General features: G+C 68.6%; 116 protein-coding genes, 1 tRNA gene and 2 pseudogenes (1 of these 119 running past the window's edge). 66 read left to right on the forward strand and 53 right to left on the reverse strand.

Going from position 1 to position 109589, the window contains the following annotated elements; all coding sequences use genetic code 11:
- Together AN478_RS03970 and AN478_RS03975 are read left to right on the forward strand one after the other, a co-directional pair.
- On the forward strand, positions 1-439 hold the 3' portion of the coding sequence (locus AN478_RS03970; RefSeq protein ID WP_317622990.1) for an MFS transporter. 962 nt of this gene lie to the left of the window's left edge; 439 of the gene's 1401 nt are visible here — the last part of the coding sequence; the start codon falls outside the window, past its left edge; the stop codon is at positions 437-439.
- 46 nt (positions 440-485) lie between these two features.
- A complete protein-coding gene (locus AN478_RS03975; RefSeq protein ID WP_054965327.1) occupies positions 486-968 on the forward strand; it encodes a single-stranded DNA-binding protein in 483 nt (160 codons plus the stop codon).
- An 83-nt stretch (positions 969-1051) separates the two neighbouring features.
- Here AN478_RS03975 and AN478_RS03980 read toward each other — a convergent pair whose 3' ends face one another.
- The 14 genes from AN478_RS03980 to AN478_RS04045 form a co-directional block, all read right to left on the reverse strand.
- A complete protein-coding gene (locus AN478_RS03980) occupies positions 1052-2161 on the reverse strand; it encodes an ABC transporter ATP-binding protein (protein WP_074471380.1) in 1110 nt (369 codons plus the stop codon).
- Between the two features lie 14 nt (positions 2162-2175).
- The gene (locus tag AN478_RS03985; RefSeq protein ID WP_054965328.1) at positions 2176-3678 is read right to left on the reverse strand and encodes an ABC transporter permease; all 1503 of its coding nucleotides are present in this window, start codon (positions 3676-3678) and stop codon (positions 2176-2178) included.
- A complete protein-coding gene (locus tag AN478_RS03990) occupies positions 3675-4718 on the reverse strand; it encodes an extracellular solute-binding protein (RefSeq protein ID WP_054965329.1) in 1044 nt (347 codons plus the stop codon). The genes AN478_RS03985 and AN478_RS03990 overlap by 4 nt, the downstream gene beginning before the upstream one ends.
- Before the next feature lies 1 nt (position 4719).
- Positions 4720-5526: a hypothetical protein gene (locus AN478_RS03995; RefSeq protein WP_054965330.1), complete on the reverse strand. Its 807-nt coding sequence runs from the start codon at positions 5524-5526 to the stop codon at positions 4720-4722.
- Positions 5527-5789: 263 nt separating this feature from the next.
- Positions 5790-6290 (reverse strand): GlcG/HbpS family heme-binding protein, encoded by a 501-nt coding sequence (locus AN478_RS04000; RefSeq protein WP_054965331.1) that lies wholly within the window; start codon positions 6288-6290, stop codon positions 5790-5792.
- A gap of 163 nt (positions 6291-6453) precedes the next feature.
- Positions 6454-8181 carry a complex I subunit 5 family protein gene (locus AN478_RS04005; RefSeq protein WP_054965332.1) on the reverse strand — a complete coding sequence of 576 codons (1728 nt, stop codon included), beginning with the start codon at positions 8179-8181 and terminating at the stop codon, positions 6454-6456.
- Positions 8178-9665 carry a complex I subunit 5 family protein gene (locus AN478_RS04010; RefSeq protein ID WP_054965333.1) on the reverse strand — a complete coding sequence of 496 codons (1488 nt, stop codon included), beginning with the start codon at positions 9663-9665 and terminating at the stop codon, positions 8178-8180. The genes AN478_RS04005 and AN478_RS04010 overlap by 4 nt, the downstream gene beginning before the upstream one ends.
- Complete coding sequence (locus tag AN478_RS04015) at positions 9662-11119, reverse strand: complex I subunit 5 family protein (protein ID WP_231627330.1); 1458 nt, start codon at positions 11117-11119, stop codon at positions 9662-9664. Before AN478_RS04015 ends, AN478_RS04010 begins: the two co-directional genes overlap by 4 nt.
- Positions 11120-11132: 13 nt before the next feature.
- Entirely contained in the window at positions 11133-11435 is a 303-nt protein-coding gene (locus AN478_RS04020; protein ID WP_074471379.1) for a cation:proton antiporter subunit C, read from the reverse strand.
- Positions 11432-12364: a hydrogenase subunit MbhD domain-containing protein gene (locus AN478_RS14665; RefSeq protein WP_054965334.1), complete on the reverse strand. Its 933-nt coding sequence runs from the start codon at positions 12362-12364 to the stop codon at positions 11432-11434. The genes AN478_RS04020 and AN478_RS14665 overlap by 4 nt, the downstream gene beginning before the upstream one ends.
- Entirely contained in the window at positions 12361-12654 is a 294-nt protein-coding gene (locus AN478_RS04030; protein WP_054965335.1) for a cation:proton antiporter, read from the reverse strand. Before AN478_RS04030 ends, AN478_RS14665 begins: the two co-directional genes overlap by 4 nt.
- Positions 12647-12919, reverse strand: a complete 273-nt coding sequence (locus AN478_RS04035; protein WP_054965336.1) for a hypothetical protein — start codon at positions 12917-12919, stop codon at positions 12647-12649. The genes AN478_RS04030 and AN478_RS04035 overlap by 8 nt, the downstream gene beginning before the upstream one ends.
- Entirely contained in the window at positions 12916-13395 is a 480-nt protein-coding gene (locus AN478_RS04040; protein WP_054965337.1) for a Na+/H+ antiporter subunit E, read from the reverse strand. Before AN478_RS04040 ends, AN478_RS04035 begins: the two co-directional genes overlap by 4 nt.
- A gap of 37 nt (positions 13396-13432) precedes the next feature.
- Positions 13433-14440 carry a GGDEF domain-containing response regulator gene (locus AN478_RS04045; RefSeq protein ID WP_054965338.1) on the reverse strand — a complete coding sequence of 336 codons (1008 nt, stop codon included), beginning with the start codon at positions 14438-14440 and terminating at the stop codon, positions 13433-13435.
- Between the two features lie 176 nt (positions 14441-14616).
- On the opposite strand from AN478_RS04045, the gene aspS reads away from it, so the two are divergent.
- From aspS to tsaB, 15 genes are all read left to right on the forward strand, one after another.
- A complete protein-coding gene (gene aspS, locus AN478_RS04050) occupies positions 14617-16425 on the forward strand; it encodes an aspartate--tRNA ligase (RefSeq protein WP_054965339.1) in 1809 nt (602 codons plus the stop codon).
- A gap of 9 nt (positions 16426-16434) precedes the next feature.
- The gene (locus AN478_RS04055; protein WP_143004131.1) at positions 16435-17103 is read left to right on the forward strand and encodes a lipase family protein; all 669 of its coding nucleotides are present in this window, start codon (positions 16435-16437) and stop codon (positions 17101-17103) included.
- Positions 17104-17196: 93 nt separating this feature from the next.
- Positions 17197-17946: a YebC/PmpR family DNA-binding transcriptional regulator gene (locus AN478_RS04060; RefSeq protein ID WP_054965341.1), complete on the forward strand. Its 750-nt coding sequence runs from the start codon at positions 17197-17199 to the stop codon at positions 17944-17946.
- Between the two features lie 13 nt (positions 17947-17959).
- Complete coding sequence (gene ruvC / locus AN478_RS04065; RefSeq protein ID WP_054965342.1) at positions 17960-18460, forward strand: crossover junction endodeoxyribonuclease RuvC; 501 nt, start codon at positions 17960-17962, stop codon at positions 18458-18460.
- Positions 18457-19059 (forward strand): Holliday junction branch migration protein RuvA, encoded by a 603-nt coding sequence (gene ruvA, locus AN478_RS04070; RefSeq protein ID WP_054965343.1) that lies wholly within the window; start codon positions 18457-18459, stop codon positions 19057-19059. Before ruvC ends, ruvA begins: the two co-directional genes overlap by 4 nt.
- Before the next feature lie 6 nt (positions 19060-19065).
- Positions 19066-20112, forward strand: a complete 1047-nt coding sequence (gene ruvB / locus AN478_RS04075) for a Holliday junction branch migration DNA helicase RuvB (protein WP_054965344.1) — start codon at positions 19066-19068, stop codon at positions 20110-20112.
- Between the two features lie 53 nt (positions 20113-20165).
- Positions 20166-20582, forward strand: coding sequence for a tol-pal system-associated acyl-CoA thioesterase (gene ybgC / locus AN478_RS04080; RefSeq protein ID WP_143004130.1), 417 nt, complete (start codon positions 20166-20168; stop codon positions 20580-20582).
- Between the two features lie 30 nt (positions 20583-20612).
- Positions 20613-21293, forward strand: coding sequence for a protein TolQ (gene tolQ / locus AN478_RS04085; protein ID WP_054965345.1), 681 nt, complete (start codon positions 20613-20615; stop codon positions 21291-21293).
- On the forward strand, positions 21293-21697 hold the full coding sequence (locus tag AN478_RS04090; protein ID WP_054965346.1) for a biopolymer transporter ExbD: 405 nt from the start codon (positions 21293-21295) through the stop codon (positions 21695-21697). The genes tolQ and AN478_RS04090 overlap by 1 nt, the downstream gene beginning before the upstream one ends.
- Positions 21697-22755 (forward strand): energy transducer TonB, encoded by a 1059-nt coding sequence (locus tag AN478_RS04095; protein ID WP_054965347.1) that lies wholly within the window; start codon positions 21697-21699, stop codon positions 22753-22755. The genes AN478_RS04090 and AN478_RS04095 overlap by 1 nt, the downstream gene beginning before the upstream one ends.
- On the forward strand, positions 22752-24047 hold the full coding sequence (gene tolB, locus AN478_RS04100) for a Tol-Pal system beta propeller repeat protein TolB (protein ID WP_054965348.1): 1296 nt from the start codon (positions 22752-22754) through the stop codon (positions 24045-24047). Before AN478_RS04095 ends, tolB begins: the two co-directional genes overlap by 4 nt.
- A gap of 21 nt (positions 24048-24068) precedes the next feature.
- On the forward strand, positions 24069-24644 hold the full coding sequence (gene pal / locus AN478_RS04105; RefSeq protein WP_054965349.1) for a peptidoglycan-associated lipoprotein Pal: 576 nt from the start codon (positions 24069-24071) through the stop codon (positions 24642-24644).
- Between the two features lie 12 nt (positions 24645-24656).
- Positions 24657-25475, forward strand: coding sequence for a tol-pal system protein YbgF (ybgF, locus tag AN478_RS04110; protein WP_054965350.1), 819 nt, complete (start codon positions 24657-24659; stop codon positions 25473-25475).
- Positions 25476-25620: 145 nt separating this feature from the next.
- The gene (moaD, locus tag AN478_RS04115) at positions 25621-25872 is read left to right on the forward strand and encodes a molybdopterin converting factor subunit 1 (RefSeq protein WP_074471378.1); all 252 of its coding nucleotides are present in this window, start codon (positions 25621-25623) and stop codon (positions 25870-25872) included.
- Between the two features lie 16 nt (positions 25873-25888).
- Positions 25889-26590 carry a tRNA (adenosine(37)-N6)-threonylcarbamoyltransferase complex dimerization subunit type 1 TsaB gene (tsaB, locus tag AN478_RS04120; RefSeq protein WP_054965351.1) on the forward strand — a complete coding sequence of 234 codons (702 nt, stop codon included), beginning with the start codon at positions 25889-25891 and terminating at the stop codon, positions 26588-26590.
- A gap of 36 nt (positions 26591-26626) precedes the next feature.
- On the opposite strand, the gene AN478_RS04125 is transcribed toward tsaB, so the two are convergent.
- Positions 26627-27208 carry a LabA-like NYN domain-containing protein gene (locus AN478_RS04125; protein ID WP_054965352.1) on the reverse strand — a complete coding sequence of 194 codons (582 nt, stop codon included), beginning with the start codon at positions 27206-27208 and terminating at the stop codon, positions 26627-26629.
- 144 nt (positions 27209-27352) lie between these two features.
- Here AN478_RS04125 and AN478_RS04130 point away from each other — a divergent pair, with 144 nt between their 5' ends.
- Entirely contained in the window at positions 27353-28954 is a 1602-nt protein-coding gene (locus AN478_RS04130) for an endonuclease MutS2 (RefSeq protein WP_054965353.1), read from the forward strand.
- A gap of 237 nt (positions 28955-29191) precedes the next feature.
- Here AN478_RS04130 and AN478_RS04135 read toward each other — a convergent pair whose 3' ends face one another.
- Genes AN478_RS04135 through AN478_RS04145 form a run of 3 tightly spaced genes read right to left on the reverse strand, consistent with a single transcriptional unit; the run spans position 29192 to position 31988 of the window.
- Positions 29192-30373, reverse strand: a complete 1182-nt coding sequence (locus AN478_RS04135) for an aldo/keto reductase (protein WP_054965354.1) — start codon at positions 30371-30373, stop codon at positions 29192-29194.
- 14 nt (positions 30374-30387) lie between these two features.
- Positions 30388-31578, reverse strand: coding sequence for an acetoin utilization protein AcuC (locus AN478_RS04140; RefSeq protein ID WP_054965355.1), 1191 nt, complete (start codon positions 31576-31578; stop codon positions 30388-30390).
- Positions 31575-31988: a TM2 domain-containing protein gene (locus tag AN478_RS04145; protein ID WP_054965356.1), complete on the reverse strand. Its 414-nt coding sequence runs from the start codon at positions 31986-31988 to the stop codon at positions 31575-31577. The genes AN478_RS04140 and AN478_RS04145 overlap by 4 nt, the downstream gene beginning before the upstream one ends.
- A 156-nt stretch (positions 31989-32144) precedes the next feature.
- Between AN478_RS04145 and AN478_RS04150 the strand changes: the two genes are divergently transcribed.
- The 4 genes from AN478_RS04150 (at position 32145) to AN478_RS04165 (ending at position 35607) form a co-directional block, all read left to right on the forward strand.
- A complete protein-coding gene (locus tag AN478_RS04150; RefSeq protein WP_054965357.1) occupies positions 32145-33089 on the forward strand; it encodes a selenium metabolism-associated LysR family transcriptional regulator in 945 nt (314 codons plus the stop codon).
- 77 nt (positions 33090-33166) lie between these two features.
- Positions 33167-33916, forward strand: coding sequence for a type 1 glutamine amidotransferase (locus tag AN478_RS04155; protein ID WP_054965358.1), 750 nt, complete (start codon positions 33167-33169; stop codon positions 33914-33916).
- Between the two features lie 6 nt (positions 33917-33922).
- On the forward strand, positions 33923-34306 hold the full coding sequence (locus AN478_RS04160) for a hypothetical protein (RefSeq protein WP_054965359.1): 384 nt from the start codon (positions 33923-33925) through the stop codon (positions 34304-34306).
- Between the two features lie 191 nt (positions 34307-34497).
- The gene (locus AN478_RS04165) at positions 34498-35607 is read left to right on the forward strand and encodes an AI-2E family transporter (RefSeq protein WP_054965360.1); all 1110 of its coding nucleotides are present in this window, start codon (positions 34498-34500) and stop codon (positions 35605-35607) included.
- Positions 35608-35707: 100 nt separating this feature from the next.
- On the opposite strand, the gene soxB is transcribed toward AN478_RS04165, so the two are convergent.
- The 12 genes from soxB to AN478_RS04225 form a co-directional block, all read right to left on the reverse strand.
- The gene (gene soxB, locus AN478_RS04170; RefSeq protein ID WP_054965361.1) at positions 35708-37477 is read right to left on the reverse strand and encodes a thiosulfohydrolase SoxB; all 1770 of its coding nucleotides are present in this window, start codon (positions 37475-37477) and stop codon (positions 35708-35710) included.
- Between the two features lie 73 nt (positions 37478-37550).
- A complete protein-coding gene (locus AN478_RS04175; protein ID WP_054965362.1) occupies positions 37551-38075 on the reverse strand; it encodes a DUF302 domain-containing protein in 525 nt (174 codons plus the stop codon).
- A gap of 131 nt (positions 38076-38206) precedes the next feature.
- Positions 38207-39085 carry a sulfur oxidation c-type cytochrome SoxA gene (gene soxA / locus AN478_RS04180; protein ID WP_082432808.1) on the reverse strand — a complete coding sequence of 293 codons (879 nt, stop codon included), beginning with the start codon at positions 39083-39085 and terminating at the stop codon, positions 38207-38209.
- Between the two features lie 39 nt (positions 39086-39124).
- Positions 39125-39454 (reverse strand): thiosulfate oxidation carrier complex protein SoxZ, encoded by a 330-nt coding sequence (soxZ, locus tag AN478_RS04185; protein WP_054965364.1) that lies wholly within the window; start codon positions 39452-39454, stop codon positions 39125-39127.
- A gap of 55 nt (positions 39455-39509) precedes the next feature.
- Complete coding sequence (soxY, locus tag AN478_RS04190; RefSeq protein WP_054965365.1) at positions 39510-40013, reverse strand: thiosulfate oxidation carrier protein SoxY; 504 nt, start codon at positions 40011-40013, stop codon at positions 39510-39512.
- 45 nt (positions 40014-40058) lie between these two features.
- Complete coding sequence (soxX, locus tag AN478_RS04195) at positions 40059-40457, reverse strand: sulfur oxidation c-type cytochrome SoxX (RefSeq protein ID WP_054965366.1); 399 nt, start codon at positions 40455-40457, stop codon at positions 40059-40061.
- A gap of 505 nt (positions 40458-40962) precedes the next feature.
- Positions 40963-42345: a sigma-54-dependent transcriptional regulator gene (locus AN478_RS04200; RefSeq protein ID WP_054965367.1), complete on the reverse strand. Its 1383-nt coding sequence runs from the start codon at positions 42343-42345 to the stop codon at positions 40963-40965.
- A gap of 4 nt (positions 42346-42349) precedes the next feature.
- On the reverse strand, positions 42350-43804 hold the full coding sequence (locus tag AN478_RS04205; RefSeq protein ID WP_054965368.1) for a sensor histidine kinase: 1455 nt from the start codon (positions 43802-43804) through the stop codon (positions 42350-42352).
- 5 nt (positions 43805-43809) lie between these two features.
- Positions 43810-44730, reverse strand: coding sequence for a phosphate/phosphite/phosphonate ABC transporter substrate-binding protein (locus tag AN478_RS04210; protein WP_197289209.1), 921 nt, complete (start codon positions 44728-44730; stop codon positions 43810-43812).
- 25 nt (positions 44731-44755) lie between these two features.
- Positions 44756-46210 (reverse strand): M48 family metalloprotease, encoded by a 1455-nt coding sequence (locus AN478_RS14670; RefSeq protein WP_054965370.1) that lies wholly within the window; start codon positions 46208-46210, stop codon positions 44756-44758.
- Positions 46211-46284: 74 nt separating this feature from the next.
- Complete coding sequence (moaC, locus tag AN478_RS04220; protein WP_054965371.1) at positions 46285-46785, reverse strand: cyclic pyranopterin monophosphate synthase MoaC; 501 nt, start codon at positions 46783-46785, stop codon at positions 46285-46287.
- Positions 46786-46913: 128 nt separating this feature from the next.
- Positions 46914-47219: a hypothetical protein gene (locus AN478_RS04225; protein WP_054965372.1), complete on the reverse strand. Its 306-nt coding sequence runs from the start codon at positions 47217-47219 to the stop codon at positions 46914-46916.
- A gap of 304 nt (positions 47220-47523) precedes the next feature.
- Between AN478_RS04225 and AN478_RS04230 the strand changes: the two genes are divergently transcribed.
- From AN478_RS04230 to AN478_RS04350, 25 genes are all read left to right on the forward strand, one after another.
- Positions 47524-48756, forward strand: a complete 1233-nt coding sequence (locus tag AN478_RS04230; protein WP_054965373.1) for a molybdopterin molybdotransferase MoeA — start codon at positions 47524-47526, stop codon at positions 48754-48756.
- Positions 48753-51638 carry a molybdopterin oxidoreductase family protein gene (locus tag AN478_RS04235; RefSeq protein WP_054965374.1) on the forward strand — a complete coding sequence of 962 codons (2886 nt, stop codon included), beginning with the start codon at positions 48753-48755 and terminating at the stop codon, positions 51636-51638. The genes AN478_RS04230 and AN478_RS04235 overlap by 4 nt, the downstream gene beginning before the upstream one ends.
- A gap of 35 nt (positions 51639-51673) precedes the next feature.
- Positions 51674-52369: a 4Fe-4S dicluster domain-containing protein gene (locus tag AN478_RS04240; RefSeq protein ID WP_054965375.1), complete on the forward strand. Its 696-nt coding sequence runs from the start codon at positions 51674-51676 to the stop codon at positions 52367-52369.
- A gap of 62 nt (positions 52370-52431) precedes the next feature.
- Positions 52432-53370, forward strand: a complete 939-nt coding sequence (locus tag AN478_RS04245; protein WP_054965376.1) for a dimethyl sulfoxide reductase anchor subunit family protein — start codon at positions 52432-52434, stop codon at positions 53368-53370.
- Between the two features lie 92 nt (positions 53371-53462).
- Positions 53463-53786 (forward strand): rhodanese-like domain-containing protein, encoded by a 324-nt coding sequence (locus AN478_RS04250; protein ID WP_054965377.1) that lies wholly within the window; start codon positions 53463-53465, stop codon positions 53784-53786.
- A 129-nt stretch (positions 53787-53915) separates the two neighbouring features.
- Positions 53916-54146 (forward strand): sulfurtransferase TusA family protein, encoded by a 231-nt coding sequence (locus AN478_RS04255; protein ID WP_054965378.1) that lies wholly within the window; start codon positions 53916-53918, stop codon positions 54144-54146.
- A 62-nt stretch (positions 54147-54208) separates the two neighbouring features.
- Positions 54209-54682: a sulfur carrier protein DsrE2 gene (gene dsrE2, locus AN478_RS04260; RefSeq protein WP_054965379.1), complete on the forward strand. Its 474-nt coding sequence runs from the start codon at positions 54209-54211 to the stop codon at positions 54680-54682.
- Positions 54683-54854: 172 nt separating this feature from the next.
- A complete protein-coding gene (locus AN478_RS04265; RefSeq protein WP_054965527.1) occupies positions 54855-55520 on the forward strand; it encodes a 4Fe-4S dicluster domain-containing protein in 666 nt (221 codons plus the stop codon).
- A gap of 54 nt (positions 55521-55574) precedes the next feature.
- Positions 55575-56918 carry a heterodisulfide reductase-related iron-sulfur binding cluster gene (locus AN478_RS04270; protein ID WP_082432810.1) on the forward strand — a complete coding sequence of 448 codons (1344 nt, stop codon included), beginning with the start codon at positions 55575-55577 and terminating at the stop codon, positions 56916-56918.
- Positions 56919-57971 (forward strand): FAD-dependent oxidoreductase, encoded by a 1053-nt coding sequence (locus AN478_RS04275; RefSeq protein ID WP_054965381.1) that lies wholly within the window; start codon positions 56919-56921, stop codon positions 57969-57971. It begins immediately after the preceding gene.
- On the forward strand, positions 57943-58773 hold the full coding sequence (locus tag AN478_RS04280) for a hypothetical protein (protein ID WP_054965382.1): 831 nt from the start codon (positions 57943-57945) through the stop codon (positions 58771-58773). The genes AN478_RS04275 and AN478_RS04280 overlap by 29 nt, the downstream gene beginning before the upstream one ends.
- Positions 58774-58840: 67 nt before the next feature.
- Positions 58841-59560 (forward strand): 4Fe-4S dicluster domain-containing protein, encoded by a 720-nt coding sequence (locus AN478_RS04285; RefSeq protein WP_054965383.1) that lies wholly within the window; start codon positions 58841-58843, stop codon positions 59558-59560.
- Complete coding sequence (locus AN478_RS04290) at positions 59553-60467, forward strand: CoB--CoM heterodisulfide reductase iron-sulfur subunit B family protein (protein ID WP_054965384.1); 915 nt, start codon at positions 59553-59555, stop codon at positions 60465-60467. Before AN478_RS04285 ends, AN478_RS04290 begins: the two co-directional genes overlap by 8 nt.
- Positions 60468-60534: 67 nt before the next feature.
- The gene (locus AN478_RS04295; protein WP_054965385.1) at positions 60535-60981 is read left to right on the forward strand and encodes a glycine cleavage system protein H; all 447 of its coding nucleotides are present in this window, start codon (positions 60535-60537) and stop codon (positions 60979-60981) included.
- 34 nt (positions 60982-61015) lie between these two features.
- On the forward strand, positions 61016-61402 hold the full coding sequence (locus tag AN478_RS04300; protein ID WP_054965386.1) for a DsrE family protein: 387 nt from the start codon (positions 61016-61018) through the stop codon (positions 61400-61402).
- Between the two features lie 133 nt (positions 61403-61535).
- On the forward strand, positions 61536-61973 hold the full coding sequence (gcvH, locus tag AN478_RS04305) for a glycine cleavage system protein GcvH (protein ID WP_054965387.1): 438 nt from the start codon (positions 61536-61538) through the stop codon (positions 61971-61973).
- Between the two features lie 163 nt (positions 61974-62136).
- Complete coding sequence (locus tag AN478_RS04310) at positions 62137-63183, forward strand: radical SAM protein (protein ID WP_074471376.1); 1047 nt, start codon at positions 62137-62139, stop codon at positions 63181-63183.
- Positions 63184-63252: 69 nt separating this feature from the next.
- Positions 63253-64308 (forward strand): lipoyl protein ligase domain-containing protein, encoded by a 1056-nt coding sequence (locus AN478_RS04315; RefSeq protein WP_143004138.1) that lies wholly within the window; start codon positions 63253-63255, stop codon positions 64306-64308.
- A complete protein-coding gene (locus tag AN478_RS04320; protein WP_054965389.1) occupies positions 64305-65408 on the forward strand; it encodes an NAD(P)/FAD-dependent oxidoreductase in 1104 nt (367 codons plus the stop codon). The genes AN478_RS04315 and AN478_RS04320 overlap by 4 nt, the downstream gene beginning before the upstream one ends.
- 314 nt (positions 65409-65722) lie before the next feature.
- Positions 65723-66874, forward strand: coding sequence for a radical SAM protein (locus AN478_RS04325; protein WP_054965390.1), 1152 nt, complete (start codon positions 65723-65725; stop codon positions 66872-66874).
- A gap of 358 nt (positions 66875-67232) precedes the next feature.
- Positions 67233-68549 carry an OmpP1/FadL family transporter gene (locus AN478_RS04330; RefSeq protein ID WP_054965391.1) on the forward strand — a complete coding sequence of 439 codons (1317 nt, stop codon included), beginning with the start codon at positions 67233-67235 and terminating at the stop codon, positions 68547-68549.
- Positions 68550-68658: 109 nt separating this feature from the next.
- A complete protein-coding gene (locus tag AN478_RS04335; protein WP_083342389.1) occupies positions 68659-69573 on the forward strand; it encodes a hypothetical protein in 915 nt (304 codons plus the stop codon).
- A 134-nt stretch (positions 69574-69707) separates the two neighbouring features.
- Positions 69708-70127, forward strand: a complete 420-nt coding sequence (locus tag AN478_RS04340) for a hypothetical protein (RefSeq protein WP_054965393.1) — start codon at positions 69708-69710, stop codon at positions 70125-70127.
- Between the two features lie 22 nt (positions 70128-70149).
- The gene (locus tag AN478_RS04345; RefSeq protein WP_054965394.1) at positions 70150-71199 is read left to right on the forward strand and encodes a lipoate--protein ligase family protein; all 1050 of its coding nucleotides are present in this window, start codon (positions 70150-70152) and stop codon (positions 71197-71199) included.
- 157 nt (positions 71200-71356) lie between these two features.
- A complete protein-coding gene (locus AN478_RS04350; RefSeq protein WP_054965395.1) occupies positions 71357-71737 on the forward strand; it encodes a response regulator transcription factor in 381 nt (126 codons plus the stop codon).
- Between the two features lie 277 nt (positions 71738-72014).
- Here the strand turns inward: AN478_RS04350 and AN478_RS04355 are convergent, their stop codons facing one another.
- A complete protein-coding gene (locus AN478_RS04355; protein ID WP_054965396.1) occupies positions 72015-72365 on the reverse strand; it encodes a hypothetical protein in 351 nt (116 codons plus the stop codon).
- 347 nt (positions 72366-72712) lie between these two features.
- Here AN478_RS04355 and ppc point away from each other — a divergent pair, with 347 nt between their 5' ends.
- The 5 genes from ppc (at position 72713) to AN478_RS14675 (ending at position 81770) form a co-directional block, all read left to right on the forward strand.
- The gene (gene ppc / locus AN478_RS04360; RefSeq protein WP_054965528.1) at positions 72713-75454 is read left to right on the forward strand and encodes a phosphoenolpyruvate carboxylase; all 2742 of its coding nucleotides are present in this window, start codon (positions 72713-72715) and stop codon (positions 75452-75454) included.
- Entirely contained in the window at positions 75451-76023 is a 573-nt protein-coding gene (locus tag AN478_RS04365; RefSeq protein ID WP_054965397.1) for a cytochrome P460 family protein, read from the forward strand. The genes ppc and AN478_RS04365 overlap by 4 nt, the downstream gene beginning before the upstream one ends.
- Before the next feature lie 133 nt (positions 76024-76156).
- On the forward strand, positions 76157-77548 hold the full coding sequence (locus AN478_RS04370; RefSeq protein WP_054965398.1) for an FAD-binding oxidoreductase: 1392 nt from the start codon (positions 76157-76159) through the stop codon (positions 77546-77548).
- Positions 77549-77814: 266 nt separating this feature from the next.
- The gene (locus tag AN478_RS04375; RefSeq protein ID WP_054965399.1) at positions 77815-79056 is read left to right on the forward strand and encodes a metallophosphoesterase family protein; all 1242 of its coding nucleotides are present in this window, start codon (positions 77815-77817) and stop codon (positions 79054-79056) included.
- Positions 79053-81770: an AAA family ATPase gene (locus AN478_RS14675; RefSeq protein ID WP_054965400.1), complete on the forward strand. Its 2718-nt coding sequence runs from the start codon at positions 79053-79055 to the stop codon at positions 81768-81770. The genes AN478_RS04375 and AN478_RS14675 overlap by 4 nt, the downstream gene beginning before the upstream one ends.
- A 523-nt stretch (positions 81771-82293) precedes the next feature.
- Here AN478_RS14675 and AN478_RS04385 read toward each other — a convergent pair.
- From AN478_RS04385 to AN478_RS04395, 3 genes are read right to left on the reverse strand one after another with little or no spacing between them, the layout of a single operon-like run.
- On the reverse strand, positions 82294-82821 hold the full coding sequence (locus AN478_RS04385; RefSeq protein WP_054965401.1) for a DUF2062 domain-containing protein: 528 nt from the start codon (positions 82819-82821) through the stop codon (positions 82294-82296).
- Positions 82822-82851: 30 nt separating this feature from the next.
- Positions 82852-83130, reverse strand: a complete 279-nt coding sequence (locus AN478_RS04390; RefSeq protein ID WP_054965402.1) for a hypothetical protein — start codon at positions 83128-83130, stop codon at positions 82852-82854.
- A gap of 37 nt (positions 83131-83167) precedes the next feature.
- Positions 83168-83806, reverse strand: a complete 639-nt coding sequence (locus tag AN478_RS04395) for a class I SAM-dependent methyltransferase (RefSeq protein ID WP_054965403.1) — start codon at positions 83804-83806, stop codon at positions 83168-83170.
- Positions 83807-84037: 231 nt separating this feature from the next.
- Here AN478_RS04395 and AN478_RS04400 point away from each other — a divergent pair, with 231 nt between their 5' ends.
- The 4 genes from AN478_RS04400 to AN478_RS13890 all read left to right on the forward strand — a co-directional run bounded on the left by AN478_RS04400 (position 84038) and on the right by AN478_RS13890 (position 86063).
- A complete protein-coding gene (locus tag AN478_RS04400; protein WP_054965404.1) occupies positions 84038-84442 on the forward strand; it encodes a hypothetical protein in 405 nt (134 codons plus the stop codon).
- Positions 84443-84644: 202 nt separating this feature from the next.
- Positions 84645-85079 (forward strand): hypothetical protein, encoded by a 435-nt coding sequence (locus AN478_RS04405; protein ID WP_054965405.1) that lies wholly within the window; start codon positions 84645-84647, stop codon positions 85077-85079.
- Positions 85080-85209: 130 nt separating this feature from the next.
- Positions 85210-85285, forward strand: a tRNA-Lys gene (locus tag AN478_RS04410).
- 205 nt (positions 85286-85490) lie between these two features.
- On the forward strand, positions 85491-86063 hold the full coding sequence (locus tag AN478_RS13890) for a hypothetical protein (protein ID WP_143004129.1): 573 nt from the start codon (positions 85491-85493) through the stop codon (positions 86061-86063).
- Between the two features lie 81 nt (positions 86064-86144).
- Here the strand turns inward: AN478_RS13890 and AN478_RS13470 are convergent.
- Positions 86145-86453 (reverse strand): annotated as a pseudogene (locus AN478_RS13470) (recombinase family protein); the annotation flags it as partial.
- Between the two features lie 83 nt (positions 86454-86536).
- Here AN478_RS13470 and AN478_RS04415 point away from each other — a divergent pair.
- Positions 86537-87492: pseudogene (locus tag AN478_RS04415) on the forward strand (IS481 family transposase).
- An 8-nt stretch (positions 87493-87500) separates the two neighbouring features.
- Here the strand turns inward: AN478_RS04415 and AN478_RS04420 are convergent.
- The gene (locus tag AN478_RS04420) at positions 87501-88064 is read right to left on the reverse strand and encodes an SRPBCC family protein (RefSeq protein WP_054965406.1); all 564 of its coding nucleotides are present in this window, start codon (positions 88062-88064) and stop codon (positions 87501-87503) included.
- A gap of 96 nt (positions 88065-88160) precedes the next feature.
- Positions 88161-88991: a hypothetical protein gene (locus AN478_RS04425; protein ID WP_054965407.1), complete on the reverse strand. Its 831-nt coding sequence runs from the start codon at positions 88989-88991 to the stop codon at positions 88161-88163.
- Between the two features lie 371 nt (positions 88992-89362).
- On the opposite strand from AN478_RS04425, the gene AN478_RS04430 reads away from it, so the two are divergent.
- A complete protein-coding gene (locus AN478_RS04430; protein WP_054965408.1) occupies positions 89363-90562 on the forward strand; it encodes a multidrug effflux MFS transporter in 1200 nt (399 codons plus the stop codon).
- Between the two features lie 129 nt (positions 90563-90691).
- Here AN478_RS04430 and AN478_RS04435 read toward each other — a convergent pair whose 3' ends face one another.
- The 3 genes from AN478_RS04435 to AN478_RS04445 all read right to left on the reverse strand — a co-directional run bounded on the left by AN478_RS04435 (position 90692) and on the right by AN478_RS04445 (position 93747).
- Positions 90692-91156, reverse strand: a complete 465-nt coding sequence (locus tag AN478_RS04435) for a DUF3015 family protein (RefSeq protein ID WP_054965409.1) — start codon at positions 91154-91156, stop codon at positions 90692-90694.
- Positions 91157-91345: 189 nt separating this feature from the next.
- On the reverse strand, positions 91346-93298 hold the full coding sequence (locus tag AN478_RS04440; RefSeq protein ID WP_054965410.1) for an Lnb N-terminal periplasmic domain-containing protein: 1953 nt from the start codon (positions 93296-93298) through the stop codon (positions 91346-91348).
- Between the two features lie 2 nt (positions 93299-93300).
- Positions 93301-93747, reverse strand: coding sequence for a BON domain-containing protein (locus tag AN478_RS04445; RefSeq protein WP_054965411.1), 447 nt, complete (start codon positions 93745-93747; stop codon positions 93301-93303).
- A gap of 269 nt (positions 93748-94016) precedes the next feature.
- On the opposite strand from AN478_RS04445, the gene AN478_RS04450 reads away from it, so the two are divergent.
- From AN478_RS04450 to AN478_RS04460, 3 genes are all read left to right on the forward strand, one after another.
- Positions 94017-94226, forward strand: a complete 210-nt coding sequence (locus AN478_RS04450; protein WP_054965412.1) for a hypothetical protein — start codon at positions 94017-94019, stop codon at positions 94224-94226.
- 511 nt (positions 94227-94737) lie between these two features.
- The gene (locus AN478_RS04455; protein ID WP_074471374.1) at positions 94738-95271 is read left to right on the forward strand and encodes an outer membrane beta-barrel protein; all 534 of its coding nucleotides are present in this window, start codon (positions 94738-94740) and stop codon (positions 95269-95271) included.
- A gap of 136 nt (positions 95272-95407) precedes the next feature.
- Entirely contained in the window at positions 95408-95773 is a 366-nt protein-coding gene (locus AN478_RS04460) for a VOC family protein (protein ID WP_054965414.1), read from the forward strand.
- Between the two features lie 34 nt (positions 95774-95807).
- Here AN478_RS04460 and AN478_RS04465 read toward each other — a convergent pair whose 3' ends face one another.
- From AN478_RS04465 to AN478_RS04490, 6 genes are all read right to left on the reverse strand, one after another.
- Positions 95808-96020, reverse strand: coding sequence for a hypothetical protein (locus tag AN478_RS04465; RefSeq protein WP_054965415.1), 213 nt, complete (start codon positions 96018-96020; stop codon positions 95808-95810).
- Positions 96017-96568 (reverse strand): pyridoxamine 5'-phosphate oxidase family protein, encoded by a 552-nt coding sequence (locus AN478_RS04470; RefSeq protein ID WP_054965416.1) that lies wholly within the window; start codon positions 96566-96568, stop codon positions 96017-96019. Before AN478_RS04470 ends, AN478_RS04465 begins: the two co-directional genes overlap by 4 nt.
- Before the next feature lie 69 nt (positions 96569-96637).
- Complete coding sequence (locus AN478_RS04475; protein ID WP_082432817.1) at positions 96638-97189, reverse strand: TetR/AcrR family transcriptional regulator; 552 nt, start codon at positions 97187-97189, stop codon at positions 96638-96640.
- Between the two features lie 100 nt (positions 97190-97289).
- Positions 97290-97580 carry a sulfurtransferase TusA family protein gene (locus tag AN478_RS04480; RefSeq protein WP_054965418.1) on the reverse strand — a complete coding sequence of 97 codons (291 nt, stop codon included), beginning with the start codon at positions 97578-97580 and terminating at the stop codon, positions 97290-97292.
- 66 nt (positions 97581-97646) lie between these two features.
- Complete coding sequence (locus AN478_RS04485) at positions 97647-98483, reverse strand: heme oxygenase-like domain-containing protein (RefSeq protein ID WP_054965419.1); 837 nt, start codon at positions 98481-98483, stop codon at positions 97647-97649.
- Between the two features lie 438 nt (positions 98484-98921).
- The gene (locus AN478_RS04490) at positions 98922-99500 is read right to left on the reverse strand and encodes a hypothetical protein (RefSeq protein ID WP_054965420.1); all 579 of its coding nucleotides are present in this window, start codon (positions 99498-99500) and stop codon (positions 98922-98924) included.
- Between the two features lie 364 nt (positions 99501-99864).
- Between AN478_RS04490 and AN478_RS04495 the strand changes: the two genes are divergently transcribed.
- The gene (locus AN478_RS04495; RefSeq protein ID WP_143004127.1) at positions 99865-100281 is read left to right on the forward strand and encodes a hypothetical protein; all 417 of its coding nucleotides are present in this window, start codon (positions 99865-99867) and stop codon (positions 100279-100281) included.
- Positions 100282-100363: 82 nt separating this feature from the next.
- Here AN478_RS04495 and AN478_RS04500 read toward each other — a convergent pair whose 3' ends face one another.
- Complete coding sequence (locus tag AN478_RS04500; protein ID WP_054965422.1) at positions 100364-100576, reverse strand: hypothetical protein; 213 nt, start codon at positions 100574-100576, stop codon at positions 100364-100366.
- A gap of 157 nt (positions 100577-100733) precedes the next feature.
- Between AN478_RS04500 and AN478_RS04505 the strand changes: the two genes are divergently transcribed.
- The 3 genes from AN478_RS04505 (at position 100734) to AN478_RS04515 (ending at position 102320) form a co-directional block, all read left to right on the forward strand.
- The gene (locus tag AN478_RS04505) at positions 100734-101534 is read left to right on the forward strand and encodes a DUF3108 domain-containing protein (RefSeq protein WP_082432819.1); all 801 of its coding nucleotides are present in this window, start codon (positions 100734-100736) and stop codon (positions 101532-101534) included.
- Between the two features lie 122 nt (positions 101535-101656).
- Positions 101657-101998, forward strand: coding sequence for a hypothetical protein (locus tag AN478_RS04510; RefSeq protein ID WP_054965424.1), 342 nt, complete (start codon positions 101657-101659; stop codon positions 101996-101998).
- A 31-nt stretch (positions 101999-102029) separates the two neighbouring features.
- Entirely contained in the window at positions 102030-102320 is a 291-nt protein-coding gene (locus tag AN478_RS04515) for a hypothetical protein (RefSeq protein ID WP_054965425.1), read from the forward strand.
- 94 nt (positions 102321-102414) lie between these two features.
- On the opposite strand, the gene AN478_RS04520 is transcribed toward AN478_RS04515, so the two are convergent.
- The 4 genes from AN478_RS04520 to AN478_RS04535 all read right to left on the reverse strand — a co-directional run bounded on the left by AN478_RS04520 (position 102415) and on the right by AN478_RS04535 (position 105163).
- On the reverse strand, positions 102415-102765 hold the full coding sequence (locus AN478_RS04520) for a hypothetical protein (protein ID WP_054965426.1): 351 nt from the start codon (positions 102763-102765) through the stop codon (positions 102415-102417).
- Positions 102766-103426: 661 nt separating this feature from the next.
- The gene (locus tag AN478_RS04525) at positions 103427-103879 is read right to left on the reverse strand and encodes a MucR family transcriptional regulator (RefSeq protein ID WP_054965427.1); all 453 of its coding nucleotides are present in this window, start codon (positions 103877-103879) and stop codon (positions 103427-103429) included.
- 798 nt (positions 103880-104677) lie between these two features.
- Positions 104678-104893, reverse strand: a complete 216-nt coding sequence (locus AN478_RS04530) for a hypothetical protein (protein WP_054965428.1) — start codon at positions 104891-104893, stop codon at positions 104678-104680.
- Positions 104894-104980: 87 nt separating this feature from the next.
- The gene (locus AN478_RS04535) at positions 104981-105163 is read right to left on the reverse strand and encodes a Lar family restriction alleviation protein (protein ID WP_054965429.1); all 183 of its coding nucleotides are present in this window, start codon (positions 105161-105163) and stop codon (positions 104981-104983) included.
- 231 nt (positions 105164-105394) lie between these two features.
- Here AN478_RS04535 and ppk1 point away from each other — a divergent pair, with 231 nt between their 5' ends.
- Positions 105395-107473, forward strand: coding sequence for a polyphosphate kinase 1 (gene ppk1 / locus AN478_RS04540; protein ID WP_054965430.1), 2079 nt, complete (start codon positions 105395-105397; stop codon positions 107471-107473).
- A gap of 6 nt (positions 107474-107479) precedes the next feature.
- On the opposite strand, the gene ppx is transcribed toward ppk1, so the two are convergent.
- Both ppx and AN478_RS04550 read right to left on the reverse strand, forming a co-directional pair.
- Positions 107480-108982 carry an exopolyphosphatase gene (gene ppx, locus AN478_RS04545; protein ID WP_054965431.1) on the reverse strand — a complete coding sequence of 501 codons (1503 nt, stop codon included), beginning with the start codon at positions 108980-108982 and terminating at the stop codon, positions 107480-107482.
- 13 nt (positions 108983-108995) lie between these two features.
- Complete coding sequence (locus AN478_RS04550; RefSeq protein WP_054965432.1) at positions 108996-109499, reverse strand: SixA phosphatase family protein; 504 nt, start codon at positions 109497-109499, stop codon at positions 108996-108998.
- Between the last annotated feature and the right edge of the window lie 90 nt (positions 109500-109589).

Here is a 109589-nt window from a genome sequence, read left to right on the forward strand (position 1 = left end):
CCTGGAGGCCAGCCTGCCCTCCCTCATCTCCAAGGCCGCCCCGGCGGCGGCCAAGGGGACGGCCGTGGGGGTCTACAACGTGGCAGAGTTCTTCGGCGCCTTCCTGGGCGGCACCCTGGGCGGCGCGGTGGCGGGGGCCTACGGACCGGAGGGGGTGTTCCTGATCGGCGCGGTGGTGGCCCTGCTCTGGCTGGGGGTGGCCCTATCCGGCCCCGTGCCCCATCATGTATCCACCCGCCTGATCGCCGTGGGCGCCCTGGAGCCGGGAGAGGCCCGGGAGCTGGAGCGCGCCCTGCAGGAGATCGAGGGCATGGTGGAGGCGCGGGTGTTCGCCGACGAGGGCACCGCCTACTGCAAGGTGGACCGGCAGCGGCTCGACGAGGAGGCCCTGGGCGAGGTCCTGGACTGGGTCCGGGCGGAGGCCGAGGCGGCCGGGTAGCCGGGGCGGACGCGGTAACGAACAGCACACAAGGAAGGGGAGCATCATGGCCAGCGGCGGCGTGAACAAGGTCATCCTGATCGGGAATCTGGGACGGGATCCCGAGATCCGCTACACCACCAACGGCAACGCGGTGGCCAACATCAGCCTGGCCACCACCCGGCGCTACCGGGGCCGGGACGGCCAGCAGCAGGAAGAGACCGAGTGGCACCGCGTGGTGATGTTCTCCCGCCTGGCGGAGATCGCCGGCGAGTACCTGCGCAAGGGCTCCCAGGTCTACATCGAGGGCCGCCTGCAGACCCGCAAGTGGCAGGACAACAACGGCCAGGATCGCTACTCCACCGAGGTGGTGGCCAACGAGATGCAGATGCTCGGCGGGGGCGGCTCCGGCGGCGGTGGCCGGGGCGGCGGGGGCTGGGACCAGTCGGCCCCCTCCGACTTCGACCAGACCGCCCCGCAGGGCGGCGGGTCCGGAGGCGGCGGCCAGCCCGACTTCGATCAGGATTTCGAGGACGATATTCCGTTCTAAAAAACACCCCGACCGAGAACCGGAAATCCAAAAGGCCCGGCTAGAGCCGGGCCTTTTGGGTTGGGAGCGAAAAGGTCTCGCCCTTAGCCCCCGGACCGGGCGGCTGTGGGGGTCAAGGCCTCGGTGGCCTCGTCCCCGCTCCCCGGGAAGGGCTGGACCGCGTGGGTGGGCTGGTCCGGATCCTCTTCCCGGGCGGCGGGGAACAGCGCCAGTCCGTGGCCGGCCGCGATGGTGACGGCCACGCGGTCGCCCGGGGCGTGGTGGACCTCGTGGTTGGTCCGGATCCGGACCCGGGCGCCGCACTGCAGGTCCACGCCGAACAGGCGGCTGCCGCCCTCGTAGCGGGACCAGGCAACCACTCCGTTGCCGGCCTCGGCGGCCTGCAGGGCGAGGTCGTCGGGACGCACCAAGGCCTCCACCGAACCCATGGCACCGTGACCAGGGGCCTGCCCGATGGGGGTGGTGACCGTGCCGTCGGCGGCCTCCCCCGCCAGGAAGGATGCCTCGCCGAGGAACTCGGCCACGAAGCGGGTGGCGGGATCGCGGAAGCATTCCTCGGGCGGGGCGATCTGCTCCAGCCGGCCGTCGTGCATGACCCCCACGCGGTCACCGATGGACAGCGCTTCCGACTGGTCGTGGGTCACCCAGATGGCGGGCACGCCGGCTTCCTTCAGGGCGGCGCGGATCTCCCAGCGCAGGCTGTCCTTGAGCGAGGCGTCGAGGTTGGACAGGGGCTCGTCGAGCAGGACCAGCTCCGGCTGGTGGGCCAGACAGCGGGCCAGGGCGACCCGCTGTTTCTGGCCGCCGGACAGCTCCTCCGGATAGGCGTCACGCTGTGCGCCCAGCCCCAGCCACTCCAGCCAATGGTCCACGGGGTCCGAGCGCCGCAGGCGGAAGCCCACATTCTGGGCCACGGTCAGGTGGGGGAACAGGGCGAAGTCCTGGAACACCAAGCCGGTACGGCGCTGCTCCGGGGGGACGAAGACGCTAGGGCCGCTGACCGTGCGACCGCCGATGCGCACCGTGCCGCTGGTGGGCGGCACCAAGCCGGCCACTACCCGGAGGGTGGTGGTCTTGCCGCAGCCGGTGGGCCCCAGCAGGGTTACGATCTCGCCTTCGGCGGCGGTGAGGCTCACGTCGCGCACGGCGACCTCGTCGCCGTAGGTCACGTTGAGCTTGTCGATCTCCAGCATCGCCTCGTCCTCGGTCAGGTCAGGTCCATCCGGCTTCTCTCCCCCTTCAGCATGAGCGCCACCGCCGCCCCGGAAACCAGCACCAGGAACAGCGCGGGCACAGCCCCGCGCCCGAAGTAGCCCGCCTCGTAGACCCGCCACAGGTGGGTGGCCAGCGTCTCGAAGCCGGTGGGCCGTAGCAGCAGGGTGGCCGGCAGCTCGCGCATGGCCTCCAGGAACACCAGCGCCGCGGCGGCCAGCAGGCCGGGCAGGATCAGCGGCAGGGTCACCCGCCGGAAGGCCTCGCCCGGGCCGGCCCCCAGCGAGCGCGCGGCGCCCACCAGGCTGCCCTCGGCGCGCTCCAGCGGGGCCCGGATGTTCCCCACCGCAAGCGGCAGGAAGCGCACCACGTAGGCGAACACCAGCAGCGCCAGGGACTGGTAGAGGAAGTCCAGGTTCAGACCCACCACCACCAGCGCGGTTCCCAGGACGATCCCCGGCACCCCAAAGCCCACGTAGGCCGCCCGCTCCAGCAGCCGGCCCAGGCGGCCGGTGGTGGCGGCGTAGGCCACCGGCAGGGCGGCCGCCACCGCCGCCAGGGCGGCCAGCAGCGAGGCGGTGGCGGAGTTCATCAGGGTGGCCGGGTCGAAGCCGGCGCCGCCCTCGCGCACCAGCCACAGCCCGAAGACGCCGATGGGGACGGCGAGGGCCGCGGTCAGCACCAGCACCATGCCGGCCATTGCCAGCGCCTTGCCCGCCCGCCCCAGGGCCAGCTCCGGCGGCCGGCCCGGGGCCTCGCGCACCGCGCCCACCCGCGACTCCAGGAACAGCACCACCGCCACCAGCGCCAGCAGGGCGATGGACAGCCACGCCGCGCGGTCCAGGCCGAAGGCGTTGTACTCCACGAAGATCACCCGGGTGAAGGTGTCCACCCGCATGATGGCCGGGGTGCCGAAATCGGACAGGGTGTACAGCGCCACCAGCAGCCCGCCCGCCGCCACGCTGTTGCGCGCCCGCGGCAGCACCACCCGCCACAGCGCCTGGCGCAGGGGCATGCCCAGCGTGCGCGCCGCCTCCAGCGTGCTGGCGTCCAGGTTGCGCAGGGCCGCCCGCGTGGCCAGTAGCACGAAGGGGTAGGTGTACAGCGTCATCACCAGGGTGCCTCCGGCCAGGCCGTCCACGTTGGGCAGCGGCAGGCCGGTAAGGGCCTGGATCTCGCCGCCCGGGCCGAAGCCCGCGAAGTAGGCGAATGCCCCCAGGTAGCTGGGCACCGCCAGGGGGGCCGCCAGCAGCCCCGTCCACACCCGGCGGCCGGGCAGGTCGGCGTAGGCGGTGACGAACGCCAGGGGCACCCCCACCAGGATGGCCCCCACCACGGTTAGGCCGGTGAGCAGCAGGCTGTTGGCCGCCACCTCCAGGGTGCGGGCGCCCAGGGCCACGTCGGCGCCGACGCCCATCCCCAGCAGCACCGCCACCGGGGTCAGGGCGGCGGCCGCCACCAGGGCGCTCAGGCCGAGGACGATCGGGGCGCGGGTCACAGCACCCCCGCGCGCCGCATGAGATCGAGGGTGGGCTGCAGGTCGCCAAGCCGGGTGAGATCCACCCGCGGCGCCTGGATCTCATCCATGGCCGGTAGCGCCTCCGGCGTGGGGACTTCCGGCACCAGGGGGATCTCGTAGGCTTCCCGGGCCAGGTAGCCCTGCACCTCCCGGGACAGCAGGTAGCGGATAAAGTTGTGGGCGGTCTCGCCGGGCTTGAGCACCGCCACCCCGGAGGTGTTGACCAGGGAACCGGCATCCTTCCGGGTGAAGGCCAGATCCACCTTGGCGTCGGGCTTCCCGGCCTTGAGCCGCAGGGTGTAGTAGTGGTTGGCCAGACTCAGGTCCACCTCGCCCTGGGAGGTGGCCAGGACCGCGCCCAGCTCACCGGCGTACTCCTTGGCGTTGGGCTTCATGGCCTCGAGCCAGTCCAGGGTGGCTTCCTCGCCCTCCAGCAGCCGCATGGCGGTGACGAAGGACTGGAAGGCGCCGTAGGCCGGCGCCCAGCCCACTTCCAGGCCGGACTCGGGCAGCGCCATGATGCTATCGGGGAGATCCTCCGGCTTCAGGCGCTCGGTGTTGTAGGCCAGTGTCCGCACGCGCCCGGAGATGGGGGCCATGCGCTCGAAGCGGAAGGGCGTCTTGAGCCGGTTGCGCAGCTCGGCGGGGATGGGGCTCGCCAGGCCGCGGTCGATCACTTGGCCCAGCGAGCTGGTGTCCACGGCCCAGAACAGGTCGGCGCGCGCGCCGCCGCGCTCGGCCTCGGCCACCAGGGTATTGGCCAGGGAGGAGGACGGCCCGCGCCGCAGCTCCAGGTTGAGGTCCGGGTTCCGGTCGCGGATGGCCTCCACCACCTTGGTGTACAGGCCGCCTTCCCCGCGCCCTAGATAGACCGTCAGATCCCCTTTTAGCTCGGGCAGATCCTCGACGGACAGGGCGGGGGGCGCCTCGCTCCCGCCGCCGTAGCAGCCGAGGAGGGGAGCCGTGGCCCCCAGGGCTCCCAGGGCCGTGGCGCCCCTCAGGAAGGTGCGGCGGTCCATGCTAGAAAACCTCGTTCTGGTCCTTGTCCGCCTCTTTCAGGAGCTCTTCCGAGCGGCCCAGGGCGTCCTTCATCTCGTCCACCTTGGCCCGAACCTCCTCCACGGGCGCACCCTGGTCGATCAGCCCCGGGAGTTCGCCGTTGAAGTCCTCTTCGAGGCGAGCGACGAGATCCGGATCCTGCTCGATCAGGCCGCCCTCGAGCCCCTCGAACTCGTTGAAGTAGGCGTCGTGGATGTGCTTTTTGGCGTCCTCGGAGTGGCCATCGGCGTACTCTTCCACGGCGTGGTCGAGCCCTTCCCGGATGCGGGCGAAGGAGGCCTCCGGGCCCGCGGCCTTGTCGCCCTCGGCCGCCCGGGACGCACCGTCCCCCTCCATCCCGGCCTTGAGCTTGAGTCCGCCCAGGCCCTCGTGCAGGGCGGCGGTCAGCCGGTCGGCGCGCTCACGCACCACGCCGGGGTCCTCCCCCTCCTCGACCGCCTGCCGCAGGCCGCTGATGGCCTGCCAGATGGGGGGATACAGGGGCGTGGCCACTTCCTCGACCGCCGCATGGTACTGCACCGCTTCCCATTTCTCCACGAAGCCGTCCACCTCGGCGGCCACGTCCTCTCCCTGGGCGTACCGCTCCGCGAGGGTGTCCAGATGCCGGCCGAGCTTCCGGACGTCCGCGCCGTAGTCGTCGAGGTGGTCCTGGAATTCCTCGACGTGCTCGCCCTTCTCCCCGTGGCCCAGGGCCAGCCCGGGCGTCAGGAGGGCGCCGGCGAGCAGCCCCCCCGCCAGGATAGCCGTACCGCCGAACCGCTGTGCCATGCCAAACCCTCCGGGTGATTGCTCCGTTCGATCCAGGAAATAAAACTCATTTTCATTCTCCTGTAAACCCCCAGATGCGGTGCGCCATTACGCCCGGAGGCCGCCGGGTACAGGAGAAGGATGTTTTTCAGGGATGAGCAGGGGGTTCGTGGGGTTTTCGGGCAAGCGCGGCAGGGAATTGCGCCGCCCCGGGAGGAGGCGCGGCGGTGGAAGGGCTTGCCCCCGCCGGGCCCGCCCTCTCGGGGCGGGCCGGCAGGCGGCGGCTACATCAGGTCCTCGCGGATGGCGTCGATCCCGGCGGCGGCGCATTCGTCGTCGATCGTGCCGCTGGGGGCCCCGGAGACCCCGATGCCGGCCACGATCCGGCCCCCGGTCTCGATGATCTTGCCGCCGCCGAGCACGGTGACCCGGGGCAGGTGCTGGATGCCGTAGGCCTCGTCGCCGGGACCGGCCATGTCCCGTAGCTCCAGGGTGTCGGTGCGGAAGCTGATGGCGGTCCAGGCCTTGCTCACGGCGGTCTCGGTGGTGTGCGGTCCGGCGAACCGGTCCCGCTTCAGGGCCTGGGTATTGCCCCCGCGGTCCACCACGGCCGCGGTCACCTGGGCGTCGCGGTCCCGGCATTCCGTCATGGCCGCCTCCACGGCCTTCATGGCGGTCTCGGGCACCAGCCCGGGGGTGTTGAAGGTGCCCTCCGCGGCCGGAGCCGAGAGGGAGGTCAGGACCAGCGAGGCCCCTGCCAGGAGGGAAAGGGCGGTGCGAGGCATGGCTGACTCCTTTCAGGCCGGGCCGCTTCCGGCGACACGGACCCAATCGCGTGGGAAATGGATTCCCCTTTTCCTCCAACATAGTGGGGCCGTTCGCCCGGGGCAATGCGGAAGAGGCCCCAAGGGGGCACGCGCCCGGGCTGGCGGAACCGCCGTGATCGGGTCAGGAGCCGTAGAGGCTGGCGAGCACGGCCCAGGCCACCGCGCCCATGAGGAGCAGGAAGGCGGTGCCGCTGGTCCCCCAGCCCCATCGGTCCGTGGCCAGGATCCGCCGTCGCCAGGGGCGCCACGTCATGGCGTACAGGGTGGCCCAGGTGCCGTCCATGGCCCGTCCCAGCCGGAACAGGGCCGCCCGGGCCCCGGTGGTCCGGCCCCTGAGCCACCGCAGCCCGGCGGCCGCTGCCACGTACAGGTCGCCCGCCGGTACGGTGCCGGTGGGGAGCGGTCCCCAGCGGCGGGCGACCCCCGCCCCGGCCAGCGCCAGCAAGGCGCCCGCCGTCACCGGCCAGAGGGCCCCGACCAGCTCGGCGGGTGCCAGGGTCTTGAGCTGCCAGGCGCGCAGGGGCCCCCACACCCAGGTCAGGGCCAGGGAGGCGGCCACGGTGGCGAGCCACGGGCCCAGCAACCAACCGCCCGGCGGGGCTTGCGGCTCGGCACGGCCCAGGAGGAACAGGAAACGGGCCATGAGCAGGGTGGTGGCGGCGGCCCCGAGGCCCAGCAGGAGCTCGAAGGGGACCGCCGCCAGTCCGGGGGCCTCCTTGAGGGCCTCCTTGAGCCCGGTCTTGGCCGCGGCGCCGGAGGTCCCGGGCAGGCCGGCGATGGTCAGGGCGGGGAGGACGAAGGCCGCACCCAGGGCGGCCCGGGCGGCGCGGCCGGGGTACCGGGCACCTTGCAGGCCGGTGCTCAGGAACAGCGCCCCCTTGGCCAGGCCGTGGTGGAGGGCGTAGGCCAGGACCGCGGGCAGGAGTGCGCCCCAGGCGGCGGGCGCCGCCAGCCCCACCCCCACGGCCCCCGCCAGCCAGCCCATCTGGCTGATGCTGGAATAGGCCAGCACGGTCTTGGGGTCGCGCTGCGGCAGGCCCACCGCCACCATCAGGAAGGCCCCGGCCAGGCCCATGGCCATCAGATAGGCGCCCAGGCCCGGCAACGCCGCCTCTCCCAGCGGCAGGAAGCGCAGCCAGCCCAGGAGCCCGGCCTTGATCATGGTGCCGGAGAGCACGGCGCTGGCCGGGGAGGGTGCCGCCGGGTGGGCAAGGGGCAGCCAGAAATGCAGCGGCAGGAGCCCCGCCTTCACGCCCAGGCCCACCACCAGCAGGACCTCCCACCAGGGCGAGCCCAGGCCTCCGCCGACGGTGAACAGCAGGCCGGCGAGCACGGCCATCTCCCCAGTCACCGCCGCCCCCAGATAGACATTGGCCGCCCGCCGGGTGAATGGCGTTCCGGTGTGGATGATCAGCCCGTAGGCCGACAGGCCCATGAGGGAGAAGAAGGCGAGGAAGGCCGGCGGATCCTGGGCCACGGTGAGACCCAGGTTGCCGGCCATGCACAACAGGTAGAAGCCCAGGAAGCGCCGCGTCCCGGGCTTCCCGTCCAGGTAGCCGCGGGCGAAGCCGGCGGCGGCCGTCCACAGGAAGGCCGCCAGCAGCAGGAACACGCGGCCTACCGGGTCCATTTCCAGCCGGATGCCGGTGAGCACCCACGGCAGCTGCAAAGCGGCGCCGTCGGGCAGGAGCAGGGCGGCGGCCAGGCCGGGCAGGCCCCAGAGCGGGGCGAGGGCCAGGGCGCGGCGCCCGGACAGGGCCAGGGTGGCCAGTCCCGCCAGGGGCGCCAGCCAGGCGAGCGCCAGCAGGGCCTCTGCCCTGGCGGGTGCCAGGTCGGCGAGCGGCGTCACGGCGCCACCTCCCGGAAGCTGATGAGCCGGGCCCACTGCAGGGCGCTGAAGGGGGTGCTGGCGAGGAGGCCGAGCAGTAGGGCCAGCACGGCGGTTACCAGCGGCGGGGCCAGCAGCATCCAGTGGGCCTCCAGGCGGCGTCCGGACGCCGGCCACTCCCGCTCGGGGGGCTTGAACCAGGCCACGTAGAGGACGGGCAGGAAGTAGGCGGCGTTGAGCAGACCGCTCAGGGCCAGCACCCCCACCACCCAGGGCTTCTCTACCCCTAGGCCGCCCAGGCCCAGGTACCACTTGGTGATGAACCCGGCGGTGGGCGGGGCGCCGATCATGCCCAGCGCCCCCACGGTAAAGGCGGCCATGGTCCCGGGCATGCGCCGGCCGACCCCGGCCATCTCGGAGATGCGGTGCACCCCCAGGGTCTCGGCGAGGGCGCCGGCGCAGAAGAACAGGGTGATCTTCATGATGCCCTGGTGGACCAGGTGCATCAGGCCGCCCATGGTGGCGGTGGCCCCGCCCAGGGCCACGCCCAGGGTGATGTAGGCCACCTGGCTGATCGTGGAATAGGCCAGGCGCCGCTTGAGGTAGTCCTGGGCCAGCGCGCGCAGGGAGCCGTAGAGGATGGTAACGGTGGCGAGCAGGGCCAGCGGCGTCGCCAGACCGAGCGACGTCACCAGCGCGATCCCGTAGACCTCGTCCACCACCCGTACGATGCCGAAGGCGCCGGCCTTGACCACCGCCACCGCGTGGAGAAGGGCGCTCACCGGAGCCGGGGCGATCATGGCCACTGGCAGCCAGCCGTGCAGGGGGACCAGGCCCGCCTTGACCCCCATGCCCCCCACCAGCAGGGCGAAGATGACGGCAAGGGTGGCCGGGTCGGCGGCGCCCTCCGTCAGCACCCCGCCGGGCTCGAACTCCACCGGCCCGGCGATCTGGGTGAGCCACGCCATCCCCACCAGCAGCGCCAGGCCGCCGGCCAGGGTGTAGCCGAGGTAAACGCGGCCGGCGCGTACGGACTCGTCCGTGCCGCGGTGGACCACCAGCGGATAGGTGGCCAGGGTGAGCAGCTCGTAGAAGACGAAGAAGGTGAACAGGTTGCCCGCCAGAGCCAAGCCCAGGGTGGCGCTCACGCACAGGCTGAAGAAGCTGAAAAAGCGGCTGCGGTGGGGGGATCCCTCCAGGTAACCGATGGCGTAGATGGTGGTCAGCAGCCAGAGCGCCGCCGACAGGCCGGCCAGCAGCAGGGCCAGCGGGTCGGTCTGCAGCAGGATCTCGGTGCCAACCACGAACGGGATGCGGACGGTGTAGGCGTTGCCGCGGGCCGCCTCCGCCACCAGCAGGGTCACCACCCCCACCTGCAGCAGGGCTCCGGCGAGGTTCAGAACGGTGCGCAGCCCGTGGCGCGTTTCCGGCAGGAAGGCGATGACGATGCCCGGGCCCAAGGCCGAGAGCACCGCCGCCAGGGGGAGCAGGGCGCCCGGGCTCATGGGGACGGGCCTTGCAGGCCGAGCATGAGGGGCTCGAACACCGGGGCGAGAAAGCCCATGCCTACCGCCGCCACGGCCAGTAGCAGTGCGGAGACCTCCATGATGCGGGGCGGGGTACGCTCCAGCGGAGGCGGCTCCGTGCCGGCCTGGAACACCGGGACCAGGACCCGAAAGATGTAGCCGGTGGCCAGGAAGGTGCCGGCGGCGATCACCGCCAGCCACACCCAGGCCTCGGATTCGGCCATGGCCCGGAGCAGCAGCCACTTGCCCACAAAGCCGCCGGTGGGTGGCAGGCCGATGAGGCTGATCCCCGCCAGGGCGAAGGCCGCCGTGGAAACCGGGAGCTGCCGCAGGGTGTCCCCGATCCCCTCCAGCCGGTCGTTGCCCGCCGCCCACAGGCAGGTGCCGGCCATCAAAAACGCCCCGCCCTTGGCGAGGCCGTGGGAGAGGGCCAGATAGAGGGCACCCTCCTGGCCCAGGTTTCCCGCCACACCGGGCTCGCTGATCAGGGCGAAGGCGAGGAACAGGTAGCCGAGCTGGGCCACGGTGGAGTAGGCCACCAGGAGTTTGAGGCGCAGCGCCGCCAGCGCCTGCACGGAGCCCCAGAGCACGGCCACGGCCCCCAGGGAGCCGATGAGGGCGGTGCCCGTGGCCACCTCCCAGCCCCCGTACACCCAGAACCAGTAGCGCAGGAGCAGGAAGAAGCCGGCCTTGACCACCAGCCCGGAGAGCACCGCGCTCACCGGGCCGGGGGCCCGGCTGTGCGCGCCGGGCAGCCAGAAGTGCAGGGGGAACAGGGCGGTCTTCATCAGCAGGCCGGCGGTGATCACGGCCAGGGCCCCCACGGCCTCGGGGCCCGGCTCCACGGCCTCCGCCAGGGAGGCCAGGTCCAGGAGGCCGTGCTCGGCGTACAGCAGGGCCACGCCGGCCAGGTAGGCCAGGGAGCCCGCCAGGCTCACCAGCAGATAGCGCAGGGCGGCGCGTAGGGCCCCGGCATCGCCCGCCACCGCCACCAGGGCCACCGCCGCCAGGCTGAGCACCTCCAGGGCCACGTAGGCGTTGAAGGCGTCCCCGGCGAGGAACAGGGCGTTCAGGCCCGCCCAGAGCATCCACCACAGGGGCCAGAAGGCCCGCTCCCTGGGATCCGGGCGGCCGTCGGGGTCGCGGTGGCCGGCCCAGTAGCCCAGGGCGTAGAAGGTGGCCGCGCCGCTGACCACGGTGGTGAGGCCCAGCAACAGCACGCTCAGGGGATCGGCCAGCAGCGCGATCCCCGGTGGCGCGGGCCAGCCGCCGATGGCGTAGCGCCGGGCGCCCTCCGTCGCCACCTCCCCGCCCGCCGCCGCCAGGGCGGCAGCGATCCCGGCCGTGCCCGCCACCGCCGCCCAGCGCCGCAGCTCCGGGAAGACGAAGACAAGCAGGGCCACGGCCAGGGGCAGCATCGGGAGGGCGACCACGGCGAGCAAGGGCCTACTCCTCGCCCGGGCGGTGGCCGCCTTCCACCGAATGGATGCGGCGGATCAGGGCCAGGGCCAAAGCGGTGGCGCTTACCGCCACCACGAGGCCGGTGAGGACCATGGCGTGGGGGACGGGGTCCGGCGGGCCCTCCTCCCGGTAGGCCGTGGCCACCAGGATCAGGAACACCCCGCTACCGGACACGTTCAGGCCCAACACCTTGCGCAGGAAGCGCTCCCGCACCAGGAGGGCGTGGATGCCCAGGGCGAACAGCAGGGCGCCGGCGACGCCGTGGATCAGGTCGGGGCCAGGGCTCACGGGGAGGACTCCGGTAGGGGCCGCGGGCCGGTGGTCTCGAAGAGGAGTACCAGCACAGCTGCAATGGAGAGGGTGGCGGCGGTCTCGATGGTTACCACCAGGACGTAGCGCAGCGGCTCGGGGTAGTCCAGGAAGCCGCCCGTGCGGGCCATCACCCCCATGCCCACGGCGACGAAGACCAGGGTGCCGAAGGTCGCCAGCGCCGCGCGGCGCCGCGGCGGGGCCAGCAGAGGCAGCGGATGGCCGGCGAGGCGGAGCAGGATGCCCGCCGCCGCCAGGACCGCGGCGGCCTGGAAGGCCCCGCCGGTCTGGGATGAGCCGTTCCACAGCAGGGCCCCCGCCACCACCACCATGACGGGGGCTAGGACCCGGACCAGGCCGCGGAGCACGTAGGGGGCCGGGGCGGGGGTGGCGATCAGGGGGCGGCCCAGGATCCAGATTCCCATGAGGGCCTCCACCAGCACTGCGGTCTCCAGCAGGGTGTCGTAGCTGCGCGCATCGAGCAGCACCCGGGTCACCGGATTGGTGATCTTGCCGGGCTCCCCCAGGGCGGGAGGCTCCGGCGGGGACCCCAGCAGCAGCCGGGCCACCAGCACCACCATCAGCCCGCCCAGGAGGGCCGCCAGCAGCCCGGCCAGCCACAGGGAGGCGGCGGTCCAGCGGTCCGCCGTCGGCTCCGGGTCGGCGGGGTGGGTCTCCACCCCGGCCAGGGTATTCAGGAACAAGGCGCCGGTGACCCCGGCCCCGATGGCCGCCTCCGCCAGGGCCAGGTCGGGCGCCTCGAGGCGCAGCCAGACCACCGCCAGCAGGAGGCCGAAGACGATGAACTGGACCCCCGCCTGGAATAGGTCGTCCACGCGCAGCAGTCGCCACGCCAGCCACAGCAGCAGCCCGGCCAGGAGGCCGTCGAGGGCCCAGCCGAGGCTCAAGGGCCCGGCTCCCCGGGGTCCCGCCGAACGGCGGCGCGGCCGAGCAGCGTGGCGAGGGAAGCACTGGCGGCCAGCGCCAGCAGCCATATGAGCACCAGCAGGGCGGCGGTAGCCGCCTCCCCCGCGCGCAGGGCCAGGCCCAGGGCCACCAGGCCCAGGCCCAGGTTGTCCGCCTTGGTAAGGGCGTGCAGGCGCGTCAGGGTGTCCGGGAAGCGCAGCAGGGCCACCGTGCCGGCCGCAAAAAAGAAAAGACCGGCACCAATGAGGCCAAAGGCCAGCAGGTCAGTCATCGGGGTCCTCCTCCGGCTCGGCGGCGACGTAGCGGCGCACGAAGGCCACCCCGGAGATGGCCGCCAGCAGCACCAGGACCAGCGCCACGGTGCGGGCGTCGGCGGCACCCTCGCCCAGGCTCAGCAGGAGCACCACCCCCGCCCCCGTGGTGCCCAGGAGCAGGGCCACCAGCATGCGGTCCACCGGCCCCGGGCCGTAGACGAGCCGTACCAGGCCGATGCTGGAGATGAGGAGCAGGAGCAGGGCGGGGCCCTCGGCGATCATTCCGGAGGCTCCAGGGCGATGCCGAACAGGCGGGCGATCCACGTCTCCAGGGAGGCCAGATTCCGGGTCAGGGGGGCGGTTCGGTCCAGGACGTGGATGTCCAGATCCCCCGCCCGGTCGGCGAGAAAGAGGGTCCCGGGCAGGAGGCTGAGGACGTTGCCGAAGAGGAGGCGCGGCGGACCCGCCGGCAGCCGGCAGGGGTAGGTGATCCGGCCCGGGGCGAGGGGCAGGGCCGGCCGGAAGGCCCGCATGGCCACATCCCAGCCGCCGCGTAGGGACAGCAGCAGGAACACGGGGAGGAAGGCGGCTGCCGCCAGGGGCCGCAGGGCGAAGGCCGGCCCCGCCTGGAGGCGGGCGGCCAGGCCCACGGCCGCCGCGATGAAGGGAAGGCCCAGGGCCCAGGAGGCGGCGGACCCGCCGGTGAGGAGGGCCCAGAGGAGGGCAAGAGTCGCTGCGAGGAGGAGGCTCCTGACCACGTTTCCTCCCGCGTTTGCTCGGGACTGGCCGGTGGGCTCAGGCGGGGAAGCGCACCTCGGCCTGGCCGGTGGTCCACTCCCAGACCGCCACCCGGTCGCGCCCGGACTCCTTGGCCCCATACAAGGCCCGGTCCGCCTCGCGGAACAGCTTGTCGAAATCGCGCGCCGGTTCGTCCACGTGCTGGGCGGTGATGCCCACCGAGGCGGTGACCGGCGGGTCCAGGGGCAGATCCGCCAGGCGCTGGCGCAGCCGCTCCCCCCGCAGCGCGGCCTGGGCGCGGTCTGCCCGGTCCAGGACCACCACGAACTCCTCCCCGCCGTAGCGGGCGATGAGGTCCACCTCCTGGAACTCCTCCTCCAGGGCCTCGGCCACCATCTTCAGGGTCCGGTCGCCGTGGTCGTGGCCGTAGGTGTCGTTGATATGCTTGAAATGGTCCAGGTCCATGACCAGCAGCGCAAGGGGGTGTTCCGAGCGCTGGGCGCGGTCGAGGATGGCGGGGGCCTCGCCGTTCAGGAATCGCTTGTTGTAGAGGTTGGTCAGGCCGTCGGTGACGGAGAGGCGCTCCATGGCCTTCTTCTGGGTATAGAGCTTCTTGTAGGCGTGGCGCAGGGCCAGGAGGTTGCGCAGGCGGGCGTACAGCTCCTCGGGATGAAAGGGCTTGTAGATGAAGTCGTTGGCCCCGGCGCGCAGGCTGCCGATGCGGTGGTCCGTCTCCTCGGCGCTGGTGAGCACCAGAACCGGCAGGAGGGAGAGGTCATCGTTGCGCGCGCGGATGCGCTCCACCAGGTCCAGGCCGGTGAGCTGGCCGTCGAGGAAGAAATCGGACAGGACGAGGTCGAACTCGAAGCCGAGAACCTCCAGGGCCTGCTCCGCCGTGGTCACGTGGCGCACCTGGAGGCCGAACTGCTCCAGGTAGTGGACAGTGACCGCCGCGGAGGTCTGGCTGTCCTCGACGAACAGCACCCGGCCGCGCAGGCTCTGCTCCTCCCACGGTTGGCGCTGGGGGGCGTCGCTCGGGGACGTCGGGGTTTCCGGGGTGGTCATGGTGGTCGCCCGTTCTTGATCGCAAGCGGGAGGGGGTAGACAGTCTACGACTATAGCCGAGTCCTTCCATCCGAGGGAAGGCCTGTCCGTTCCCTCCGTCACCGGGTGTCCGCCTTGCCTGAAAGCGGGCGGCGCCGTACCATTTCCTGCTTTTCGAGCACCGGGGAAGGGAAATCATGCGCACCCACCTTTGCAACGACCTGCGCCGGGAGCACATCGGCGCGGAGATCCGGGTCAGCGGCTGGGTCCACCGCCGGCGGGACCACGGCGGGGTCATCTTCGTGGACCTGCGGGACCGCTCCGGCCTGTTGCAGGTGGTGTTCCACCCGCCGGAGGAGTACGGCGCCGGCGAGGCACCTGCCTTCGACTTCGACCGGGCCCACCAGCTGCGCAACGAGTGGGTGATCGCCGTGCGCGGCGTGCTCCGCGAGCGCCCCGAGGGCACGGTGAACCCCGAGCTGCCCACCGGCGAGGTGGAGCTGGAGGTGCTGGAGCTGGAGGTGCTGAACCAGGCCGACACGCCGCCCTTCCAGCTCGACGAGGCCGACGAGGTGGGCGAGGACATCCGGCTGCGCCACCGCTACATCGACCTGCGCCGCCCGGAGATGGCCGCCAACCTGCGCCTGCGCCACCGCGTGGTGCAGACCATGCGGCGCTACCTCGACGATCGCGACTTCCTGGAGGTGGAGACCCCGGTGCTCACCCGCTCCACCCCCGAGGGGGCGCGCGACTACCTGGTGCCCTCGCGCACCCATCCGGGCAGCTTCTTCGCCCTGCCGCAAAGCCCGCAGCTGTTCAAGCAGCTGCTCATGACCGCGGGCATGGAGCGCTACTACCAGGTGGCCAAGTGCTTCCGCGACGAGGACCTGCGCGCCGACCGCCAGCCCGAATTCACCCAGCTCGATCTGGAGATGTCCTTCCTCGACGAGGAGGCCATCATGCAGATGATGGAGGGTATGGTGCGGGCGGTGTTCGACGCCGTGGGGGCCGACTCCCTGCCCGATCCCTTTCCGCGCATGACCTACGCGGAGGCCACCCGCCGCTTCGGCAGCGACCGGCCGGACATGCGGAATCCTCTGGAGCTCACCGAGCTCACCGAGGTTATGGCCGAGGTGGAGTTCAAGGTCTTCCGCGAGCCCGCCACCAGCGGCGGCCGCGTGGCCGCCCTGCGCCTGCCCGGCGGCGGCGAGCTGTCGCGCAAGGAGATCGACGACTACACCGAGTTCGTCGGCCGCTACGGCGCCAAGGGCCTGGCCTACATCAAGGTCAACGACAAGGCCAAGGGCAGCGAGGGGCTGCAGTCCCCTATCCTCAAGTTCCTGCCCGAGGACGTCGTGGCCACGATCCTGGAGCGCACCGGCGCCGAGGATGGGGACATGGTGTTCTTCGGCGCCGACACCCGCAAGGTGGTGAACGAGGCCCTGGGCGCCCTGCGCGAGCAGCTGGCCCGCGACCGCGGCCTGCTGGCCCCCGGCTGGCGGCCGCTGTGGATCACCGACTTCCCCATGTTCGAGTGGGACGAGGACGCCAAGCGCTACGAGCCGCTCCACCACCCGTTCACGGCGCCCTATCCGGAGCACCTCGACAAGCTGGAGTCGGACCCCGGAGCCGCGCTGTCCCGCGCCTACGACCTGGTGCTGAACGGGGCCGAGGTGGGCGGCGGCTCCATCCGCATCCACGATCCGGAGACTCAGCGCCGGGTGTTCAACGCCCTCGGCATCGGCGAGGAGGAGGCCCAGGAGAAGTTCGGCTTCCTGCTGGACGCCTTCCGCTACGGCGCCCCGCCCCATGGCGGCCTGGCCTTCGGCCTGGACCGGCTGGTGGCCCTGCTGGCGGGCGCCGACTCCATCCGCGACGTCATCGCCTTCCCCAAGACCCAGCGGGCCAGTTGCCTGCTCACCCGGGCGCCCTCCGAAGTGGACCCCGAGCAGCTCAAGGAGCTCGGCCTGCGGGTCAGCCGCACCACCCAGGGCGGCGGCAGCTAGGCGCCGGCCGTGGCCGCAGGGGCCTCCGCGCGTCCGGTGATCCTGGTCCACGGCCTGTGGATGGCGGCACCGGTAATGATCCCCCTGGCGCGGCGGCTGCGCCGCGCCGGCTTTCCCACCCACCGTTTCGGCTACCCCACCCGCCACGCCACCGTCGCCGACCACGCCGAGCGCCTCGACGCCTGGCTCGCCGCGCGCTTCACGCCCGGGGAGCCCCTGGGCTTCGTGGGCCACAGCCTCGGCGGCGTCGTGCTGCGCGCCCTGGCCGAGCGGCGCCCCGAATGGTTCGCGGAGGGCCGCACGGTCATGCTCGGTACCCCCAACCAGGGCTCCGCCGGCGCCGCCTTCATCGCCCAGTGGGGCCCGGGCCGCTGGTGGCTGGGGGTGGCCGGCCGCGAGCTGCGGGCGGGAGCCGATCTCTCCTGGCCCGTACCCCCGGGAGAGGTGGCGGTGCTGGCGGGGGCCCGCTCGCGCTGGTGGACCCGCTGGCTCCTGGAGGAGCCCAACGACGGGCTGGTGACGGTGGCCGAGGCCTGCCTGCCCGGCGCCGAGCTGCGCACCCTCCCCGCCGGCCATACCGGCATGATCTTCAACCGGCGGGTTGCCGAAGCAACCGCTCACTTCCTCGCTGAGGGTCGGCTGGACGGTCATGGCGAGCCGCCCCCCGCCTTGTGCTAGAATTGCCGCCGGGCGGGGTAGCGCCCCCATCCTCGTATCCAAATCCCCCGGCCGGACCAGGGATCGGCCGCACCAGCAGGAGGTTCGGGAACTATGGCCGGGCATAGCAAATGGGCTAACATCAAGCACCGCAAGGCGGCGCAGGACGCCAAGCGGGGCAAGATCTTCACGCGGCTGATCAAGGAGATCACCGTGGCGGCCCGTCTCGGCGGCGGCGACCCCGAGGCCAATCCGCGCCTGCGGCAGGCCGTGGACAAGGCCCTATCCAATAACATGCCCAAGGACAACATCGACCGCGCCATCAAGCGCGGCACGGGCGAGCTGGAGGGGGTCAGCTACGAGGAGGTCACCTACGAGGGTTACGCGCCCGGCGGGGTGGCGGTGCTCGTGGAGTGCATGACCGACAACAAGAACCGCACCGTGGGGGAGATCCGGCACATCTTCTCCAAGGCCGGCGGCAACCTCGGCGAGGACGGCTCGGCGGCCTACATCTTCCACAAGACCGGCATGCTCATCTTCGACGGCGAGGCCGTGGAGGAGGACGCCCTCATGGAGGCGGCCATGGAGGCCGGGGCCGACGACATCCAGACCGAGGACGGCCAGCAGGTGGTCTACACCACCCCCCAGGACTTCGAGGACGTGAAGGCCGCCCTGGTGGAGAGCGGCTTCGAGCCCCAGGTGGCCGAGGTCACCATGAAGCCCGACAATACCGTGCGGGTGGAGGGCGACAAGGCGGAGAAGGTCCTCAAGCTCCTGGACGCCCTGGAGGACCACGACGACGTGCAGAACGTCTACGCCAACTACGACATCCCCGACGAGGTGTTCGAGCAGGTGAGCGTCTAGGGCGCTCGGGAGCATGCGCACCCTGGGGATCGATCCGGGCTCCCGCATCACCGGCATCGGGGTGGTCGAGCAGAGCGGGGGTCGGTTGCGCGTCCTCCACTACGCCGCCCTGCGGCTGGGGGACGGGCCCTTCCCTGACCGGCTGGGACACCTGTTCCGGGAGGTGCGGACGGCGGCGGGGAGCTACGCGGTGGACGCCGCCGCCGTGGAGACGGTCTACGTGAAGCGGAACGTGGAATCGGCCCTGAAGCTCGGCCAGGCGCGGGGCGCCGCCATCGCCGCGCTGGTGGAGGCAGGGCTGCCCGTGGGGGAATACACCCCCGCCCGCATCAAGGAGGCGGTGGTGGGGCGCGGTACGGCGAGCAAGGACCAGGTGGGGTTCATGGTGCAGCGGCTACTGGGGCTGGAGGAGGCGCCCCCTGAGGACGCCGCCGACGCCCTCGGCGTGGCGGTCTGCCACCTCCACCACCTGCAGGCCGCGGTCCGGGTCCCCGGCAGGGGACGACGCCGGTGATCGGACGCCTGCGCGGACCCATCCTGGAGAAGGCGCCCCCCACCCTGATCGTGGAGGCTGGCGGCGTGGGCTACACCGTCGACGCCCCGCTGTCCACCATCTACCACCTGCCCGCCGTGGGCGAGGAGGTGAACCTGCGCGTGCACACCGTGGTACGCGAGGACGCCATCCAGCTCTACGGCTTCCTCACCGCCGACGAGCAGCGCCTGTTCGTCGCCTTGCTGCGGGTGACCGGGGTGGGCGCCAAGCTCGCCCTGCAGGTGCTCTCCGGGCTGCCCCCCGCCGAGCTTTGGCGCTGCATCCAGGAGGAGGACCTCAAGCGCATGAGCAGCGTCCCGGGGATCGGCAAGAAGACCGCCCAGCGCCTGGTCATGGAGCTGCGGGACACCCTCGATGCGCCCGGCGGCGCGGAGGGTTTCGAAACGGTGGCCGGGGGGGCGGCCCCGGCCGGTGGCGGGGCGCGGCGGGAGGCGGTGGCGGCGCTGCAGGAGCTGGGCTACGGCAGCGACCAGGCCGAGCAGGCCGTGGCCGGGATCCACGAGGAGGGCCTGACGGTGGAGGAGCTCCTCAAGCGCAGCCTCCAGAGCATGGCCAGGTAGGTGCCCATGGAGCCCACGGACGAGTCCTCCCGCGTCATCGACCCCGGCGCCGCCCCCGGGGAAGGGCGGGGCGAGCCCGTCATGCGCCCGGAGCGGCTGGCGGACTACGAGGGCCAACCGCGGGTGCGCGAGCACCTGGAGGTGTTCATCCCCGCGGCCCGGGAGCGCGGCGAGCCCCTGGACCACTGCCTGCTGTTCGGGCCGCCCGGCCTGGGCAAGACCACCCTGGCCCACATCGTCGCCAACGAGATGGACGCCGGCCTCAAGGTCACCTCGGGCCCGGTGCTGGAGAAGGCCGGGGACCTCGCCGCCCTGCTCACCAACCTCGCCCCCCACGACGTGCTGTTCATCGACGAGATCCACCGGCTGTCGCCGGCGGTGGAGGAGGTCCTCTATCCGGCCATGGAGGACTACCAGATCGACATCGTCATCGGCGAGGGTCCGGCGGCGCGCTCCATCAAGCTGGACCTGCCCCCCTTCACCCTGGTGGGGGCCACCACCCGCGCCGGCCTCCTGACGTCGCCGCTGCGCGACCGCTTCGGCATCACCATGCGCCTGGACTTCTACGGGCTGGAGGACCTCGCCCGGATCGTCCAGCGCTCCGCCCGTCTCCTGGGGGTGACAGTGGAGCCCGAGGGGGCCCTGGAGATCGCCCGTCGCTCGCGGGGGACACCGCGGGTGGCCAACCGCCTGCTGCGACGGGTGCGCGACCTCGCCGAGGTGCGGGCCGACGGCGTGGTGACCGCCGCCGTGGCGGAGGAGGGGCTGACCATGCTGGAGGTGGATCCGGCCGGCCTCGACAAGTTGGACCAGAAATTGCTTTCCGCCCTGATCGGCAAGTTCGAGGGGGGGCCCGTGGGCCTCACCAACCTGGCGGCGGCCATCGGCGAGGAGGCGGACACCATCGAGGACGTCCTCGAGCCCTATCTGATCCAGCAGGGCTACGTGCAGCGCACCGCCCGCGGCCGCTGCGCCACGGGGCTGGCCTACCGCCACCTCGGCCTCGACCCGGAGAATCCGGGCGGCGGCGAGGGCCAGGGGCGGCTACTGTGAGATTCACCGGCACGCCAGGGCCCGGTCCCGTGCCCCGCGATAGGAGGCTGTGAATGTCGGTGGTGGGGGAATGGCCGCTGCGGGTGTACTACGAGGACACCGACCACGGCGGCGGCGTCTACTACGCCAATTACCTGAAGTTCTTCGAGCGCGGACGCACCGAACTGCTGCGGACCCTGGGCTTCGAGCAGGACGACCTGCTGGGCCGGGAGGGGCTGCTTTTCGTGGTGCGGCGGGTGGAGGTGGACTACCTGCGGCCGGCGGTGTTCAACGACGCCCTGCGGGTGGTAACGGAGGTCGCCGACCTCGGTCGGGCCCGGGTGGACTTCCACCAGCGCATCCTCCGCGAGGGGGAGAACAAGCCCCTCTGTCAGGGCCGGGTCCGGGTCGCCTGCGTGGGCGCCGAGGACTTCCGGCCCCAGCCGATTCCCCATACGGTTCGCCAGGCCCTGGGCTTCGGCGCATCGTGACCATCCCCTAATCAAGGAGAGCAGCACGTTATGCAAGGGGAGACCACCCACACCGCCTGGGACCTGATTCTCGGGGCCGGCCCGCTGGTGCAGATGGTGATGCTGCTGCTGGTGCTGGCCTCGCTGACCTCCTGGATCATTATCTACGTCAAAGGACGCCAGCTCCTGGGCGCGGCCCGCGCCGAGGCGGCCTTCTCCGGGGTCTACCACCAGGCCCGGGACCTTGACCAGCTGATGTCCGCCGTGAACCGCCAGGACGCCGCCGCGCGGAGCGGCTCGGCGGCGGTGCTGCGTTCCGGCTACCGGCAATTCCAGCGCTTCCGCGAGGAGGGGCTGCCGCTGCCCGAGCTGCGCGAGGCGGGGCGACGGGCCATGCGGGTCGCCATGAGCGAGGAGGTGGACCGCCTCGACCGCACCTTGGCCATCCTTGCCGTGGTGGCCTCCAGCGCCCCGTTCGTGGGCCTGTTCGGCACCGTCTGGGGCATCATGAACAGCTTCCAGAACATCGGCGCCACGGGGCAGGCCACCCTAGCGGTGGTGGCGCCCGGCATCGCCGAGGCGCTGATCGCCACCGCCTTCGGCCTTGCCGCGGCCATCCCCGCCGTGATCGCCTACAACATGCTGACCCGGCGGGTTGAGCACCACCAGACCCGGCTGGAGAACTTCATGGACGAGCTCACCGGCGTCCTGGAACGGCAGGCGCGGACCTGATGGCCTACCGTCGACGCAAGCTCATGGGGGAGATCAACATCATCCCTCTCGTGGACGTGGTGCTGGTGCTGCTGGTGGTGTTCATGATGACCGCCCCCATGCTCACGCGGGGCGTGGACGTGGACCTGCCGGAGGCGAGCTCCCAGCCGGTTGCCACCCAGGACGAGCCCCTGGAGGTGACGGTTCGCGAGGACGGCGTCTACCTCCAGAAGACCCGCATCGCTGATCCGCAGGAGAAGCTGGTCCCCAAGGTGCGCGCCCTGCTTGAGGAGCAGCCCGGCCAGCACGTCCTGCTGCGGGGCCAGCGAACCGTGGATTACGAGGCGGTGGTGGTGACCCTGAACCTGCTGCGTGAGGGGGGCATCCGGCAGGTGGACCTCGTGACCAAGCCGACGGATACGTGATGCGCCGGACCTGGATCCAGGGGGCCCTGTTTTCCCTGGGCATCCACTTGCTGGTCGTAGCCGGGGGCTGGGCCTGGACCCTGGTGCGCCATCCGGAGCCCCCGGATACGCCGCCCATCCAGGCCCGTCTGGTTAGCGCCGAGCCTGAGCCGAAGGCCGAGCCCGAGCCGGAACCGGAACCGGAACCGGAGCCCGAACCGGAGCCGGAGCCCGAACCCGAGCCGGAGCCCGAACCCGAGCCGGAACCCGAGCCCGAGCCGGAACCCGAGCCCGAACCCGAGCCGGAACCCGAACCGGAGCCGGAACCCGAACCCGAACCCGAGCCCGAGCCCGAACCCGAGCCCGAACCCGAGCCCGAACCCGAGCCCGAGCCGGAGCCCGAGCCGGAGCCCGAGCCGGAGCCCGAGCCCGAGCCGGAGCCCGAGCCCGAGCCCGAGCCCGAGCCCGAGCCGGAGCCGGAGCCGGAGCCGGAGCCGGAGCCGGAGCCGGAGCCGGAGCCGGAGCCGGAGCCCGAACCCGAACCCGAACCCGAACCCGAACCCGAACCCGAGCCGGAGCCCGAGCCCGAGCCCGAGCCGGAACCGGAACCGGAACCGGAACCGGAACCGGAACCGGAACCGGAACCGGAACCCGAGCCGGAACCCGAGCCGGAACCCGAGCCGGAACCCGAGCCCGAAAAGGAGGAGCCCATCCTCAGCGAGGACCTCTCAAACCGGATCGAGGAGGCGTCCAGCAAGTCGGACGAGCCCTCCTCCATCCGGCACCGCCGGGCCCGGACCCAGTTCGTCGGCGCGGTGCAGGCGGCCGTGCAGGATCAATGGCTGGTGCCGCCGGCGCTCACGGAGCGGGAGGACCTGCAGGCCACGGTTCGCGTGTCGCTTACCCCCGACGGGGAGCTGGCGGCGCCCCCCAAGGTCGTGGCATCCAATGGGCCGGGCTACTTCAATAGCTCCGTGGTGCGGGCGGTGGAGAAGGCGGCGCCCTTCCCCATGCCCGACGGCCCGACCCGCTACTTCCAGGAATTCGAGCTCAATTTCAGCCCGGACATGGCCCAATGACCCGCAAGCTATCCGCCATCGCCGCCCTGGCCCTGCTGGCCCTCCTCAGTCGGCCGGCCGGTGCCATCCTTTCCATCGATATCACCCAGGGGGTGCGCGACCCCTTGCCCGTCGCCCTGGTGGATTTCTCCTGGGAGGGGGACGGTGAGCGGCCCTTCGAGGTGGGGGAGGTAATCGGGCAGGATCTGCGTCGATCCGGGATGTTCCGGATGATCGAGCCCGAGGCCTTCATCAGCCGGCCCCACCGGCCGGGGGACGTGGAGTACAAGGATTGGCGCCTGGTGGGCGCCGACGCCCTGGTCATCGGCCGCATGGCCCCGGCCGGGGACGGTCGGGTGGAGGTCCGCTTCCGGCTCTTCGATGTCTACGCCCAGGAGCAGATCGCCGGGATGCGCTACCGAGTGCGGCCGGAGGGCCTGCGCGGGGTGGGGCACCGCGTCGCCGACACCATCCACGAAAAGCTGGTGGGCTGGCCCGGCTCCTTCGCCACGCGGATCGCCTACGTGGAGCGGGGGGAGGACGGCTTCCGGCTCATGGTCGCCGACGCCGACGGCGCCCGGGCCCGGCAGGTGCTTACCAGCTCGGACCCCATCATGTCCCCCGCCTGGTCCCGGGATGGCGAGAAGCTCGTGTACGTCTCCTTCGAGCAACAGGGTTCCGTGGTCTACATGCAGGACCTCGACACCGGGAAGCGCACGACCGTCGCCTCCTTCGACGGGATCAACTCCTCCCCCGCGTTCTCCCCGGACGGCACGCGCATGGCACTGACCCTGTCCCGGGACGGGAACTCGGAAATCTACGTCCTCGACCTGCTGGACCGTGGGCTCACCCGGGTGACCCGCCACTGGGCCATCGATACGGAGCCCACCTGGTCGCCGGACGGCGACAGCCTCATCTTCACCTCCGACCGGGGCGGAAGGCCGCAGCTGTACCGGACGCCGGTGAAGGGCGGCGAGGTGGAGCGCCTGACCTTCGAGGGGAAGTACAACGCCGCGCCCACTTGGTCTCCCGATGGAAAACGGGTAGCCTTCGTTCACGGCGACGGCAATGAATTCGCCGTGGCCGTGATGAATCTCGAAGGGGACGGGAACATACGTACCCTGACCCCGATGGGCCAGAACGAATCGCCGAGCTTCGCCCCCAACAGCCGCACGATCCTGTACGCCACGCGGGGCGAGGAGGGGGGCGGAGAGCTGGGAACCGTCTCGGTGGATGGCAACGTCCATCAGCGTCTCAAACCCGAGAGCGCCGGGGACATCCGGGAGCCGGCCTGGTCCCCGCGGAAACCGTAACCGGCACGACAGGAGAACTGGATGCACAAAAAAGGTGGGATTACCGTGTGGACGGGCCTGACGGCCCTGATGTTGGCCCTGGCCGGCTGCGCCAGCACCGGCGAGCAGGATGTGGAGGGCGGACCGGCCGAGGGTGCCGAGGCCGCGCAGGCGGAGGAAGGCACCGCGGGGGCCGAGGCCCGGGGCCTGGAGGGCGACGCCGTGGGTGACGCCGACGCCCTGGGCGCCGAGGAGCGGCAGGCCGGCGAGGAAGCGGCCACCCGGCCGGACCAGGAGCGGGTCTTCTTCGCCTTCGACAGCTCCGAGCTCAACGAGGAGGCCCGTGAGGTCCTGCGTTCCCACGCCGACTACCTGAAGGCCAACGGCGATATCCAGGTGGCCCTGGAAGGCCACACCGACGAGCGGGGCAGCCGGGAGTACAACCTGGCCCTGGGCGAGCGCCGGGCCGAATCCGTGAAGCGCCTCCTGGTGGTGCAGGGGGTGGAGTCGGAGCGGCTGGAAGTGACCAGCTTCGGCGAGGAGAAGCCCATGGTGGAGGGCAGCAATGAAGAGGCCTACGCCAAGAACCGCCGTGTGCGCCTTCGCTACCAGCAGTAAGGGGAGAGCCACGTGAAACTGGTGCGCCTGGCCACCGTAAGCACGGTGGCCGCCACCCTGGCGGGCTGTCTGCCGCCACCGCCGGGAGCGGCCGGTGGCGGCGGGCAGAATCCCCAGGCCAAGCTGGAGCAGCGGGTGGCGGCCATGGAGGAGGAGCTGGCGGAGCTCCGCGAGGCCCAGAAGCGGTCCGGCGCCTCGGGCATGCAGGAGGGCGTGGAGGCCCTGGCCCTGGATGTGGAGGAGCTGCGCAGCAACATACGCACCCACCAGGGGGACATGGAGGTCCTCGAGCACCGGGTGGAGCGCCTGGACAAGCGGCAGCGCCGCCTCTACGAGGACATCGACGCCCGCCTGCGCCGCCTGGAGCGTGCCTCGGAGGATGGGGCCGGCAAGGCGGACGCCGAGGAAGACGGGCCCGCGGACGGGGAGGAATCCGGCGAGGCCGCCTCCGCGGAGGAGGCCTACCAGAACGCCTTCACCAAGATCCAGGAAAACGCCTATCAGGAGGCGGTGAAGGGCTTCCAGCGGTTCCTGGAGGAGTATCCCGACAGCGACCTGGCTCCCAATGCCCAGTACTGGCTGGGCGAGGCCCACTACGTGCTCCGGGAGTTCGAGCGGGCCCTGAAGGAGTTCAACCGGGTCCTGAAGGAGTACCCCGACAGCCAGAAGGCCCCCGCGGCGCTGCTCAAGATCGGGTATTCCTTCTACGAGCTGGACGACATGGAGGGCGCAAGGGAGGCCCTGACCCGGGTCCGGGAGCGCTTCCCCGATTCCTCCGAGGCGCGCCTGGCTCGTCAGCGGCTCAATCGCATGGAGGAGGACGCTTCCTAGAAGTGGCCCCACCGTGCCGCCCGGGCGAGTCGGCCCGGGCGGCGTTCACTTCCCCCACGGCCCGCCCGCCGGGCTCGGAAGGGGCGATGCCGACCGACCCGGGTCCGTCCCGGGGCATCCCGGCACCCCCGCGAGGGAGCGCGCCATGATCAAGGTCCTGTACTTCGCCGCGGTTCGGGAGCAGCTGGGCAGGCAGGAGGAGCAAATCCCGGCCGAAGGGCTACAAACGGTGGGCGACCTCCTGGACCGCTTGCGGGAGCAGGGGGCTGCTCACGCGGAGGCCCTGGCCCCGGAACGTCGGGTGCTGGTGGCGGTCAATCAAGAATATGCCGATGCGAATCGTCCCCTGGCCGACGGGGATGAAGTGGCCTTGTTCCCTCCCGTGACCGGGGGCTGACACCGAGGTCCCTCCCATGTCCGCTGCCCTCCCGGAGCTGCCCGCTCCCGGCCCCCTGGTGGCCCTCGCCGGGGCCGCCGACGCCACCTCCGTGGCCGTCCTCCTGGACGGCACCCTCCACCACCGCTATCGGGAGGGTGTCGCCCAGCATTCCCTTCACCTGCTGCCCCTGCTCGACGACCTCCTGCGCGACCTGGGCCTGGGCCGCCGCGACCTGCGGGCGGTGGCCTTCGCCCGGGGCCCGGGACCGTTCACCGCCGGGCGCATCGTGGTGGCCACGGCCCAGGGCCTGGGCCTGAACCTGCCCCTGGTGTCGGTGTCCAGCCTGGCCGCGGCCGCCTGGGCCAGTGGCCGGGAACGCGCCGCCGTGGCCCTGGAGGCCGGCCGGGGGGAAGTGTACTGGGGGCTGTACCAGCGCGGTACCCGGGGGGTGGACCCCGTGGGGGAGGAACGGGTCCTCGCCCCCGAGGCGGCCGAACTGCCCGCGATGGAGGGACCTTGGTGGGGGGTGGGAAGCGGCTGGCGGGCCCACCACGACGTACTGTCCCGCCGCTGCGGCCAGGCACTGGCGGGAACCGATGCGGATATTCCGCTACGGGCCGATTCCGTGGCCGCCCTGGCCATCGAGCCGTGGCACGCGGGACGGGTGCTCACGCCCGCCGAGGCCGTGCCCACCTACCTGCGAGCCTCCTACGCGGAGGCGCCTTCCCGCATCTGAGCTACGGCGCAGGCCGGGCCTGCGCCGGGCCGCTGCCTAGGTGGCCTGGGGGTCGGTCGCGCCGGGCCGGCTCCGGGCGCCCTCGCCGAAACGCTCGATGTGGGGGCGGAAGTCCGCCAGCTCCACGAATTGATCCGCCTGGCGGCGCAGCTCATCGGCGGTCACGTCCGAGGAGGCCAGGACGGTCACCTTGACGCCCCGCTGTTGCACGGCATCCACCAGCCGCCGGAAATCCCCGTCGCCCGAGAACAGGATGGCATGGTCCAGGTATTGGGCAAGGTTTAACATGTCGATGGCCAGCTCGATGTCCATGTTGCCCTTGATCCGGCGGTTGCCGTTGCCGTTCTTGAACTCCTTGGTGGGCTTGGTGACGACGATGTAGCCGTTGTAGGAGAGCCAGTCCACCAGGGGCTTCAGGGGCGTGTGCTCCCCGGAGACATCGAGGGCGGTGTAGTAGAAGGCCCGGGTCAGCTTGGCCCGCTGGCGGAAGAAATCGAGGAGCGCCTGGTAGTCCACGTCGAAGCCCATATCCCGGGAGCTGCCGTGGAAATTGGGCCCATCTATGAAAAGACCGAGCCGATCGTTCGCGTCCAGCCAAATCGCTTCCTGGTTCTGCATTGAAGTAACCTCAAATATGCGTTTCTTGTGGGCGCCAGTGAATAGCGATCCCGTTATGTATGGCCCGGGTCCGCTCCTGGGCGGGCAAACCAAGCACTATAGCAGCTGTATGCCCCGTCGGGCAGCGCGTAAGGGAGCCTCCGCATGCAGAGCGATCTCAATACATTGGAGTTTGAATCCATCCGCCGCACCCTGGACGCCGAGTGCGCCACGCCCTACGGGAAGGAGGCGGCCCGCAACATGGAGCCGGCCCCGAGCCTGGAGGTAGCGCGGGCCTTCCAGCGGGCCGTCACCACCGCCCGCGAGGGCCTGGAGGAGGGCGACGGCCCCAAGCTGGACGAGCTGCCCGACGTGCGGGCGGCTCTCCGCCAGTCCCGGCAGGAGGGGGCCTCACCCCTTAACGGTCTGGCCCTGCGCAACCTCATCACCCTCCTGCAGGCGGGGGACTATCTGGGGCGCGCCCTGGAGAAGCGACCCGGGCTGTACGTGGGCGATCCCTCCGACCTGACCGCCGCCAGCCCCCTCATCGACCGGCTGGACGCCCTGGTGGACACCATGGGCAAGGTGCGGGAGTCGGCCTCCGAAGCCCTGAGCGCGCTCCACGAGGAGGTGCGGCAGGTCCGCGGCGACCTCAACAAGCAGGTGGACAAGAAGCTCAAGGACAAGAAGCTCGCCCCCAGCCTGGTGGAGCCCAAGACCGAGCACTTCAGCGGGCCGCGCCGGGTGCTCGCGGTCAAGACGGAGGCCGCCGGCGCCATCAAGGGGGTCCGCCGGGAGGCCCTGTCCCGGGGCCGGGGGGTCATGGTGGAGCCCATGGAGTGGATCCCCCTGAACAACCGCCTGGAACAGCTCTCGCGCGAGATCGACGCCGAGGAGCGGCGGGTGCTCCGCGAGGCCACCGGCATGGTGCAGGAGCACATCGCCCCGCTGCAGCGGTTGCTCGACGCCGTCACGTGGATCGACCTGGCCCTGGGCGCCGGTCGCCTGTCCCTCAAGATCGACGGCCATCCCCCGGTGCTCACCGAGGAGCCCCGCCTGGACCTGCGCTCCGCCAGCCATCCGGCCCTGGTGGCCGGGCACAAGAACGGCGGCCCCGCACCGGTGCCGCTGACCGTGCGCCTGGGTCCCGACCAGCCCATGGTCCTCATCACCGGTCCCAACACCGGCGGCAAGACGGTGGCCATCAAGACCATCGGCCTGCTCGCCACTATGGCCTTCTGCGGACTGCATATCCCGGCCGCGGAGGGCACCGTGGTAGGGGCCTACCGCCGCATCCTGGTGGACATCGGCGACCACCAGAATATCCTGCACCACGTCTCCACCTTCGCCGGCCACGTGGAGGTGCTCAAGCAGATCCTCGCCGAGGCGGACGAGCACACCTTGGTGCTCATGGACGAGATGGGCACCGGAACCGACCCGGAGGAGGGGGCGGCGCTCGCGATGTCGGTGCTGGAGGAGCTGGCCGAACGCGGTGTGCAGGGGGTCTTCACCACCCACCTGTCGCCCCTCAAGGGCTTCGCCGCCGAGCATCCGGCCATCGCCAACGCCAACATGCGCTTCGACTTCGACCAGCTGCAGCCCACCTACCAGCTGGAGGTTGGGGCGCCGGGGGCCTCCCTCGGCCTGGTGGTGGCCGAGCGCAACGGCCTGGAGGGCCCGCTCCTGGAGCGGGCCCGGGGGCACCTGGAGGAGCTACGTCCGGGGGCGACCACCGAGTCGGCACGGCAGGAGACGAACGGCGGCTAACCGCCAAGGCCGCCAAGCACGCCAAGAAAAAGCAAGATAAAAAGCGGAGATGCGGGCTCGATTCCTGTAGGAGCGGCCATTGGCCGCGACAGAAAGGACTCCCGCTCCGGGGCGGGGCTGCTAGCCCCCCACAAGCACTTTTTCTGATTTAGGCGGATAGCCAGTTTTCTTTTTGTTTTGCCGTTCTTGGCGGTCTTGGCGTACTTGGCGGTTCCGCCGTCTTTGCCGTTTTTCCCTTTAGCCCTCCGCCTCCTCGGCCTCATCCTCCGCCTGCTCGAACATCTTGAGGAAGGCCTTGCGCGACATGGGCGGGATGCGGCCCAGCTCCAGCGCCTCGTCCATGTGGTCCTTGCGCGCTATGGAGACCATGGCGGTGCCCACGCCCGGCGTGGAGCGGGCGAATTGCAGGGCGCGCTGGGCGTTGGTCCGCAGGTCGCCCATGGCCTGGCGCAGGATGGGTGGCTGCTCCTCCAGGAGGCGGCCGCCCATGAGGGCATGGGTAGCGAGGAAGTAGAGCCCGAGTTGGTAGGCGGCCTGAACGGTGGAGGCCACGTTGCCCTGGCCGGTGGCCTGGTTGAAGCGGGTGAAGCCCTCCAGCATGTTCACGTTGTAGGGCATGGTCACCAGGCGCATGTGGTGGCCCCGGGGATCGCCGGCGGCCTTCTCCGCCACCCCCACCTGGCTGGTGAGGGACTGGAACAGGGTGTCGTTGGTGGGCACCCGGCAGGACTTCCAGGTAGCCAGGCCGTAGCTGCGCAGCTTGCCCGCCTGCACCATCATCTCCAGCACCGCGTAGACCTTCTGGAGGCGGGTGTTGAGGTCCTCCTTGGTCTGCAGCTCCGGGATGTGCACCTCGGACTGGTCGATGAGGAAGGCGTCCAGGGTTTCCACGCCCATAGCCTGGCGGGTATGCTCCACCTGCCAGGCGATGTAGGCGGGGGTGAGCAGGTGTACGCCCTGGGCCAGCTCGTCGGGGGTGCCCATCCCCTTCTTGAGGATCTCTTCCTTGAACCAGGCGGCCAGGTCGTCGGGCGGGCCGTCGGGAAAGGCCAGGAAGCCGCCCTTGCCCACCACGAACAGGGCCTCGCGGGGCACGCCCGATGCCACCGCCTCCCGGATGGCCGCCCCCGCGGCGTGCGCCGAGCGCCCGTAGCGGTAGCTGAGCCCCGCCTCGATGACGTTCAGCCCGCCCTTCAGACCGTGGGCCAGGGCCTCGCGGTAGCCCGCGTCCACCTCGTCGGTGGGCTCACCGTGGTCGGTGCCCAGGCCGATGGAGGAGAGCTTGAGGGCCTCCTCGCCGTAGTCGCTGTAGTGGCTCTCGGCCAGCCCGCTGCCGTCCGCGTAGGCCTGGGTGGCCTCGTGGGTGGCGTGGCCCGGGATGAGCTCGGGAAGTTCCGTGGGGCGCGATCGTCCTAGCATGGCTGCCTAGCTCGTCAGGAAGTGGGGGTGTTTGCGGCGGCCCCGGTGACGCCCACCGGGGCGCGCCGGAAAAAGGGATGATGCCGGTGGAGGTGGTCCAGGGCCTCCTCCACCTCCGGCTTGACCCGGCCCCGCTGGGGCGGGTCCAGGCGCGAGCGGAACAGCTCGTCGAACCAGTCCTCGTCCTCGTCGAGGTCCCAGTCCACGGCCTCCAGGTGCTCCCGGCCCGCCGGGGGAAGCTCGACGGGCAGCTCCCGGCCGGAGAGCTGGGCCCAGAGCCCCGCCCAGCAGCGCGCCAGGGCCAGCGGATGGTAGCCCCCGCCCCCGGTGACCAGCAGGCGGGGGGCGCTGTCCGCTTGGATGCGCGCCGCCATGGCCAGAAAGGTCTGGGTGGAGACGCGGAACCGGCTCAGCGGGTCGGCGAGCAGGATGTCGGTGCCCGCCTGGAAGACCACCGCGTCGGGCTGGAAGCGGTCCACCACGGGGCCCCACACGGCCTCGAAAGCCGTGCGGTAATCGTCGTCGTGGGCGCCGGCGGGCATGGGGAGGTTGAGGGCGTACCCCTCGCCCGGGCCCTGGCCGCGGTCGTCCAGGCCGCCGCCCTGGAACGGATAGGCCCGCTCGGTGCCCATGTGCAGGGAGAGCGTGAACACCTCCGGATCCGTGGCGAAGGCGTCCTCCACGCCGTCCCCGTGGTGGGCGTCCAGGTCCACGTACAGCACCCGCCAGCCCTCCCGGCGCAGGCGCAGGATCCCGAGCACGGGGTCGTTGAAATAGCAGAAGCCCCGGGCCTGGTGCGGGGCGGCGTGGTGCATGCCGCCGGCGGGGTTGAAGCCGATGCGCCCGCCGATCACGGCCTCGGCCGCCTGGATGCTCGCCCCGGTGGCAATGGCCGCGGTGGTGTAGAATCCGGCGAACGCCGGGTTCTCCAGGTTGCCCAGGTTGTAACGCTTCCGGTCCGCGGCGGAGGCGCGCCCGGAGGCCTCGATGCGGCGCGCGGCGCGCAGGTATTCCTGGGTGTGGAACCAGGCCAGCTCGTAGTCGGCCGCCTGCCGGGACTCCTGGTACTCCGCCTCGGGGAGGGCGCCGTAGGCGCGCAGCAGGTCCACGGTGAGGGAGACCCGGGGGATGCCCAGGGGATGGTTGTCGTTGTAGCTGGGGCGTCGGTATCGTGCGGCACCGAAGAAGACCGCCGAGCCGGTCATCGGTTCCCGTCCTCCCCGTCGCCCGTGGTGTTCTCCTCGGTGTAGTGGCCCTTGAAGCCGCGCGGGGCCCCGGGGCGGGCGCCGCTCATCATGGTCTGCAGGCGCAGCTCCTTGTTGATCTTCACCAGCCGGCCCGGGATCAGGAACAGGTCGACGAGGGCGGCCACGGCGGGGACCAGCCAGATCCAGGGGAAGTCGGCGGCCAGATGAACCACCAGGGCCGCCAGGGAGGCGCCCAGGTAGGCGAGGCCGCCCCGCCGGTCGAGCAGGTAGAAGCGATGGACGCCGAGGGGGAACAGGATCCAGCGCAGGTAGGCCCCAAGCTTGGTCCGGGCCACGGATTTGTAGGCCATCTGGACCTGCTGCAGGCCACCCCCCTTGAGGTCCATGGCTTCCCACTGCTTGCCCATTTATTTATCCCCTCATAAAATAAATTGGTTTATTATGGGGTTTTAAGGTTGAGAAAATTTATCAACTTTTCAGGATACCCGGAACAACCCGCATCGTTAAGCGGATCCGGGAATCCGGAAGCAGGCCCGGCCAGCCCGGGCGGATGGTAGGGAACCATGGCCGATCGCAGACTGCACGTCTTCCACACCGTTGCGCGGCTTTCCAGCTTCACCAAGGCGGCCAACCGGCTGCACATGACCCAGCCGGCGGTCACCTTCCAGGTCAAGCAGCTCGAGGAGCAGTTCAACACCCGGCTGTTCGACCGCAACCACAACCGCATCACCCTGACCAACGCGGGCTCCATCGTCTTCGACTACGCGGACAAGATCCTGAGCCTGTACGACGAGATGGAGAGCTCGGTCGGGGAGCTGACCGGGGAGATGCGGGGGGTTCTGCTGGTGGGCGCAAGCACCACCATCGGCGAATACCTGCTGCCGCGGGTGCTCGGGGCCTTTCGCATGGCCTATCCGGCCATGAAGGTACGCATGAACGTTGCCAATACCCGCGACATCGTTCAGCAGGTGGAGAATAATACCATCGACATCGGCATCGTCGAAGGCGCGGTCCACAACAGCAACCTGGCTATCCGTGAGTGCCAGCCGGACCAGCTGGTGGCCATCTTTCCGCAGGGCCACGCCCTGGCGGCCAGGGAGCGAGTGACCCCCGGCGACCTGCTCGATTGCCAGTTCGTCCTCCGCGAGGAGGGCTCGGGCACCCGCGAGGTGCTGGCGGACTACATCCGCGAGGGCGGCGAGGACCCCAACAAGCTGGACATCGTCATGGAGCTCGGCTCCGGGGAATCGGTGAAGGGCGCCGTGGAGAGCGGGCTGGGGGTGTCCGTGGTCTCCGAGGCCACGGTGCGCAAGGAGGCGCAGCTGGGGACCCTGGAGGTGCGGCCCCTGGAGCCCGCGCTCAAGCGATCCTTCTCCTTCGTCCACCAGAAGCAGAAGTTCCGTTCCCAGGCGGTGGAGCGGTTCTACCAGTTCATCCAAGAGCAATGCGAAAAAGGGGATCCCTGGGGGCAGCGCAGCAGCCCGGCCCATGACCGGGTCGCCCTCTAGGCCGAGACCGGAACGCCCCCGGCCGGGGCGTATCGGCCGGCCCGGGATCCCCGGCATCTACCGGGAGTCGCGGAGCCATGCGGCAGTTCTTCGTCGTTCAGCATAGCCATCACGAGTTCCTGGGCACCATCGAGAAGCAGCTGGAGCACCGGGAGATCGGTTTCGTCTACATCCGGCCCTTCCTGGGGCAGTCCGTCCCCGGCAGCCCCCAGGACAAGGACGCCCTGTTCCTGCTGCCCGGGCCCATGGACCCCACCGAGAAGGACGACTTTCCCTACCTGGCGGAGGAGGAGTTCCTGGTGGGGCAATTCCTGCGCAACGACCAGCCGGTCGTGGGCCTGGGGCTGGGGGCCCAGCTGATCGCGGAGCACTTCGGCGGCGAGGCCTCCGAGGACCCGGAGATCACCGCCCGCTTCGTCACGGCCCGCAAGACCGCCGCAGGGGAAGGGGACGCCCTGGCCGAGGAGCTGGACGGCATGGAGGTCTTCCTGTGGCACGCCGGCTCGGTCTCCCTGCCGGAGGGCATGGAGCCCACCCTGGTGGACGACGAGGGCAACTGGCTGGCCTTTCGGCCTCACCGCCGGGCCTACGCGCTGCTGTTCCGGCCCGAGGCCAAGCCGGGGATGGTCGAGGACATGGTGATGGAGGACCGCCCCTGCCCCGACGGGGTGGGCAGTCTCTTGGAGTACTCTCGGGAGTCCTGGGGCGCCGGCCGGATGCAAGCGGTCACCGACAAGGTGGTGGTGGCCCTGGTCAAGGAGCTGGACCTCATGCAGCCCCACGCCCAGGAAGGCCCCGCCTACGATTTCAATGTCCAGGACGACTGAAGGCCCATGACGGAAAACGAAAAGCGCATCTTGGAGGCGTTGGAGCGCCTCCCCGCCGAGCAGCAGAAGCAGCTGGTGGACTACGCGGAGTTCCTGGTGGGTCGCGCCGGGGGCGAGCCCGGCGCCGGGGAGGCGGATGCCGCCGCCCCGGGGGAGCCCGAGTCCCCCCGGTCCGTGGAGAAGGATCCCGAGGAGGGCCCGGTGCAGGCCATCAAGCGGCTGCGCCACACCTACCCCATGCTCGAACGCAGCAAGCTGCTCGACGAGACCACCTCGATCATGGCCAAGCGGTACCTGCAGGACAAGCCGGAGAGCGAGGTGATCGAGGAGCTCGAGGAGGTCTTCGAGCGCCACTACCGGGGCTACCTGCGTCAGTTCGAGGAGGAATGAGCCGAAGCGGGCGGCGGATGCGGGGCGCGCCTTGGGCCTCGACGGACGCCCCCGTGAGGGGGAAATAGCGGGGCACCGGTAGGCACCCAGGGAGCCCCAGCTGGGCTTCTTTCCCCCGCCCGGCGATTCCGCTACCCTCCCGGACAGAGGGAGACGCCGTCCCCGATTCCACCCGAACGCCGTCCGGAGGCATGGTGTACACCCCCCTCGAATGGTTCCGCAAGCGGTTCTCCGACCCCCAGATCCTGCTGCTGACCTTCGTCATCCTGGGGGTGCTTGCGGCCCTCTACGTGTTCGGGGAGGCGCTCAAGCCCTTCGTGGCCAGCGTGGTCATCGCCTACCTGCTCGAGGGGTTCATCCGCCCCATGGAGCGACGGCGCGTGCCCCGTTGGCTCGCCGTGACCATCGTCTTCACCGCCTTCCTCCTGGTGGCGGTGTTCCTCATCTTCTCCCTACTGCCCCTGCTGACGGAGCAGCTCCAGCGAGTGGTGCGGGACCTGCCCGACATCGTGCGCCAGGTCCAGAACCTGATCCGCACCCTGCCGGAGCGCTACCCCGGGTTCATCGAGCCCCAGTACGCCGACAGCCTCATCTCCGCCATCGGGCAGCGTCTCCAGGAGTGGGGCGGCCACCTGGTTTCCCTGTCCATCTCCTACATCCCCGGGCTCGCCACCCTGCTGGTCTACATGGTGCTCGTACCTTTCCTCATCCTGTTCATGCTCAAGGACAAGGAGCTGATCCTGGGGTACGTGCGCAGCTTCCTGCCGCCGCACCAGCAGCTCGCCCAGAGCGTCTGGCGGGATGTGGATCGCCAGATCGGCAACTTCATCCGCGGCAAGGTGTGGGAGATCATCATCGTCGGCCTGGTGACCTATTTCACCTTCCGCCTCATGGGGTTCAATTACTCCGCCCTGCTCGGCGTGCTCACGGGGTTCTCCGTCCTCGTTCCCTACGTGGGCGCGGCGGTGGTGACCATCCCGGTGGCCCTCCTCGGGCTGGTGCAGTGGGGCCCGAGCTGGGAGCTGGCCTACCTGCTATTCGCCTACGGCGTCATCCAGGGGCTGGACGGCAACGTGCTGGTGCCCTTGATCTTCTACGAGGCGGTGAAGCTCCATCCGGTGGCCATCATCCTCGCCATCCTCATTTTCGGCTCCATCTGGGGGTTCTGGGGGATCTTCTTCGCCATTCCCCTGGCCACCGTGGTGAAGTCCATCCTGGACGCCGTGCCCCGCCTCCACCATGTGGAGGATCCCGACCCGGATCGGCCCGGGGAGCATCCGGGGGCCGCGGAGCCCGAATAAGGCCTCCGGCAAGCGGCTCCAGCCCCGCGCGTGCCTCTACGAAAAAGGCCGGCCCCGAAGGGCCGGCCTTTTTTCTGCTCGCCCGTGGCGCCGGGGGCGCTCAGGCCAGGCGCACGTCCGTGTCGAGCCCGGGGTTGTCCTTGACCCCCTTGAGGCGGGGCAGGTTGGGCTCGCCGACGGAGACGGACTTCTTGTCGCGGAGCCAGTCGGAGACCACGTCGTAGACGGGCGGCCGATCCTCCTCCACGGGGCTGACGCTCGCCCAGCCGGCCACCTTGTACTTCTTCTTGGGATCGAGGGGCTCGCCGTTGATCTCGATGTCCTGCAGGCGGTTGCCCTGCTTCTCCCTGGGGTTGAAGGCGAACTGCAGGCCGCCCACCCGGACCATGTCCCCGCCCTGCTGGTAGTAGGGGTCGGGGTTGAACAGGTTCTCGGCCACGTCCTCGAGGGCGAACTTCAGCTGCTCCCCGGTCATGTCGTTGAGGGTGACCTCGGGGTAGGTGATGGCGGTCTGGGTGTAGACGTCCTCGAGGGTGATGGGCTGGCCCGGCAGGACCGAGGTACCCCAGCGGAAGCCCGGGGACAGCGCCACCTCGGCGTCCTGGCTCTCCATGAGCGCCTCGACGATGAGCTGGTCGAAGGTGCCGTTGAAGTTGCCCCGGCGGTAGAGCAGGTCCTCGGAAACGGCGAGCTCCTCGCTGAGGTCCTTGCCGGCTTGCTCCTGCGCCTTGCTCCGCTCCTCATCGATGAGCTGCTGCATCTCCGGATCGGCGTCGATCTCGTTGGAGAAGATGGGGAGCATGTGGAAGCGGTAGTCCCGCACCTTGCCGTTCTTCACGTCGAAGTCGAGGCGGGAGAGGAACTTGCCGTTGGAGCCGGAGTTCACCACCAGGGTCATGCCACCGATGCCGCCGCCCTTGTTCTTGATCTCCATGGGCGTGGGCATGGCGTCGTGGGTGTGCCCGCCGAGAATGACGTCCACGCCGCGCAGGCGGGAGGCCATCTTCTTGTCCACGTCCATGCCGTTGTGGGAGAGGATCACCACCACGTCGGCCTTGTCGTTGTCCCGGATCTCGTCCACCACCTTCTGGGCGTGGTCCTCGTCAACGCCGAAGGACCAGTCCGGGATCTTGTAGGACGGGTTGGCGATCGGGGTGAACGGGAAGGCCTGGCCGATCACCGCGATGCGGACGCCGTTGCGCTCCTTGATGGTGTAGGGCTCGAACAGGTCCACGCGGTCGCCCCACGTGACGTCGCTGATGTTGTGGGCCACGAAGTCCATGTCGAGGTGGCCGCCCTCGATCAGCTCCCGGACGCGGTCGGCGCCGTAGGTGAATTCCCAGTGGCCGGTCATCACGTCGACGCCGAGCTTGTTGGTGGCCTTCACCATGTCCATGCCGTCGGTCCACAGGCTGGTGGCCGAGCCCTGCCAGGTGTCCCCGCCGTCGAGCAGCAGGGTCTTCCCCTCGCGCTCGCTCCGGAAGCGGTCCACCAGGGTCTTCATGTGGGCGAAGCCGCCCATCTTGCCGTACTGCTGCGCGCCCTCCACGTAGTCGATGGGCGTGAAGGCGTGGGCGCGCTTGGAGCCCTTCTCGATGCCGTAGTACTCCAGGAAGGCATCGGTCACCAAGTGCGGGGGCTCGCCCTTCAGGGAGCCCACGCCGAGGTTGATGTTGGGCTCGCGGAAATGGACGGGATTCAGCTGGGCGTGGCAGTCGGTGAAATGCATCAGCGACACGTTGCCGAAGTCCGGGACGGCGTAGGCGTCGTCCTTGAACCATCCCATGGCGCGGGCGCCGCTGGGGCGCAGCATGCCCGCGGCGCCGGCCAGACCAAGCGCGTAAAGGAACTCACGTCGGGACAACTGCATGGCTTGGATCTCTCCCTTCGGGTTGCACGAGTAGGGCAGGGAGGGCCATGCCGGACCCGGCACGGCCGTCCTGCTAGAACCCGCCTGCCTCGGCGGCGTCCATTACCTCGATGATGTCCTGCTCGATCTTCTCGGCGATGCGCTCCGCCTCCGGGGGCGCATCGGGGAAGTAGCGCAAGGCGTACGACGGCAGGTAGGTAATCAAGGCCAGGTGATCGTCCGCCTCGAAGACGACGATCTTGCAGGGAATGAAGGCGCCGAAGGCCGGAACCTTTTTGAGCACCTCCGCGCCCAGGCCCAAATTGCACACCTGGTACACCTTGTAGACCTGATCGAAATCGATCCCGCGGTTCCGCATCCCCTCCCCGATATCCAGGGTGCCCACGTCCGCGAGGTTGAGCCCCTCGGCCTTGGACTGGATGCTCAGCTCCACCTCCTCCAGGGTCCGGTCCGGGGGCAGGTCCACGCGGTAGAGCGGAGACTCGGCGTCTTCCTGGGCGGCGACCTCCGCCTGCGGGGTCGCCGTCAGGAATGCAAGAATCAAGCCCACGAGCACCAAGACGCGGGCTTTTCCGGGAAAACCGTTGGTATCCCACATGAGACAGCTCCTTTTCCATGGTTGATCCGGATCGCTTCCGGGTGCGCCCCCCAGGGCGGGAGGCGAACCATGAAAAAGGATAGGCCCGAGGCGAGCCCCGGGCCTATTGCGGTGGATCCTACGGGTTCAGCTTAGAGGCTGTGACCCGGGACCCGCAGCTCCTCGCCGTTGGAGAGGGAGCCGTGGTACACCTCCAGGCTGCGGTAGATGTCGGCCTGGAAGGGCAGGTCATGCGCCCGGACGCGGCGGTTGCAGCCCCGATAGCGCGTATGCGTCAGGCGAGTCTGCTGCTGCTTCATCCGGAAGGTGGGGAACTTGGCGTACTGTCCCCGCACGTCGGACAGGATCTGCCCGCGGATGCGCATGCCGGAGTTCTGCACGTGGCAGGTACCGCAAGAGAAGTTCAGCTGGCCGCGCTTCATCCAGTAGAACTCCTTGCCCTCCTCCCAGTACTCCTTGGCCTTGCCGTCGGTGGCGATGTCGAGCGGCATGCCGTTGGACAGCGACTTCACGAAGATGGTCATGTGCCGCATGTCCTCGCCGTGCTTCTGGGAGAAGCTCCAGGGCTCGGCATCCATGTTGTTCACCCGGCAAAGGTTGATCTGCATCGCCAGGGTGCGCACGCCCTCGCCCTCGATGGCCTTATTGGGATTGAGCTCCTCGCCCTGCTTCTCACCCTTGTGCACCAGGTCCGGGCCGGAGCTGTTCCCGATCGGATAAACATCATCCACCACCTTGGGGAACTGCGTGGCGGCGCCCTTCAGATCCTCGCCCTCGTCCCCGTGGCAGGACGCGCAAGACTTGCCGTTGGGGCCTTCCTCCTGGAAGAGGGCCATGCCGGAATCGATGTCGAGCTCGCCGGGGTTGAAGTCCTCGCCGATCGCCTCGGCACCTTCCTCGGAGACCGCCCGCTGCGGCTGGTCGTCACCCCCACCCAGCTGGGCACTGGCGTGGTTCGTCCCGAACAGCAGGGCGATGGAAGCCACGGCTAAGGAAAGACGTACATTCATGTTGGGTCCTCCTGCTGGCGTAGTCGGAGGCTAGCGGCGCTAGCCGACCTCCACCTCGGCTTCGGCGGAGAAGGTTTCGCCCTTGTTGTCTTCCCAGGTCACCTTAAGGGTGCCGCTGGACTCCGGGACGATGTAGAAAGACAGGTAGGGGTTCTTGCTGATCGCCACGCTCCAGTCGGCCTCGAAGACGCGGGTGCCGCCGAGATCCGCCTTCACCTTCTGGATCCAGTGGGCGGGAATGGTCTCCCCGGTCTTGGAGTCCTTGCGCTGGCCGGTCTCCATGGGGTGGAGGATCAGGGCGCGCACCTGGGTGGATTGACCCTTCTGGGCGCTGCCGACACGAATGCGGGCGCTGCCAGTCTTAGCCATCGTTATTTTCCTCTGCCGTATTCAGTGTAGGACGTCTTGGTTCGGGTCTCGGCGATCAGCCGCCGCAGCCGCCGATGGTGACCCGGACCTCCTTGGAGGTCTTGAAGAACTCGCCGTCGGTGGTCTCCGCCACGGCGACGATGTCGGAGGTCTCGCCCATCTTGATGCGGGTGGAGACTTCCGGGGTGCCGGTCTCCAGCATGTGGAAGCGGGCGGTGTACGGCGCGGGGTTCTTGCTCACGAAGAGGTGGAACTTGGCCACCTTGCCCGCATCCAGGTCAGTGCTGATGGTGATAGGCACGACGGCGCCGTTCTCGGCGATGGTGGGGGCCTTCAGGCTGACGTTCCCGTCCTTCACGTCGGTGGTGCCCAGGGCCGCTTCCATGGCGGCGTCCAGGCTCTCGGCCTCGAAGGCGCCCTTGGGGAAATCGAAGTTCTGAGCCAGGCTCTTCACCGGCTTGAGCAGGCCCGCGCCCGCGGCGGCCACCACGGCGCCGGTCGTGCCCAGGGCCTTCAGGAAGGAGCGCCGGCCGGTATTCTGGTTGGTTGCAACGCGCATCGAGTGGTTCCTCCGTAATTCCAATTGGCTTCGCCAAGTACCGGTTCAGTACTTGAGCGTCATGAGGTAGGCGGTGATCTTGTCGATCTCCTCTTCGGACAAGATCTCATGCTTGCCGAAGGGGGGCATGCTGGTCACCGGGTTGAACTCCTCGGCATCCCAGATCTGCTTGCGGATCCGCTCCTCGTCGAGGCGGTCGGCGACACCCACGAGGCTCGGACCGAGGTTCCCGGGCAGCTCCCCGCCAGGGATCTCGTGGCAGGCCAGGCAGTTGCCCTTCTTACGGTCGAAGGCGAGGTCCTTGCCTTCCTTCTCCACGCTGCTCAGGTTCTCCTCGCCGCCCTGGGCAATAGCAACGTTGGCGGCGCTGCCGGCGACGAGCATGGCGGCCCCCAGGAGCGGGGCGCCGAGCCGGGAGAGCCGGGATACTCCGTTGGTCCCCATTTGTACTCCTCCTTTGCGGCTTGACGGTATGGGCGACAGGCGGAAAGGCGCCCGGGCCCAAGAGTGCGTCCTATATGCCATATCCCGTTGCGCGGCTGCAACCAATTGTTTTCGAAAATCGCCCTGTGTTCCCGGTTGCGGGGAATTTTTGGATTTGTGGCTTTCCTGCGGGCGTCCGAAAAAGCCTGGCACTAGGCGCGCAACGGCCTCAGAATAACACCGGGCCGGGGAAGGATCCACAGCCTGAGAGGCTCAAAACGGCGGAATTCCACCGGGAAAAGTTTAATAAATAGCCCTTACGGTTCGAATAGATTTATATTGGCATATTACTATCCGGTAATATAGTTACATTCCGATTATTCCGCCGGATACGCACGTCCTATGGTGCAAGAGTCGTACCGATGGGGACTGGGGGGGACATAAGAGGGCGGGCGCCCGGGGACGGGCGCCCGGTTTCGGCGGAGAGGGGAAGCAGGGGGAACAGCGTCGGGGGAGGCGGGGGCCTTCAATCAGAGGGCAGGGAGCCGGAGCCGCCTTCGGGCTCCTCGTCGCCCTCGCTCCCCAGCAGCCCCAGGTTCTTCATCTTGGTGCGTAGCTGCTTGCGGCTGATGCCGAGGAGGACCGCGGCCCGGCTCTGGTTCCAGTTGGTCTTCTCCATGGCGTCGATCACCACCTGGCGCTCGATGGTGGGCAGGTGGTGGGTGGTGAAATCGGCCTTCCCCGAAGCGGGCGGGCTGGACAGGGTCGAAGGCAGGTCGTCGGGCCCGATGGTGTCGCCCCGGGTCATGACCACCGTGCGCTCGAGGACGTTCTGCAGCTCGCGGATGTTACCCGGCCACGGGTAGGACTGGAGGATGGAAAGGGCCTCTCCGGTCAGGGCCGGCGGGTTGCGGCCGAGCTGGTGGGCGAACTGCTCCAGGAAGTGGCGGGCCAGCAGGGGGATGTCCTCCACCCGGTCCCGCAGGGGCGGAAGGTGCAGGGGAATGACGTTGAGGCGGTAGTAGAGGTCCTCCCGGAACCGGCCCTCCTCCGCGTCCCGGGCGAGATCCCGGTTGGTGGCGGTCACCAGGCGGGCGTTCAGGGGTTGGGGACGGTGGCTGCCGAGCCGCGTGATCTCCCGCTCCTGCAGGGCGCGCAGGAGCTTCACCTGCATGGCCAGGGGCATCTCGCCCACCTCGTCCAGGAACAGCGTGCCCTTGCCCGCCTCCTCGAACTTCCCCGGCCGGCTCTGGTGGGCCCCCGTGAAGGCCCCCTTCTCGTACCCGAACAGCTCGCTCTCGATCAGCTCCGCGGGGAGGGCCGCGCAGTTCACCGCTACGAAGGGCTCGTTGGCGCGGGGCGAGGCCGTGTGCAGGGCATGCGCCACCAGCTCCTTGCCGGTGCCCGATTCCCCGGTAATCTGCACCGTGGAGGGGGCGGGGGCCACGAGCTCCACCGTGTGCAGCAGCTCGCTGATGGCCTGGCTCTCGCCCACGATGCCGAAGTTCTGCTCGGGCTGCTGGGTGGGCAGGGCATGGCCGGAGCGGTTGAGCAGGTTGCGGACCAGGGCCACCAGATCCGCCTCCTCCACGGGCTTGGTGAGGTAGTGGTCGGCGCCCGCCTTCATGGCCTCCACGGCGTGCTCCACATTGCCGTAGGCGGTGACGATGATCACCGGTAGGTCCGGGTGCTCCGCCTTGAGGGCGTGCATGAGGTCCAGGCCGTTTCGGCCGCTGCCCAGGCGGTGGTCGGTGACCACCAGGTCCGCGCCGTTCCGGGCGAACTGCTCCAGGGCGTCCTCGGCGTTCTCCGCCGCCCGGGTGGCGAACCCCTCTTCCTCCAGCCAGGCCGCCATGACCCGGCGCAGGTTACGCTCGTCCTCGACGATCAGGATGGTGTGCTCGGGCATAGGGTTATCCGGCCTTGGGAATGGTCAGGGTGAAGCGGGCGCCCCCGCCGGGCGCGTCGTCCACCTCCACGTTGCCGCCGTGCTGCAGGACCACCTTGGAGACCACCGCCAGGCCCAGCCCGCTGCCGTGGGTCTTGGTGGTGACGAAGGGTTTGAAGATCCGCTCGCGATCCTCCGCGGGGATGCCCGGCCCGGTGTCGCGAACGATGACCCGCCGCGTGCCGTCCGGTCCGGGCTCCATGGAGACGTGGACCCGGTCGCCCGGTTCGAGCACGTCCAGGGCGTTGGTGAGCAGGTTCACCAGGGCCTGGTGGATGAGCTGGGCGTCCAGCAGGCAGGTGCGGCCCTCCGAGCAGGTGAACTCCAGCGTCACGCCGGCGTTTTCGTAATCGGTGGCCAGCCGCGCGCAGGTGTCCTGGATCAGGGCGCACAGGTCCCGTTCCTCCAGCTGGGGCTCGAAGGGACGGCTGAAGTCCAGGAAGCCCTCGGTCATCTCGTACAGGCGGTGCACCTCCTCCTCGATTATTTCAGAGAATTCGGTCTTTTGCGTGGCCTCGGGATGCCGGCGCAGGTAGCGAGCGGCGCCCCGCAGGCTGGAAAGGGAGTTGCGCAGCTCGTGGGCCACATGGGCGGACATCTCGCCGATGGTGGCCAGGCAGTTCAAGGCCTGCTGTTTGCGGTGCAGGCGGTCGAGCTCCACCAGATACCGATCGAGGGTGGAGCGCAGGCGCTCGAAGCCGTACTGCAGGCGGACCAGCTCGTCGCCCTCGGCCGGTCCGCCCTTCTGGTCCGGGGCGCTGGTGGTGAGCTCGCGCTCCATGGCCTCCACCTGCCCCGTGAGCCTTCGGATCGGCCGCGTTACGAACCCGGAGATCAGGAACGCGCCGGCGGTGCCCACCACCCCCGTGAATAGGCCGAGCCAGAGGAGCTTGCGGAGGGTGGCGTTGAGGTTCTCGGCCACGATCTGGCGCAGCTCCGAGGGGTCGAAGCGCACGTGCACCTTCCCCAGCTCCTCGTCCCGGACCTCGATGGGATGGCTCGCCGTCTTTAGGAGCTCGTCGGAGGCGAGGGGGAGCAGGTTCCAGCCCGAGGCGGAGGGCGGCTCCTGGACTCGGCCGGTGGCCCATTCGGGACTCTTCTGTCCCAAACCGGACATGTCCGTGCTGGCCAGAATCCGCCCCGTGGCGTCGGTGACCACCGCCGCCTCCACGGCCCGGCTGCTGCCGGCCTGCTCCACGAGCTTCTGCAGAGCGGTCAGGTCGGTGGTGAGGATGGGGCTGCGGGCGTTGCTGGAGAGGTCCCGGACCATGCGCAGGTTTTCGTCCACCAGCTGCTGCTCCAGGTCCCGGTGGACGGAGGTGTACACCACCAGGGACACGGTCAGGAAGATGGTGACGATCAGAAGTAGGACGTACAGGGCGCCCTTGGTCTGCAGGGGGAGCCGCTGGAAAGGCGCCATGGTCCCTACCTCCCTCGGGTCCCGCTCGGCCGCTCGGACGGGTTCAGCAGGTTCAGCGGGATGTCCGGGGAACCGTGGCGGCGCTCCATGGAGCGGAGCTCGTCGTAGTCGTCGTCGCTGGTGGGCGAGAAGCCGTTCACGTTGGGCCCGATGGCCCGGAGGATCGCCGTGGCTTGCGGGCGGCGGAGCCCGGTCAGGGCCTGGACCAGCCGTTTCCGGAAGGAGTCACTGAGCCCCGCGCTCGCCGCCAGCAGGTACTGGGGGATGGGCCGCGAGTATCCCAGGGCCCGGAGCACCCCCTTTTCCAGGAAGGGGTGGGCGGCGGATTCGTCCACGGCCGTGGCGTCGAACAGGTCGGCGGCAACGGCGTAGAGGGCGTTCTCGTTGGAGCCGAGGGTGCGCTCCTCGAAGAAGTCCCGGTGGGGACGGATGCCCGCCTCGGCGAACATGGTCTTGGGTACAAGCCGGGACGCGGCGCACACCGGGTCGCCGTAGGCGAAGCGGGCCCCCTTGAGCTCCTCAAGCTCCTGGTAGGGGCTCCCCTTGCGCACCACCACCACCGATCGGAAGGTGTCCTTGCCCTGGCGTTCGATGCGGACGAGGGGCCTGAGGGCGCCCTCGTCCCCCAGGCGGGCGTAGACCAGAGGGCAGAGGTAGACGATCTGCGGCCGGTCCTGCCGGGCCAAGCGCAGCAGCGATTCCAGGTCGCCGGCAACACGCGCTTTGACCGGAACGCCGAGGGCCTTCTCCAGGTGCCCGGCCAAGGGCTGGAAGCGCGCGTACACCTTGTCCGGGGTGGACAGGGGCGGCAGCAGGAGGCGCAGCCGCTCCGGTTCCTCCGCCGAGAGGGCCGGCGCACCGAGGAACAGCAGCAGGCCGGTCAGGGCGGGGAAACCGTGTGCGGCAAGGCGTTTGGCTAGGCTCATGGATGCGGGCATGCGCGTCCTTGGGCTAGAGTCGCAGTTCCTGGATGCGGGCCTGGATTTGCCCCAGCTGGTCGGAGCCCTGCTCCTGGGCGAGGCGCTCGGCCAGGCGGAGCTGCTGGAGGGCCTCGGCCCGCTGCCCGGCGATCCAGCGGGCCTCCGCTTCGGCCCGGTGGGCCCGGATCGAATCGCCGAGCCGGGAGTAGGCCTCCCCCAGGGCCCGGTGGCTGGAAGCGCGGCGGGGATGGTCGCGGGTCACCTCCTTCAGGATGTCCCGGGCCGCCTCGGCGTCGCCCGCGGCGAGCTGCGCCCGGCCCAGCTGCTCCCGCAGCTCCGGGGCCCCGGGCCGGCGCTCCAGGGCGGCCCGCAGGGAGCGGATCGCCTCTTCCGGCCGGCCGGCCTCCAGCAGGGCCTCGGCGAGGCTGCCGCGGTAGGCCACCTCCTCGGGGGCCTGCTCGATGAGGTCCCGGAGCAGATCGAGGGCCTCCTCGGTGCGGCCGGTGAAACGGGCGGCGAGGGACAGGCCGTACCGGGCGGCCTGGTCCTGGGGGTCGTCCTCGACCTGTTCCGCGAAGCGCCGATAGGCCTGCTCCGGGGATTCCGCCGTGACCGCCTGGACCCGGGCGCGAACGCGCTGGTAGGTACCTTCCCCCAGCGGGGTGGATTCGGCGGCGGCGCGCATGCGGCTGGCGCGGTTGCGGGCGTCGGAGATGCGGTCCCGGGTCAGGGGGTGGGTGGACATATAGGCGGGAGGCGCCTGGCCCTGGAGGCTGGACCAGTTCTGCAGCTCCTCCAGGAAGGCGGGCAGGCCTTCGGGCTCGAAGCCGGAGCGCGCCAGATAGCCGACCCCCAGTCGGTCCGCCTCGTGCTCGTGGCTGCGGCTGTAGGACAGCATCTCCTGTTGGGAGTAAGCGCTCGCCCCGGCCACCAGGGCCTGGGCCGCCTCCCCTTGGCCTTGCATCCCCGCCATGACCCCCGCAAGCACCAGGAGCAGCGATTGGAGCTGGGTCTCCTGGCTGGCGGCCACCTGGCGGGCCAGATGGCGTTGGGTGATGTGGGCGATCTCGTGGGCCAGTACGCCGGCCAGCTCGGCCGCCGAGTCGGTGGCCTCGATCAGTCCGGAATGGAGGAAGATGTGGCCGCCGGGGACCGCGAAGGCGTTCAGGCTGGGGTCCTCGACCACGTAGAAGTGGAAGGGATAGGCGTCGAAATCGGTCTGCGCGGCGATCCGGTGGCCAATGGCGCGAACGTACCCCAGGACCTCAGGGTCCTCCACGAAGGTCAGCTCGCGGCGCGCCTGGGCCAGGAACTCCTGGCCGATCTGCTGCTCCTGGGTGGCGGTAAGCGCCCCCCCGCTCTGGCTGCCCAGGGAGGGAAGCTGATCCGCGGCGGCGGGGGGGGCCAGGGCGAGGAGCCCCGCGAGCAGCAGGGCCAGGCCGCGCCGCGCGGTAGCCGCGCTGAAGGAAGTGGAGGATCGGGGCATGGTCGCCAGAGGTCGATGGAAAACGGTCCGCAATGCGTGCTATTAGGCCCGCGCAAGGGCCCGGAGTTCCGGGCTCAGTCCGATTCCCGCCGCCAGTGTCCGGAGCGGCCGCCGGACTTCTCCACCAAGCGCACCCTCGTGATCTCCATGGCCCGGTCCATGGCCTTGCACATATCGTACACCGTGAGCAGGGCCAGGTTGACGGCGGTCAGGGCCTCCATCTCCACGCCCGTGCGGTTGGCCGTCTTCACCGTGGCCTCAGCGCGCACCGCAGGGACGCCGGAGCCCTCGTCCTCTTGCAGGTCCACCTCCACGGCGGACAGGGGGAGGGGGTGGCAGAGGGGGATCAGCTGGCCGGTCTGCTTGGCCGCCTGGATGCCCGCGATACGGGCCACTCCGAGCACGTCGCCCTTGGCCACCTGCCCGGCGCGGATCCGGTCGAGGGTGGAGGGCTCCATGGTGATCCAGCCCTCGGCCACGGCGGCGCGCTCGGTGACGGCCTTGTCGCCCACGTCCACCATGCGGGCGTTGCCCTGGTCGTCGAAATGGGAGAGGGGATCCTCGTTGTCGGCCATGGCGCGGCCTCCGGAGTAGGCAAAAAGGGGCCGAAAAGCAAAAGGGCCGGGACGCGCGTCCCGGCCCACCATCGGGCAGCCGTTCCGTACCCGTCTCCCCGGGGACGGCCCGGGACCGGTTTCCGGGGCTACTTGCCCCGGCCCGGTGCGCTGGCGTAATGGAACATGGTGTCCCGGTCCTTCCACATCCGCTCTTCGAGCATCTCGTCGGGCAGGGTGAAGAGGTGGGAACGGTCGGCCTTCTTGGTCTTCACGAGCTTGACCACATCCTCATAGGGCATCTTACGGAACAGGCCGTCGTTGTCCGTGGACCGGACGATCATGAATTCATCGAACAGCTTGTAGACGTAGAAGTTCCCGGGGCGGAGCTTACCGTTACTGTCCTTGTAGGTAACCGTGATCCGGGTGTTTTCCTGGAATTCGCTGCGGTCCACCGTCGTTCCTCCTGGGGTAACGTGCCCTCGTGGTAGTGGGCTGGGGTAGCGCCTGCCTAAACTTGTTTGGGGCCTCGCCCGGACCGGCTTACAATCCACGGGCGGATTCTAAGAGGGTCGCCAAGCTAGCACGGGGGCCGGAGGCCGGCAAATAAAGGGCCTTGATCGCTGAATTAAAATTACTGCCTTGCCAGTGGGCAGGGCAATCGCCAACATTGCCCCCTCTCAAAAATCCCGGCCTGACGGCCTTTTCTCTTGTCATGGTCGGGAACCTGCGGTTCGATGCCGCACGCGGAGACCGAACATGCTGGCCGTGGAAGAAGCCCGCAACCGGGTACTGGAGGCCGTGCGTCCCACCGAGGAGGTGGAGACGGTAGCCACCGCCGAGGCGGCGGGGCGGTATCTCGCCGAGACTCCCCTGGCGCGGGTGGGGAGTCCGGCCTTCGATAATTCGGCCATGGACGGCTACGCCCTGCGCGCGGCGGACCTCGGCGAGACCGGCGGCGAGCTTCCGGTCGCCTTTACCGTGGCGGCCGGGAACGACCCCCGAGCGCTAACCGAGGGGACCTGCGCCCGCATCATGACCGGCGCGGCCATTCCTGCCGGGGCGGACGCGGTGGTCATGCAGGAGAAGGTGGAGGCCGGCGAGGGCCGGGCCCGGTTCGCCGAGCGACCGGAACCGGGGGCCAACATCCGCCGCGCGGGGGAGGACATCGCCCCCGGGGCGGGCCTGGCCGGGCCGGGCGAGCGGGTCTCGCCGGCGCTGGTCTCCGCCCTGGCCACCGCCGGCGTCGGCGAGGTGCGGGTGGCCCGCCGGCCGCGGGTTCTGGTGCTGTCCACGGGCTCTGAGCTGCGCGATCCCGGCGAGCCGGTCGGGCCGGGCGAGATCTACGACTCCAACCGCTACGCGCTGCTGGCTATGCTCCGACAGGTGGGCGTGGAGGCGGTGGACGGCGGACGGGTGCCGGACGAGGTGGAGGTGCTGCGCGGCGCCCTGGACCGGGCCGCGGAGCACGACATGGTCATCACCAGCGGCGGGGTGTCCGTGGGTGATTTCGACCACGTGAAGCGGATCCTGGAGGAGAAGGGGGAGATCGGCTTCTGGAAGGTGGCCATCAAGCCCGGCAAGCCCTTCGCCTTCGGCCGCCTGGGCCGGGCCTACTTCTTCGGGCTGCCGGGCAACCCCGTCTCCGCCCTTATCACCTTCCAGCAGTTCGTGCGGCCGGCCCTGATCCATTGGATGGGCGGCAGCCCGGTGCCGGTGCGGATCAACGCCGTGGCCGGGGCGGCGTACCAACGGGAGAAAGCCGGCCGGACCGAATTCCTTCGCGCCCGCCTGGAATGGAGCGGCGGGCAACTGATGGCCATCCCCCTGTCCCGGCAGGGCTCGGGAATGATCTGGGGGATGAGTCGCGCGCACGCATACATCGTTGTGGATGCGGGCAGTCACGGCTTCCGGACCGGAGAGGCGGTGGTGGTGGAGCCCGGCAGCGAATGGTGCAGTTTCGGCGAGCCGCAATCGAGGGGCGAAGAATGACTGCGAGCGGACTTACGTATTACTCGGATCCCGATCACTACGAGGATCACTCCAAGCAGGAGGTGAAGTACACCACCTGCTATATGTGCGCCTGCCGGTGCGGGGTGAAGGTGTATGTGGAGGACAACAAGCTCCGCTACCTGAAGGGCAACCCCGACCATCCCACCAACCAGGGCGTGCTCTGCGGCAAGGGCTCCTCGGGGATCATGAAGCAGTACTCCCCCGCCAAGCTGCAGAAGCCCCTGCTGCGCAAGCCGGGCGCCGAGCGCGGCTCCGGGGAGTTCCAGGAGATCTCCTGGGAGGAGGCCCTGGGCATGCTCTCCGAGCGCCTGGAGAAGATCCGCTCCAGCGACCCCCGCAAGCTCGCCTTCTTCACCGGGCGTGACCAGATGCAGGCCCTCACCGGCCTGTGGGCCACCCAGTTCGGCACGCCGAACTTCGCCGCCCACGGCGGTTTCTGCTCGGTGAACATGGCCGCCGGCGGCATCTACACCACCGGCTCGCCCTTCTGGGAGTTCGGCAGCCCCGACTGGGACCGCACCAAGTACTTCCTGATGTGGGGAGTGGCCGAGGACCACGACTCCAACCCCATCAAGATCGGCCTGGAGAAGATCAAGCGCCGCGGGGCCAAGTTCGTGGCCATCAACCCGGTGCGCACCGGCTACGCCGCCATCGCCGACGAGTGGGTGGGCATCCGGCCCGGCACCGACGCCATGCTGGCCCTTTCCATGGTCCACGTCCTGCTGGAACGCGAGCTGTTCGACTGGGAGTACCTGGTCCGCTACACCAATGCCCCGTACCTGGTGATCGACAACGAGGGCGCCTCGGACCACGGCCTGTTCCTGCGGGACGACAACGGCAATCCGCAGATCTGGGACCAGAACAGCGGCGGCTTCGCCGACGCCACGGGAACCGGCATCGCCCCGGCGCTGTTCGGCGAGTACACCGGGCCCAAGGGCGAGCGCGTGAAGACCTCCATGACCCTCATGGCGGAGCGCTACCTCTCCGACGAGTACAGCCCGGAGCGGGCCGCCGAGATCACCGGCATCGACGCCGAGCGCATCGAGCAGATCGCCCTGGAGATGGCCCATGTGGCCTTCCGGGAGACCATCGAGATCGATTGCGAGTGGACCGACTGGGCCGGCCGGAAGCAGGACAAGTTCATCGGCCGGCCGGTGTCCATGCACGCCATGCGCGGCATCTCCGCCCACTCCAACGGCTTCCAGACCTGCCGGTCCATCCACTTCCTGCAGATGCTGCTGGGCACGGTGGACGTGCCGGGCGGCTTCCGCAGCAAGCCGCCGTTCCCGAAGCAGGTGCCGCCGGCCATGAAGCCCATGGGCGGCGACGTGGAGAAGGCCGTCGCGCCGGACACGCCGCTGGCCGGCCCGCCGCTGGGCCAGCCCACCGCGCCGGAGGACCTGCTGTTCACCGACGACGGCAAGCCCCTGCGGATCGACAAGGCGTACACCTGGGAGGCGCCGCTGGCCGCCCACGGCATGATGCACATGGTCCTCACCAACGCCTATAACGAGGACCCGTACCCCATCGACACCTTCATGACGTTCATGGCGAACATGTCGTGGAACTCCACCATGAACACCCAGGGCGTCATGGAGATGCTCACCGCCAAGAAGGACGACGGCGAGTACCGCATCCCCTTCGTGGTGGTCTCGGACGCCTTCCATTCGGAGATGGTCAACTACTCGGACTTGGTGCTGCCGGACACCACCTACTTCGAGCGCTACGACTGCATCTCCATGCTCGACCGGCCCATCTCCGAGCCGGACGGGCCCGCGGACGCCATCCGCCACCCGGTGATCCAGCCCGACCGGGACGTGCGGGCCTTCCAGGACGTGCTGGTGGACCTGGCCTCGCGGCTCAAGCTGCCGGCCTTCACCGACGACAACGGCGAGCCGAAGTTCCAGGACTACAAGGACTTCATCGTCAATTTCGAGAAGGCGCCGGGCATCGGCTTCCTGTCGGGCTGGCGCGGCAAGAGCGGCGAGAAGTCCCTGGTGGGCGAGCCCAACCCCAACCAGTGGGAGAAGTACCTGGAGAACCAGTCCTTCTTCGCCTACCACCTGCCCGAGCACATGCGCTTCTACAAGGGGTGGAACAAGGACTACCTGGAGTTCGCCAAGGAGTCCGGGTACATGGGCTCCACCGAGCCGGTGGTGATGAACTTCTACTCCGAGCCGCTGCAGCGGTTCCGGCTGGCGGGCGAGGGCGTCTACGAGGGGCCGAAGCCCGAGGACCCGGTGGACCGTGAGCGGCTCAAGAGCTACTTCGACCCGCTGCCCTTCTGGTACAAGCCGCTCGAGCAGCAGCGCGTGGAGGACGACGAGTACCCGTTCTTCGCCCTGACCCAGCGGCCCATGATCATGTACCACTCCTGGGACTCCCAGAACGCCTGGCAGCGCCAGATCCTGGCCAAGAACTACCTCTACATGAACCGGGAACGGGCCGAGCAGCTCGGCATCCCGGACAAGGGGTGGGCCTGGGTGGAGAGCCACCACGGCAAGATCCGCTGCCAGGTGAAGCACATGGAGGGCACGGAGCCCACAACGGTGTGGACCTACAACGCCATCGGCAAGCAGAAGGGCTCCTGGGGGCTGAAGACGAACGCCGCCGAGTCCAACGAGGGCTTCCTCATGAACCATCTGATCTCCGAGCTGCTGCCGGAGAAGATGGGCGAGCGGCGCATCACCAACTCCGACCCCATTACGGGCCAGGCGGCGTGGTTCGACCTCCGGGTGAAGATCTCCCCGGCCGCCTCCGGGGAAGAGGGCGTTTGGCCCGAATTCCCCGAGATCAAGCCCTTCCCGGGTGAGCCGGAGCGTCCCGAGGTGCTCCGGTACGACTCCCGGGGCCGGAAGTAACCAAGCCGCCGCCAGGGCCGAGCAAGGAGCGCGTGATGAAACTCGGATTGGTCATAGATCTGGATACCTGCGTGGGCTGCCACGCCTGCGCCACCGCCTGCAAGGAGTGGAACGCCTCGGGGGTGACCGGCCCCCTGTCGGACTACGATCCGTACGGGGCGGAGCCTTCCGGCGTGTGGTTCAACCGCATCCGCCACTTCGAAGTGGGGGAGTATCCGGAGAACAAGACCGTCAACTTCCCCATGTCCTGCCTGCACTGCGAGAACGCCGAGTGCGTGACGGTGTGCCCCACCGGGGCCTCCATCAAGCGGGAAGAGGACGGCATCGTGCTGGTGGACCAGGACAAATGCATGGGCTGCAACCTGTGCTCCTGGGCCTGCCCCTACGGCGCCCGCGAACTGGACGAGTCCAGCGGGACCATGAAAAAGTGCACCCTCTGCGTGGACCGCATCTACGACGAGGAGCTCGAGGAGCGCGAGCAGCAGCCGGCTTGCGTCCTGGCCTGCCCGGCCCATGCCCGCATGTTCGGCGACCTCGAGGATCCGGAATCGGAGGTGGGCGAGACCGTGCGGCGCCGCGGCGGTTACTCCCTGATGCCGGAACTGGGCTACGAGCCCACCAACCAGTACCTGCCGCCGCGCTCCACCCGGCCCATTCCCACCGACGACCTGCCCAAGCCCTCGGCTACGGACAAGGTCAAGGAATGGACCAACAAGGTGGTCAACCGCTAGCGGAAGGCCCGCGCGGAACCAGCGCGAACCGACGGACTGCAGCCAAGGAGCCATAGGGAGCCATGAAACCGGCATTCTCGGTGATTCTGTTCACGGTCGCCTCCGGGGCGGGGTTCGGCCTCATCATGCTGGCCATCCTCTTCGACCTGTTCGGCCTCGGCGGGGGGCTCGACCGGGACAGCCTGCTGGCCGCCGGCGGGCTGGCCTTCGTCCTGATCTCGGTGGGGCTGATGGCCTCCACCGCGCACCTGGCCAACCCCAAGAACGCCTGGCGGTCCTTCAGCCGTTTTCGGACCTCCTGGCTGTCCCGGGAGGGCGTGTTCGCCGTCCTTTTCTACCCCTTCTTCCTGCTGTACCTGCTGGGGGTCTACGTGGGTGGCGGCACCACGCCGGGGTGGGCACTGTTCTTCGGCCTGGTGGCTTTCCTGCTGGGGCTGGTCACGCTGTTCTCCACGGGCATGATCTACGCCAGCCTCAAGACCATCCGCCAGTGGTCCAGCCCACTGGTTCCGGTGAACTACCTGACCAAGGCCTTCATGACCGGGATCCTCCTGCTGTACGCCCTGGGGCTCGGTGACCTGAGCCCGGTGGGCGGCATGATCGCCCTAGCGGCGGCCCTGATCCTGCTGGCGGCGGTGGTCAAGTCGGTCTACTACTTCTGGGTGGCCCAGCCCGCGGGGCCCACCATCAACACCGCTACCGGCTTCACCCGCGCCAAGGTGCAGATCCTGGATCCCGGCCACAGCTACGGGACCTTCCTCACCCACGAGTTCGGCTACCAAGCGCCGCCGGCGTTGGCCAAAGCCCTGAAGGTGGGGGTGTACGTCTTCGCCTACATCCTCCCCCTGGTCCTGCTTTGGCCGGCGGCGGAGGCCCCCGGTAGCGGGGTGGTGTGGGTGGCCGCGATCTCATCCCTGGCGGGGGCGGCCATGGAACGGTGGCTCTTCTTCGCCGAGGCCCGCCACGTGGTGAACCTCTACCACGGCGCCCAGGCTACCTGAACAAGGGCCCCGGGAATTCCCGGGGCCCTTGTGCGGTCTTAGCATCAGCAGTTGGTAACCTTCCGAATCTCGAATGAAGGGTGGATGCACCTATGGGATCTTTGGGCGAGATCTCCCCGGAGGAGCTTCAGCAGTGGTCCGGGGAATCACCGCAGCTGGTGGATGTGCGGAATGATGGCGAGGTGCAGCGGGGCGTGATCCCCGGAATGGTCCATATACCCATGCACCTGATCCCGGTGCGGTCCGGGGAGCTGGACCCTGGGCGGCCGGTGGTGGTGTACTGCGCGAGCGGCGCGCGATCGGCCCAGGTGGGCTACTACCTCCTACAAAACGGCTTCCAGGAGGTGTACAACCTGGTGGGCGGGATTCAGGGATGGGCCCGCCAGTACCCGCTCACTACGCCCCAAGAGGCATAAGCAGCGTTATAAGGGGACAAATAAACCCCCCTTATTCTTTTATCAAAAGATTTGCGTTGCCTGATGGATACACCTAGCCCATTCTCACGGGCATTTAGGGCACAACGCTTTCACCAGGAGGGATGGCGAATGCCGGAAGCGAATCAGGAACTGGACGCCCGCGGTCTGAACTGCCCGCTGCCGATCCTGCGGACCAAGAAGGCCCTGAAGGACATGTCCTCGGGCGAAGTCCTCAAGATCGTGGCCACCGACCCCGGCGCCGTGAAGGACTTCGAAGCCTATGCTTCCCAGTCCGGCGACGAGCTGCTGGAGCACAGCGAGAACAACGGCGAGTACACCTTCTTCCTGAAGAAGGCGTAACGCGAGCGAAGGGGGCGCAGTTTGCGCTCTCTTTTTTGTATCTAGGGGAGGGGAACCCTGCTATGGCCGAAGAAAAGAAACTCGCCATCATTGCGACCAAAGGGACGCTGGACTGGGCCTATCCGCCTTTCATCCTGGCGTCCACCGCGGCCGCGCTTGGCTACGAGACGCAGATCTTTTTCACCTTCTACGGGCTCAATCTCCTGAAGAAGGACATCAAGGACATCAAGGTCAGCCCGCTGGGCAACCCGGCCATGCCGATGCCCATGCCCATCCCGAACCTGGTGCAGGTTCTGCCGGGCATGGAGTCCATGGCGACTTCCATGATGAAGAAGAAGATGAAGTCAAAGGGGGTGGCCAGCCTGGAGGATCTTCGCGATCTCTGCCAGGAGGCCGAGGTCACCATGATCGCCTGCCAGATGACCGTCGATCTCTTCGATTACAACCCCGGAGACTTTATCGACGGCATTGATTACGGCGGGGCGGCGACCTTCTTCGAGTTTGCGGGCGAGTCCGATATTTCCCTGTTTATCTAACAGGGCCTGAGGACTACAATCCGTCTGGGAACTCGCCGATTCGTCCGGGAATCGAAGCCAGAAGGCGGAGGTAAGCCCGACCGGAATGGTCGGGCTTCCGTCCCCCGCGCGGGCGGAACCGGCTGGAGGATCACCACGAACAGGAGTGGAGGCGATGGCAACCTACGCCGAGATGCAGGATATATTTAACGAGATCACGCAGGACTTCCGTTATGACCACGAGCTAAACGGTTGCCTGAACTGCGGCATTTGCACCGCCACTTGCCCCTCCGCGCACTTCTATGACTACTCCCCGCGGGAGATCGTCCAGCTGCTGTGGACGGAGAACGTGGAGCAGGTCTACAACGCCATGCAGGAAAAGATCTGGGCGTGCGCCCAGTGCATGACCTGCGCGGCGCGGTGCCCCTTCCGCAACAGCCCGGGCGGTCTGGTCATGATCATGCGCGAAGTGGCCATCAAGCACGGCTTCGAGTCCGCCAAGCAGGTGCTGCGGCCCTTCGGGCGGGTGATGCTCAAGCTCATCACCACCGGCAACCAGCTCTCCCCCGACATGATTCAGCCGGATGCGTTCCCCGACTGGGGCCCGAACATCCAGAAGGTCGAGGGGGACCTGCAGACCCTCCGCAACGCCATCCCGGTCAAGACCCTGCAGACCGTGGAGACGGCCTGGGAGGTGAGCCTCAAGACCTCCGTCGAGATGTACACCATCTGGGAGATGACGGGCGTGCTTTCCTCCCTGGAGACGATGGATGAAAACCTCTACGACGTGATCGAGGACTTCATCGACGAGAAGCGCGAGGACTACGAGGACTGGCTGGAGGAGCAGGAAGAGGACTGATTCCGGTCAGCCTTCGCTCCGAGCAGCTGCTTCCGAATATACAGGAGAGCAATCATGGCCGATCAAAATACTCCCGATCAGGGTGGCATCGCCGGGCACGGATCCTTCTTCCAGCCCACCGACCTGTCCCCGCAAGAGGCGCAGGCGGCCACGGAGTGGGTCCGCAAGGAGGTGGACAAGCGCCGGTACCAGAACGAGGAGCGGGTGGACGACATCCGCGAGCACATGTGGGAGCTCGAGAAGGACGGTGAGATCATCGTCCACCGCATCAAGGACGAGCACGAGCCCATCGATGTGGAGACCCTGTACGGCTGGAACAAGCGGATCCCCACCAAGCAGCTCTGGCACCACAAGTCCTGCGGCCAGTGCGGCAACATCCCGGGATATCCGGCCAGCCTGCTGTGGCTCATGAACAACCTCGGGATGCAGCCGGGTAAGGACTACCTGGACGAGACCGATCAGACCAGCTGCACCGCCTGGAACTACCACGGCTCCGGCATCGGCAACGTGGAGTCCCTGGCCGCGGTGTTCCTGCGCAACTTCCACCAGGCCTACGTCTCCGGCAAGCAGCACGGCTACGACGACGGCCACTTCTTTCCCCTGGTGCATTGCGGCACCTCCTTCGGCAACTACAAGGAGATCCGCAAGTACCTGATCGAGTCCGCCGAGCTGCGCGAGAAGGTCACCAAGATCCTCGACAAGCTGGGCCGGACCGTGGACGGCAAGCTGGTGATCCCGGAGGAGGTGGTGCACTACTCCGAGTGGGTGCACGTGATGCGCAACCGCATCGCCTCGGAGCTGCAGACCATCGATATGAGCAACATCCGGGTGACCATGCACGTCGCCTGCCACTACTACAAGATGATCCACGAGGACGCGGTCTACGACCCCAACGTCCTGGGCGGCAACCGCACTGCCATCGGTACCGCCATGGCCCAGGCCCTCGGGGCCCAGGTGATCGACTACTCCACCTGGTACGACTGCTGCGGCTTCGGCTTCCGCCACATCATCTCCGAGCGCGAGTTCACCCGGTCCTTCACCATCGACCGGAAGATCAAGGTCGCGCAGGAGGAGGCCCAGGCCGACGTGATGCTCGGCAACGATACGGGCTGCATTACCACCATGGACAAGAACCAGTGGATCGGTAAGGCGCACAACCAGCCCTATCAGGTGCCGATTATGGCCGAGGTCCAGCTGGCCGCCCTGGCCTGCGGCGCCGATCCGTTCAAGATCGTGCAGCTGCAGTGGCACGCCTCCCCCGTGGAGGAGCTCGTCGAGAAGATGGGCATCTCCTGGGCGGACGCCAAGGCCAACTTCGAGGCCTACCTCAAGGAAGTGGAGAAGGGCAACATCGAATATCTCTATAACCCCGAACTGGCGTACGGAGGAACGAACTAAATGTCCGACACCGTTCTTGTCGTAGGTGGCGGTCCGGCTGGCCTGGCGGCGGCGCACGCCGCCTCCACCGCCGGTAAGAAGGTCGCCCTGGTGGAGAAGGAAGACATCCTCGGCGGGGCTCCCATCCTTTCCGGCTACGCGAAGCTGGTCCCCAGCGGGGAATGGGCCAAGGACGCCATCGGGCGCATGGTCAAGCGGGTGGAGGACGACTCCAACGTGACCGTGTACACCTCCACCAAGGTGGAGCAGTTCGACGGCGAGCCCGGCAGCTTCACCGCCAAGCTGTCCAACGGCGACTCCGTGGACGCGGGCGCCGTGGTCCTCGGCACCGGCTTCACCCACTTCGACTCCATCAACAAGCCGGAGTGGGGCTTCGGGATGTACGAGGACGTGGTGACCACCACCCAGGTGGAGCAGATGGTGGGCCGGCACGAGGTGAAGTGCCCCTCCGACGGCCGCGTGCCCGAGCGGGTGGCCATCCTCCTGTGCGTGGGCTCCCGGGACCGCCAGATCGGCCGCGAGTGGTGCTCCAAGATCTGCTGCACGGTCTCCTGCAACCTGGCCATGGAGATCAAGGAGCTGTCCCCGGAGACGGACGTCTACATCTATTACATGGACATCCGTACCTTCGGCCTGTACGAGGACAAGTTCTACTGGAAGTCCCAGGAAGAATTTAAGACCAAGTTCGTCAAGGCCCGTATTGCCGAGGTGACCACCTCCGAGGACGGCCGCCTGCTGGTGAAGGGCGAAGACACCCTGGTCAAGCGGCCCATCATCATCCCGTTCGACATGGTGGTGCACGCCATCGGCATGGACCCGCAGGACGACAACCCGGAGATCTCCAAGACCTTCGGCATCGGCCTGGAGAACCACGGCTACATCGCCCGCGCGGAGATGTACACCAACACCCAGGGTACGACCCGCGAGGGGGTGTTCGTTGCTGGCGCGGCCACCGGCCCCAATGACATCGACAGCAGCGTCGCTGAGGGCCAGTCCGCGGCCCTGCGCGCGGTAGCGACCATCAATGGCGTGGCTGAGAAGAAAGCAAGCTAAGGGGTCCGGGGAGAACCTGGAGCCTACGGAACTGGGGGTTGAGCTCAGCCCCCAGCGCTGCGAGCAGGCCCTGCAGCAGCTCTTCGACAACCTTGAGGCGGACGGCGGCGTGGAGCGTTATGTCGCCGCCCTCAAGATGAAGAGCGAACTGTTCGGCAAGCTGCTCGCCCCCGAGGCCCTTGCCCAGCTGGACGAGGAGGCGCGCGACACCGTCCTGGAGCGGGTGTTCTCCGCCCGACGGCGCCTCGCGCCCCACCTTCGGGAGATGGACGTCGCCGACTTCCGCTCCCTGGTGGGGGAGCTGCTGCACGGCAAAGGGGACCTGGAGGAACGGATGGAGGCCTTCACCGAGGCCCTCCCCTGCGAGGGGAAGGCGTGTCGCGCCCGGCGCGACCTCGCCGCCGACCTCCTCCATTTCTACGACCCCGAGCGGTATCCGCTCATGACCCGCTGGGTCTGGGACGTGACCACCGATTCGGGAGCCCTGCGGGAGCTGGTTCCGCACAGCGATCAGATCGATCGGCTGCCCACGGGCGGGGAGCCCGGGGTGTTCCTTACCCTGCGTGATTGGGTGAAGGAGCAGCTGGAGGCCCAGTCCTTCTACCGGGACCTCGATCTGACGGCCGATCTGCTGCTGGCTCAGGTGTACGCCCAGTACATCAAGGCCATGGCGGAGGGCATGCTGCGGACCGATTTCGGCGGGAACAGCGAGGACCCCAGCGAGCACGTGCGCAAGCTGTTGGGAATCGATGAGCAGCGCCTCAAGGGACGGTCGCGTTTGAAGGGCGAGACCGAGGGCTGAAGGGGTTTCCACCCACGGGCGCTTCTTTGGCCTACGCACCGGATGATGGCCTGGCTAGGAGTCAGCAATGGCGATTCATGAAAAGTCTCTGATCGATGCCGAAAACATAATGGAGGAGGAGGACCTCACCGTTGACGGTGTGGACGTCTCCGGCCATTGGAACACCATGATCCGCCCGCGGTACCTCACGGACTACGATGAGAGCTTCCGCAAAGAGATCGCGGCCCAGCCGCAGGCGGAGAACGTGCACCGGTGCTGGCAGTGCGGCTCCTGCACCAACTCCTGCACCGTGTACGCGCTCAACACCGACTTCAATCCCCGGTACTGGATCTACCTGATCAACCTGGGCCTGAAGGACGAGCTTCTCAAGGACAAGGACATCATCTGGCAGTGCGTGTCCTGCAACAAGTGCACCAACATCTGCCCCAAGGACGTGCGTCCCGAAGGCGTGATGAAGGCCACCGCGCACTGGCTGGAGGAGAACGGGTACACCGATACCACCTACTCCACCCTGTTCGACGAGGAGTTCACCGAGCAGATCCTCGAGCGCGGCCGCATCGAGGACGGTGAAGTGCTGCAGAATTTCTACAAGAAGACCAACCAGTCCCTGTTCCAGGAATGGATCGTGGAGATGGGCAAGCGCATGGTGAAGCACCTGCCCTTCACCCACCTCATGCACATGGGCATGGCCTCGGTGTTCAAGCCGAAGACCAAGTCCTGGGGCAAGACCGGTGAGGTTCTGCGCGAGTACATCCGGGAGCAGAAGGAGGCCAGGCAGCATGCCTAATAAAGTCGCTTACTATCCGGGCTGCGCCCTGGAGGGCTCCGGCGGCCCTTACGATAAGTCCACCAAGGCCCTGGTGAAGGCGCTCGGCCTGGAGATGGAGGAGGTCTCCGACTGGAGCTGCTGCGGCGCCATGGAGGCCAAGAACGTCCATCCCATGCTGCAGACCTACATGTCTTCCCGGGTCATGGCCATCGCCGCCGAGCAGCAGGGCTACGACACGGTGATGGCGCCGTGCAACGGCTGCTATCACAACCTCAAGAAGGCCGAGTACGAGACCGCCACCGACGACGAGACCATGGAGACCGTCCAGGACCTCGCCAAGAAGTCCGACGACCCGGTCTACAACGGCGACGTGCGCACCGTGCACGCCCTCGAGTGGTTCATGGAGGAGCTCGGCCCCGAGGGCATGAAGGAGAAGATCAAGAAGTCCCTCAACGGGATCAAGATCGCCAACTACTACGGCTGCATGTACACCCGGCCGCGGCAGATCTTCCCCGAGAAGGACCAGGGCTCGGGGAGCGAGTCCTCCTACCGGCCGCACTTCATGGACGACCTCCTGGAGGCCGCCGGCGCGGTGAACGTGGAATACCCCCTGAAGACCGCCTGCTGCGGCGGGGCCCACACCCTCTCCGACGCCGACACCTCCACGCAGCTGGTCCTGAACCTGCTGCAGGCCGCCGAGGATTCCGGCGCCGAGGTGATCGCCACCGAGTGCCCCACCTGCCACTCCGGGCTCGAGATGCACCAGATCCGGGCGGAGAAGGAGTTCGGCATCGAGACCAACGTGAAGATCATCTACTTCACCCAGCTGCTCGGTCTCGCCATGGGGCTTTCGCCGCGCAAGCTCGGCATCCATGAGAACATCAGCGACTCCATGGATCTCCTGAAGGAAAAGGGCGTCGCGTAAGTCCTGGAAATCCGGAAGGCGGGGAACCTGTTCAGGTCCCCGCCTTTTGCGTCTTTAGAGGGCGGCCATGGAGTGCAACGGTTGCGAGATCCGTCCGGAGCTCTACTACGATCCGGACTTCCAGATCTGGGCCCGGCGTGAGGAGGACGGCAACCTCACGGTGGGCATGACCGACTACTCCCAGTCCATCGCCGGCAAGATCCTCCATGCCCGGGTGCGCAAACCGGGGACCCGGCGTCCGGCCAGCAAGCCGATCGCCACCCTCGAGTCCGGGAAATGGGCCGGTCCCGTCCCCAATTTCTTCGACTGCGTGATCGTAGAGCCCAACGAGGAGATCATGAAGGATCCGACCCTCCTCAACCTGGAGCCCTACGAGGCCTACATCGCGGTGGTGGAGCCGGTGAACGGGGCCGAATCCGCCCTGGAGGGCATGCTAACCGGAGAGGCGGCCGGCGAGGAGTTCTGCCGGCGCGCCAAGGAAGAAGGCTGGGAGTGCGACCGCGACATCCGCTGAGCGGGTGTCGGTCCCTAGGAGAGGTTGTTGGTCAATGGATTTCGATGAGGCCGAGGATCAGCTGGTCATATTCCTGATGACCAGTGGCCCGAGCACCCCGCAGCGCTGCGCCACCCCGTTCTACCTGGGGTCCCTGCTCGCGGCCATGGACTGTGACGTCAAAATCTTCTTTACCATGGAAGGCGTGCGGCTCCTTCAGAAGGGGGTGCCCGAGAACTTGACCGCCATGGAAGGTGGGAAATACATTCACACCTTTATGCAGGAGGCCAAGCGGGCGGGCGTGGAGCTCATCGGCTGCAAGCCGGCGCTGCCCGGCTACGAGCTGGAGCCCGGAGAGCTTATCGACGAGGTGGACGAGGTCGCCAACGCCGGGCGGCTGGCGGATCTCATCCTGTCCTGCGACAAGCTGATCACCTTCTGAATCGGCCGGACGGACGGAATTTCCGGGGAGGGCGGTCCGCCATCCCTCGCCGGAAGCAGATAGAGCGTGCAGTAGCTTTCGAGCACACCGGCCAAGGCCGGTCTCACCCCGTACCTGTATAGGAGGATTGTCGATGGGGACCGTTCGCGGATGTAACATTCCGGAAGACCTCTACTACAACGTCGAGAACAACGTCTGGGCGCGCAAAGAGGATGACGGGACCGTCACCATCGGGATGACCGCCTTCGCCGCGGCCCTGGCCGGTGATCTGGTGGCCTACACCCCGAAGAAGGAAGGCAAGTCCATTAAGAAGGACAAGTCCGCCGCCACGGTGGAGTCCGGCAAGTGGGTGGGCCCCGTGAAGAGCCCGGTGGCCGGGGACGTCACCGCTACCAACGACCAGGTGGCCAACGACCCCAGCCTGGTGAACCGCGATCCCTACGGGGACGGCTGGCTCGCCAAGCTCGATCCCGCCGACTGGGATGGCGAATCCGGCGATCTGGTGACCGGCCAGGATGCCCTGGACGCGTTCGAGAAGAAGATGGACGCGGACGGCTTCGACGGCTGCTAGGCCGCGCCGGGGGAAGCCCGCTTCCCCCGCGCCCTCCGCAAGGACGGGCGGCAGGGACCCGAACGGGTCCCGCCAATGGGCTCCGGGCGAGCCCATTGGCGGGGGCCGAGAACGCGCCGGCCGACCGTACACCGATGGTTAGGGACCGAGAGGCGACCCGACGATGCTCGACTGGCAGACCGCCATTGGACAGGTGGAGGCCCTGGAAGACCTGGACCTCGATCACGGGCTCATCCGCGAGATGCAGGAGACCCTGACCCGCATGCCCGCGGGCGACGAGCCCAATATCAATTTCTACGTCCCCTCCTTCAAGCATTTCGAGACCGACGAGATCGCCGGCTGCGGCAAGAACCGCTTTCCTGCCGTCTCCGTGACCGGGCCCAAGTGCAAACTGCAGTGCGACCACTGCAAGGCCAAGGTCCTGGAGGGGATGCAGCCGGCCGAGACGCCCGAGGAGCTGGAGCGGCTGGTGGAGGAGGAGTTCATCCCGGACGGGGCGCGCGGCATGCTGCTGTCGGGCGGCTCCAACCACCAGAACGTCATCGACTATCCGCGGTTCTTCCCCACCATCCGCAAGCTCAAGGACAAGTACCCCCACTTCCAGATCGCCATGCACACCGCGCTGGTGGACGACGACTACGCCGCCGAGATGGACGCGGCCGGCGTGGACGTGGCCATGCTGGACGTGATCGGCGCCCAGGAGACGGTGCAGAAGGTCTACCACCTCAAGCGGCCGGTGGAGGACTTCGAGAAGTCCGTGGCGGCGTTGGTGAAGACCGACATGAAGGTGGTGCCGCACATCGTCCTGGGCCTGCACTACGGCGAGTTCCTCGGCGAGTACAACGCCCTGGAGATGATCGCCCGGCACACCCCGGACGCCCTGATCCTGGTGGTCACCGAACCCTACTTCGCCCCCAGCAATCGGCCCTTCAAGACCCCCGACGCCAACGAGGTGGGGCGGTTCTTCATGGACGCGCGCCAGCGCATGGGCGGCCAGACCCCCGTGCTGCTGGGCTGCGCCCGGCCCGGCGGGGAGCAGCGGGTGGTCACCGACACCTACGCGGTGATGGCCGGCCTCGACGGCATCGCCTTCCCCTCCGACGGCATGCTGGAGCTCGCCGACACCCTGGGCATCCAGCACAAGACCACGCCCTCCTGCTGCTCCGTGATCGTCGGGGAGGAGATCCTCCCCGTGGCCGAGACGGCGTAGGGGCCTCTGGTGGCTGACCGTCCCACCTGGCGGCTTCTCGACACCGGCCTGCGGGGCGCGGCGGAAAACATGGCCCTCGATCAGGTACTCCTGGAGAGCCACCAGGAGGGCCACTCCCCCAATACCCTCCGCTTCCTGCGCTTCGAGCCCTGCGTGCTGGTGGGCTACCACCAGAAGGTGGCCCACGAGGTGTGGGAGGATTTCTGCGCCGAGCATGGCATCGCCGTGCAGCGCCGTATCACCGGCGGCGGCACCATCTACTTCGATCCCCTGCATCTCGGCTGGGAGCTCTACTTCGACCGCGCCTCTTTCGGCACCGGGGACATGGCCGAGCTCTCCGCCCGGATCTGCCGGGCGGCCGCGGCCGGCCTGCAGCGGCTCGGAGTGGACGCCCACTTCCGGCCCCGCAACGACATCGAGGTGAACGGCCGCAAGATCTCCGGCACCGGCGGGGCCTTCGACGGCAGCTCCGTGGTCTTCCAGGGCACCGTCCTCATCGACGCCGAGCTGGAGAAGATGCTCGGCGCCCTGCGGGTGGCCCCGGAGAAGCTTTCCAAGCGCCAGATCAAGGACATCGGGGAACGCCTCACCACCGTCAAGGAGGTGCTCGGCGGCCGCGAGATCGCCTGGGACGAGGTGAAGCGCAACCTCGCCGACGGCTTCGCCGAGGAGCTGGGGATCCACCTGGAGCCCGGCGAGCTGAACACCGTGGAGGAGGGGAAGCTCCCCGAGACGCTGGCGGAGATCGAGGACGAGGAGTGGGTCCACCTCCACGCCCCCGCGAGCGCCGAGGACGCCACGGTGGTAGAGGCCACCCACCGCTGCGAGGGCGGGCTGGTGCGGGCGGCGGTGGCGGTGGAACCGGACCGCGGCATGATCAAGCACGTCACCTTCAGCGGCGACTTTTTCGTCAATCCGAAGCGCATGGTCTTCGACCTGGAGGCCGCCCTGCGCAACCTGCCCATGGCCCGCCTGGAGGAGGCCGTCCAGGACTTCTTCCGCCGCTCGGAGGTGGAGATGCTGCTGCTGCGGCCCGAGGACTTCTTGACGGCGGTCAACGACGCCCTGGTCCAGCTCGGCGAGGGTGATTCGCGGGATTCCGCCGACGAGGAGGCCTCGGGGTGAGCGCGCCCGCCGCCTTTGACGTCCTCGTCGTGGGGCTCGGCCCCGGCGGGGGCTCCGCGGCCCGGGCCGCGGCCGCCGCGGGCTGCCGGGTGCTGGCCGTGGACCGCCGCAAGGAGGTGGGGCAGCCGGTGCAGTGCGCCGAGTTCCTGCCCAACCCCATGCTGCGCCACGGCAACCTGCCGGGCGTGCTGGTGCAGAAGATCACGGGCATGAAGACCTTCCTGCCCTCCGGGCACCGCGAAGACTCCGACTTCCCCGGCCTGATGATCGACCGGGGCAACCTGGACCGGGCGGTGGCCGACGAGGCGGAGGCGGCCGGCGCCGAGCTGCGCCTGGAGACCCGCCTGCTGGAGCTGGACGCCGAGGGGCTGGTGGCGCGGCTCAAGGGGCCGGAAGGGGAATACGAGGTGGCCGCACGAGCGGTGATCGGCGCCGACGGCCCCCACTCCCCGGTGGCCCAGGCGGCCGGCCTGCCCCCGCAGAAGACCGTGCACACCCGGCAGCACACCCTGCCCCTGCTCGATGCCTACGCCGACACGGACATCTTCCTGTCGCCGGACTTCCCCGGCGGCTACGGCTGGTTCTTCCCCAAGGGGGACGTGGCGAACGTGGGCCTGGGCATCGACCGCCGCTACGGCGAGGACCTCGGCGGCCCCCTGGCGGGCCTGATCGCCCAGCTGGTGGAGCGGGGCCTGGTGGAGGACCGTTTGCTCGGCCGCACCGGCGGCTCCATCCCGGTTGGCGGGCTGCGGCCCATGGTCCACCCGGGCCCGGTCCTGCTGGTGGGCGACGCCGCCGGACTAACGCACCCCATCACCGGGGCCGGCATCCCTGCGGCGCTGATCTCCGGGGACCGGGCCGGCGAAGCCGCTGCCGAGTACCTGGAGGAGGGCGACGCCGAGGCCCTGGAGGATTTCGAGGAGGACGTGCGCGATCAGTTCGAGACCTCCGTGTCGCGTGGCGTGGAGCGGCGCGAGGAACTGGAGCGCATCTGGGGACGCCCGGAGGCGTCCAGCGACGCCCCCCACCGGCGCGGCTGGATCGCCTTCTCCGAGTACTTCGGCGCGTCGGCCGAAGCGGAAGAGGCCGTTTCCCGCTAGGGAGGAGGCCGCAGAACCCGGAGCCCGGGACACACCGAGCAAGGGAGGCGGGCGGTTGTGGGAGCGGTCCGCGACCGCGACTTGCAGCGAGCCCAAAGGGTCGCGGTCAAGGACCGCTCCCACAGAATCCTTCCGCCCGGTAAAGCGGGCCTTTGTGGGAGCGGCCAGTGGCCGCGACGGACGGGACTTCTCCGCGAGCCCCGTGGTATTTAGTCTCAGCTTTGAATTGCCGATTTCGTAGTTGGCCGTATGCAGACCGCATGCCCCGAAAGGGCCCCGCGGGGCCTGCCGGATAGATCCACGAGGAGGCACCGATGAGCGAACCGACGGCGACGCCGATTCAGTTCTACAAGCCGGACCTGTTCACCAAGACCCCGGAGATGCGCTCGCCGGAATACGTCCAGATGTCCACCGCCGCGGCCATCTCGCTGGGGCTCATGGACGGGCAGATGTACCGGACGAGCTGCACCCACTGCCTGAACCTGCTGGTCACCTATCCCGAGGGGTGCCGCGCCAACTGCTCCTACTGCGGCCTGGCGCGCCACCGGGAGGAGGACCGGGACTACGCCGACCGCAACTTCATCCGCGTGGACTGGCCCACGGCCAAGATGGATGACGTCATCCAGCGGGTGAAGGAGGGCAAGGACGGCGGCGCCTTCCAGCGCATGTGCATCTCCATGATCACCCACCCCAACTCCGACGAGGACTCCTTCACCATCCTCGACAAGTGGGTGGCCGAGGTGCCGCACGTGCCGGTCTCCATCCTCTCCAACCCCACCACCCTGCGGAAGGAGGACATCCAGCGGTTCAAGGACCACGGCGCCGACATCTTCACCGTGGCCCTGGACGCGGTGACCCCCGAGATCTTCGAGCAGACCCGCGGCAAGACCGTGAAGTCCCCGCACCGCTGGGAGAAGTACTGGCGCGCCATCGAGTGGGCCGCCGAGATCTTCGGCCCCGAGAAGTTCGGCGCCCACCTCATCTGCGGCATGGGCGAGACCGAGCAGGAGATCCTGGAGATGGCCCAGCGGATCAAGGACCTGGGCGGCCACAACCACATGTTCGCCTTCTTCCCCGAGCAGGGCAGCCTCATGGAGGACTGGGACCCGGTGCCCCAGGACCAGTGGCGGCGCGTCCAGCTCGGCCGCTTCCTCATCGACTACGGCGGAGGCCACTACGCCGACATGACCTTCGACGAGGCCGGCCGCGTGGTGGACTTCGGTTACCCCGAGGAGGACCTGGAGCGGGTCATCAACTCCGGCAAGCCCTTCCAGACCAGCGGCTGCCCCGGTAAGGACGACGAGGAGGTGTCCGCCTGCAACCGGCCCTATGGGGACTCCCCCCCGACCGACATCCGCTCCTTCCCCTTCGCCCTCGACGATACGGATGTGGAGCTCGTTCGCCGGCAGATGGACGGCGAGCCGATCCGCAACCGCTTCGAGCTGGAAGAGGAAGACGACGAGTAGAGCGTTCGGTTTTTTTGCCGGAAGCGCGAAACGGCGGCCCTCGGGCCGCCGTTTTTTTGTTTTGGGCCCTTGGACAGGCAAATTCGGAAGCGGGAAGGAAAGTCGTAATTTGTATAGCCTAATATTGCTGTATAACCACACGGTAATAGACTTAAATTGGAGGGATTCTATACGGAAATTTCCCCGTAAAATCATCTTGTAGAAGAATATATTGATATAAAGGATTAACTTGCCTTTCAGACAATAAAAATTTGTGATTTTTTGGTCCGCGGACAGTGTAGTATCAAAGTCCATGGTTGTTGGCACGAGCAACCGGCACGAGCAACTACGGGCAACCCGTAAAGGGAGGAAGCACCTAATGCGGACCAACCGGATTCTCTCCGCCGCCCTCGTGGCGTGCGGAGCCATTGGCCTCTCCACTACCGCCCACGCCACCAACGGCTACCAGCTCATCGGCGTGGGGTCCTACCAGAAGTCCGTGGGCGGCGCGGTGACCGCGGCCCCCAAGAGCGCCATGACGGCCATCACCAACCCCGCCGGCATGGCCGCCATCGGTAACCGCGCCGACTTCTCCATGGAAGCCTTCATGCCCGAGCGCTCCACCGACTTCTCCGCCACGGGTGGGGACAAGGTGGACAGCGACGCCGAGCTCTACGGCGTTCCCTCCATCGGCTGGACCGCTCCGGTGGCCGACGGGTCGGATTGGTACTTCGGCGGCGGCATGTACGGTACCTCCGGGCTGGGGGTGGATTACCCGCAATCCTTGATGATGCCTGGGGCGGCTAGTCCGACCGGTAGCGACATGTACTGGAGCGGCTACAGCAACATCCAGTTCTGGCAGATGTCGCCGACCCTGGCCTATCGGGTGGACGATCGCCTGAAGGTGGGTGCGGCTCTGAACATCGACTACCAGTCCGTGGCCTTCAAGCAGCATGTCGCCTCGGATCCCAACGGTGACGGTAATGCAGAACAGACCGTGCAGAACTTCGACCTTAGCCGCGGCGCCAGCGCCTTCGGCTTCGGTTTAAGCCTGGGTGCCCTCTACGACGTCACCGACCAGGTGACCGTCGGGCTCTCCTACAAGAGCGAGCAGGCCTTCTCCGACCTGGAGTACAACCTCGATTACGGGGATATCGGGGAATTGGTCCCTGGGTCCGGCTTCCAAGGCCAGCCGGCCGGCACCTACAAGCTGGGCCTGGACTATCCCCAGCAGGCGGCCCTGGGCATCAAGTTCAGCCCGCTCACTACCCTGGACATCTCCGCGGACATCAAGTGGATCAACTGGTCCGCGACCATGGACGACCTGAAGGTGGAGGCCCCCTCCGGCGGGCAGGACGTGGACATGGATCCGGGCTGGGACGACCAGGTGGTCTACGCCCTGGGCGTGAGCTGGGACGCCACCCCGGATCTGAGCCTGCGGGCCGGCTTCAACTACGCCGAGTCCCCCATCGACAACGAGGATGCCTCGGCCAACCTGATCCTGCCGGGCGTGGTGGAGAGCCACTACACCGTGGGCGCCAACTACAAGTTCAACGGCCACTGGGAGCTGGGCGGCCACTTCATGTACGCCCCCGAGGTGACTCATACGGCCCCCAGCAACGACCCGCAGGCGCCGGGCGCCGAGATCGCCCTGGAGGAGACCTCCGCCGGCATCAACATCGGCTACCGCTTCTAGGCCTTGGCGGCAACGGGCGGGGGGGCGGCTTCGGCCGCCCCTTTTGCGCTTGAGAATACGCTTGAGACGTCCCCCACAACGTTCTCACCGAATGCAGAAGGTTAGTAAAATGAAGAGGATCATGACCCTGAGCGCCGCCCTCGTGGCCGGCGCGCTGGTTGCCCTCCCGGCCGTGGCGGCCAAGAGCCCCTACACGGCGGCGAGCCGCCTGGCCGACGGCGAGGTGAACCAGGTGGTATCCGACGTGGAGTCCGCCCTCGGCGAGGCGGGCTTCGAGGTGGTGGGAAGCTACCACCCCATGGACATGGAGGGTCGCGCGGTGGTGGTGGCCACCGACGACGCCCTGCTGGAGGCCATCGAGAAGCGGCCCACGACCACCCGGGAGGGCCACACCATTCCCGCGGCAGGCCTGCGCATCGGCGTTTTCCAGTCCGAGAAAGGCTCGGTGGAGATCAGCTATGTGAATCCCACCTACCTCTACAACGCCTACTTCCAGGACGCCTACCCCGAGGTGAAGGACGAGGCCCGCGACGCTGAACAGCGCCTGCAGGACGCCCTGGGCGGCATCGGCCAGGAAGCCGGCGAAGCCTTCGGGGGCGAGGTGGAGGACCTGGAGCACTACCATTACATGGTCTTCATGCCGTACTTCGAGGACCATATCCAGCTGGCGGAGCACGACGACTTCGACGCCGCCGTGCGGACCATCCGGGCCAACCTGAACCAGGGCGTGGGGGAGACCGCGCCGGTCTACGAGGTGGTGATGCCCGAGCGGAAGATGGCGGTGTTCGGCGTGGCCATGAACGACGAGCACAACGGCGTCCCGAGCTGGTACCCGAAGCTGATCCAGCGCCACGTGGCGGCGCTGCCCTACGAGCTCTACGTGGTGGGCGGCAAGGCCTTCATGCTCCACGGCCGCTTCCGCATCGCCCTGTCCTGGCCGGAGCTGACCATGGCCACCTTCTCCAACATCATGGACGCTCCCGGCGATACGGAGCGGACCCTGCGGGAGGTGGCCTCCGACTAGGCCCGCCGTTCCTGGTAGAATCTGGGCCCCGCCATGTGGCGGGGCCTTTTTGTTCGCCGTTTTGACATGGGGGAGCGGCCCCCGGAAAATCGTATATCCGACCTCGCTAATCAACTAAAAGGCAGGCGATCCCCATGGCCAAGACGATCCCGCTGCAGGATACCGGCTCGCTGAAGAACGAGCTGCGCAAGTACCAGAAGGGGCAGAAGCTCACCATCCAGGAGTTCAACCGGGTGGCGCGCCTGGCCTACTTCGGCTTCGTGGTGCTGACCCCGCTGGACCCGGAGAACGACGAGGTGGACTCCTACCTTATGTACATCCAGCCGCCGGAGGGCCTGCCGGCCACCCAGCTGGACATCTACGAGGACATGCCCGACTCAATCACCATCCTGGACGGCGAGCAGGGCAACGCCATCGCCGACGTGATCCGGCAGGGCGTCCGCGACCGGGTGGACCAGCTCCAGGCCGTCAACCGGCGGGAGTTCTACTTCGAGTACTTCTACGAGCAGGAACAGTCCGGGAGCTCCGGGGAGAACGGCGACGGCTCCTCCTGAGACGGGCCACTCCAAGGCGCCGGTGCGAAAGGCGCGCTGGCTGGAGGGCGGCCGGCTGGCGCCCTTCGACCTGCACGCCTTCTACCACGGCCTGGCCCACGCCATGGGGCCCGGGGATGCCCCCATCGTGGCCTGGGCCCGTCCCGACCGGCCCCACATCTCCCTGGGGCCCCACCAGGACGCCGCCGAGGAGCTCTCCCTCGACATGACCGGGCGGGCCGCCGGGCTGGAGGTGGTGCGGCGGGAGACGGGCGGGGGCACCGTCTACGTGGACCCGGACCAGTGGGTCTACGCCTTCATCGTGCCCCGCGACTGGATGCGCGGGCGCCCCACGGACCTCTACGGGCGGGTGCTGCCCGCCGTGGAGGCCACCTTCGCCCGATTCGGGCTGAACGTGGAGAACCGGACCCGCAACGACCTGTGGTGCGGGGACCGGAAGATCGGCGGCACCGGCATGGCCACCCTGGGCAACGCCCTGGTGCTGGTGGGCAGCTTCATGCTCCGCTTCCCCGCCGCCCGCTTCGCCGCCGCCGTGAACTGCCCGTCGCCGTCCTACAGGCGCTTCCTGGCCGCCGGCCTGGGGGAGGGCATGGGGGCGTGGGCGGATCTCGCCACCCCGCCCGCCGCCAATGTCCTGAAAAACGCCTTCCGCCACGCCGTGGCCGGGACGCTGGGGTGGGTGGTGGCCCCGGACGCCTGCACCGCCGGGGAGGCCCGGGCCATCAGCGAGGCCGACGAGGAGCTGCGGGATCCGGACTGGCGCTGGGAGCCCTTGGGCCGCCGGGCGGTGCGGGAGGGCATCAAGCTCAAGGGCGATGCCTTCCTCACCGAGCGGCGCGTTCCGGGCCTGGGCCGGGTGACGGTGCAGACGGAGGACGGCCGGATTCGCCGCCTCGACCTCGAAGGGGTGGATCCGGCGCGCAGCGCCGCCTGCGCCGGGCTGCCCCCGAACCCGGCGCTGCTGGCCGCCCGGCTGGGGGGCGAGCGGGCCATGGAATGGGCCGAGGCGGTGGCCGCTACCGCCGTGCGGGACGAGCACGAGGCCGCCCGGCCCGCCAGGGATAGCGCCTAGAGCTCCAGCACGCCGAGGACATCCAGTTGGGGAATCAGCCCTCCTGGAGATGAACCCTGTGGGAGCGGTCCGTGACCGCTCCCACAGGGGATTGCCAGGGGGCTCAATGGGCAGGATTCCCAGGGACAGGCGGACCCAATACCAAGGAAGCACAACCATGAGCGAACCGACCATCAGCCGGCGCCTGCAGCCCGGTTTCATCATCGTCACCACCGACGACGCCATCGCCCGGGAGCTCAAGGAGGCGGCCGGGGAGGACTGGCAGGTGGAAGTGGTCCCGGCCATCGAGGACGCCGGGGAGTGGAACGAGATCCTGCTGTACCGCTTCATCCTCCTCGACCTGGAGCAGGGCGCCGGCGACCCCGTGGAGCAGCTGCAGCGGATCCGCCGGGAGTACATGATCAACACGCCCGTCCTGGCCTTCGGCGGCGACAAGGCCACCTGGGACCGGGTGCGCCCGGAGGGCGCCGACCGCCTGTTCGAGCGGGGCGAGATCACCAGCAAGCTGCCGGAGTTCATGGAGGCGCTGGGCTGGTGAGGTAGGCGCGGAGCCTCTGCCGCCGAAGGAAGGTGTAGGAGCGGCCTCCTGGCCGCGACCGTCGTGGCGTGCCCCGAGTGGTCGCGGCGGGGGCCGCCGCTCCTACGGGGTTCCCCTGCCAAGGTCATTGTAGGAGCGACGGCCCCCGTAGCGACCCGGCTGGTTCCGATAACCAGGTCGCGGCCGGGAGGCCGCTCCTACAGGGGGCGGAAACACTTCCCGTAAACAAAAAAGGCCCCGGATCGCTCCGGGGCCTTTTCGCGAAAGAAAGCGTGCCCTAGTGGTGCGGGGGCACCTCTTCCTTGGTGTCCCGCTTCTCCCGCTCCCAGATGTGCACGGTGTACTCGCGGGTCTCCTTCTCGCCGTTGCCCTCAACGGTCAGGAAGGCGGCCCGGGCGCCCGGGGTGTCGAACTTGGTGGTGCAGGTGAACACGCCCGGGAGGCTTACCGTTTCCTCGCACACGACCTGGTTCTCGACCTCCAGCCGGGCGGTGGCGGTGCCGGAGCCGTTGAGGCGGACCTTGAACCGGTAGTCCTCGCCGGGGGCCTTCCGGTAGTTGTCCGGATCGCGGAACTTGTTGTACTCCAGGCCGTTGATGTTGACCTGCTTGATCAGATTCTGGCTCATGCCGCCCTCCGTGGCTATGCATCCAACGGCAATGAAAGGAAAAGGAACGCTCGAACCGCCCGTTGTGCGGCCGGACCGGCCCGCGGGGCGCGGACCGCCTGAATTCTGGACGGTGAAATTATACCGGTCAGCATTGCGCGCGCGAATAAGCTTTTGTAATGGGCGCGCGGATATGCTTTATTTCCGCGCCGAATTTCGCTCCTCGCCTTGAGGATCTTGATGATGGATAATAGGGGGCTGTTCATGGAATGCCCCCCACATTCCCACGGAGTGGACCGATTCGTACCGAGGCCAGTTTTTCCCAGCTAGATTCCGAGCTCCGCGGCCGGGTGAAGACCCTGGGCCGCATGCTCGGGAACGTTCTCAAGACCCAGGCCGGCGGCGAGGTGTTCGAGGCCGTCGAATACCTGCGGAAAGGCTATATCCAGCTGCGCCAGGAGGACAACACCGCCCTCCGCGATCAGCTGGCCGCCTTCATCAAGGACCTGGACCCCGACACCCTCACCTACGTGATCCGGGCCTTCTCCGCCTATTTCCGGCTCACCAACGTGGCCGAGGAGGCCCACACCCACCGCCTGCGCTACCAGACGGAGCAGGAAGGGGAGTCGTGGGAGAACAGCTTCGAGGACGTGTTGGGCCGGCTCAAGGCGAAGGGCCTCACCCCGGAGCAGTGCGGGGAGCTGCTGCACCACCTCGACATCTCGCCGGTGATCACCGCCCACCCCACCGAGGCCACCCGCCGCACCCTGCTGGAGGGCCAGCGGCGCATGTTCCTCAAGGTGAAGACCCTCGACGATAACCGCCTGCCGCCCGCCGAGCGCCAGCGGCTGGAGCGGGATCTGGGCGTGGACATCCAGATCCTGTGGAAGACCGACGAGGTGCGGGTGCGCCGGCCGCAGGTGGAGGACGAGATCGAGAACGGCCTCTACTACTTCCGGGAGAGCCTGTTCCTCGCCATCCCGCGGGTCTACCGCAAGCTGGAGCAGGCCCTGGAGGCGGTCTACGGCGACGAGGCCCCCCCGGTGCCGCCCATCATGCGCTTCGGCTCGTGGATCGGCGGCGACCGCGACGGCAACCCCTACGTGGCCGCCGACACCACCGCCTGGGCCCTGCGCACCCACAAGCGCGAGACCCTGTCCTGCTACATCAACCGGGTCGAGCAGCTGCACCACATCCTGTCCCACTCCGACCGCTTCGGCCGGCCCTCGGAGGAGTTCTACGAGCGCCTCGAGCACGACCGGCGCTGCTTCCCCGAGCTGGCCCGCCACCTGCAGCAGCGCTACTTCCATGAGCCCTACCGGCAGAAGCTGCGCTTCATGCGGGAGCGGCTCATGCGGGCCCACGCCGCCAACGAGGCGCGGCTCTCCGGCGGCATCCCGGGGGCGGAGTGCGACTACGCCTACACCGGCGAGGAGGAGATGCTCGCCGACCTGCGCAGCATCGCCGACTCCCTGGCCAGCCACGGCGACTACGCCGTGGGCGAGCGGGAGCTGAAGGACCTGCGGCGGATCGTGGAGACCTTCGGCTTCTTCCTGGCGCGCCTCGACGTGCGCGAGGAGTCCAGCCGCCACACCATGGCCGTGTCGGAGGTGCTGACCGCCCGCGGCGACCTGGAGCGGCCCTACGAAGAGCTCTCCGAGGAGGAGCGGGTGGCGCTGCTCACCGGGGAGATCGCCGAGCGCACCGACCTGGTGCCGCGCGGGGTGGAGCTCTCCCCCGAGACCCGGGGCGTGCTCGACGTCTTCCGGGTCATGGCCGAGATGCAGGGCGAGATCAGCCCGCAGGCCTTCGGCAGCTACATCATCTCCATGACCCGCAGCGCCAGCCACGTGCTGGAGGTGCTGTGGCTGGCCAAGACCGCCGGCCTGCTGGGGCGCAACAGCGACGGCACGTGGTTCAACGGCATCTCGGTGGCGCCGCTGTTCGAAACCATCGAGGACTTGGAGCACATCCAGAAGGTCATGACCGGCCTGCTGGAGAGCCCGGTCTACCGCAGCCTGCTCGCCGCCATGGGCGACGAGCAGGAGGTCATGATCGGCTACTCCGACTCCTGCAAGGACGGCGGCATCGTCTCCTCCTCCTGGGCCCTCTACCAGGCCCAGCGCCAGGTCACGGACCTGGGCCAGGAGTACGGCGTCACCGTGCGCATCTTCCACGGCCGCGGCGGCACCGTGGCGCGGGGCGGCGCCCCCACGCACAAGGCCATCCGCGCCCAGCCCCCCGGGACCGTGCAGGGCGGCATCAAGATCACCGAACAGGGCGAGGTGCTCTCCAGCAAGTACGCCAACCTGGAGACGGCGGTCTACGAGCTGACCGTCATGGCCTCCGGGGCCCTCGAGGCCAGCCGCGGCACGGTGCAGGAGATGCCCGGCGACCGCCAGGACTACCTGGACGCCTTCGCCGAGCTGGCCGAGGGCGGCGAGCGCGCCTACCGGAACCTGACCCGCAACACCCCCGGCTTCCTGGACTACTTCTACGAGGCCACGCCCCTGGACGGCATCAGCCGCCTGAACATCGGCTCCCGGCCCAGCCACCGGGCCAAGGAGGACCGCTCCCTGGAGTCCATCCGGGCCATCGCCTGGGTGTTCAGCTGGAGCCAGAGCCGCCACACCCTGCCGGCGTGGTACGGCCTGGGTACGGCCCTGGAGGAGTTCATCGGCGACAGCGACGACCGCCTGGCCATGCTCCAGCGCATGTACCGGGAGTGGCCGTTCTTCAACACCTTTCTGTCCAACATCCAGATGTCTCTGTCCAAGGCCAACATGGACATCGCCGCGCAGTACGCCTCCCTGGCCCACGACCGGGAGGGCGCCCAGGAGATCTTCGCCAAGATCCGGGCGGAGTACGACCGCACCCGGGATCTGGTGCTGAAGGTGGCGCAACTGAACGGCCTGCTGGAGGAGACGCCCATGCTGGCGCGCTCCATCCAGCGGCGGGACCCCTACATCGACCCGCTGAACCACATCCAGCTGATGCTCCTGCGGCGCTACCAGAACGAGGACCTCTCCGAGGAGGAGAACCAGCGCTGGCTGGGGCTCCTGCTGCGCACCATCAACGGCGTCGCCGCCGGGCAGCGGAATACGGGATGAGGCGGGCGCCGGACCGGCAGCGCGGGTGGCGGGCGGGGGCCCTGGCGGGCCTCGCCGCCGCCCTGCTCCTCGCCGCCTGCGCCGGCCAGGAAGGCCCCGAGCCCAACCCCCTGGGCCCCGATTTCCCGGGGAGCGTGGAGCCGGAAGCGGTGTGGAGCTACCTGCAGGGCTCGGAGTACCGGCGCTTCTGGCTCCCCGAATCGGTGGTGAACCCCGGCATCCACGCCGGGCGGGACCCGCACGGGCCGCTGGTGGACACCTTCGTGAACCGGGCCGTGGACAGCGGCCGCCCCCTGGGCAAGGAGCCCCTGCCAACGGGGTCGGTGATCGTCCTGGAGAGCCACACCAACGAGCCCCACGTCCACGCCATCGACGTCATGATCAAGGTGGAGGGCCACAACCCCGCCACCAACGACTGGGGTTTCCTGCGCTTCAGCCCCGGCGGCGGGGTGAAGGTGTCCGACGCGGAGGCGCGGCGCCAGGCGCGGGAGGAGAACCGCGGCTGCATCCACTGCCACGCCCGCACCGAGGAAACCGACTTCCTCTTCGAGCCGCGTCTGGCCCGCTAGCGCCGGCCGGCCGGTCCCTACGGCCCCGATTCCCCTCCCGCCCGCTTCGCACCGTCCTTCCGGGCCTACTACAATGAGCGCGTTCCCCGGGACCGCCGGGACGTCCCCCGGCCCGCACGCCAGGAGCAGGAACATGGCCGCATCCCCCGGTCTGCCGCCGGGCGCCGCCCACGAGCTGGAGCTGCTGTTCGGCCCCGAGCGGTGCCACACGGACCCGGACACCCTCGCCATCTACGCCACCGACGACACGCCGCGCAGTGTGCCGCCGGCCGGCGTGGTGTTCCCGGCCACCACCGAGGAGGTGGCGGCGGTGGTGCGCACCGCCCACCGCCACGGGGTGCCGGTGGTGGCGCGCGGCGCCGGCTCCGGAAACGTGGGCGGGGCGCTGCCCGTGCCCGGGGCGCTGGTGGTGTCCTTCGAGTGCATGGACGCCATCCTGGAGGTGGACCCGGCCAACCGGCTCCTGCGCGCCCAGCCCGGCGTCACCAACCAGCAGGTGCAGGAGGCCGCCGCCGCGCACGGCCTGTTCTGGCCCCCGGACCCCGGCAGCTCCCCCTACTGCCAGGTGGGCGGCAACATCGCCATGAACAGCGCGGGGCCGGGCGCCGTGAAGCGCGGCGTCACCCGCGACTGGGTGCTGGGCCTGGAGGCGGTGACGGGCACCGGCGAGGTGCTGCGCGCCGGCGCGCGCACCACCAAGGGCGTGGTGGGCTACGACCTCACCCGGTTGCTCATCGGCTCGGAGGGCACCCTGGGCCTGGTCACCGAGGCCACCCTGCGCCTGTGGCCGCGCCCGACCACCAAGCGCACCGCCCGCGCCGCCTTCGCCAGCGTCGCCGACGCGGGCGAGGCCGTGCAGCGCATCATGGCCGGCGGCGCCGTGCCCTCCGCGCTGGAGTTCATGGACAGCCTCGCCATCGACGCCCTGCGCCGCGGCGGCTTCGGGGCCGACCTGCCCGACGGCACCGGCGCGGTGCTCATGGTGGAGGCCGACGGCCCCGAGGCGGCGGTTGCGGAGGATTTCGCCGACCTCACCGGGCGCCTGGAGGGCCCGGGCCTGCTGGAGGTGCGGACCGGCGCCTCCGCCGAGGAGATCAAGGAGCTGTGGAAGGCCCGCAAGTCCCTGTCCCGGGCGGTGAAGCGCCTGGCGCCGTTGAAGATCAACGAGGACGTGGTGGTGCCGGTCACCGCCCTGGCCGCGTTCATCGGCCGGCTGGAAGGCCTGGCGTCGGAGTTCGGCCTGCCCATCGTCAACTTCGGCCACGCCGGTAACGGCAACATCCATGTCAATCTCATGGTGCACCCCGACGATCCCGACGAGAGGGCCCGCGCCCGCGCCTGCCTGAGCCGCGTGTTCGACACCGTGCTGGAGCTGGGCGGCACCCTGTCCGGCGAGCACGGCGTGGGCTCCGAGAAGGCCCCGTTCGTCGCTCGCGAGCTGGACGCCACCAGCCGCGCGCTGCACAACCAGATCAAGGCCGCCTTCGACCCCAAGGGCATCCTCAACCCCGGCAAGGCGTTCTAACGGCTTGAACCGCCAAGGACACCAAGGAACGCCAAAAAAACAGCCAGGATTTGGTAGGAGCGACGGCCCCCGTCGCGACCGGGTTGGGAGGCCGCCGCGGTGGTCGCGACCGGGACGGTCGCTCCTACGGGCTGGATCCCTCGATGATTGTTCGGTCAGCAAACTGCCTCGTCACCCCGACCATGAGGACATGGGGAAGGAATGAGAAACCGACGCCGTTCTCCGCGCCCCCTGCGTCTCTGCGGTTGGCCCGCCGTTAAGCAGCCATGACCGAACCCTTCCGCTTCCTCCACCTCGCCGACCTGCACCTGGACACCGCCTTCCGGGGGCGGGATGAAGCCGTGCGCGAGGCCCTGCGGAAGGCCACGCGGGACGCCTTTGAGGCGGCGGTGGACACGGCCATCGAGCGCGGCGCGCACGCGGTGCTGCTAGCCGGGGACGTCTTCGACGGCGAGCTGCTCACCTTCGCCACCGAGCGCTACTTGCTGGACGGCTGCCGCCGCCTGGGCGAGGCCGGGGTCACCGTGGTGCTCTGCACCGGCAACCACGACCCCGGCGGCGCCAGCCACCGCACCCGCGCCCTGGACTGGCCGGACAACGTCCGGCTCGCCTACGGCGCCCAGCCCGTCACCGTGGACATCCCGGGCGCCGACGGCGCCCCGGTGGGGCGGGTGGTAGCCGCCGGCCACGCCAAGGCCCGCGAGGACCGCAATCTGGCGGCCTCCTTCCCCGCCCAGAACGGCGACCTGCCCACCGTGGGCCTGCTGCACACCCAGGTGGTGGGCGCCGACTCCGCCGAGAACCACGACACCTACGCCCCCAGCGAGCCCGGCGACTTCGACAAGCCGGGCTACCACTACTGGGCCCTCGGCCACATCCACAAGCGCCAGGCGGTCCGCGAGGATCCCCCGGTGTGGTACCCCGGCAACCTCCAGGGCCGCCATCCCCGCGAGGCCGGCCCCAAGGGCGGCAACTGGGTGGAGATCCCCGCCTTCGGCCTGGCCCAGGTGGCGTTCGTGCCGCTGGCGCCGCTCACTTGGCAGACCGTGGCGGTGGAGGACCCCGGCGGCGAGAGCTTCGACGCCCTGGTGGCGGACCTGGCCGCGCGGGTGCCCGAGCCGGAGGCGGAGCAGCGGGTGGTGCGCCTGGAGCTGTCCGGGCCCCATCCCCTGGCCGGCGAGCTGACCCTGGAGGAAAACCGCCGCGAGCTGGAGGAGCAGCTCGCCGACCGCCTCGACGCCCTGGCGGTGGAGGTGCGCGACCGCGGCCTGCACCGCCCCGTGGACCTGGAGGGGCTGCGCGACAGCCCCTCGCCCTTGGCCACCGCCCTGGAGCTGCTGGAGCGGGCCGGGGCGGACGACGACCTGCTCGACGCCCTCGCCCCGGAGGAGCTGAGCCCCGCCGCGCCCGCCGACGCCGAGGCGCGCCGCGCCTACCTGCGGGAGCTGCTCGCCGACCTGGAGCCGGAGCTGGTGGACCGCCTGGTGCGGCCGGAGGGCCGCGAATGAAGGTCTGCTCCCTCGACTTGGCCGCCTTCGGCGCCTTCCTCGACCGGCGCCTGGAGCTCCCCGACGCCGCCGTGGTGGTGGGGCCCAACGAGGCGGGCAAGACCACCCTGTTCAACGCCCTCACCACCACCCTCTACGGCTTCGAGCCCGCCAACGAGGCCCAATTTCCCTACACCCCCCGGGCCGGGCGCCGGCCCGAGCTGGAGGCGGACCTCCTCCTCGACGGCGGCGCCACCGCCCACGTGCGCCGGCGGCTCCTGGCCAGTCCGGACGCCCAGTGGGAGGCCGACGGCGACCGGGAGGAGCTGCGCAACCGGCCCCTGCCGGTGGCCGACCACGTGGATCGCCGCCTCTACAAGGCCGTTTACGCCCTCACCATCGAGGACATGCAGGCCCTGGAAGGGGAGGCCTTCGCCCGCGTGGAGCAGCGCCTGCTCGGCGAGCTGGGCAACTCCTGGCAGCGCCCGGCGCGGGAGGTGGCCGAGGAGCTGGACGAAGAGGCCAAGCGCCAGTGGCGCCGCGACAAGCGCGGCAAGAACCGCTACCGCGAGCTGCAGAAGGAGCAGACGGAGGAGCGCAAGGCCCTCAAGGAGGCCCGGGCGCGGCAGGAGGAGCTGCGCGGCCAGGAGGCGCGGCGCACGGAGCTGGCGGGCCGCCTGGAGACGCTGAACGCCGAGCGCGCCACGCTGGAGGACCGCATCCGCCGCAGCGAGGAGGTGGGCCAGCTCCGCCGCGACCTGGCCCGCCTGGACCGGCTGGCGGAGCGCCTGGGCGACCCGGAGGCGGTGCGCCGGCTGGGCGAGGACCCCCGGCGCGACTGGCGCGAGCTGGAGCAGCGCGCCGAGGATCTGGAGGCGCGGGCCCGCGAGCAGGCCGAGGCGGTGGGCAAGCAGCGCGCCCGCCGGGACCAAGTGACCGCCGCCGACCGGACCCTGGTGGCCGACACCGAGGCCGCCGGCGTCACCGCGGCCGCGGCCCAGGCGAAGGAAGTCGCCGACGCCCGCGACCGCGCCGGCCGGGCCGAGGAGCAGGCCCGCGCCGAGCTGCGGGAGAAGGCGGAGGCGGCCCTGGCCGGCCCCTGGGAGGACGCCCACGGCGAGGTCCTGGATCGGATCACCCCCGCCGAGCTGCGCGATCGCGCCGCCGCCGCGGCGAGCGCCGCCGAGGAGGCCCGCGAGAAACAGCGCCGCCTGGAGGAGGAACGCCCGCCGGCGGTGGGCGCCCGGCTCCCCGGGATCTACCTGGTGGCTCCCCTGGCGCTGGCCGTGGTCCTGGTGCTGGCGGGGGTCCTCTGGTGGCCGCTCTGGGCCCTGGCGGGCTTCCTGGGGCTGGTGGCCCTTGGGGCGGGCGCCTGGAACCTCTACGCCGGGCAGGTGGGCCGCCAGGCCCGGGCCGACCACGACGAGCGGCGGGCGGCGCGGGAGCGGGAGCGCGACGACGCCGAGCGGCGCAGGCGGGAGGCGGTAGGGCAGGTGGCCCGCCTGCTGGACGGCCTGCCCCTGCCGGAGGGCGCCCGCGCCGAGCCGGGCCCGGACCTGGCCGGGCGCATCGAGGCCCTGCGCGGCGCCTGGCAGCGGTACCGCCAGGCCCGGAACGACCTGGCGGAGCGCCAGCGGGCCCTGCGCGAGCAGCGGCAAGGCGTCCGCGCCGTGCTGGCCCGCCATGGCCTGGATCCCGGGGAGGAGGGCGACCTCTCCGCCGCCCCCCAGGCCCTGGACCAGCGCCTGCAGACGGCCCGGGAGCGGGTTCGGGACGCCGAGCAGGCCGAGGCGGAGCTGGCCACCCTGACCCAGCGCTGCCGCGACCTGGCCGGCGACCTCGGCGCCCTGGCCGCCGCCCGCCGCGACCTCGCCGCCCGTGTAGACGCTGCCGTCCCCGGCCCGGGGCCGGCCGCCGAGCGGCTGGAGCAGGCGGCCCAGCGGGCCGCCGACCTGCGGCAGTGGGAGGCGGACTGGCGCAGCCTGCGCGAGCGCTATCCGGAGGTGACCGACCCCCGCGCGCGGGTGGCCGAGGCCGGCGCGGACCTGCTGGAAGGCGCCGAGCTGGAGCAGGCCAAGGAGCGCCGCGATCTCCTCGAAGGCGAGGTGGGGGAGGTGCGCGAGGAGCTGGCGCGGCTGGACCGGGACCTGGAGAAGGGCCGGGAGGTCCAGGACGTGGGCCTCATCCAGGGCCGCATCGCCGAGCTGGAGGCGGAGATGGAGGAGGCCGGGCGGGCCCACGACCGCCTGCGCGTGCTGGAGCGGCTGGTGCGCGAAGCGGACCGCCGCTTCCGCGAGGCCCACCAGCCGGACGTCCTGCGGCGGGCGAGCGCTTACCTCGCCGACGTCACGGGCGGCCGCTACACCCAGCTCCTTATGGAGGAGGGCGGCGGCGACGGCGCCCTGCTGGTGCGGGACGCCGGCGGCACCCTGCGCGGCGTGGACGGCGAGTCCGCCGAGCTGTCGCGCGGCACCCGCGACCAGGTGTTCCTGGCCCTGCGCCTGGCGGTGGCCGACCACCTGGACGCCGGCCACGAGCGCCTGCCGCTGTTGCTCGACGAGGTGTTCGTGCACTGGGACGCCGAGCGCCAGGAGGCGGGCCTGCGGGGCCTGCAGCGCATGGCCGGCGACCGCCAGCTGGTGCTGTTCACCTGCCACCGGGAGTTCGGCGAGCGCATGGCCCGCCTGCTCGGCACCGAGCCGCTGTCCCTGCCCGGGCCCACGGCGGAGGTGTAGGAGCAGGCTCCAGCTCGCGACCTGTTCGAGCAAACGCGCGAAAACGGTCGCGGCCGGGAGGCCGCTCCTACAAGGGCCCCATACGCCGTTGTAGGAGCGACGGCCCCCGTCGCGACCTACCCAATGGGTCTCGCGGGCCCTGAACCCCGAAGGGCCGGGAAAGACCGGTCAGCCGTTGCGCAATCGCGGCCGGGAGGCCGCTCCTACACGAGGGCTTGGAGGCGAGGCAGGCCGACGAGAACGGGGGCTGCTTCGAGTGGTCGCGGCGTGGACGCCGCTCCTACGGGGGTCCCCTGCCAATCGAGGTCGGTAGGAGCGGCCTCCCGGCCGCGACCCCCCGATACCCATCCACCCCCTCGGTAGCCGTAGGAGCCCGCTTCATCGGGCGAGCCGGTTGGGGGCCATGGTCCGTCGGGGTGCGCCCACTGAAGTGGGCTCCTACCGGGAGGCCCGAACGGGGAGGTCCCAAAACGTAAAAGCCCGCCCCGGAAGGGGCGGGCTTGGAGGGACCCGGTCGTGTGGCTCAGGCCATTCCGGCCTGGCGGACCATGCTGCGGCGGCGCCAGCGGCGCAGGGTGTGGACGCGCCACAACCACATGAAGCCCATGTAGCTGAGGACCGCCGCCGGGATGGCCAGGATCAGGCTGCCGAGCCACAGGTAGGTGGACTGCTGGATGAACACCTGCAGGTAGGGCGCCAGGTTGGCCAGCAGCTCCGCGGGGAAATGGTCCCGCAGCAGCAGGGCGCCCAGCCGGTTGAAGCCCCAGTACAGCAGGGGCGTGGTCAGCGGGTTGCTGACCCAGAGGGCGACGAAGGCCAGCGGGAAGTTCACCCGGAAGCCGATGGCGCCGAACAGCACCAGCGGCGTCTGGAAGCCCACAGTGGGCGTCAGGCCCACGAATAGGCCGAGGGCGATGCCCCCGGCCAGGGCACGCCGGTGCAGGCTCCAGACGCCCTTGCGGGCCGTCAGCCAGCCGAAAAGCCGGCTCCCGCCCATCCGCTCACGCAGCCCGTGCTCGGAGGGCATCCATTTCTTCAGCGATTTGCGCACTTCCCGTCCTTCTCCGGGATGTGTGGGGGATCAGAAGCGGTCGACGTAGGCTTCGTAGCCGGTAACGATCAGGCGGTAGAGCTCCTCGCCGATCTGGATGTGGCCCCCTTCCGGGGCCCCGATCTGGATGGTGGCGCTGCCGCTGTTGGACATGCCGGCGATGCCGAACCTGCCCTCGGCGATCAGGGCGTCGAGGATCTCCTGGAGCTCCTCCCGCGGCGCGTCTCCGGTCTTGTCGGTTAAGGTCACTTCGCGGCCCTGATAGGTGCCGGTAACCACCTGCTCGGTTGCTGCGCTTTCTTCTGCCACTGTGCGCCTCCCGGGTGGCGGGCCGTCAACGGGTCGGTTACTTCGACGCGCTGGCGTCCTTGTTGTTCCTGCATTTGAGCATGGTCCAGTAGCCGAACAGGTTGACCCGCCGCTGCTCGACCACGTCGAGATCGGTCTCCTCCACCAGTTCCCGCTGCCGCATGTTGGGCCGCCAGCCCAGGGCGCTCGACAGCGGCGCCAGGGCCCGCTCCAGGCGGCCCATCACCGGGTTCTCCGACTGGAAGTGGTTAACGATCACCAGCTCGCCGTCCGGCTTGCAGACCCGGCGCATCTCGTCCACGCAGCGCTTCGGGTTGGGCACCACGGTCACGACGTAAGCGGCCACCACCACGTCGAAGCTGTCGTCCTCGAAGGTGGTCTCCTCGGCGTCCATCACCTCCAGCAGCTTCACGTTGTCGAGGTGCTCGCTCACCTTCTTCTCCCGAGCCTTCTCCAGCATGGGCTCGGAGATGTCGATGCCGTAGACCTCCACGTCGCGCGGATACAGCGGGAGGGAGAGGCCCGTGCCCACGCCCATCTCCAGCACCTTCTCGCCCGGGTTCAGGTCGAGGTGGTCCAGAACCGCCTTGCGGCCGGGGTGGAAGATGGCCCCGAAAACGGTGTCGTAGACGCCGGCGAGGCGCTGGTAGGCCTTTTCGACGGAGCTCAGGTCCATGGCCGGGGAGGGTCCTCTCGTCTTGGCGGATCGGCCGGGGGCTCCCCGTTCGGAACCCCCCGGCGAAAACCGTTGTACGATGCCAGATCCCGCACGATCCCGGCAAGCCGGGAAAAAGGGGACTTATAGGGGCAAGTATGGAGGGCGCTGGGGGAATCCATTACAATGCCCGCCGGTGCGGCGCACCCGGCCACACCGCCCGCGAACCAGTCACGCAAAAAGGGGCCTTGCATGCAGCGCATCCTTGCCACCCTGGTCCTCGGTGCGAGCCTCCTGCTCGCCTACCCCACCGAGAGCAAGGCGGCCAGCTACGTCGCCCAGGACGTCTGGTACAGCACCCTCTACGGGGCCGCCATCGGCGGCGTCAGCGGCACCGGGGTCATGCTCCTCACCGACGACCCCCTGGGCAACACCGACTACATCGTCACCGGGGTGGGCATCGGCATCATCTCCGGCATGCTCTACGGCATCTACTCCTACGCCGCCGCGCCCAGCTACGGCGCCCTCGCCAACGTGGACGCCAGCGGCACCACCCATTACGCCATGCCCATGCCCGAGCCCTACATCAACCGCTTCAGCGGCGGCGAGCAAGTGGAAGTGGGCGTGCGCATGGACCTGATCCGGGGGCGGTTCTAGCAAGGCCCGCCCGCCCCCGCCTGGGGGCGGGTACCCGATGGGGGGAATTGGTCGGGCCCCGCGCATCCCGTAGAATTCCCCCCTCGATCCGCCACGGCGCGGACTGCTCCGCCCGGAATCCCGACCAAAATGGTCGGTCCAAAGGGGCGAACCCGAACACCCAACGGCCCGGCCGCCGGGACCGAACCCACGGAAAGCAGCCATGAGCGACGAACAAGCGACCGTAGCGGAACGATTCGAGCGCAGCGACGAGGCCCTGCGGGACTGGGAGCGCCGCATCAACGCCGGGGAAGAGGTGGACGTCTGGGACACCACCAACGCCGGCATCGGGATCATCAAGGACCTCATCAAGGCCTACCTGGAGGTGCTCGACCGCGACTGGGAAGGCACCGAGGACGACCTCCTGGCCCTGTGGAAGGTGGCGGTGAAGAAGAACCCCAGCCTCAACACCATCCGCGACAACTGCCGCGAGCTCATCTACTACTACAACTGCGTGGACATGGACCGGCGCGACGCCCTGCCGGAGAACGCCCACAAGCAGGCCGTCCGCACCGCCCGCCACGTCTACCTCTACCTGCGCACCCGCGCCGAGGAAGCCGGCGCCCTTGAAAAGTATCAGGGACTCGGGGCAGGCTAAGCCGAACCAAGCCCCCGTACGAAGTAGGGGAAACGGGCGCAAGGAGCGGGGCGAAACCGGCCGGCGAAAGGGGCGGGAATTGACCTCTGGCCAATCCCTTGGCAGACTTCTGCGCTTCTCGACGACTGTCGGGCCGTTAGCTCAGTTGGCAGAGCAGCTGACTTTTAATCAGCGGGTCGCAGGTTCGACTCCTGCACGGCCCACCAAATAAATCAAGGCTCTAGGCCATTTGGTCTAGGGCCTTTTTGTTTGTTGGTCCGAATTGGGTACGAAAATATACGAGTCCGAATGCTCGATATTGACCAATAATTCTGAAGCTTAGCGGTAGTCCCAAGGTGGTGACCTAAGGAAAGTTTAGGGTATAGTAAGGGGGTTCCTGTATATCACTTCCCAAAAACCAAGGAGGGGTAAATGCGCCAACTTGCCCTTTTAGTAACTTTATTATCTCTTTCCCTTTACCCTGCAATAGCTCTATCAGGACCTTTTGGAATTGAAATGGGGATGTCGATAGATAAACTAAATACGGCTGATATGAAAAGTCAAGGGATGATTGATTTAGAAAACCCGCCAAAGCCACACCCCAAATTAAAACACTATACAGTAATGCATACGAAAGAGACTGGTGTTTGCCTTGTAAATGCATTGACAGGGCTAGTTCGTAATGACAAATATGGAAAGGATATTAAAAGGCTATTTAAAAAGCTTAAGGGTCAATTAGAAGGAAAGTATGGGGATTTCGAGGATTTACAATATATGGATCCAGATGGGTTGTGGGATGAAAGAGATGAATGGATGATGTCAATTAATAAGGGGGAAAGGCAATATGCTTCTATAAAAGAAAACTTAAAAGGGGATATAGAATATATAGATATGCAAGTGTTAGCTTCTGGCCCTAGTGCGGGAGCGATAAAGATAATGTATAAGTTCTCCAATTTCGAAGAGTGTGATAAAGTTATTTCTGAATCTAGTGCTTCTACATTATAGCAAAAAATAACCCACGTTTGGTGCGCGGGGGCGCAGCAAAAACCATGCCCCTCCCCATTTGGGGCGGCATGGTGCCCCCCGGTTAGATTCCTTTGGCCTTCCCTGGTACTTCCCTTCCTGCTTCGCCTTCTCGATCCCTTGCCGCTGCCGTTCCCTCCGTTGCTCGTAATCTTTCCGGGCAATAGCCGCCATCATGTCCAGCATCATGCCGTTAATGGCGTCCTGCATTCGGGAAGTAAACTCGTCGCTAGTATCGGCTTCCTGTAAGGCCCTATGACTAGTCGGAAAATCCAAGGCGACCACCTGTAGGCCCTTAGCCTCAATCTCCGCTCTGAGGGCTTTCCAGGCAGTCGCAGGAAGGCGAGGAAGCCTATCCACAGACTCAACTAGCTGTGGGGTTTAAATAGATTATCCACGGGTTTCAACCCAGTAACGCTGTAGGTGGGAAACTGCAGCAACCTGGGAGAAACACCGTGGACGTCCACCAAAATGCCCGGCATACGCCAGCAGGTCGAGAGGTATGGGTCCGACGCGTCCTGGAAACGGGACGTAGTTTTCGGTCGGTAGCTGCCGAAGTCGGGGTCTGCACCAGGACCGTGCGGAAATGGGTACGGCGGTATCAGGCAGAGGGCCAGTCCGGCCTAAAGGATCGCTCCTGTAGGCCGCGCCGGAGTCCGGGGGCGACGGCTCCGGGCCGGATCTAGCGACTCGTGCGGCTGCGCCGCCTTGGCTGGACCGGCAAGCGCATTGCCCAAACCTGCGGGGTCTCTCGGGCCACGGTGTCCCGGATTCTCCGGCTGCGGAAGCTGAGCCGGGCGCGGGACCTGGTGCCGAAGCGGCCGGCGAATCGCTATGAGCACGAAGCACCAGGCGACCTGGTGCACCTGGAAATCAAGAAGCTCGGACGCTTCGAGCGCCCCGGCCATCGGGTGACGGGGGAGCGCTAGCAGAGCTCGCCGGGCGCCGGCTGGGAGTATGTCCACGTGGCCGTGGATGATGCCTCGCGGCTTAGCTACGCGGCTGGGCAAAGCCCGATGAGCGCCAGGAGACGGCCGAGCAATTCCTTCGGGAGGCACTGGCCTATTTCCGCCGCCACGGCATCTACCACGTGCACCGGGTGTTTACGGACAATGGCAGCTGTTACCGCTCCAGGCGCTTCCGGCGGGTGTGCCGCGGCATGGGCATCCAACAGGGCTTCACCAAGCCCTATTCGCCACAGACGAATGGCAAGGCGGAGCGCTTCATCCAGACCGCGTTGAACGAGTGGGCCTATGCTGCGGAGTACTGCTCTTCCGAACAGCAGCCGCAAACAGCTGCCCGAGTGGCTCAAGGAGTACAACTGGCTACGGCCACATGGAAGTCTGAACGATCGGCCACCAGTCAGCGTTCTGGGGTAACCGGGGACAACCTCTTGCTACAGCACACCTAGAAACCAAGCTAATTCCCAGTAGAGCTTCCTAGCTCCTCCAACCGCCGGATAAGCACCCGCAAATCGCTCTCCAGGTTGCTGCGGATGGCCCAGGGGCCGATGACCGGTGGGACCCAGAATTCCGGCACCATGCGGGTGCGGAAGCGGATGCGGGTGCCTTCGGTGACCGCCGCCAGCTCCCAGCGGGTGCTGCCCGACTCGACCTCGGAGGCCTCCGGGACCACGCGGCTCTCGATAGTGCGCTGGTGGCGGGTGGTGATCTCCTCGATGCGCTCCATCTGCCGGCAGAAGAAGGCCACGCACGATTCCAGGACGGTGCGCACCCGTTCCATGCCCCCCGCCATGCCGAGCCGTTCCGCCTCGATGATGCTGGGGTTTAGTTGCTCCAGCCGGTCGTAGTCGGTGAGCAGGGCGAAGACCCGGTCGGGGGGTGCTTCCACCACGGCCTCGAACTGCACCGTGTAGGCTCGCCCGTCCTGCTCCACGTCCAGGTGGCGGACGGTCTCGGCGGAGGCGGTGGCGACCAGGCCCAACAGGGCCAGGAGGAGGATTAGCCCGAGTGCCCTGCCCATGGTCCGGCCCTCTGGCGGGAGCCCGGGAGGCCGCTTCCTCCCAGGCGGGAGGGTTCTTGGAATGAGACCACGGCGGGGGCGGCGGGTTGCCGGGGATCAGCGGGCGGTGGCGCCGTTGTCCCGGGGCGTGAGCAGGTAGGAGCGCTGGGTCCCGAGCAGGCCCTTCTTCCAGCCCACGATCTGCCCGGCGCGGTTGATGTCCTGGATCCGCAGGTCGTCGAAGTAGTCGGGGCCGGGCTGGAACTGCTCCTCCACGGGGAATTCGGGCACCGCCTCCGGCGCCACCAGGGCGCCCAGCTCGTGGTCCGCCAGGAACCGGCGGATCCGCCGCTCCATCTCCCCCGGCTCCTCCTCGGGGATCTCCCCGTCATAGGGCTCCATGCCCGAATCCTCGGTCCAGCGGAAGCCCACCTCCCGCCCCTCGGCGTCCAGCGTCCAGCCGTAGACGGTGCCGTCGTCGGTGATGCGCTCGGCGGCGCCCGCCTCCCGGGCGGCGTCCGGCAGGTCGCCGAGGTCCTGCACCGCCCCCTCGGCGTCCCATAGCACGGGGTCCCGTTCGGGCTCGTAGTCCCCGCCCCCGGAGCCCACCGCCACGCCCTCGTTATTGATGTCCCGCACCATGGCCACGGGGTTTCCGGCCTCCCGGCCCTCGCCGCCTTTCCACTCCGGCAGGAAGGGCAGGACGGTCACCTCCTCGTCCCCCGGCTGCCAGCGCCAGGGGGCCGTCCATACCGTGCCCCGCTGGCCCACCACAGTGCCGTGGTCGTTGAGGGCCGACGCCCGGTAGTTGGAGCCGTCGGCGCCGATCTCCACCACGTCGAAGACGGGCAGCTCCCCGGCCTCCGGGGGCGGCTCGGCCCGGGCGGCGCAGGTGGCCAGGGCGAGGCAGGCGAGGGTGGTCGTGGCGGCCGTGGGGCGCCTGGGCATGCGGTTGCCTCCCTTTCCGTGCCGTGGGGTTCCGGGGCGGGGCGCGCGGTCCGTCCCGCCGGTCGCTTCCCCATTGTTGGCACAGGGGACGGCCGCGGTCAGGGCCGTCCTCTTTTTTGGCGCATACCTCCAGCGAAAACAGCGTTCTGTCTGGGTTCCCGGGCCCGCCGCGCATTTTTTTGGGCGGGGCCCGGGAATTTTCGGCCCGTAAATCCTTCTTAAGGGTTTTCGGGAATTCTCCCTAGGGCATCCCCCCAGCCCTTCAGAGGGTTTTTCCGGTAGGGCCGGCCAGCCCGGTAACGGCCTGTTTCTCCGTGTACAACCGCTTGGGGCCCCGCGGGCCCGCTACCGAACCGAAAAGAGGGAAGACCATGACGCATCCGCGCCTAGCGCTGCTTCTCGGCGCCACGATCGCCATTAGCCCTCTGGCCCTCGACGCCAGCCTGCCCGCTTTCCCCGCCATCGCCCATACCCTGGGTGTCTCGGTGCAGGACGTGGGCCTCACGGTGAGCATCTTCCTCCTGGGCCTGGCCCTGGGCCACCTGATCGGCGGCCCGCTGTCGGACCGCTACGGGAGGCCCAGCGTCATGTTCGGCGGGCTGGCCCTGTTCGCGGGGGGCAGCCTGGCCATCGTGGGGGCCGAGTCCTTCGCCGCGCTCCTGAGCTGGCGGATCCTCCAGGCCCTGGGGGCGGGCTTCTGCCTGGTGAGCGCCCCGGCCATCGCCCGGGACCACTCCAGCGGGCCGGAGGCCGCGCGGCTGTTCAGCCTCATCGCCCTGGTCACCTTCCTGGTGCCGGCGGTGGCGCCGCTGCTGGGCACGCTGACCCTGGAGCTCACCAGCTGGCCGGGCATCTTCGCCCTGATGGCGGCCTACGCCGTCGGCATCAAGGTGATGCTGCGCCAGACCCTGTTCCGCAGCTATCCGGTCCGGCCGGACCGCACCAAGCCGCTGCACACCCTGGTAACGGACTACCGGGTGGTGCTGCGGCACGGCACCGCCATGCGCCTGCTGTACATCCTGGCCCTGGTGTTCAGCGTCAACATGCTGTTCCTGACGCACGCCTCCTTCGTGTTCCAGGAGTGGTTCCGGCTCTCCCCGGCCCAATTCTCCGTCATCATGGCCGCGGCGGTGGGCTCCATGGCCGGCTTCAACCTGTTCAACAGCTGGCTCCTGCGCCACTACGGCCCCGCGGCCATCCTGCGCGCCACGGTGGTTCTGCAGGCCCTGGCCACCTTCTACCTGCTGGCGGTGACCCTGGCCGGGCCGTCCCTGGAGCTGTTCCTGCCGGGCGTGCTGCTGGCGGTGGGCACCTTCGGCGCCGGCCTGCCCAACATCTTCACCCTGTTCCTGGAGTTCTTCCGGGAGATCGCGGCCACCGCCTCGGCCATGCTCGGCGCCCTGAAGTTCAGCGCCGCGGGGATCATCAGCGCCTTCTCCTCGGTGCTGGTGGGCGGCGACCTGTGGACGGTGGTGCTGATGATGGCGGTGTGCTCCTTCGCCGCCCTGGTGCTTGTGTGGGACGCCCCGGGAGCCGTGGCCCGGACCCACGAGGCGGAAATGGCCGCCTAGGCCCGCCCGGGCGCCTTCCTCCCGGCGGCCCCCCGGGGTCGGGGGGGAGGGAGCAAGAAAAGAGGGGTGTGGGAAAGAAAAAGGGGCGGCCCTCGGGCCGCCCCTGCGCCGTTCCCGGAAAGCCGGGTCTTAGGCGGTGGTGCGGGAGGCCGCGTCCTGCAGGCCTTCCACCACTTGGCCGGCGGTCACCTGCTCACCGCCGTAGATGGAGGCGAAGTCGTCCTTGGCGGCCTGATAGAAGGCGGCCCGGTCGCTCTCGGGCACGTTCATCAGCTCGGCCGCGGAGGCGAGGGTCTCGCCGTTGCCGGAGGCCATGTCGGCGGCCAGCTTTTCCATGTTGGAGGACACGAAGGCGGTCAGCTTGGCGTCGGACTGCACCACGCCGTCCTGGTCGCAGCCCAGGGTGCCGGAGGTGATGCCGAAGGTCTGGTTGCCGGAGGTGCCGTTGGTGGTCACGGCGAGCACCTGCGGAATCACGCCTTCCTGGCCGTCAAAGATCATGGTGCCGACACCGCAGCCGGTGCTGTCCTTGGCCATGGCCGAAGACATGGGCAGGGCCGCGAGAACGGCGACAACGGCGGTTTTCTTCCACATAACCCAAGTCCCCTTTTGGTTGGGTGGTCAGTTCGGGTCCGCCTTATTGGGCCCGACCTGCGGGGAAGTGTCAACCATCACAAGGGGTTGTCCCGGGACAGGGGGATTAACGGGATTTCCGGGGGGGATTGTCTGTCCGGAAAGGTCGAATAGTAAGTGTTCCCTTACCGGACAGGGTCGCTCCCCCCCCTAGAAGTGCCAGTTCCAGGACAGCTGCCCTTCCGTCCACCAGTGATCGAGGAGGTGGCGCCGCGCGGCCTCCAGCCGTAGGGAATGGTTGCGGGTCAGGCGCACGCGCTGGTCGAGCCGCACGGAGCCCTCGGTGAAGGGGCTGCCCACCCCGAAACGCTGCAGGCGGCCGTGCAGGTGCACCCGCCAGCCGGGCAGGGGGTCGCCCACCACGCCGAGGCTGGGGCCGAGTCCCAGGGCGTAGCCCCGCTCCAGGGCGCCCGAGGCATCGGCGGTGCCCTCCAGCAGGGCGTAAACGATGCCCCGGCCGCCCAGGTCCCAGGCGATCCCCGCGCCGCCGTTTGTGCGCCAGCGCCACGGCCGTTCGTCCTCCTCCCCCTCCGGGTCGAAGGGGTAGCGGTCGGCGGCGGTGTTGATCTTCCAGGAGATGGGGCTGCGGAATTCGTCGCGGGGGGAGAGGGAGACGATGCTCGCCAGCTCCACCCGGTGGACCTCGGTGGAGGCGTCCCGGTCGTAGCGCCGCACCGCTAGGTCCAGCAGCTCGATCTTGGCCCCCTCCACGTAGCCCCCCTGGGGGTCCAGGAGGTCGTGGTAGGCGGGACGGAGGCCGATCTCCTGGTAGCCGTAGCCGTCCCGCAGGCCGGCGCCGAGCCGGAGCCGCGCGGAGCGGTGGCCCTCGTCGGGCCGGACCTCCGGGGACGGGGCCGGCTCGGTCACCCCGGGATGGTCCACCCGGCTGCGGGTGACCAGGATGGAGCGGGCCCGCTTGGCGCTTTCGTCGTCGCGCTCCTCGCCGGCGCGCAGGTAGCGCAGGTAGTGGTAGGCCAGCTCCAGGGTGCGGGCGGACTCTCCGGGAGGCAGGGCGGCCACGGCCTCGGCGTCCGGCCCCCTGCGCCCCTGGGCGATCTCCTTGGCCAGCCGTTGGCGCGGAGGCTGGAGGTGGTTCCCGCGGTACAGCACCTGGGTCTCCAGGGCGGGGCGGTAGACGGGCTGCCCCATGAGCCCGGGGACCCGCCGGACGGCCCGCACCGTGTCGGCGGGGATGGCCCAGTAGTCGAACTGCTCGCTTAACGACAACGTCGGGCGCGCCGCCTCCATGAGGCCCAGGAGCTGGGAGGAGCAGTTCTCGCTGAAGAAGTAGTAGTCGAAGCGGATCCCCCGCAGCTCCCACAGGTGGCGCACCATGCGGTCCACCTCCTCCTGGGCGAAGTTGAGGGGGTACTCCCAGATGTCCCGGCTTTCCAGGTCGTTGTAGAGCTTGACCTTCTCGTAATAGGGGGCGATGGAGAAGCGCCCCGGGTAGAAGCCGGTGAGGCCCTTCATGGCGAACAGGAAGCCGCCGTCGTTGCCGGTGTCGGCCGCGTAGTTCACCGCGTAGGCGAGCATCCGGTTGCGGCGGGTCTGGTTCGGCCGGTCCAGGCGCAGCAGGGTGTGCCCGAACATGGAGGAGGGGTTGTTCAGGTAGGCGGCGGGGAAGACCAGCGTGACCCCCGCGGCGTTGAGCTGGTCCCGCCACCATTCGAAGCGGGGGCAGGGCCGCTCCGGCAGCCGGTCGGGGTCGAAGTCCAGCTTGCGCTTCAGCCACTGGTAGCGCGCGGGAAAGGCACACTGGGGATGCTGGCGCCCCTCCTCCCCGGACTGGACCGGCTGGTGGGGGCTCGGTGGGCGGAAGAAGGCGCCGAGGGTGGCCTCCAGCTCCGCCCGGGGATCCGTCTTCCCCTCCGGGGCGAAGAAGAAATCGGGGTCGTCCGCCCGGCTCTCCCCGCCCGTCAGGCCCCCCTCGTAGTGGAGCAGGGCGCGCCATTGGGGGGATTCCGCCAGCCCTTGCTCCCGGGCGGTCTGGATTAGCTCCGCCAGGTAGGCGCCCTCCGCGCCAGCCGCCGGTGCGGGGCCGAGCAGCCCCAGGAGGAGCCCGAGCAGGGCCCGGGCGGAAAGCGAACGGTTGGCGGGCACGGTCAGGCTCCCCCGTCCACGGTGAGGGCGGAGACCACCCGGCGGGCCCCTTCCACCTGCTCCGCAGCGCTTACGGCGCGGGCGATCCGGTCCCAGCTTTCCAACTCGCCGCGCAGGGTGACCACGCCCTCGGAGACGTCCACGTTCACGGCGGCCAGGCTGCCCGCCCCAAGCACCCCGGACAGGGTGGTCTTCACCCGGGCCTGCAGTCCCCGGTCGGCCAGCCAGGAGCTGCTGCCCTCGCTCCACTCGCCGAGCTTCTCCCCCACGAAGCGGCCCTGCTCCTGCATGGAATCGCGGATCTCCCGGCCGAGATCCCCGAGCTCCTTGCGGATGCCGTTTTCCTCGGCCTTTTCGGCCTTTTCCGCCCCGCCTTCGGCGGCCACGGGCCCCGTCCAGGCCAGGGCCGCCACCGCCAGGGCCGCGGCGATTCCGATGCCTGCGCGCATGGTTCCCCCCGATTGCTCGAAAACGCTTGGTTCGCCTTTGCCCGGATGGGAACGCCCACCCCGGCGGGGTGCAAGGATAGGCCAAAAGCCACGCCGGATCACGTCCTTGGGAAAGAAGGGCGCGGGCCGGGGCTCCTTATGAATGGTATCCGCAAGGGATCTTCCGGGGGGTGGCTAGGATTTGCCCGGATTGCCGGTCTCTGCCCAGGTGTAAAGAATTTCTTCAGAACATTACCCACGGCGAACCCCAAGGGGGGAGGGCTCCCGCGATGTCCTATCGGAAATCCGTCTTTTCCTATTTCGATCCCGTCGAGGTCTGGCATTTCCATCCCGACTGCCCCGACTGGCCCGCGAAGGACTACGAGGAGCGCTTCTGGACCCCCTCCCATGGGCGATTCTGCGACCGCTGCCTGGAAGAAGCCGGCCTTCGCACCTGCGAGCTGGAGGAGGCCCCCTCCGGATACCGCATGGCCGGCTGAACCGCATTCCCTCCCGGGGTCGCTCCGGACGCGGCCCATCCCTTTCCCGAGTAACCGCAAGCCCGATCTCCGGCCGAGGCGTAGGCGCATCCCCGGTACGCCCACCAAGCGGGGGAGACGCGTCCGGGCCCCTGGGCCGCGCTGGCCAGCCCCTGGCTGCAGCGCGCGGGAGCATTCCGCCAACGCCTCAAAGTGCCCCGGGTCCGCAAGCAAAACGCCCCCTGTATTGCTCTCTGTAAAACGCCCCATACAGAAAATTCGGCATCTCCCGTATGCCCCACCTGTCATCCCTATTCCCGGGAACGTGGGCGCAAAAGGGGCCACAAAGAACTATAGGGTTACAGGTCCCAAGGGTATGGCGCAGGGATCCCTGTTCTCTTCCTTGTAAAAGGAAAGGACAGTACCAGCCCGGGTGGAGTAGGAAGCAGTGCCATATGAGCTGGCCCTAACAGAGTGAGCCGGGCCTTTGGAGGCCCGGAAAAGCGACACGGCTCGCTTAATGGAGGTGAAAATGTCTATTCATCGTTTGATACTGGCAGGGGCGCTCATGGGTGTGGCTCCAACCGTGGTTTGGGCCCAGGAAGCGGACAGATACGGTCCGGTGAAGGGCGACCAGGAGGTCACCCTCTCCGGAACGGGCACCAGCGACACGGAGTTCGAGAACAACCGCATGGGAATCTCCGGCTCCTATGGTATGTACTTCCGGGACCGGCTGAAGTTCAGTCTCCGGCAACAGCTGAATGTGGTGGACCTGCCCGGGGACAACGCGTGGAGCGGCTCCACGCGCGTCGCCGCCGACTACCACTTCGATCTCGGTCGGTGGTGGCCCTATGTGGGCGCCCAATTCGGCTTCATCTACGGGGATGGCGTGCAGGAGACCATGATCGCCGGGCCCGACGCGGGCGTTAAGTACTACGTCCACGAGGACACCTTCGCCTTCTTCGAGACGGAGTACCAGGTGCTGTTCGAAAGCGCCGACGAGGCGGAGGCCCTGATCGATGACGGTGCCTGGGTGCACACCGTGGGGGTGGGCTTCAACTTCTAGGAGGAGACTCGGACCGCGCGGCCCCGTTCCGCCCCGTCCGGGGCGGGACGGGGGTCCATTGCGGGCCCATCGCCCCCTTGGTTTCCCGGTTCGCAGGAAGGGAACGGGCAAGGGGCCTCATGCGTCGGAACGAGCGATGGATGAAGCCGATTCGCCGATTACCAGCCTGAGCGCCGTTACCATCGGCGTCTCCAACATGGCCCGGTCCGTGGCCTTCTACCGGGGGCTGGGCTTTGTCGTGCGCCACGGCGGGGAAACCGAGTCCTTCACCAGCTTCTACGCCGGCTCCGGCTACCTGAACCTGGCCCTCTACCCGGAGCGCTCGCCCCATTGGTGGGGCCGGGTGATCTTCTACGTGGAGGACGTGGACCGCCATTACCGGCGGGTCCTGGAGCGCGGCATCCGGCCGGAGCGGGCCCCGGAGGATGCCCCCTGGGGGGAGCGGTATTTCCACGTCATCGATCCCGACGGCCACGAGGTCAGCTTCGCCCACCCCCTCTGAGCCCGGCCGGGACCCGCTTCCCGGGAAGGGGCCGCTAGTCCCCCCGGAAGCACTGCTCCGCTTCGCTACGCGCCCAGAGGTTGGTCTCCAGGCTCTCCCCCCACAGCTCGGCCCGGGCCGCGGAGCGGGCCAAGCGCTCCTCCGTCTCCGTAGCCTCGCTCCAGGAGCGCCCGGAGGCGCGCTCGAAGATGCGGATCGCCCGGGACTGCACGGCTTCCTCCTCCGGGGCCGGGGCGGGGTAGGTCATGGGGTTTCTTCCTTGATTTGCCGGGCTTCGGCGGGGACCAGGCGGGGGATGCGCTTGGAGCAGTTGCCGAAGACCTGCTCGGGCGTGACCCGAACAAAGCGCTGGGCCGTGGGCCAGGTGTCGGAGTAGGCCCCGGGGTCCTCGACGACCTCCGCGGCGCCGTTCACCCGCACCCGCAGGGCGTTCTCGAAGTCGATGAACAGCATGCCGATGCGGGGATTGACCAACAGGTTTCCCAGGGAGTTGAAGAGGTTGTTGCCGCTGAAGTCGGGGAACACCAGGGTCCGCTCGTCGAGGACCCGCACGGCGGGCTGGGGCCGGCCCTCGGGGTCCGGCTCCGTGGACCGGAAGCTGGCGTCGCAGTTGCCGTCCGCGTCCGCGGAGGCGATGAAGAAGAAGGGCCGGGCCTCCAGGAACTCCGCGATCGGCGCGTTGATCCGCTCCCTGAACATCTGGTTCAGGGCGGCCTCCGGCCAGGCGTCTGGCCCGGCAAAGCGCTCCTGGGCGGTCCGTTCCCCGGGGTGAAGCAGTTCGTCTCGCTTGCGCATGGTTAGTGCCTATACAAACAAACGATTGTTTACTTTACCGCGCCGAGGCCCGGCGCGGAAGGCCGGGGCCTAAAGGAGCTCGGCGAGCTCGTCGCAGGCGCGGTCCAGGGGGCCGGTGTCGCCGCAGATGCGCAGCCACAGCACCGCTCCCTCGATGCGGGCCACGGCGTCGTTGGCCAGGCGCTGGGCTTCCTCCGGCCCGTAGGCGGATTGGAGGACGTGGGCCAGAGCCGCGGTCCACTCCTCGAAGAAGGCGCGGATCCGGTCGGCGAAGGGCAGCGTGGCCTCGGCCACCTCCAGCCCCATGTGGCCCATCAGGCAGCCCCGGGTCTCCAGGAAGTAGGCCCGGGTGGCCTCCATGATGGCGTGCCAGCGCACGGAAGCGGGCCGGCTCTCGTCGTAGGCGCGGTCCGCCACCATTCCACGCAGCTTCTCGCCCACCCGGGCCAGGATGGCCAGGGCCAGCTCCTCCTTGCTGGGGAAGTAGTAATACAGGCTGCCCTTGAGCAGACCCGTGGCCTTGGCGATGTCCGCCATGGTGGTATTGCCGTACCCCTTTTGGCGGAAGAGGGTCTCCGCCTCCTCGAGCACGGCCTCGCGGTCGGTTTTCCTTTGTGGCATGAGGGGGTCCTTACCAACGTTTGGCGGAATTCTTCGGAGGGTGGAGCCTTTTGTCAAATCCGGGTGGGTGGGGGTGGGGCAATCATTGGAGGTTGGCGGCTCATTTTTGGACGATAATGGCCCAGTTTTCAGTCTCCTGGGCGAAATCCAAGAACCGGTAGCCCTTCTCGTCGCACCAGGCGCGTACGTCGTCCCCGCACGGCGGGTAGTCCACCAGGAGCTTGGCGGTGGTCCCGTGCTCAAGGGAATCCATGGCCTGGTTGATGGCCAGGAGATAGCCGGGGCAGGTCTGGCCGCGGACGTCGATGGCGGTGGTGCCGTCGTCCTGGGGCGTGACCGCGGCGTAAATGGTTTTTTCGGGGTCCTTCCGCTTTCTTCCGAAGAGTCGCATGGGTGTCGCTCCCTTACCGCTCAAACCATGCGTGGGCCGGGGGCCCGGCCCACGCCACCGTTGCGCTCACGAGGCCATGGGGGCCTTCCAGAGCTTCATCTGCTCGTCCCAGAACTGGGACCACAGGCCCAGGTAGTGCTCGGCCTTGGTCCGGACGGGCTCGTACTGCTCCGGGGTGAGGGCCTGCATGAGGATGTACCAGAGGTCGTCCTCGTGGTCATCGTCGTAGGCGGTCCACTCCTCCTCGTCGCTGGTGCCGTGGAACTCGTAGTAGCCGTCCTTCACGTCGATCCCCACCGCCATGACCGCCTCGCGCAGGGGCGGGCTGAACAGGACCACCTGCTTCTCCGCGATGGTGAGGAAAAGGGTGAGCACGGCCAGATCCTGGTAGGCCGACTCCAGGTTGTGGTGCAGGGCGTCCGCCACGGGCGTCGGGGTGTAGGTCTCCCGTTCCTCGCGGCCGACACCGAGCTGGTCCAGCAGGTCCTCGAAGAGGGGGTAGTGGGCCAGGGCGGGGTTGCCCCGGTAGTAGCCCGCCTGGTCCACCCCCGGCCGGAACCCGAACTCGTCCAGGGCGTTCAGGGTCAGCAGGAAGCGGGACGGCATCTTGCTCCCCGGCCCCAGACGGCTCTCCACCTGCTTGGTGAGCAGCTGGGCGATGAGCAGGGCGTCGGTGAAGATCTTGACCCCCGCGTGCCGGTATTCGAGATGGATCCGGGCCAGGTCCTCCTTGGTGAACTGGCCGTCCGCCAGGGCTCGGCCGGCGGAGTGTCCCACCAGGCGATGGTTGTGGATGGTCTCCTGCAGCTCCTGGACGAAGCCTCGGTTCCGCTCCCAGAGGTCGGGGGGAACGGTGGCTTGGATGGCTTGCTTGGCCAGACGGCGGGGGTTGTCGAGGTCCATGAGGTGCTCCCTTTTTTAACAAACGGTTGGTCCCTTTCATATAAAACGCAGGGAATAACCGGTGTCAACAACGGTTTTATATCAACAAATTAGAACCTTTTGATGGTTGGGCCGCCGAGGGAGGCTCCGCCAGTGGTAAGGGGGGCAAGCCCGAATCGGGGAACCAGGGGTTGCCCTTTGGCGACGCAACGTATAGAAGAGGGCCCAATCAAAGAATCCGGACCAAGAGGAGGAGAAACCAGTGGGCTTTATTCTTGTAGGACTGGCTCTGCTGCTGGGCCTGATCGGGCTGGGGATGGCCGTGACCGTGCTCATCACGGGTATCCAGGCGGGCTCCGGCGCGCATTAAGCCCCGGCAGGCTTTCGCATAAAGAAGGGCCAGCGGTCAGCCGCTGGCCTTTTTTTGCGTGGTTTCCAGCCCGGCCTCCGGCGTGGGGGTTACCGGAAGGCGTAGTGAATGGACGCCCGGACCTGTATTTCGTCCCGCGACGGCTCGGGTTGGTCGAAGGGGTGGGTGTTGGTGTGCTCCCGGTAGCATTCCTGCAGCCGGGGCAGGGCGCTGTCGGTGCCGTGGAGGAGCAAGGGGAAACCGGACTCCGCCGCGTCCGAGGCCAGGGTCAACCGCTTTCCGCGGCGCAGCACGCGGACGGGGGCCTCCTCCCAGGCCCCAAGGTCCAGGTGGACCACGTTGCCGCGCAGCGCCCGGGCCTGGAAGCGACCCACCCGTTCACGGTCCACCGCCAGGGTCACCCGGTACTTCCGCCCCTTGGGGAGGGTCCACTCGGTGTTCTGCACCAACAGGCCCAGGTGACCGTTGAGGAACAGGGCGAAGCCGTAGGAGGTGTCTCCGCCCTCGGCCGTGGATATGAGGCAGCCCCGGAAGGCGCCGGTGGAATCGCTGAGGAGGACCTCCCCTTTCCAGGGACCCGAGGAGAAGGCCTCCCGGGTGGCGGCGTCCACGGGGGCGGCCAGGAGGAGCAGAAGCAGGAATGCAGCAGGCCGGTACCTGACACGCATCGGCCGTTTCTCCGGTAAATGTGGGGGTTTTTTCAGGCTCCCGCGGCCGGGGTGCCGAGGCAAGGCGGCTGCGCCGCTAATTGACGTGTCTGGAGGCGGCCAATCGGGGGAGGGGGTGAAAGCTTGGCCAGATGGAGGAAATCCCAGAGGAAAGAAAAAGAAGCAAAAAATATATAACTTAAAGCCGGGCCATGGAGGATCCCCCGTAGCGGGAGTTCGGTTTTCCGGTACGAGCTTGCTCGGGAAGGCGGTGGCTACGGATCCCCGACTCGAAAAATTCGGCGCCGGCTCTCCACGGGGTGGACCTTTGGGGTGTTAGTGATATCTCATGGGGAAAGGGGTCTATCCTCTGGAGGGGGAAATCATGACGGCACCATCCGATACATGGGGAAGCGGGAGCGATATCCAGTCGCTCCGGCGGCGTTTCCGGCGTTTCGCCCTGTTCCAGCTGCTGGTCCTTGCCGGGGCCGTCGCCTCCGGCATCGGTGGGTTCATGCTCGTGGCGGCTTCCGGGGCCGTCCTGGGGGCGGTCTTCGCCCTGTGGGCCGGGCTGGCCTGTCTGGTGCCCCTGCTCAAGGTGGCCATGGAGTTCGACGCCATCCCCACCAGCTTCGCCCCCATTCGCAAGCCCGAGTACGAGCAGCTGTGGGAGCGCGCCGTGCGCAGCCCCGAGCTGCGCGCGGAGGTGGAGGATATCCTGCGCCGGCGGGACAGCATCACCCGCTACGAGTACCGCCATCTGATGGGGGATGAGGATCCGGACGCACTGCTGCTGCCGTGAAAGGGGGGAGCGGCGGCAAGGGATGGTCAGCCATGCGGCGAAGCGACGGCCCGGGAAACCCGGGCCGTCGCTAGTTCGGCGCTCAGGGCTGCATGGCTCGGCGCTTCCGGTCCAGGGTGAGGGTACACACGACGTGGACCCCGATCCCGCCCATGATGAGCGCCGTGACGAGGGTTCCCCCTATGTTCTGCCCGAGCAGGCTGGTGCCGATCCACAGAACCAGGGCCGCGATTACCAGATAGGCTATGATCGGACCAACAATCCCGCAGCGGGCGTTCTGCGCTGGCGTGGCCATGTGCGATCCTCCCTTGGGGTGGCCCCGGCCCCCGGAGGGCCGGGGTGTTCGATAGAAACCCAACAGGCTCTTGTCCAGCATACAACCTGGAGGCCCTTTTGACCTTTTTCAAGAAAACCAAGGATCAAGAAAATGCCGTCATCGGAGGGGAGGGGTGATGGCCCGCCGACCATTGCGGCCGCTGCTTCTGTTTGCCGGCCTGCTCTTCGCCCTCCCCGCCCCGGCCCAGGACGACGCGGCCTCTTCTTCGGCCGGTTGGGAGATCCGGTTCGAGGAGCTGTACTACGACGTGAGCTGGTCGGGGATGAAGGCCGGCAAGGGTATGTTCCGCGCCTATCCCACCCACACGGGGCTGATCCTCCGGGCGCAGATCTGCTCCTCCGGCCTGGTGGATGTCTTCTATCCGATCCGGGACCAGGTCTATACCTCCACCCGGCTCAAAAACGACGAGCTGGTGCCCAAGCACAACCGGATCACCCAGATCGAGCGGGGCCGTACCAAGGAAAAGACGCTGGACTTCCAGTACGGGGGGGAGGTCCTTTACCGGAAAGGGGATAAGGAAAAGACCATCGAGATCCCGGACGGGACCCTGGATGTGCTCTCCGCCATCTACGCCATCCGCCGCATGCCCCTGGACGAGCAGGAGGAGCGACGGCTGTCGTTGATCGACGGCGACAAGCTGAAGACCCTTGTGGTCCCTGTCATGGACCGGGTGGAGAAGGACGGCAAGGAGCTCCTGAGGGTGCAGCCCTACACGGTGGGACCGGACGGCAAGCGCAAGGGCGGAGACGACTGGCTGCTGCATCTGACTGCGGATCGCCGTATCCCGGTGAGGATGAATCTGGACCTTTCCTTCGGCTCCCTGGACATGCGCCTGACCAAGGTCCGCCATGAGCCCGGGGACGATCCGGATTCCCCCCGGATGTTCTGCGACGATGAGGTAAAGATGCCCCGCTAGCCCCGGGGGTGCGCGGCGGTGGACGCCGAGTGCAGGCCCTTGCTTTAATCGGATGAGGAACCACTAGCCTGCAGGTACCGAGTATGAGGCGGCTTATTCCCGGGCAGGAGCGGCATGACGCCATGGTTCGTCGCATCGCGCAGGGACTCCGCGACGGCGGATTCAACGAGGTGCTGGCCGACGGGGTGGACGGGTTCGAGATCCCGGATCCCATCGGCGGGCGGGTCCCCGATGTCCTGGCCCAGGGCCATCGCCTGCACATCTACGAGGTGGAGACCGAGGAGACCCTCGGCAGCGAGGAGACACGCCTGCAGTGGCAGGCCTTCGACCGTTTCGTCCGGAAAGACGACAACGCCCATTTCGTCATCGTCGTGCCGCGGGGGCTGCGGCTGAAGGCGGAAGCGCAGAAGAACTACTACCAGCTGTCGGCGGAGGTGCGAGAGGAAGACTTCGCCGAAGAGTGACCCGGTCCGATCGCCAGGAAGGAGGCGCGCCATGGCCTACACGTTCCAATCCCTGGACCTTCCCCCGGAGGAGGAGATGGTGCCCGCCGGCGAGGGTGGGGATGTCGCCTGGGTGGATGTGGACCTGAACTTTCGGGACGACGAGACCGGGCTGGAGCCGATGGTCCGGGTGCGGGTGCCCGTGGCCTACGGCCCGGTAGGAAACGTTGACCAGATGCACAGCGAGGCCGTCCGGGCGGCCGAAGACCTGGCCCAGCTGGCGGCCTCCCATCTGGAAGAGAACGACGTGGACAGCCTGGTGCGCATGGCCATGGGCGGATAGAGCGGCAGCCCGCGGTAGGCTCGCCCGGATCCCTCCGCCCGCGGGGGGCCGGGCGCCTGCACCAGCCGAAAGACCCAGCCCGGGCTCCGCGGTCCTACTGAACCGGCGTTCCCTCCGTGATGGACTCCCACTCGGATCGTGGGATCTCCTCCAGGCTGTACCCGGTAAGGTACTCCACGGCGGCGGCCCGGAGCCAGTAGGCGAGGGTCAGCAGATCCGCCTCCAGGAGCTGGGAGCGGGTGGCGTCCTCGTTGGGGGAGAGGTCGATGACCAGATGCTCCTCCTCCTCCCCGGGGGCCTCCGCCAGCAGGATGGAGGCGTTCCCTTCCGTGTCGATGGAGAACCACCAATCCCGCCCCCGTAGGGGGGCGCCCGACACCCGGTATTTTTCCTCCCCGATCATGGAGTCGGGGCTGATGGTCAGCGGCACCCGTTGCTGGTTCATGGCAAGTCCCTCTCCTGTTCTCGCTGAAATCCCGATCGATGGCTCGGCTCCGGGGGTGCCGGGAAGGGAAGCCGGTTCCGGCCCCGAACCGGAGGGGGCCCTGCCTGCCGTTCGACCGGTGGTCCCGGGGAAGCTGAGGCGGCTCAGGGCCTTCTCCCGGGTGGCCGGTTTCTTCAAGTTCTGTTAGGAATTATGGAGCATCCTCGGGACCTTGGGAAAAGTGGGTCGATCCCGACCGAAGGGTTCGCCGGGGTCGGATGCGCAAAAAAAAGGCCCGGGCCTGAAAGCCCGGGCCGCCCCCTTCCCGGGGCTGGGGACCGAAAGGAAACCCCGGGAGGCGGGGGTATGGAGGGAGAAAAGGAGATGGGCGGCGCATCGTATTGCCCAGTAGACGCAACAAGCTCTCCATACGGAAGGCTTCTCCGCCCATCCGCTTTATGCCAGCAGGAAGACCCGTTTCCTACCTTTTCTCTCCTCTACATAAACTTCGACCATAGGGCTCGCGGTTCGTTTTCGGTTTGGCCGAATTTTTTCAGGCCCTCGACCCCGTCGGGCCGTTCGGAGCCCGCCGCGCCGGCATCCCTCCCACTGACGGGATCCCCATGGAAAAAGACCGGTGGCCCGGCCACCGGTCTTTCCTGGGCCAAGCCGGAACCCTGGTTCAGGACTTGCCTTCACGCTGCTTGCGCCGGGCCTCGGCGAGCCGCTCTCCGAGGCCGCGCTCCTTGGCCACCTTCGCGCGCTGTTCCGAGAGATTCGGGGCCACCAGGGGGTAGTCCCGATCCAGACCGAAGGCATCCCTGTATTGCTGTGGGGTCATGCCATGGGCGTTGTTTAGGTGGCGCTTGAGGGTCTTGAACTGCTTGCCACAGACCAGGCAGGTCAGCTTATCTTTGCCGATCGCCTTCTGCGGCGACATGATCGGTTCGCGCTTCTCGCCCCCCCCTTCCTGGGTCTCCTCGGCCTCTCCTTCCGTTGCAGGCGCCGGCCCTTCCCCTTCCATCTTCGTAAGGGTGCTATACGAGTCCTGCAGGAGCTGAAGAACCTCCTGCGCCGATTCGGCATTGGCCGCGTAGTTGGCAGCGATCTGGGCAGCAAGCTCACGGGTTCCCAAAGAGTGTCTCCTTCCTGGTTGGTTCGGAGGGATCGGAGTATACATACATAGAGTCCTTTTTTCCAAAATAGTTTCCGTTGCATAAATGCAAGTGCATTCAAAGCATCATTTCAGAGAAATGTTGTAGAAGTAAAGCCGCTCGTCCTAGGAATCCTGCGGGACAATCCGAAGGCCGGGAGGGGTACAGGCGAACCTCCCGAAGGGGGGTTGAAACCGCAATCAGAATATGGTTTAAAGACCGTAGGTGGAATAAGGGTAAACCGGTGCGGGACGCCCACGAAGTTCCTCCTGGCCAGGTCGCCCCGCACCCAACGCATCAAAGGAGGTTCCTATGGATTCCACCACCAAGAAGGAAGACTTCCTGGAAAACCTGCCCCTTCTCGTGGTCTTCGGCCTGGCGGCCCTGGGGCTGGCGAGCTTCTTCTCCGTAGTGCTCTTCGGCTGATCCACGGAGGGGCTGGCCCCTGCCGGCGGCAGGGGCCACTCCTCCCCGCGCATCCTGGGCGTCCCCGCCCTTCCGAACCGGGTTTCCCCCTCCCTGCCCGGTCGGAAGACGCGGGGACGATCCTTTTGGGTCCCACGCTTCTTTGCTTCCGGGGCCGGACTCCATCCCCCAGCATCCTCGTCGGCGCTCCAGGAAGGCCAACGCGGACCCTCGGACCGGCAGGGGGGAGCTGGCAGGGGGCGGCTATTGCGGCTGGATGGGCAGGCCCCCGAAGGGAATGCGGGGGCGCGGGCGTGAAAGGTAGGTCTCGGAAGGGAACGCCCCCTGTTCAGGGGGCGGGGCGAGGACCCCGGCTATTCCTTTCCCGGGGTCCGGCTAAAGTCCGTCTCCGCGATCACCCGGGCATCCGGGCGGCGGACCTGGATCTCCTTCAAGGCCACCAGGGCGGAGCCGAAATCGGTGTAGGCCGGGCTCAGGGCCTCCGCCAGCACGCGGCGTCCGTCCTCCGCCTGCCGGTCCACCCCGATCCAGTACCGCACGGGCAGGGCGTCATCGGCGGGAGCGTCCATGATTCGTCCTCCAGTGTCCTAGCGGGCGGGGGAGTGTCATACTCCCCGGTCGGGCACCCGGAATTCTCCTGGGCAGCCGGATCGGGATCAATAGGGGTCGACTTCCACCACGCGGTGGTTCCACTCCTGGCGCGCCCCGTCGTGGCCCATTCCCATGGGGCCGAAGGCGTCGCAGGTTTCGCAGGCTATGGCGCAAAACCCCTCATCGATCTCCAGGATCTCCAGGTCCGTGCCGCCGCAGAACGGGCAAGGCTTCAGGTCTTCATTCATGATCGGTCCTCCGAAGGCCATAGGCCGTGGGTAGGTGGGCCCAGTTGAGAAAGGCGGCCGGGCCTGCCTTGCCACCCTGGTCATGGGGCGACGAGGATTCCGGCTGGACCCTATGATAGGAGAGACCGGGGCGCGGCGCACTAATTCCTATGCCCCCAAGGGGGGAGCGCCCGCCCCGGCTGACCCCCCGCCCCGAACGGCGGCCAGCCCAAAGGGAATCCGTACGGCGCCATGGAACCCCCCGACCTCAAGCAGCCGCGGCTCTACATCAATCGCCTGCTCTCTCTGCTCGCCTTCAACGCCCGGGTCCTGGAGCAGGCCAAGGACCCCGCCGTCCCCCTGCTGGAGCGGCTCAAATTCCTCTGCATCTCCTCCACCAACCTGGACGAGTTCTTCGAGATCCGGGTGGCGGGTCTCAAGCAGCGCATCGAGCTGGGGGTCACCCAGGTGGGCCCCGACAATCGAACGCCCACCGAAGTGATGGATGTCATCAGCGAGGAAGCCCACGCGCTGGTGGAGGAGCAGTACCGGGTCCTCAACGAGGATCTGGTGCCGGCGCTGGAGGCGGAGGGGGTTCGCTTCATCCGCCGCGGCGCCTGGAGCGAGGCGCAGCGGGGCTGGCTGCACCGTTACTTCCGGGAAGAGCTGCTGCCCATCCTGTCGCCCCTGGGCCTGGATCCGGCCCACCCCTTCCCGCGCATCCTCAACAAATCCCTGAACTTCATCGTCAGCCTCCAGGGCCGGGACGCCTTCGGCCGCAGCGGCGGGGTGGCGGTGGTGCAGGCGCCGCGGGCGCTGCCGCGCCTCATCCAGCTGCCGTCCGAGGAGACGGACAGCGGGCCCTACGACTTCGTCTTCCTCTCCTCCATCATCCACGCCTTCGTGGACGAGCTGTTCCCCGGGATGACCGTCACTGGCTGCTACCAGTTCCGGGTCACCCGCAACTCCGACCTGTTCGTGGACGAAGAGGAGATCGACGATCTGCGCCGGGCCCTGGAAGGGGAGCTGCCCCAGCGCCGCTACGGGGCCGCCGTGCGCCTGGAGGTGGCGGACAACTGCCCTGACGACATGGCCGACTACCTCCTGGAGGAGTTCGGCCTCGGGCGGGAGGATTTTTTCCGGGTCAACGGGCCGGTCAACCTCAACCGCCTGCTGGCCATTCCGGACCTGGTGAACCGCCCCGACCTAAAGTACACGGGCTTCACCCCGGGCCTGCCCCCGGAGATCGCCCACCAGCCGGACCTGTTCGCCGTGCTCCGCGAGCAGGACGTGCTGCTCCATCACCCCTTCGAGTCCTTCACCCCGGTGGTGGACTTCCTCCGCCAGGCCGCGGCGGACCCCCACGTGCTGGCCATCAAACAGACCCTCTACCGCACCGGTCCGGAATCGGCGGTGGTGGACGCCCTGGTGCAGGCCGCCCGCGCCGGTAAGGAGGTGACGGTGGTGGTGGAGCTGCGCGCCCGTTTCGACGAGGAGGCCAACATCGCCCTGGCCAACCGCCTGCAGGAGGCGGGGGCGCACGTGGTCTACGGGGTGGTGGGGTACAAGACCCACGCCAAGCTGATCCTGGTGGTGCGGCGGGAAGGGGGCCGGCTGCGCCAGTACGTCCACCTAGGGACGGGCAATTACCATCCCCGCACCGCCCGCCTATACACGGACTACGGCCTGCTTACCACCGACCCCCGCATCGGCGAGGACGTGCACAAGGTCTTCCTGCAGCTCACCAGCCTGGGCCGGGCCTCGGACCTGAACCACCTGCTGCAGGCGCCCTTCACCCTGCACGACGCCCTGCGCGACAAGATCAAACGCGAACGGAAGAACGCCGAGGCGGGTCGGCCGGCGCGCATCATCGCCAAGGTCAACTCGTTGGTGGAATCCCGGCTCATCCGCGACCTCTACCGGGCCTCCATGGCGGGGGTGCCCATCGACTTGGTGGTGCGCGGGATGTGCTGCCTGCGCCCCGGGGTGGAGGGGATCTCGGACAACATCCGGGTGCGCTCGGTGGTGGGGCGGTTCCTGGAGCACACCCGCGTCTACTACTTCGAGAACGGCGGCAGCCCCGAGCTGTACGGCTCCAGCGCCGATTGGATGGAGCGCAACTTCTTCCGCCGGGTGGAGGTGGCCTTCCCCATCCGCGACTCCCGGCTGCGGGCCCGCCTGCTCCGGGAGCTGGACGCCTACCTGCGGGACAACACCCAGGCCTGGCTGCTCGGCAGCGACGGAGCCTACCACCGCGCGGAGCCGGGGGAGGGCGAGGCTCCCTTCTCCGCCCAGCAGGCCCTGCTGGAGGACCTTGCCGAGGAGCTTTAGCGCCCTCTACTCAATCTGGAGCGAAAAGCCGGCGGCGGCCAGGAATGCCGCCTCCTGCTCCAGGTCGGCGCGGGTCAGCGGATGCTCCTCCAGCCAGCCAGCCGGGAAGCGGAGCCGCAACGTCCCCTTCCGGGCGTCCGCCCCGAGCTCGGGCAGGGGCAGGGGCCGCCGGTTGCGGTGGAGCACCGCGGCCAGGCGCAGGAGCACGGCCAGCTGGCGCGCCGGGCGGGCCCAGCGCTCCGGCAGGGCCTTGAAGGGTCCCCCGGGGAATTTCCGGCGGTGGGCGCGGATGAGGGCGGCCAGGAGATCCTGTTCCTCCCGGGTGAAGCCCAGGAGGTCGGCGTTGGCGGCCACGTAGGCGCCGTGCTTGTGGTAGCCGCCGTGGGCGATGTCCAGGCCGATCTCGTGCAGCCCGGCCGCCCAGCGCAGGTAGGGGCCGGCCCAGTCCGGATCCAGCTCCCAGCCCGGTCCGGCCCGCTCCAGGAGATGGGCGGCGGTGGCGGCCACCCGCTCCGCCTGGGCCGCGTCCACGTGGTAGCGCTCGGCGAGGGCCGCTACGCTGGTCTCGCGCACGTCCTCATGGCGGATGCGCCCCATCAGGTCGTGGAGCACCCCCTCCCGCAGGGCCCCCTCGGCGGCCCCCATGCGCTCGATGCCCAGCATCTCGAAGGTGGCCAGCAGGATGGCCACCCCGCTGGCGAAGACCGGGGCCCGGTTGGCGCCCAGGCCCTTGAGGTCCAGCTGGTCCGCATGGCCCGCCCGGATCAGGGCGTCACGGAGCCGCTCCAGCCCGTCCCGGGTGATCCCGCCCTCGCTCCAGCCCGCGGCGGTCAGGACCTTGGCGGCGGCGCGGATGGTCCCCGAGGCGCCCACCGCCTCGTCCCAGCCCAGCGCGCGGAAGGCCTCCCCCCAGGGCTCCAGCTCCTGACTGGCCGCCAGGAAGGCGCGCCGGAAGCGTTCGGCGGTGATGCGGCCGTCGGAGAAGTGCTGTTGCGTCAGGGAGACGCAGCCCGTGTACAGGCTTTCCATGCGGCGGGGTGTGTAGCCATCGCCCACGATCAGCTCGGTGGAGCCGCCCCCGATGTCCACCACCAGGCGGCGGTCCGTGGGGCCCACGGCCAAGCTGTGGGCCACGCCCAGGTAGATCAGGCGCGCCTCCTCCATGCCCGAGACGATCTCGATGGGATGGCCTAGGGCCTCCTCCGCCCGCTCCAGGAACGGGCCCGCGCGGCGGGCGCTGCGCAGGGTGTTGGTGCCCACGACGCGCACCCGGTCGGCGGGCAGCCCGCGCAGGCGCTGCCCGAAACGGGTCAGGCAGGCGAGGGCGTGCTCCTGGACCTCCGGGTCCAGGGTACGGTCCTCCCGCAGCCCGCCGGCGAGCCGCACCATCTCCTTGAGGCGGTCGAGGACCTTGAGCTCGCCAGGGCGGACCCGGGCGACGATGAGGTGGAAGCTGTTGGAGCCGAGGTCGACGGCGGCGACGGTCTGGGCGGTGGTTTCGGAGGCCAAGACGCCCTCGCGGTCAGGGGCTGCCGGCCAGGGCCCGGGCCTGGGCGGGGGTAAGGGCCCACTGGAGGGTGGCGGTGGCCGGCTCGGCGTTGTCCGGCAGGGAGAGCATGCAGGCACCGGCCTTGGGGAAGTGATGGAAGCTCCAGTCCACCCCCGCCAGCGCCAGCCCCACCAGATTGCCCAGGTCCGGCTCGTGGCCCACCAGGGCCACCACTTCGTTGGGCGGGGTCTGCCACAGCCAGCCCAGCTGGTCCCGGGGCCGCCGTCCGGAGGTCAGGGCGTCGGTGCGGATGAAGGCGGGGTCGTTGAAGACGCGGGCGACGGTCTCGGCCGTCTGCACCGCCCGCTGGGCTGGGCTGGAGGCCACCAGGTGCAGCTTGGGCACCTGGGTGCGCAGGCCTTGGGCGACGGACTCCACCTCCCGTTGTCCCTCGGGGGTCAGCTCGCGGCTCGCGTCCCGGCCGTCGGCGGCCACGTCCTCGGCGGCGCCGTGGCGGATGAGGAGGACGGATTTCATGGCGTCTCCTCCTGCGTGGGATGTTCCGGGTCCCTGCCGGCATTATGGGCATCCTGGTGAGCCTTGGGAATGCCGGTAGGGGCCGGGTGG

The organism is Thiohalorhabdus denitrificans (assembly GCF_001399755.1).
Lineage (GTDB): Bacteria > Pseudomonadota > Gammaproteobacteria > Thiohalorhabdales > Thiohalorhabdaceae > Thiohalorhabdus > Thiohalorhabdus denitrificans.

Bases quoted from the DNA above. Each gene is read 5' to 3' on its own strand.
- AN478_RS03975 (WP_054965327.1), top strand. From the start codon at position 486: ATGGCCAGCGGCGGCGTGAACAAGGTCATCCTGATCGGGAATCTGGGA.
- AN478_RS03980 (WP_074471380.1), bottom strand. From the start codon at position 2,161: ATGCTGGAGATCGACAAGCTCAACGTGACCTACGGCGACGAGGTCGCC.
- AN478_RS03990 (WP_054965329.1), bottom strand. From the start codon at position 4,718: ATGGACCGCCGCACCTTCCTGAGGGGCGCCACGGCCCTGGGAGCCCTG.
- AN478_RS03995 (WP_054965330.1), bottom strand. From the start codon at position 5,526: ATGGCACAGCGGTTCGGCGGTACGGCTATCCTGGCGGGGGGGCTGCTC.
- AN478_RS04000 (WP_054965331.1), bottom strand. From the start codon at position 6,290: ATGCCTCGCACCGCCCTTTCCCTCCTGGCAGGGGCCTCGCTGGTCCTG.
- AN478_RS04010 (WP_054965333.1), bottom strand. From the start codon at position 9,665: ATGAGCCCGGGCGCCCTGCTCCCCCTGGCGGCGGTGCTCTCGGCCTTG.
- AN478_RS04030 (WP_054965335.1), bottom strand. From the start codon at position 12,654: ATGACTGACCTGCTGGCCTTTGGCCTCATTGGTGCCGGTCTTTTCTTT.
- AN478_RS04035 (WP_054965336.1), bottom strand. From the start codon at position 12,919: ATGATCGCCGAGGGCCCCGCCCTGCTCCTGCTCCTCATCTCCAGCATC.
- AN478_RS04045 (WP_054965338.1), bottom strand. From the start codon at position 14,440: ATGACCACCCCGGAAACCCCGACGTCCCCGAGCGACGCCCCCCAGCGC.
- aspS (WP_054965339.1), top strand. From the start codon at position 14,617: ATGCGCACCCACCTTTGCAACGACCTGCGCCGGGAGCACATCGGCGCG.
- AN478_RS04060 (WP_054965341.1), top strand. From the start codon at position 17,197: ATGGCCGGGCATAGCAAATGGGCTAACATCAAGCACCGCAAGGCGGCG.
- ruvC (WP_054965342.1), top strand. From the start codon at position 17,960: ATGCGCACCCTGGGGATCGATCCGGGCTCCCGCATCACCGGCATCGGG.
- ruvB (WP_054965344.1), top strand. From the start codon at position 19,066: ATGGAGCCCACGGACGAGTCCTCCCGCGTCATCGACCCCGGCGCCGCC.
- ybgC (WP_143004130.1), top strand. From the start codon at position 20,166: ATGTCGGTGGTGGGGGAATGGCCGCTGCGGGTGTACTACGAGGACACC.
- tolQ (WP_054965345.1), top strand. From the start codon at position 20,613: ATGCAAGGGGAGACCACCCACACCGCCTGGGACCTGATTCTCGGGGCC.
- AN478_RS04090 (WP_054965346.1), top strand. From the start codon at position 21,293: ATGGCCTACCGTCGACGCAAGCTCATGGGGGAGATCAACATCATCCCT.
- AN478_RS04095 (WP_054965347.1), top strand. From the start codon at position 21,697: ATGCGCCGGACCTGGATCCAGGGGGCCCTGTTTTCCCTGGGCATCCAC.
- tolB (WP_054965348.1), top strand. From the start codon at position 22,752: ATGACCCGCAAGCTATCCGCCATCGCCGCCCTGGCCCTGCTGGCCCTC.
- pal (WP_054965349.1), top strand. From the start codon at position 24,069: ATGCACAAAAAAGGTGGGATTACCGTGTGGACGGGCCTGACGGCCCTG.
- moaD (WP_074471378.1), top strand. From the start codon at position 25,621: ATGATCAAGGTCCTGTACTTCGCCGCGGTTCGGGAGCAGCTGGGCAGG.
- tsaB (WP_054965351.1), top strand. From the start codon at position 25,889: ATGTCCGCTGCCCTCCCGGAGCTGCCCGCTCCCGGCCCCCTGGTGGCC.
- AN478_RS04125 (WP_054965352.1), bottom strand. From the start codon at position 27,208: ATGCAGAACCAGGAAGCGATTTGGCTGGACGCGAACGATCGGCTCGGT.
- AN478_RS04130 (WP_054965353.1), top strand. From the start codon at position 27,353: ATGCAGAGCGATCTCAATACATTGGAGTTTGAATCCATCCGCCGCACC.
- AN478_RS04135 (WP_054965354.1), bottom strand. From the start codon at position 30,373: ATGCTAGGACGATCGCGCCCCACGGAACTTCCCGAGCTCATCCCGGGC.
- AN478_RS04140 (WP_054965355.1), bottom strand. From the start codon at position 31,578: ATGACCGGCTCGGCGGTCTTCTTCGGTGCCGCACGATACCGACGCCCC.
- AN478_RS04145 (WP_054965356.1), bottom strand. From the start codon at position 31,988: ATGGGCAAGCAGTGGGAAGCCATGGACCTCAAGGGGGGTGGCCTGCAG.
- AN478_RS04150 (WP_054965357.1), top strand. From the start codon at position 32,145: ATGGCCGATCGCAGACTGCACGTCTTCCACACCGTTGCGCGGCTTTCC.
- AN478_RS04155 (WP_054965358.1), top strand. From the start codon at position 33,167: ATGCGGCAGTTCTTCGTCGTTCAGCATAGCCATCACGAGTTCCTGGGC.
- AN478_RS04160 (WP_054965359.1), top strand. From the start codon at position 33,923: ATGACGGAAAACGAAAAGCGCATCTTGGAGGCGTTGGAGCGCCTCCCC.
- AN478_RS04165 (WP_054965360.1), top strand. From the start codon at position 34,498: ATGGTGTACACCCCCCTCGAATGGTTCCGCAAGCGGTTCTCCGACCCC.
- soxB (WP_054965361.1), bottom strand. From the start codon at position 37,477: ATGCAGTTGTCCCGACGTGAGTTCCTTTACGCGCTTGGTCTGGCCGGC.
- AN478_RS04175 (WP_054965362.1), bottom strand. From the start codon at position 38,075: ATGTGGGATACCAACGGTTTTCCCGGAAAAGCCCGCGTCTTGGTGCTC.
- soxA (WP_082432808.1), bottom strand. From the start codon at position 39,085: ATGAATGTACGTCTTTCCTTAGCCGTGGCTTCCATCGCCCTGCTGTTC.
- soxZ (WP_054965364.1), bottom strand. From the start codon at position 39,454: ATGGCTAAGACTGGCAGCGCCCGCATTCGTGTCGGCAGCGCCCAGAAG.
- soxY (WP_054965365.1), bottom strand. From the start codon at position 40,013: ATGCGCGTTGCAACCAACCAGAATACCGGCCGGCGCTCCTTCCTGAAG.
- soxX (WP_054965366.1), bottom strand. From the start codon at position 40,457: ATGGGGACCAACGGAGTATCCCGGCTCTCCCGGCTCGGCGCCCCGCTC.
- AN478_RS04200 (WP_054965367.1), bottom strand. From the start codon at position 42,345: ATGCCCGAGCACACCATCCTGATCGTCGAGGACGAGCGTAACCTGCGC.
- AN478_RS04205 (WP_054965368.1), bottom strand. From the start codon at position 43,804: ATGGCGCCTTTCCAGCGGCTCCCCCTGCAGACCAAGGGCGCCCTGTAC.
- AN478_RS04210 (WP_197289209.1), bottom strand. From the start codon at position 44,730: ATGAGCCTAGCCAAACGCCTTGCCGCACACGGTTTCCCCGCCCTGACC.
- AN478_RS14670 (WP_054965370.1), bottom strand. From the start codon at position 46,210: ATGCCCCGATCCTCCACTTCCTTCAGCGCGGCTACCGCGCGGCGCGGC.
- moaC (WP_054965371.1), bottom strand. From the start codon at position 46,785: ATGGCCGACAACGAGGATCCCCTCTCCCATTTCGACGACCAGGGCAAC.
- AN478_RS04230 (WP_054965373.1), top strand. From the start codon at position 47,524: ATGCTGGCCGTGGAAGAAGCCCGCAACCGGGTACTGGAGGCCGTGCGT.
- AN478_RS04235 (WP_054965374.1), top strand. From the start codon at position 48,753: ATGACTGCGAGCGGACTTACGTATTACTCGGATCCCGATCACTACGAG.
- AN478_RS04240 (WP_054965375.1), top strand. From the start codon at position 51,674: ATGAAACTCGGATTGGTCATAGATCTGGATACCTGCGTGGGCTGCCAC.
- AN478_RS04245 (WP_054965376.1), top strand. From the start codon at position 52,432: ATGAAACCGGCATTCTCGGTGATTCTGTTCACGGTCGCCTCCGGGGCG.
- AN478_RS04250 (WP_054965377.1), top strand. From the start codon at position 53,463: ATGGGATCTTTGGGCGAGATCTCCCCGGAGGAGCTTCAGCAGTGGTCC.
- AN478_RS04255 (WP_054965378.1), top strand. From the start codon at position 53,916: ATGCCGGAAGCGAATCAGGAACTGGACGCCCGCGGTCTGAACTGCCCG.
- dsrE2 (WP_054965379.1), top strand. From the start codon at position 54,209: ATGGCCGAAGAAAAGAAACTCGCCATCATTGCGACCAAAGGGACGCTG.
- AN478_RS04265 (WP_054965527.1), top strand. From the start codon at position 54,855: ATGCAGGATATATTTAACGAGATCACGCAGGACTTCCGTTATGACCAC.
- AN478_RS04270 (WP_082432810.1), top strand. From the start codon at position 55,575: ATGGCCGATCAAAATACTCCCGATCAGGGTGGCATCGCCGGGCACGGA.
- AN478_RS04275 (WP_054965381.1), top strand. From the start codon at position 56,919: ATGTCCGACACCGTTCTTGTCGTAGGTGGCGGTCCGGCTGGCCTGGCG.
- AN478_RS04280 (WP_054965382.1), top strand. From the start codon at position 57,943: ATGGCGTGGCTGAGAAGAAAGCAAGCTAAGGGGTCCGGGGAGAACCTG.
- AN478_RS04285 (WP_054965383.1), top strand. From the start codon at position 58,841: ATGGCGATTCATGAAAAGTCTCTGATCGATGCCGAAAACATAATGGAG.
- AN478_RS04290 (WP_054965384.1), top strand. From the start codon at position 59,553: ATGCCTAATAAAGTCGCTTACTATCCGGGCTGCGCCCTGGAGGGCTCC.
- AN478_RS04295 (WP_054965385.1), top strand. From the start codon at position 60,535: ATGGAGTGCAACGGTTGCGAGATCCGTCCGGAGCTCTACTACGATCCG.
- AN478_RS04300 (WP_054965386.1), top strand. From the start codon at position 61,016: ATGGATTTCGATGAGGCCGAGGATCAGCTGGTCATATTCCTGATGACC.
- gcvH (WP_054965387.1), top strand. From the start codon at position 61,536: ATGGGGACCGTTCGCGGATGTAACATTCCGGAAGACCTCTACTACAAC.
- AN478_RS04310 (WP_074471376.1), top strand. From the start codon at position 62,137: ATGCTCGACTGGCAGACCGCCATTGGACAGGTGGAGGCCCTGGAAGAC.
- AN478_RS04315 (WP_143004138.1), top strand. From the start codon at position 63,253: ATGGCCCTCGATCAGGTACTCCTGGAGAGCCACCAGGAGGGCCACTCC.
- AN478_RS04325 (WP_054965390.1), top strand. From the start codon at position 65,723: ATGAGCGAACCGACGGCGACGCCGATTCAGTTCTACAAGCCGGACCTG.
- AN478_RS04330 (WP_054965391.1), top strand. From the start codon at position 67,233: ATGCGGACCAACCGGATTCTCTCCGCCGCCCTCGTGGCGTGCGGAGCC.
- AN478_RS04335 (WP_083342389.1), top strand. From the start codon at position 68,659: ATGAAGAGGATCATGACCCTGAGCGCCGCCCTCGTGGCCGGCGCGCTG.
- AN478_RS04340 (WP_054965393.1), top strand. From the start codon at position 69,708: ATGGCCAAGACGATCCCGCTGCAGGATACCGGCTCGCTGAAGAACGAG.
- AN478_RS04350 (WP_054965395.1), top strand. From the start codon at position 71,357: ATGAGCGAACCGACCATCAGCCGGCGCCTGCAGCCCGGTTTCATCATC.
- AN478_RS04355 (WP_054965396.1), bottom strand. From the start codon at position 72,365: ATGAGCCAGAATCTGATCAAGCAGGTCAACATCAACGGCCTGGAGTAC.
- ppc (WP_054965528.1), top strand. From the start codon at position 72,713: ATGCTCGGGAACGTTCTCAAGACCCAGGCCGGCGGCGAGGTGTTCGAG.
- AN478_RS04365 (WP_054965397.1), top strand. From the start codon at position 75,451: ATGAGGCGGGCGCCGGACCGGCAGCGCGGGTGGCGGGCGGGGGCCCTG.
- AN478_RS04370 (WP_054965398.1), top strand. From the start codon at position 76,157: ATGGCCGCATCCCCCGGTCTGCCGCCGGGCGCCGCCCACGAGCTGGAG.
- AN478_RS04375 (WP_054965399.1), top strand. From the start codon at position 77,815: ATGACCGAACCCTTCCGCTTCCTCCACCTCGCCGACCTGCACCTGGAC.
- AN478_RS14675 (WP_054965400.1), top strand. From the start codon at position 79,053: ATGAAGGTCTGCTCCCTCGACTTGGCCGCCTTCGGCGCCTTCCTCGAC.
- AN478_RS04395 (WP_054965403.1), bottom strand. From the start codon at position 83,806: ATGGACCTGAGCTCCGTCGAAAAGGCCTACCAGCGCCTCGCCGGCGTC.
- AN478_RS04400 (WP_054965404.1), top strand. From the start codon at position 84,038: ATGCAGCGCATCCTTGCCACCCTGGTCCTCGGTGCGAGCCTCCTGCTC.
- AN478_RS04405 (WP_054965405.1), top strand. From the start codon at position 84,645: ATGAGCGACGAACAAGCGACCGTAGCGGAACGATTCGAGCGCAGCGAC.
- AN478_RS13890 (WP_143004129.1), top strand. From the start codon at position 85,491: ATGCGCCAACTTGCCCTTTTAGTAACTTTATTATCTCTTTCCCTTTAC.
- AN478_RS04420 (WP_054965406.1), bottom strand. From the start codon at position 88,064: ATGGGCAGGGCACTCGGGCTAATCCTCCTCCTGGCCCTGTTGGGCCTG.
- AN478_RS04425 (WP_054965407.1), bottom strand. From the start codon at position 88,991: ATGCCCAGGCGCCCCACGGCCGCCACGACCACCCTCGCCTGCCTCGCC.
- AN478_RS04430 (WP_054965408.1), top strand. From the start codon at position 89,363: ATGACGCATCCGCGCCTAGCGCTGCTTCTCGGCGCCACGATCGCCATT.
- AN478_RS04435 (WP_054965409.1), bottom strand. From the start codon at position 91,156: ATGTGGAAGAAAACCGCCGTTGTCGCCGTTCTCGCGGCCCTGCCCATG.
- AN478_RS04445 (WP_054965411.1), bottom strand. From the start codon at position 93,747: ATGCGCGCAGGCATCGGAATCGCCGCGGCCCTGGCGGTGGCGGCCCTG.
- AN478_RS04450 (WP_054965412.1), top strand. From the start codon at position 94,017: ATGTCCTATCGGAAATCCGTCTTTTCCTATTTCGATCCCGTCGAGGTC.
- AN478_RS04455 (WP_074471374.1), top strand. From the start codon at position 94,738: ATGTCTATTCATCGTTTGATACTGGCAGGGGCGCTCATGGGTGTGGCT.
- AN478_RS04460 (WP_054965414.1), top strand. From the start codon at position 95,408: ATGGATGAAGCCGATTCGCCGATTACCAGCCTGAGCGCCGTTACCATC.
- AN478_RS04465 (WP_054965415.1), bottom strand. From the start codon at position 96,020: ATGACCTACCCCGCCCCGGCCCCGGAGGAGGAAGCCGTGCAGTCCCGG.
- AN478_RS04470 (WP_054965416.1), bottom strand. From the start codon at position 96,568: ATGCGCAAGCGAGACGAACTGCTTCACCCCGGGGAACGGACCGCCCAG.
- AN478_RS04475 (WP_082432817.1), bottom strand. From the start codon at position 97,189: ATGCCACAAAGGAAAACCGACCGCGAGGCCGTGCTCGAGGAGGCGGAG.
- AN478_RS04480 (WP_054965418.1), bottom strand. From the start codon at position 97,580: ATGCGACTCTTCGGAAGAAAGCGGAAGGACCCCGAAAAAACCATTTAC.
- AN478_RS04485 (WP_054965419.1), bottom strand. From the start codon at position 98,483: ATGGACCTCGACAACCCCCGCCGTCTGGCCAAGCAAGCCATCCAAGCC.
- AN478_RS04490 (WP_054965420.1), bottom strand. From the start codon at position 99,500: ATGCGTGTCAGGTACCGGCCTGCTGCATTCCTGCTTCTGCTCCTCCTG.
- AN478_RS04495 (WP_143004127.1), top strand. From the start codon at position 99,865: ATGACGGCACCATCCGATACATGGGGAAGCGGGAGCGATATCCAGTCG.
- AN478_RS04500 (WP_054965422.1), bottom strand. From the start codon at position 100,576: ATGGCCACGCCAGCGCAGAACGCCCGCTGCGGGATTGTTGGTCCGATC.
- AN478_RS04505 (WP_082432819.1), top strand. From the start codon at position 100,734: ATGGCCCGCCGACCATTGCGGCCGCTGCTTCTGTTTGCCGGCCTGCTC.
- AN478_RS04510 (WP_054965424.1), top strand. From the start codon at position 101,657: ATGGTTCGTCGCATCGCGCAGGGACTCCGCGACGGCGGATTCAACGAG.
- AN478_RS04515 (WP_054965425.1), top strand. From the start codon at position 102,030: ATGGCCTACACGTTCCAATCCCTGGACCTTCCCCCGGAGGAGGAGATG.
- AN478_RS04520 (WP_054965426.1), bottom strand. From the start codon at position 102,765: ATGAACCAGCAACGGGTGCCGCTGACCATCAGCCCCGACTCCATGATC.
- AN478_RS04530 (WP_054965428.1), bottom strand. From the start codon at position 104,893: ATGGACGCTCCCGCCGATGACGCCCTGCCCGTGCGGTACTGGATCGGG.
- AN478_RS04535 (WP_054965429.1), bottom strand. From the start codon at position 105,163: ATGAATGAAGACCTGAAGCCTTGCCCGTTCTGCGGCGGCACGGACCTG.
- ppk1 (WP_054965430.1), top strand. From the start codon at position 105,395: ATGGAACCCCCCGACCTCAAGCAGCCGCGGCTCTACATCAATCGCCTG.
- AN478_RS04550 (WP_054965432.1), bottom strand. From the start codon at position 109,499: ATGAAATCCGTCCTCCTCATCCGCCACGGCGCCGCCGAGGACGTGGCC.